Source organism: Arenimonas sp. (genome assembly GCF_035721105.1).
Classification (GTDB): domain Bacteria; phylum Pseudomonadota; class Gammaproteobacteria; order Xanthomonadales; family Xanthomonadaceae; genus Arenimonas.
On the sequence record NZ_DASTNG010000073.1, the window covers coordinates 1 to 81,212 of the forward strand.

The window sequence follows — 81,212 nt, forward strand, 5'->3', positions numbered from 1 at the left end:
TGGGCGCGCGCGGCGCATTGCTGGCGGCGATCATCGCGGCGCTGGCCGAACTGCATGCGGCGGCCGCCAGCATCGCCCAGCTCTACGACCACGCCGACCTCAGCCTCGCCCAGGCGCGCTGGGGCTTCGTCGGCCTGCTCGCGGCCAGCGTCGTCTCGCGCGGCTTGGTCGCCTTCGTCAGCGGCGGGCGCGCCTACGGCCTGCGCGTGAGCGCGGGCCTGGTGCTCATGCTGGCGGCCGCCGCGGGCGCGGTGGCACTGCAGACGTTCTGACGCTGAGGCTCAGATGATGCGCAGGGTGATCGCCTTGAGCACGGCGCGGGTGCGGTCGCGGGTACCGAGCTTGTCGAGGATGTCGGAGACGTAGTTCTTCACCGTGCCCTCGGACAGGAACACCGCGCGGGCGATCTCCTTGTTCGAATAACCGCCCGCCAGCAGCCGCAGGATCGCCACCTCGCGTTCGCTGAAGGTGTCGGTGGGCGCGGCCTGGTCGCGATAGGCGTAGCGCGCCCGCACCGGGTCGGTGGGTACCGGCGCCAGCAGGGTCTCGCCGGCGGCGACGCGGGTGATGGCCTCGAGCAGGTCCTCGGGCGAGGCATCCTTGAGCAGGAAGCCCTGCGCGCCGGCGGCGGCCGCGCGCAGCGGCAGGGCGTCGTCGTCGAAGGTGGTCAGCAGCACCACCGGCGTAGCGTCGCCCCGCCCGCGCAGCGCCTGCACCAGGCCGAAGCCGTCCAGTCCCGGCATGCGGATGTCGGACAGCACCACGTCCACCGGCGTCGTCGCCATCGCCGCCAGCAGCGCCTCGCCGTCGCCGGCCTCCAGCACCACCGCGACGCGGTCGAACCCGGCCAGCAGCGCCTTCAGGCCGCTGCGCACCAGGGCCTGGTCATCGGCCAGGCCGAGGCGGATCGGCGCGGTCATGCCGCCACCGGCAGCCAGGCCTGCAGGTGCACGCCGCCGGTGCCGGTGCGGCCGACGCCAAGCCCGCCGCCCAACGCCTCGAGGCGTTCGCGCATGCCGTTGAGGCCATTGCCGGCGCGCACCTCGCCGCTGCCGCGGCCGTCATCGCGGATGTCCAGGCGCAGCGCATCGTGCTCGCGCCGCAGCACCACCCACAGGTTCTGCGCCTGCGAGTGCCGCACGGCGTTGGTCAGCCCCTCCTGCACCGCCCGCAGCACCGCCTCGGCCTGGGCCACCGACGCCACGCGGGCATCGGCGCCGACCTCGAGCTGCAGGCGTGGCCGCGGGAACGGGCGGGCGAGCGCCTTCAGCGCGTCCTCCAGGTCCAGCCCGTCGCCCTGGCGCATCTGCTGCACGACGCCGCGGATGTCGGCCAGCAGCTCGTCGGCCAGGCGGGCGCACAGCTGCACCTGGCCGTCGGCGGCGAAGCGCGGATCGCGGGCCAGGGCGCCGAGGTTGAGCTTGAGCGCGGTGAGCTTGTGGCCGGCGACGTCGTGCAGCTCGCGCGACAGCCGCAGCCGCTCGGAGTCGCGCGCCGTCTCGGCCAGCAGCGAGCGCGTGGCCAGCAGGTCGGCATTGGCGGCCGCCAGCGCGTCGCGCGTCTTCTCGGCGCTGAAGGCGAACCAGGCCGTGAGCGCGGCGAAACCCTGGAAGCTGCCGTGCATGACGGTGGCGATCAGCGGCGACTGCAGCTGCCAGGCGTCGCGGTAAACGAGGTACATCGCGACGTTGATCGCCAGGATGATCGCCAGCGCGGGTCGCGGCGACCACAGGTGCACCACCTGGATCACGCACAGGATCAGCAGGATCGGCAGCGAGGAATTGCGCGCCACCAGCATCAGGCCGAAGGCCAGGGCCACCTGGCCCAGCAGCAGGAGCCGCGGCAGCGTCCGCACCTGCGGTTCGCGCGGGCCGCTGGTGACCACCAGGAACAGCGCCAGGAAGCCCAGGTGCATCACCGCCAGCAGCGGCGCCGACACCGGCCCGGACAGCCAGGCCGGCGGCGACCAGCGGGCGAACAGCAGCTCCCAGCCGATCGCCGCCCAGGCGAGGTAGGCGGCGAAGTTCAGCGGCGACAGCAGCACCTTCAGGCGTTCGTTCATGGCGCCAGCTTGGGCCGCGGGCGGGGCGCGCTCAAGGCCTGCGGGCCAGAAAGTGACTTCCGGCACCACGCGCCGGTGACCGGCGGCACCTGATCCGCCGTGCGCCGGCGCCGAGACTGGCGCCACTTCGGGAGGAACCGCCATGACCCTGCACACCCTCAGTTTCTACACCCACGCCGGCCTGGGCGTGCTTGCCCTGGCCACGTTCTGGATCGCCGGCCTGGCCCGCAAGGGCAGCCCGGTGCATCGTGCGGCCGGCAGGATCTACCTGCCGGCGATGGCCGGCCTGCTTCTGGCGGCGCTGCCGCTGGCGGGGTCGGTACTGGCGGTGCGACCGGTGGCAGGCAGTTTCCTGTCCTACCTGTTGGTGATCACCGCGACCTCGGTCTGGTGCAGCTGGCGTGCGGTGAAGGACAAGCGGGACTGGGCCCGCTACACCGGCTCGGTGTACCGGGGCCTGATGTGGGCGAACCTGGCCAGCGCGCTGGCGATCGCCGCCGTCGGCCTGTCCATGGCGAAGCAGATGCAGCTGATCATCGTCGCCTTCTCGGGCATCGGTCTGGTCGGCTTCGTGCAGATGTGGCGCTTCTCGCGCCGGCCGCCGGAAGATCCGCGCTGGTGGCTGCGCGAGCACCTGGCGGCGATGCTGGCCAACGGCGTGGCCACCCACATCGCATTCCTCGGCATCGGCCTGCCCAAGGTGCTGCCGATGCTGGCTGGCGCGACGCTGATGAACCTCGCGTGGCTGGGGCCCGTGGTCGTGGCGTTCGCGGCAGGCGTTACCCTGACGCGCAAGTACCTGCCCAAGCGCCCCGCGCCCGGGCACGGCGAATCGGTCGCCGGCTAACCCCCTGCAGCGCAAACGAGACCATGGAATGAACTGTCCGAAATGCCACGCCGCCAACCGCCCGACCGAAGCCATCTGCGAAGGCTGCGGCCTGGTCTTCGCCCGCTACGACGCCGGTGCGCAGGCCCGTGCCGATGCGGCACGGCGCGCCAGGGACCGGGCGGAGCGGCAGGACGCCAGCCGATTGCGCCGGTTCGCGCTTATGGCGGCCGGCACGGCCCTGGCGGCCATCCTGCTGGGCGTTTGGTGGAACGGGCGGCCCACGCCGCAGGACTTCGCCGCACCCCACGGCAACACGCATCGCGGCTTCGCCCACGAGTACGCCGGCGAGGGCGCCGACCTGGTGCTGGTGAACGCAGAGGGGCCGGTCCAGGTCATCGGCCGGATCCACCGCGGCGGCAGGTTCGAGTTCGCGCTGCCGGATGACTTGGCGCTGCCGCGCGTCCCGCGCGAGGCGACGCTGCCGCCGGACGCGAAGTTCCGCAACGAGCAAGAGCGCGCCGTCATCGAGCGAAGGATGGCGGCCCTGGCGGCATCCTACGAGGGCCCGGCCGCCGCCGTGCGCCGGCTCCATGCCGGCGACGGCTGGCAAACGCTGGAGGTCCAGCCCGCGGCGCTCAACGTCGGACGCTACGCGATCGCCTACGAGGGACCCGGGGGATCGGGCATGCTGGTGGCCAGCAACAGCGACCTGGCCGGCATCGCGCTGCCCGGCGACCACGTGCTGGCGTTCGTGTATGCCGATCGCGCCGGCACCGTCCGGGGCGCCGCCGTCGCCACCAATGCCCTGGGCATGACGGTTCCCAACGACTGGGACCTGAAACTGCAGCCGGGCTGGAACCTGGTGACCAGCGAGCAGACCGGCAACCTGGCCCGGATCGCCTATCGCTCCGGCGACGTGCCCGACGACCTGGCGTGGTATGCGATCGATCCGCGCACGAGGACCGTGTCGATCCCTCGCCTTGGCGGCTTACCCGCGCGCTGACCGGCCGGGAAGGCCTTGGGACCTAGACGTCGCCGTCGTTGAGCCAGCCTTCGCCGGTGCCGCGGTTGAAGACGTGGTCGGCGGGCTGCACCGCGCCGGCGGGGAAGCTGTCCTGCCGCGCCAGCTTCGCGTAGATCGGGGTGAAGTCCGGGCGCGTGGCTTCCATCAGCTGCTCGTAGCTGTCGATCACGAAGTAGGTCTTCTGGAAGGTGTCGATGCGGTAGCGCGTGCGCATGATCCGCTCGAGGTCGAAGCCGATGCGGTTGGGCGCGGTGCTGTCGAGGCAGTGGATCGACTCGCCCTTCGAGGACAGGATGCCGCTGCCGTAGATCCGCAGGCCGTCGTCCTGCCGGATCAGCCCGAACTCCACCGTGTACCAGTACAGCCGGGTCAGGTTCACCAGCGCGTCGGGGCCGATCGCGTGCGCCTTTACGCCGCCGCGGCCGTAGGCGGCCATGTAGTCGGCGAACACCGGGTTCATCAGCAGCGGCACGTGGCCGAACAGGTCGTGGAACAGGTCGGGCTCGCTCAGGTAGTCGAGCTGCTCGGGCTTGCGGATCCACCAGGTCACCGGGAAGCGGCGGTTGGCCAGGTGTTCGAAGAAGGTCAGCTCCGGCAGCAGCCCTTCCACGCCGACCAGCTCCCAGCCCGTGGCCTTGCGCAGCAGCGGGTTGAGGTCGTCGAACTTCGGGATCTGGTCGGGCGACATGCCCATCAGGCGCTGCTGGCGCAGGAACTCGTCGCTGGCGCGGCCCACCAGCAAGGCCTGCTGGCGCTCGAACAGCGTGGCCCAGACCTCGTGGTCGGTGGCGCTGTAGCTCGACCAGGGCTGATCGACCACGGCGGTCGTATAGACCGGCACGTAGCCCTTGTCGGTGAGCTGGTGTTCGACGCGGTTGGGCTGGGACATGGCGGGCTCCGGGGCAGGCCTCCAGTCTAGCGGCGTCGGGGCGCAAGAGGATTGCGTTGTTGCAGGCATCGGCCTGTTTGGCGCAACATAATTGCGTCAAATGACCACGGCGCGCCGCGAATGAATCCTCCCAGCCTCGACCGCACCGACCTGGCCCTGCTGGCCATCCTCCAGCGCGAAGGCCGCATCAGCAACGCCGAACTGGCCGACCGCGTCCGCCTGTCGGCCTCGGCCTGCCTGCGCCGGGTGCAGCGGCTCGAACAGGCCGGCGTGCTGGCCGGCTACGCCGCGGTGCTCGACCCGGAGCGCGTGGGCCTGGGCCTGCAGGCCTTCGTGCGCGTGCAGCTCGAGCGCCACGACGCCGCCGCCATCGATGCCTTCACCGCGAAGGTGGCCGCCTGGGACGAGGTGGTCGCCTGCCACGCACTCACCGGCGAAATGGACTACCTGCTGCAGGTGGTGGTGCAGGACCTGGACCACTTCTCCCGCTTCCTGCTCGACCACCTGCTCAACGCCAGCGGCGTCGCCGACGTGAACTCCAGCTTCGTGCTGCGCACCGTCAAGCAGGCCCGCGCCCTCCCCCTGGACCACCTGGCGACCTGAAAAAAGGGGTCAGCGTCATTTTCCGTTTCAAACGGAAAATGACGCTGACCCCTTTTTGGCTTAGGTCGTGAGGTGGGTGACGAGGGTGCGGACGCGGGGCGCCAGCACCAGCACCAGCGGGAAGGCGATCGGCCAGGCCACCGCGAAGCTGCGCGCCCAGGCCATCAGGTAGCCGGCATCCACGCCGCGGTTCACGGCGGTGATGATGCCGGACATGATCGCCGCCATCAGCAGCGACATCAGGAATGCGAACGCGAGGTTCGCGTACCGGGGCGGGATCCTCGGGCTCACGGTGCCGGCCGGCCTCCGAAGGTCTGGCCGAAGAAGTCGCCCTCGTTCCAGGTCGGGCGGGCGTCGGCGTTGCCGACGCGGCGGCCGATCTCGGCGTTGAGCCGCGCCAGCATCGCCGCGCTCGGGTAGTGGATCGGCAGGTTGGTGTCGTCGCTGGGCTGGTGGTAATGGCCGGTGAGGAAGTCCTCGTACAGCGCCAGTGCGTCGATGTCGGGATTGCGCGCCTTGATGCCGGCGTCCAGGTACACCGCCGGGATGCCCTGGCGCACGAAGGCGTACTGGTCCGAGCGCACGAACACCACTTCCTCCGGCTTCGGATCGGGCGTCAGGCCCACGCCCAGCTGCGCCGCCGCGGCTTCCACGTCGGCCGCCAGGCTCGAGTGCGCGACGCCGATCGGCACCACGTCGGTGACGTCGGTCAGGAACACCGGCATGTCCATGTTGATGTTCGCCACCAGCGACTCGCGCGGCACGGTCGGGAACTTGGCGAAGTAGTCGGCGCCGAGCAGGCCGCGCTCCTCCGCCGTCACCGCCACGAACAGCAGCGAGCGCCGCGGCTTGGCCGGGTCCGCCTGCAGCTCGGTCGCCGCCTGCAGCATCACCGCAATGCCCAGCGCGTTGTCGAAGGCGCCGTTGTAGATGCCGTCGCCGTCGACTTCGGCGCCGATGCCGATGTGGTCGAGATGGGCGCTGTAGGCGATGTGCTCGCCGGCCAGCGCGGGGTCGGACCCTTCGAGCTTGCCGACCACGTTGACGCTGTCCACGCGCGCCAGGGTGGTGGCGCCGGCCAGCGTCACCTGGCCCGGCAGGTCGAAGGATTCCAGCGTGCCCTTCTCGCGCCGCTCGAAGATCTCATCGGCCGACATCGGCGCGCCCTCCAGCAGCTTGCGCGCGCCCTCCACGCCCAGGCTGGCGGTGGCCTTGAGCTGCGGCCAGGCGTCGACCGGCAGGCCCTGCGCATCCACCAGGCGCATGCCCGGCATCTGCCAGTTGCGGGCGCCGCGCGCCCACGGGTACTTGGCCTCGTCCACCGGGTTGCCAAGGCCGATGGCGCCGACCGCGCCGCGCTCGGCCAGCTGGCTCATCTTGCGCAGGCCGGAGGAGTGGTAGGCGCGCTGGGTGTTCTCGAAGGTCGACGGGGCGCCGGAGAAATAGACCGCGACCTTGCCGGTCAGGTCCACGCCCTCGAAGTCATCGTGCCCCAGCTCCGGGGCATGCACCGCCTGGCCGACGAAGACCAGCGGCGCGGTGACCACGTGGCTGGTGGCGTTGAAGTTCATGCCGGGCAGGAAGTCGCGCTGGAACTCGAATGCCAGGTCGCCGCCCGGGCGCTGCACGGTGAAGCGGGCGCCCTCGCGCACGCGCCGCGCCTCGAGCAGCGGCACCTTCTGGAAGTAGCTGCCGTCGTCGCCGGCCGGGGCCAGTCCGATCGCCCGGTAGCGGTTGGCGACGTAAAGCGCCGCCAGGTCGAAGCCGCGGGTACCGGCGGCGCGGCCTTCGAGCAGGTCGTTGGCGAGGAAGGCGACGTCGGCCTCGATGTGGCGCGCGCCGGCCGCGGCGTCGATCGTGGCGGCGGGGGCTTCGGCGGCCGGCGGGGCATCGGGGGCGCCGCTGCAGGCAACCAGCAGGCAGAGGGCGAGCGGGGCAAGCTTGGAAGTCATCGGTCGGGCTCCTGGAACGAAGGCCGACGCTAACACCGGCGCCGCCATCGTGGAATGATGGCGGCGTCGACCAGGAGGACAGGCGCATGGCGGGAACCGGACAACCCACCTCCCCGGGCCGGGCCGAGGGCTGGCTCATCGTCGCCCTCGTGCTGGGCGCCCTGGCCTGGTCGGGCATCGCCCCGCACGACCGCCTGACCTGGGTGCTCGAAGTGGTCTGGGTGATCGTCGGCCTGCCGCTGGTGGCCTGGGCCTGGGGCCGTTTCCCGCTCACCCGGCTGCTGGCCTGGCTGCTGGCCGCGCACGCGCTGGTGCTCATCTACGGCGGCGCCTACACCTATGCGGAAACGCCGCTGGGCCTGTGGGCGAAGGACGCCTTCGACCTCTCGCGCAACCACTACGATCGCCTCGGCCATTTCGCCCAGGGCTTCGTCCCGGCGATCCTGGCGCGCGAACTGCTGCTGCGCCGCACGCCGCTGACGCGCGGCCCGTGGCTGAACTACCTGGTGGTCGCCGCGGCGCTGTCGTTCAGCGCCTTCTTCGAGCTGATCGAATGGTGGGCGGCGCTGGCCTGGGGCGGCGAGGCGGACGCCTTCCTCGCCACCCAGGGCGACGTCTGGGACACGCAGTGGGACATGTTCCTGGCCCTGTGCGGCGCGATCGTCGCGCTGCTGCTGCTCGGCCGCCGGCACGACCGCCAGCTGGGCCCGGGCTAGCGCGCGGGGCCGGGCTCCCAGCCGCTCATCGCGTCGGCCATCACCAGGTTGCGGCCGGCGTTCTTGGCCGCGTACATGGCCCGGTCGGCGCGCTGGAGCAGCTGCGAGAAACGCTGGTCCATCGGCGCCAGCATCGCCACGCCGATCGACAGCGTCACCGACCGCCGTCCCTCCGACAGCAGCAGCGGATGGGCCGAGAACCCCAGCCGGATCCGCTCCCCCGCGCTGACCGCGCTGGCGCTGTCGGTATTGGGCATCAGCACGATGAATTCCTCGCCGCCCAGCCGGCCCAGCACGTCCTCGGTGCGCATCTCGGCGCGGATGCGCGCCACCGACTGCACCAGGGCCTGGTCGCCGGCCGCGTGGCCCAGCGCGTCGTTGATGCGCTTGAAGTGGTCGATGTCGATCACCAGCACCGCCAGCGGCATCCCGTGCCGCCGCGCCGCGGCGATCGCGCGCGCGCCCTGTTCCTCGATCGCGCGCCGGTTGTAGCAGTCGGTGAGGTAGTCCACCCGCGCCGCCCGCTCCAGTTCGCGCTGGCTGCGTTCGTTGCACATCAGCAGGAAGCCGACGGTGGCGATCACCGGCAGCACGCTGCCCACCGCGTAGGTGAGCAGCTGCACGTGGGTGATCTGGAACACGGCGGTCACCAGCCCCGGGTCGACCACCAGCGCCAGCGCGCGGTAGGCCATGATGCCCGCCGCGAACGCAAACACGCCGCCCGTCACCAGCCGGATCGGCCCGCGCCGCTCGGCATGCCGGAACACGGTCCAGGCGCAGTGGCCCAGCAGCAGCGCCAGCGCCAGCGAGATGGCGATCAGCCGCAGCGTCAGGTCGGGCGCCACCACGCCCCAGGCGATCGAGATCAGCACCGACGCCAGCACCAGGCCCGACAGCAGCCACGGCTGCGACGGCACCCGGTAGAACAGGCGCAGCGACCGCGCGTAGGCGGCGAAGGCGAGCGCGATCAGGGCATTGGCCAGCACCGTGCTCAGCCACGGGCCCAGCGGGTCGCGCAGGCTCAGCAGCACGAAGCCCGCCGGCTGCAGCAGCGTCGCCGCCACCCAGTGGAACAGGCTGGGCCGGAACTCGGCGGCCAGCGAGCGCCCCACCAGCAGCAGCACCATGCCCACCAGCAGCGTCAGCAGGGCCCCGACCAGCAGCGCCGAACGGATGTCGAACAACCAGGAAGCTTCCATGCCCGGGGCTAACGCGACCGGGTTCGCGCCTCGGCCAACCACGGGCCAAGCGCCTGGAACGGCATGGGACGGGCCAACAGGTAGCCCTGGAACTGACGGCAGCCCAGCTGCCGCAGCTGCGCCAGCTGGGCCTCGGTCTCCACGCCTTCGGCCACGCATTCGAGCCCGAGCGACTCGGCCAGCGTCACCAGCGTGCGCACGAGCGCCTCGTGGCTGGCGTGTTCGCCCAGGCCGGCGACGAAGCTGCGGTCGATCTTGATCTTGTCCACCGCGAACCGCAGCAGGTAGGAAAGACTGGAGTACCCGGTGCCGAAGTCATCGACCGACAGCCGCACCCCCAGCGCCCGCAGCGCCTGCAGGTTGGCCTGGTGCACGGCGGTGTCGGCCATCAGGGTGCGCTCGGTGATCTCCAGCTCCAGGCGGTGCGGCGCGATCGCGTGCGCTTCCAGCAGCCGGGCGATGCGCGCGGTGAAGTCACCCCGGGCCAGCTGGGCTTCGGCCACGTTGACCGCGACGTACAGCCGGCCGGCGGGATCGATGGCGCGGAGCTCGCGGCAGGACTGTTCCAGCACCCAGTCGCCCAGCGCGACGATGGCGCTGGACTCTTCGGCCACGGGAATGAACTCGCCCGGCCCGACCGCGCCCAGCAGCGGACTGGTCCAGCGCACCAGCGCCTCGAGCCCGGCCACGCCGCCCGCCTCGCGGTCGGAGAACACCGGCTGCAGCACCAGCGACAGCTCGTCGCCCAGCACCGCGTTGCCCAGTTCGCGCTGGATCGCGACCCGGCGCTCCAGCCGGGCCGCCATGTCCGGCGCGAACGCGATGGCGGCGGTGGTGCCGCGGGCCACCGCATTGCCATGGGCCAGGTCGCTGGCGCGCAGCAGGGTGTCGGCGCCGTCGCCGGCGTCGCCGCTGGCGACGACGTAGCCCAGCCGCGGATTGAGGCTGTAGCGCTGGCCGTCGAGTCCGATCTCGCGGGAAAGCTCGGGCCAGGCCGCCAGCAGCGAGGCTTCGGCCGCGCTGCCGCCCGCCAGCACCAGCAGCATCTGGTCCGGGCCGTCGCGGGCGATCTCCGCCGCGTGTCCGGCCAGCGCGTCCACCATGCGGGCGGCGTAGGCCTGCACCAGCCGGTCGACGATCGGGGATCCCAACAGTTCGCGCAGGGTCTCGGCCTCGCGCAGCGAAATCCGCGCCACCAGCGGCCGGCTGCCGCGCTCGGCCAGGCGGTCCGCCACGCGCTGCACGAAGCCCTCGCGGTTGAGCAGGCCGGTGGCGTCGTCGTGGCGGCTGAGATAGTCGGCGCGCGCCTCGGCCAGCCGGCGCTCGGTCACGTCCAGGGCGAAGCCGCCGGCGAGTCGCTCACCCTCGGCATCGATCGGGAAACGGAACACGTCGTAGTCGCCCTGGCTGCCGTCCGGGCGCGGTCCCGGCTCGATCCGCCGGCTGGATCGTCCGTGGGCGATCAGGTCGGCGTTGTGCATCCGGTACAGCGCGCCTTGTACCGGCCCGAACAGCGCATCGAGCGGGATCGGCGCACCGTCGGCGGCCGCCCGGCCTTCGCCCAGCCGAGCGTAATGCTGGTTGTAGAGGCGGGCGTTGCCCCGGTCGTCGGCGATCCAGGCCGGCCCGGGGATCTGCTCCAGGAAGGCATTGAGCATGCGCTGCCTGGCCTCCAGCTCCTGCTTGCGCTGCACTTCCTCGGTGATGTCCTCGGCGCTCAGCGCCACGCCGCCGGACCAGGGCACCGCCAGCTGCCGCAGCCACTTGGCCTTGAGCGTCGGCGAGTTGATGGCGAACTCATCGACCACCGCACGCTGGCTCAGGAACACGTCCCGATAGTGCTCGAAGTAACCGTGGGTGCGGTTGACCGGGAACAGGTCGCAGATGCTCTGGCCGATCATCGCGGCCGGGTCCATGCCGACCAGGCGCCCGCCCTGTTCGTTGACGTGGGCGAACACGAAATCCACCACGTCGCCCGCGGCGTCGTACACGGCCTGGTTGATGAAGAGCGCATTGAGGTTGCCCTCCGCGGCGGCGCGGAACCACTCGCTGCGCCGCGCCAGGTCGCGTTCGGCCTGCTTGCGCGAGGAGATGTTCTCGCTGGTGATCACCACGCCGTCGCGGATCGGCACCACCTGGTGCCGCAGCCAGCGCATCTCGGGCGGGTACTCGGGGACCTCGAACTCCTCCACGATCGGCTCGCCGCTGGCCAGCACGTCCCGGCACTGCTGCAGCACGATGTCGATGCGGCTGGCCGGCAGCACCTGGCGCAGGGTCAGGCCGGCGAGGCCATGGCCGCCGCGGCGCAGCAGCGCCTCGCCGAGCGGGTTGGCGAAGACGAACCGGAAGTCCGCGATCCCGTGGTCGGACGGGGTGCGCAGGGGCTCGAAGATGTAGATCGCGTTGAGCGCACTGCAGGTGGCGCCGCGGAACCACTCGGCCAGCCGGGACGGCCCTGCGCCCGCGGCGTCCGGGACGCCCGCGAAACCCTCCACACCCGGCAGCATCGGACCAGACATCGGCGTTTCCTCGATGGGCCCCGAGTGTGCGCTTGCAGCGCCGCGCCGCGCTAGGGGCCGCGGAAGGGACCGTCTAGCCCGTCACCTTTCCTCGCCGCCTTCCCGGCCGTCGCGTGAAGGACGCGGGCGGAACGGGATGACCACCCCGGTCCCTGGTTCGGGCCGATGCCAAAGGACCGGCACGTCCCCGGGCGAGGGCAGCTCCAGCTCGGGGTCGGGCTCGGGTTCGTCCGGCTCGTCCTCCCAGCTGTAGCGCGGCCGCGGCGGCAGCGGGTCGGCATGGCGCCACAGCACGGCCGCCAGCACGCCGGCCAGCGCGCCGCACAGGTGGTACTCCCAGGACACGCCGGCTTCGCGCGGCAGCACGGTCAGCAGCATGCCGCCGAAGAAGAAGAACGCGATGAAGCCCGCCGCGATCGCCGCCTTGTCCCGCCGCAGCACGCCCAGCGTGAACAGCAGGAAGCCCAGCCCGTGGGTCAGGCCGCTGGCGCCCAGGTGGTAGGACGGCGCCTGGCCGATGACCCACGTGCCCAGGCCCGACAGCAGCCAGATCAGGGGCAGCGCCCGCAGGCCGGCGCGCGGATAAACCGTGCCGACCAGGGTGCCCAGGATCAGCAGGCCCGAACTGTTGGCCAGCCAGTGGCCGGCGGAGCCGTGCAGCAGCGGCGCGGTCAGCACGCCCACCAGGCCGGCCGGCGACTGCGGCGACAGCATGAACGACCGCAGGTCGCCCAGCAGCGGCCCGGCGAAGAACAGCGCGCCCAGCCCCGCCACGAAGGCCATGCTGGCCAGCAGCGCGCGGCGGAACCGGTCTCGGACCGCGGCGGCGTGTTCCCGGGCTTGTTCGTCCATCGAAGCTAGGTGGGGGTCGGCGCCGCCGGGGGCAAGGCCGCGCTCAGGCCGCGCCCGCCGGCGCCTTGGGCTTGATCAGCAGGCTGAGCACCATCGACGCCACCAGGGTGGCGCCGACCACGCCCAGCGACACCGCCACCGGGATCTTGAAGACATCGATGATCAGCATCTTGGTGCCGATGAACACCAGCACCAGGGCGAGGCCATAGGCCAGCAGGTGGAAGCGGTCGGCCATGTCGGCCAGCAGGAAGTACAGCGCGCGCAGGCCCAGCACCGCGAACACGTTCGAGGTCAGCACGATGAACGGGTCGAGCGTGATGGCGAAGATGGCCGGGATCGAATCCACCGCGAAGATCACGTCGGTGATCGCGATCATCACCAGCACCACGAACAGCGGCGTGTACTTGCGGCGCCTGCCCTCGCCGATCCACAGCGCCTCGCCGTGGTAGCGGCGGATCAGCGGCAGGTGGCCGGTGATCCAGCGCAGGATCGGGTTCTTGTCCATGTCGGGCTCCTGCCCGACCGCCCAGAACATCTTGACGCCGGTGAACAGCAGGAAGGCGCCGAACAGATAGAGCACCCAGTGGAACTTGGCGATCAGCGCCGCGCCCACGAAGATCAGGATGCCGCGCAGCACGATCGCGCCCAGCACGCCCAGGATCAGCACCCGCTGCTGCGACTGCGCCGGCACGCCGAAGTAGGTGAACAGCATCAGGAACACGAAGATGTTGTCGACCGCCAGCGCTTTCTCGACCAGGTAGCCGGTCAGGAACTCCAGCGCGATCCGGTCCGCCTCGGGTCCCGGCAGCCGGCCCTGCAGGTACCACCACAGGCCGGCGTTGAAGACGAGCGCCAGCGCGATCCAGGCCGCCGACCACAGCAGGGCCTCGCGGGTGGATACCTTGTGGGGTCCGTTCTGGCGCAGCACCAGCAGGTCGACCGCCAGCGCGGCGAGCACGAAGGCGGTGAAGACGACCCACATCAGGGGGGTGGCGATGGTTTCCAAGGCGCTCTCCGGTGTCGCGTGGCTTCGACCGCCGGCGGACGCCGTGTCCCGGGACGGGACGACCTTCGCCGCTGGCGGGCGAAGGTCTCGCTCGCAGGCCCGTCGGGCCTGCCTGCCGTACCGGGGCTTTGGACGAGGGTCCGGGCCCGTGATGACGATATCGGCAGCGGGAGCTACTCCCCTTCTACGGGCGACAGTCTGGCACGAAGGGTGAACTTGATGTCAATCACAAACGGCCCGGGCCGGGAGGCGGTAGGTTAAGGTGGCGCGCAGAGGCGTCGGGGAGCGTGGATGGAGCTGGATGTTCGCTCGGTGATGTTGGTCGGGGTGCTGCTGAGCGCCCTCACCGTGGTCCTGCTGACGCAGGCCGGGCGCTCGTTCCCGATCGAACGCCGCCGCCACCTGCGCATCTGGACCGTGGCCCTGGTGATGCAGCCGCTGGCCTGGCTGCTGCTGGCCGCCCGCGGCAGCGTGCCCGACCTGGTGTCGATCGCCCTGGGCAATGGCCTGCTGCTGTTCGGCTTCGCCGAGATGTGCCGGGCGGTCCGTGGCTTCCGCGGCCTGCCCGAGCAGCCCTGGCGGTGGTGGGGCACGGTGCTGGCGGCAACGGTCCTGCTGGTGCTGTTCGCCGAGGTCTGGCCGCACTACAGCGCGCGGGTGCTGGTCAATTCCAGCACCGCCATGGTGCTGTTCTCGGGCATGGCGCTGGCGCTGGCGCCGGCCTTCCGTTTCGGCGGGTTCTCCGCCGCCCGCTTCACCGGGGCCTTCGCCGCCTTCGGGGTGCTGGTGGCGGCCTGGCGCTTCGTCGAGCACCTGCTGGCGATGCGCCCCGACGGCAGCCTGCTCGAGGCCGGCCCCAGCGACATGATGGTCTTCGTCTACGCCTGCGTCGGCGTCACCTTCCTGAGCCTGGGCTTCATCCTGATGCACACCGAGCGCGCCTACGACGACCTGCGCAAGCTGGCCTCGGTGGACGCTCTCACCGGCGTGCTGGCCCGCAACGGCCTGGTGGAACAGGGCGAGCGGCTGCTGTCGGAGGCGCGCCGCTACCAGCGGCCGATGTCGGCCCTGCTGATCGACCTGGACCACTTCAAGGGCGTCAACGACAGCCTGGGCCACGAGGCCGGCGACCGCCTGCTGCAGCACCTGGCCGAGCGGGCCCGCCTGGTCCTGCGCGGCGAGGACCTGCTGGGCCGGCTGGGCGGCGACGAGTTCGTGGCCCTGCTGCCCAGCACCGACGCCACCGGGGCCCGGGTGGTGGCCGAACGGCTGCGCGACGCCCTGGCCCACGAGCACCTGCGGGTGCACGGGATGGAGGTGCCGATGCCGCTGTCGATCGGCGCGGCCCAGGCGCGGCTGGGGGATGACGACCTGGGCGACCTGCTCAAGCGCGCCGACCAGGCCATGTACCGGGCCAAGCGGGCCGGCGGCGACCGGGTGGAAACGGCCCCGGCGAGCTGAGGACCAGCGGCGCCGGGCCGGCCCCGGTATCATTCGCGGATGAATAACGCCGCCCTGCCCGTCATCCAGCTCAAGATCGAGCGCCGTTCCAACCACCCCTGGATCTTCCAGAAGATGGTGGAAAAGCCCGTGGCCAAGCCCAAGCCGGGCAGCCTGGTGGACATCGTCGACAACAGCGGCAAGTGGGTGGGGCGCGGCTTCTACAACGGCCATTCGCGCATCGCCCTGCGGGTGCTGACCGAGGATCGCAACGAGGCCATCGACGAGGCCTGGTTCGCCGCGAAGATCCGCGCGGCCGTGGCGCTGCGCCGCGACCTGCTGCGGCTCGACGAGACCACCGACGCCTGGCGCGTGGTGCACTCCGAGGGCGACGGCATCTCCGGCCTGGTCATCGACCGCTACGGCGACCTGCTGGTGGTCGAGTTCTTCTCGGCCGGCCCGTTCCGCTACCGCGAGTGGATCTACAGCGCGCTGCGCACCGAGTTCCCCGGCTGCCGCTTCTACAGCTTCTCGGAAGAGCACGTGCAGAAGCAGGAAAGCTTCGACTTCCGCTCGCCGCCGGCGCCCGAGCCCAGCGTCATCACCGAGCACGGCCTGAAGTTCCGCGCCAGCCCGGGCAGCGGCCACAAGACCGGCTTCTTCGCCGACCAGCGCGACAACCGCGAGTTCCTCACCCGCTTCACCGCCGGCAAGCGCGTGCTCGACATCTGCTGCAATTCCGGCGGCTTCGCGATCTACGCCAAGGCCCGCGGCGGCGCCGACGAGGTGATCGGCATCGACCTGGACGAGGAGATCCTGGAGGTCGCCGAGAAGAACGCGCGCCTGAACGACGCCAAGGTGAAGTTCGTGCAGGCCGACCTGTTCCACTACCTGCGGGATGCGCACCAGCGCGGCGAGCTGTTCGACGTGGTCATCCTCGACCCGGCCAAGCTCACCCGCGACCGCGACCAGGTGATCGCGGCGCTGAAGAAGTACAACGACATGAACAAGCTCGCCATGCAGGTGATCAAGCCCGGCGGCGTGCTGCTCACCTGTTCCTGCACCGGCCTGGTCAGCGAAGAGGAATTCCTGGACATGATCCGCCGCGCCGCGTTCTACGCCGGCCGCACCGTGCAGGTGCTGAAGGTGGCCGGCGCCGGCGCCGACCATCCGTTCATGGCGCACGTCAAGGAAAGCCGCTACCTCAAGGCCGTGTTCTGCCGGGTCGAATGACCGCCGTTCGCGCCCCCGACACGGCGGCGCAGGCTTAATCGCGCCATGTTCGATTCCCTCGACGCGGTCTGGACCCACGCCTGGGCGCGCCTGCTGGCCGGCGCCCGCAGCGGCGCCGACCCGTTCCACCAGGGCGTGCTGGCCACCGTCTCGGCCGAGGGGCCGCAGGCGCGCTACGCGGTGCTGCGCGCGGTGGATCCGACCGGCGGCACCGTGGCCTTCCACACCGACCGGCGCAGCCCCAAGCGGGCGCAGCTCGAGGCCGATCCGCGCGTGGCCTGGTGCTTCTTCGGCCACGGCGAGCAGGTGCGGCTGTCGGGCACCGTCCACCTGCACCTGGACGATGCCGAGGCCGAGGCGGCCTGGGCCGCGAGCCGCCGGGCCTCGCGCCAGAACTACGCCGGCGCGGGCGCCCCCGGGTCCCGGGTCCACCTGCCGGGCGATGGCGGTCCGCCGGGCCTGGGCGCGCCGCCGCTGGATGCCGAGGCGATGGCCTTCGCGCGCGGCAACTTCGCCCTGGCGCGCCTGCGGGTCCAGGCGCTGGACTGGCTGTCGCTGTCGGCGCAGGGCCACGTCCGCGCCCGCTTCGCGCGCGAGGGCGACGGCTGGCAGGCGGACTGGACCACGCCGTAGCGGCGGCGGTGTTCGGCTAGACTGCGCGCCTCCCACCCGGATCCCGCCGCTTGGACGCCTCCGCCCCCGCGCCGGCCGCACGCCGCGCCGCGCTCGCCTTCATCTTCATCACCGTGCTGGTCGACGTGCTGGCCTTCGGTGTGGTCATCCCGGTGCTGCCGCCGCTGCTAAAGAAAGTCACCGGCGGCGAGATCGCCAGCGGCACCCTGTGGCACGGGCTGTTCGCGACCGGCTTCATGCTGATGCAGTTCTTCGCCTCGCCGGTGCAGGGCGCGCTGTCGGACCGCTTCGGGCGGCGGCCGGTGATCCTGATCTCGAACGCCGGCCTGGCCATCGACTTCCTGATCATGGCCCTGGCCGACACGCTGCCGATCCTGTTCATCGCGCGCCTGCTCGGCGGCGTCACGTCGGCCAGCTTCAGCACCGCCAACGCCTATATCGCCGACGTCACCGCGCCGGCGGACCGGGCCGCGGCCTTCGGTCGCCTGGGCATGGCCTTCGGCCTCGGCTTCACCCTGGCGCCGGTGGTCGGGGCCTGGCTGGGCGCGATCAACCTGCACCTGCCGTTCTTCGTGGCGGCGGCGCTGTGCGGCGCCAACTTCTGCTACGGCTACTTCGTGCTGCCCGAGTCGCTGGCGCCGGAACGCCGCTCGGCCTTCGACTGGCGCCGCGCCAATCCGCTGGGCGCGATCAAGCTGCTGCGCGCGCATCCCGAGCTGTTCGGGCTGGCGGGCGTGAGCTTCCTGATGGCGCTCGCGCACCTGGTCTACCCGATGACCTTCGTGCTGTACGCCGACTACCGCTTCGGCTGGAACGGCCCCGAAGGCCTGCGCATGATCGGCTGGACCCTGCTGCTGGTCGGCGTGCTGAGCGTGATCGTGCAGGGCGTCCTGATCGGCCCGATCACGCGCCGCCTAGGCGATCGCCGCACGGTGCTGCTGGGCGCGGCGATGGGCGGCCTGGGCTTCGTGCTGTACGCGCTGGCGCCCAACGGCTACTGGTTCTGGGCGGCGATGCCGGTGGCGGCGCTGTGGGCGATCGCCGGGCCGGCCGCGCAGTCGCTGATGACGGCGCGCGTGGGGCCGGCCGAGCAGGGCCGGCTGCAGGGCGCCATCGGCAGCCTCAATTCGATCGCCGGCATCCTGGGACCGACGCTGTTCACCCAGACCCTGGCCTTCGTCGCGATCCGCGGGCTGCAGGGGCCACTGGCCGGCGCGACCTTCCTGCTGGCCGCCGCGATGGTGTCGGCCGCCGGGCTGCTGGCCTGGCGCGTCACCCGCGCGACGCACACGGATTCATGACCCGGCCCGGCGTAGCATCCGGGGATCAACCAAGGATCGCCATGAGCAAGCCCAGCCAGGAAGAAGCCCAGGAGGCCGTGCGCACGCTGTTGCGCTGGGCCGGTGAAGACCCGTCGCGCGAAGGCCTGCTCGATACCCCGCGGCGGGTGGTCGATGCCTACGGCGACTGGTTCAGCGGCTACCGCGAGGATCCGCGCGAGTACCTGGCGCGCACCTTCGAGGAAGTGGCCGGCTACGACGAGATGATCGTGCTGCGCGACATCGAGTTCGAATCGCACTGCGAACACCACATGGCGCCGATCATCGGCAAGGCCCACATCGGCTACCTGCCCAGCGGCAAGGTGGTGGGCATCAGCAAGCTGGCGCGCGTGGTCGAGGCCTATGCCCGGCGCTTCCAGGTGCAGGAGAAGATGACCGCCCAGATCGCCCGCTGCATCCAGGAAGTGCTGCAGCCGCGCGGCGTCGGCGTGGTGGTGGTCGGCGCGCACGAATGCATGACCACCCGCGGCATCCACAAGCGCGGCGTCAGCATGGTGACCTCGAAGATGCTGGGCGATTTCCGCGACGATGCCCGCACCCGGGCGGAATTCCTGCGCTTCATCGAGGTCGGGCCCGGCCGCTGAGCCCGAGGTGGCGGGCGTCCGCGCGCCGCCTATAATCGTGCCCATGAGCGACCCCCGCGCCCAGCTGCAAGACCTCCGCGCCCGCATCGAAGCGGCCCCGGCCCTGCCCGAGCGCGCCGACTGGCTCGCGCGCCTCGACGCCGCCCTGCAGGCGCTTGGCACCGCGGCACCGCCGGCGGCCCAGCTCGAGCGCCTGCGCCAGGACGTCGAGGACGCCGAACACGCCCGTGACGCCGCCAACCTGCAGCGCATGAAGGTCGCCGGCCAGCTCAATACGCTGCACAAGTCGCTGGCCGCCGCCGCGCCGCAGGTCGACGCCACCAAGGACGCCCAGAGCGACGCCCTGCGTCGCATCGAGTGGCTGGCCAGCCACGGCGGCGCCGATCCCGGGGCCGCGGTCGCCGCCAAGGCCGCCGAGATGGAGGCGCCGATGCCCGGCCGCGCCGTGCTCGAGGCCGTCATCGCCGGCGAGCGCAAGTTCACCAAGCAGCAGCTCGAATTCGCCATCGCCGAAGCGATGGTGCTCACCGGCTGGCAGCAGACGCCGCTGGAACTGACGGCCCAGGGCGAAGCCTGGCTGGCCGAACTCATCCTCAAGAACCAGTCCGCCTCGGCCTGACGGCCGGGTCCGGCGGTCGCCGGGTCAGCAGGGGTTGGGGTAGCTGAACCGCAGCGGCGCGCGGACTGGCCATCGGCGTCCCTTAGGAGTATCCCTGTCGGGCCATCAGGCCATCCCCCCGAGAGGTTCGCCATGAAGACCCCGATCAAATCCGTGCTGTCCGCCACCCTGTTCACCGTGCTGATCGCCGGCTGCCAGAGCACCGGCGGCTATTCGTCCGCGCCGCGGCCCGCTGGCGAGGAGGAGGGCATGAACCGCACCCAGAAGGGCGCGATCATCGGCGCCGTGGCCGGTGCCGTGGCCGGCCTGCTCAGCGGCGACGACGCCACCGAGCGGCGCCAGCGCGCCCTGGTCGGCGCCGGTGTCGGCGGCCTGGCCGGCGGCGCCATCGGCCGCTACCAGGACAACCAGGAGCGCGCCCTGCGCGAGCGCATGGCCGGTACCGGCGTCGACGTCGTCCGCAACGGCGACAACATCACGCTGGACATGCCCGAGGCGATCACCTTCGGCTTCGACAGCTATTCGCTGCGTCCGGGCTCGTACGCAGTGCTCGACCGCGTCGCCGACACCCTGGCCGAGTTCGACCAGACCATCGTCGAGGTCGCGGGCCACACCGACAGCATCGGTTCGGCGGCCTACAACCAGAAGCTGTCCGAGCAGCGCGCCCAGGCCGTCGGCAATTACCTGGCCAGCCGCGGCGTCAACAACCAGCGCCTGATCATCACCGGCGCCGGCGCCAACCACCCGGTGGCCAGCAACAGCACCGAAGCCGGCCGCGCCGAGAACCGCCGCGTCGAGATCACCCTGGTCCCCCTCCGCTCCTGAGCAAACAGCGGTACCGGGTTCATTTTCTTTCTCGATGAGACAGGGTCTCCGCGAGCAAGCGGGTGGACCGGGTATCGCTTTGGCAACCGGATTCGCGGAACGAATGCGCGGCCTGGTCTAGAATTCCCACGGTGCGCGGCCTGGTGGAGGCCGCGCCCCGGGGAGCCAGGCATGTACCTCAAGCAATTCTTCGGCGACGTCCAGAGCCCGCATCCCTGCGTGCAGTGCCGGGGCGACGAGACGCTCGATTTCCGCGTCCGCATGGCGTTCCAGCCGATCGTCGACGTGGTGGCGCGCGAGATCTACGCCTACGAGGCCCTGGTGCGCGGCGAGAACGGCGAGGGCGCCGGTGAAGTGATCGCGCGGGTGCCCGCCGACAAGCTCTACCGCTTCGACCAGACCTGCCGCGTGCTGGCGATCGACACCGCGGCGCGCCTTGGCATGACCACGCGCCTGTCGATCAACTTCGCGCCCAACGCGGTGTACGAGCCCGCCACCTGCATCCGCCTGACGCTGGCGGCGGCCGAGCGCTGCGGCTTCGATCCGCGCCAGCTGATCTTCGAGGTCACCGAGTCGGAGAAGATCCGCGACGTGCCGCACGTGGTGCGCATCATCAAGGACTACCAGGGCCGCGGTTTCCTCACCGCCATCGACGACTTCGGCGCCGGGTATGCCGGCCTGAACCTGTTGGCCGAATTCCAGCCCGACGTGGTGAAGCTCGACATGGCCCTGATCCGCGGCCTGGACCAGGACCGCGTGCGCCGTTCCATCACCAGCGGCATCGTCGCCACGTGCCGCTCGCTCGGCTGTGACGTGCTGGCCGAGGGCGTGGAAACCCGGGCCGAATTCGCGGCCCTGCGCGACATGGGCATCACCCGGTTCCAGGGCTACCTGTTCGCCCGCCCGGCCCTGGAAGCCCTGCCGGTGATCCCGCCGGCGCTCTGGGACCAGCTCGACGCCAGCTGAGCGCGGCCTGGCCCCGTCCGTGACTTCCGGCCCCTTGCCAGGGCCGCGGCAATCTTCTACAACTGTAGTACGACACCTGTAGAAGCAACCCGGATGACCGACCAGACCCCCGAGGGCGACGACATCGCCCTGAGCGACCTGCAGCTGGACGTGATGCGCGTGCTCTGGCGCGGCGAGGCCAGCGTGGCCGACGTGGCCGCCGCCCTGGCCGCCGAGCGCGGGCTGGCCCACACCACGGTCGCCACCGTGCTGACCCGCCTGGGGAAGCGCGGTGCCGTGGCCCACCGCCGGGAGGGCCGCCAGCTGCTTTACCGCGCGCTGGTCAGTGAGCCCCAGGTGCGCCGAACGATGGTCGGCGACCTGATCCAGAGCCTGTTCCAGGGCGATCCCAGGGCCCTGTTGGCGCATCTGGTGAGCGAGCGCGAAGTGGCGCCGGGCGACCTGGCCAAGGTCGAGGCGCTGCTGGCCCGCGACAGCGACAAGAAGGGGCCCCGCCGATGAGCGTGATCGATGCCCTGGTGTCCTTCCAGCTGACCCTGCTCCTGCATGCGACGGTGCTGCTGTCGCTGGTGTGGGGGCTCGAGCGCAGCGGTGCGCTGCGGCATCCCGGCTGGGCCGAGCTGGCCTGGCGTGCGGCGCTGTTCGGCGCGCTGCTGTCCGCGACCTTGTCGGTGCTGGGGCCGGCGCTCGATCGCGCCGCCGGGACGACGGGGCCGCGCGCAGCCACGGCCGCGCCGCCACCGGCCGAAGACGCCGGGCGCGGCGCGCCCTCGACGGCCGCCGTCGTCCAGGCGCCGGTGCCTGGCGAGGCGGGCCTGCCGCGGGCCACGCGACGCGCTGCCGCCGCAAGACCGGACGCTCCCGCGACCACCGCGTCCACGACCCATTCGACCACGGTCAGTTCAAGCACGACCTTCGCCGCCGAGGCGCCGGACGGACTGGCGCTGCCGCTGGCGGCGGTGCTGGTCCTGCTGCTGCCCTGGGCGCTGGGCCTGGCCGTGGCCGGCGTTCGCCTCGGCGCCCAGTGGCGCCACCTGCGCCGCTGGTCGCGGGCCCTCGCGGCCACGCCGACCCAGCCCGCCGCGCCGGTGCTCGAACAGGCCGCCAGCGTCGCCCGTGAACTCGCGCTGCCGCGCCCGCCGACCCTGCACGCGCTGGCCGGCCTGGGCAGCCCGATGCTGCTCCCGGGGGGCCGGCTGCTGCTGCCCGACTGGGTCGAGGGCCTGGGCCGTCCGCAGCAGCGCGCGCTGCTGGCCCACGAATTCACCCACCTCCAGCGCCACGATCCGGCCTGGCGGCTGGCGCAACGACTCGCGCTGGTCCCCCTGTTCGTCCACCCCTTGGCCTGGCTGGCGCTGCGCCGGCTGGAAGCCCTGGCCGAAGACGCCTGCGACGCCCGCGCCGCCGAGCTCTGCGGCAGCGGCCGGCCGCTCGCCGAATGCCTGGCCACCTGCCTGACCCACGCCGGCCGCCGCGCCGGCCATTCCCCGCTCGCGGTAGCCATGGCCGACGACAGTGGCCAGGTGGTGCGCCGTGTCCAGAACCTGCTCGAGGAAGCCCCCATGACCCGCCCCATCCCCACCGCCCTGCGTCGCACCGTCCTGGTCGCCGCCCTCGCCGCCGCCGTCGCCCTGCCGGGACTGGCGGTCACCAGCATCGGCAACGACGCCTTCGCCGGCAGCCTGTTCAGCTGGGGCGAAGGCACCGCCCATACCCAGTCCAACAACCGCGACACCTACCAGTACCGCAACTCCGCCACCGGCGAGCGCATCAAGCTGACGATCAAGGGGGGTGTGACGTTCAACGCCGGCGAAAGCGACATCCTCGCCATGGACCCGGACGCCGAGTTCAAGCTCGACGACACGCGCAGCGGCACGCAGCGGAAGCTCGAAGTCAGCCTGGTCGACGGCCAGCTGGTGCGCGACTACCGCGTCGACGGCGACACCCAGCCCTTCGATGCCGTCGCCCGTGCCTGGCTGGCCGAGCGCCTGCCCTACCTGATGCGCGAGACCGGCATGCAGGCCGAGGCCCGCGGCAAGCGGATCCTGGCTGCGGGCGGCCCGACGGCGCTGCTGGCCGAGATCGACCTGATCCGCGGCGACTACGCGCGCCGACGCTACCTGGAGGTGCTGTTCGGCAACGCAACGCTGGACGACACGCAGATGGGCCGCGCGCTCGACCTCGCCCGCGGCCTCGACTCCGACTACGAGCTGCGCCAGGCCCTCTCGGCCGGCCTGGCCAGCCAGGCCCTGTCGCCGGCGCGCCAGGTCCAGCTGCTGGCGCTGGCGGGCGACATCGGCTCCGACTACGAGCAGGCGCAGCTGTTGGCCGAACTCGCCGAGCGCCAGGCGATCACGGGTCCGGTGCTGCCGGCCTGGCGCCAGGTGCTGGACGACATCGGCAGTGACTACGAACAGCGACGCGTCCTGGAGGCCTTGCTCGCCACGGGCGAGCCCGACGCCGCGCGCCTGGCGCTGGACGGTGCCCGCACCATCAGCAGCGACTACGAGGCGCGCCAGGTGCTGTTGGGCGCCGTGGCGCAGGCGCGGAAGGATGCCGGGATCCGCGCGGCCTGGTTCGACGTGCTGGCGGGCATCGGCTCGGACTACGAGCAGCGCCAGGCCCTGGAGGCGCTGGTGACCGCCGGCCCGGTGGACGCGCCCCTGGCCGAGGCCGTGCTGGCTTCGCTCGACCACGTCGGCTCGGGCTACGAAACCTCGGTCGCCCTGCGCCTGCTGGCGGCGCACATGCCCAACGACCCGGCCCTGATCGAGCGCTATCGCACCGTGGCGCGCGGCCTTGCCGACCACGAGCGCGGCCAGGCCGAAAAAGCCCTCGACCGCTTCGCCAGCCGCTAAAGAAAAACGGTACCGAGAAAAACGGTACCGGGTTCATTTTCATTCCCGCTGAGACACTGTCTCAACGGAAATGAAAATGAACCCGGTACCGCTTGTTGCGGTACCGCTTCTTGCCGTGTCGCCGGGCGCCGCTTACGCGGCGCGCCAGCTCGCGAGCAGCTCGGCCTCGCGGGCCTTGGCCTTGGCGAAGTGCGCTTCCTTGACGTGGCCGAAGCCGCGGATGTGCTCGGGCACCGAGGCGATCTGGGTGGCCAGGTCGACGTTGCCGGCCTCGAGCTTGCCCAGCAGCTCCTCCACCGTCTTCGCATAGTCGGTGATCAGCTGGCGCTCCATGCGGCGCTCCTCGGTCTTGCCGAACAGGTCGAAGGCACCGCCGCGCAGGAACTTCAGCTTCCTGATCAGTTTGAACGCCGTGAAAATCCACGGCCCGAACTCCTGCTTCACCAGGTGGCCGTCGGCATCGCGCTTGGAGAACATCGGCGGCGCCAGGTTGAAGTGCAGCTTGTAGTCGCCGTCGAACTGCGCGGCGATGCGCTTCTGGAAATCACCGGTGGTGTACAGGCGCGCCACCTCGTACTCGTCCTTGTAGGCCATGAGCTTGAAGTAGTAGCGGGCCACCGCCGCGGTCAGCGCGGTCGAGCCGTCGGCCTTGCGGGCCTCGGCCTGGCGGACCTTGTCGACCAGGGCGACGTAGCGGCCGGCGTAGGCCTTGTCCTGGTAGTCGGTGAGGAACTTCACGCGGCGCTCGATCAGCTCGTCCAGCGACTGGCTGATGGCCTCGTCGTCCAGCGAGTCCGCCATCGCGCTGGCCTCGGCCGGCGCTTCCACCAGGCCCGCGGCTTCCAGCACCGCCTGCGGATCCACCGCCGACAGGCGGCCCCAGGCGAAGGCCGTCTTGTTCATCTCGACCGCCGCGCCGTTGAGCTCGACCGCGCGCTCGATGGCCTCGAGGCTGATCGGCACCAGGCCGCGCTGCCAGGCCACGCCCAGCATGAACAGGTTGGTGGCGATGGCGTCGCCCATCAGCGCCGTGGCGATCTCGGTGGCGGCGACCTGCAGCGGCTCGCGGCCGCCCAGCGCGGTGCGGATGGCGTCGACGATGCCGGCGGCCGGGAACTGCATGTCCGGCTGGCGGGTGAACGGGCCCGGCATCGCCTGGTAGTCGTTGATCACGACTTCGGTGCGGTCGGCGCGGATCTTCGACAGCGCCCAGTAGTCGTTGACGACGACCATGTCGCAGCCCAGCACCAGGTCGGCTTCGCCGGCGGCGATGCGCACGGCGTGGATGTCGGCCGGGGTGCGCGCAATGCGCACGTGGGTGGTCACGGCGCCGCCCTTCTGGGCCAGGCCGGTCTGGTCGAGCACCGAGGCGCCCTTGTTCTCCAGGTGCGCGGCCATGCCCAGCAGCGCGCCGATGGTCACTACGCCGGTGCCGCCGACGCCGGTGATCAGGATGTTCCAGGGCTGTTCCAGGTCGCCGCGGACCACGGGCGCCGGCAGGTTCGCCAGCAGTTCCTTGTTGCCGCTGCCCTTGCGCTTGCGCAGCCCGCCGCCCTTGACGGTGACGAAGCTCGGGCAGAAGCCCTTCACGCAGCTGAAGTCCTTGTTGCAGTTGCTCTGGTCGATCTCGCGCTTGCGGCCGTACTCGGTTTCCTTGGGCAGCACCGACACGCAGTTCGACTTCACGCCGCAGTCGCCGCAGCCTTCGCAGACCAGCGAGTTGATGGCGATGCGCTTGGCCGGGTCGACCATCTTGCCGCGCTTGCGGCGACGGCGCTTCTCGGCCGCGCAGGTCTGGTCGAAGATCAGCACGGTGGTGCCGGGCACCTCGCGCAGGCGCTTCTGCTGGGCGTCGAGCTCGGCGCGGTCGTAGAACTCCACGCCCGACGGGAACAGCGAACGGTCCGACCACTTCTCGATGTCGTCGCTCAGCACGACGATGGTCTTGACGCCCTCGCTGCGCACCTGGTGCGCGATGTCGGGCACGGTCAGCGTGCCGTCCACCGGCTGGCCGCCGGTCATCGCCACCGCGTCGTTGTAGAGGATCTTGTAGGTGATGTTCACCTTGGCCGCGATCGACTGGCGGATCGCCAGCGAGCCGGAGTGGAAGTAGGTGCCGTCGCCGAGGTTCTGGAAGACGTGCTTTTCATCGGTGAACGGCGCCTGGCCGGACCAGGTGACGCCTTCGCCACCCATGTGGGTGAAGGTGTCGGTCTTCCGGTCCATCCACGTGACCATGTAGTGGCAGCCGATGCCGCCGAGCGCGCGCGATCCTTCCGGCACCACGGTGGACGAGTTGTGCGGGCAGCCCGAGCAGTAGTGCGGCACGCGCGGGAAGTTGGCGCGCGGCGCGGCCAGCTCCTTCTCCTTGGCGCTGATCCACTGCAGGCGGCTGTCCATCTGCTCGCTGCGGAAGAAGCGCTGCACGCGGCCGGCGATCACGCGGGCGATGCGCGCCGGGGTCAGCTCGTTGGTGCTGGGCAGCACCCAGTTCTCGAGCTCGTCGTACTTGCCGACGATCGAAGGACGGTGCTCCCAGTTGTACATGTACTCCTTCATCTGCCGCTCGACGAAGCTGCGCTTCTCCTCGACGACGATGATGTCCTCCAGCCCGCGCGCGAACTCGCGGATGCCCAGCGGCTCCAGCGGCCAGGTCATGCCGACCTTGTAGACGCGGATGCCGATGTCCTCGGCCACCTTGCGGTCGATGCCCAGGTATTCCAGCGCCTGCAGTACGTCCAGGTAGCTCTTGCCGGTGGTGACGATGCCCAGGCGCGCCTTGGGCGAATCCACCACGACCTTGTCGATGTGGTTGGCGCGCGCGAAGGCTTGCGCGGCCTTCACCGCGTACTGGTGCAGGCGCATTTCCTGGTCCAGCGGCGGGTCCGGCCAGCGGATGTTGAGGCCGCCCGGCGGCAGTTCGAAGTCGCCCGGCAGGATGATGTCGAGCTGGTGCGGGTTCACGTTCACCGAGGCCGACGACTCCACCGTCTCGGCGATCGTCTTGAAGCCGATCCAGCGGCCCGTGTAGCGGCTCATGGCCCAGCCCAGCAGGCCCATGTCCAGGATGTCCTGCACGCCGGCCGGGTTGAGCACCGGCATCATCGCGCTCTCGAACTCGCCCTCGGAGCCGTGCGGCAGCGTCGACGAGCGGCAGGCATGGTCGTCGGCGGCCAGCGCCAGCACGCCGCCCAGCTTCGAGGTGCCGGCGGCGTTGCCGTGCTTGAACACGTCGCCGCAGCGGTCCACGCCCGGGCCCTTGCCGTACCACATCGAGAACACGCCGTCGTACTTCGCGCCCTGGAACAGGTTGGTCTGCTGCGAGCCCCAGACCATGGTCGCGCCCAGGTCCTCGTTCAGGCCCGGGGTGAACTCGATGCCCGACGACTTCAGGTGCTTGCGCGCCTTCCACAGCTCCAGGTCGAAGCCACCCAGCGGCGAGCCGCGGTAGCCCGAGATGAAGCCGGCGGTGTTGATGCCGGCGGCGCGGTCGCGCATCTGCTGCATCAGCGGCAGGCGCACCAGCGCCTGCACGCCGGAGAGGTAGATCCGGCCCTCTTCACGCGTGTATTTGTGCTCGAGCGTGTACTCGCGGTCGAGCGGACGTTCGGTCGGAAGGGTGGGGACGGACATGGGCGGTTTCCGGGGCTGGAGCAAAGACTCGGAATTATAGCAGCGGGGCGTCTTTGCGCCGTGTAGCGATGGATCCTGCCCCCGGTACTCCGGGGTCCGGCGATCCGGATGGGGCCAAGGGCGCCCGCGCCAGTCGCGGTGCGTGAAGGCCTTCCGGCGGGCGGGGCGTGGCGGGGCCTGGGTGACAGGTGGGGCCCCAAAGCCCGCCGGGACGCCGATTGCCGCAACGGCCGCGGGATCCGGACCGCCGCCCGCGCGTCACCGGGCACGACGAGGTGCGGGCGCCATCGCAGCAATGCCAGTGACTTTGTCGAGGCAAGTACGGCCTGGCGACAACTCGTAGCCCTTGGCTTACGCCCCGCCGGGTGTCCTGATGATGCTGCCCTGTCGGTTAGTCGGCGTGAGCAATCCGCGCGCACGAATCCATCCGGTCACCGGCTTCTCGCCCGGTTCGTGCGACATGACCGGCTACGATGTCGATTGCGGTAGTAAAGACGGGCGGTGGAATTTCGACGACCACGACAACCCGTCCAGCTACCTTCCCCGTCGCGTCGTCGGCCAGGCCTTTCGGGTCACCCCCCGGCGCCCGGGTACCCACCGATCTCGTCGCCGAACCCTGCCCATGAAGGAGTCCACGATGTCCATCTTCCGCAACTCTCCCGTCCTGCTTGGGTTGATGGCGTTGCTGGCCATCGCACCGGCCACGGCCGGGGAGCTCGGCGCCATCACGCTGGCCAACTTCCTGCCGGCCAGCGCGCAGACCCAGTCGCAGTTCAGCTGCGTGGGCTCGACCGCCAGTGAACCCGATGTCAGCATCGCCTTCGAGACGATTTCGTCCGGGCCCGGCAAGCGTTCGTCGCGGGTGAAGTCCCTGACCGTGCGTGGCCAGGCGCTGGGGACCGGGCTGCTCGACGAGCTCAACGGCATCGTCGGCAAGGACTCGGTGACGATGGCCACCGCCGGCTGTGCCGACAAGGACGTCCGGGTCGTGGTCGGCGTGTACCGGCCGGGCAACGTGGCGGAGGGCGAGAGCTTCGACGCCGGCAACGACTACATCTACATCTATCTGGACGGCGCGACCGGCAAGCTCCGGGTCGAATAAGCTCAGGCCAACCCCAGGTCGGCGAGGATGCGGGGAATCTGCTGCCTGACCTTGAAGAACCCGGCCGTGGCCAGGGGCCAGACTTCGGCATCCCAGTCGCGCCGCCACTCGGCCAGCGTGATGCCGTGTTCGGCCAGGGAAGGCGCCGCCTCGCGAAGCCAGTCGTAAACCGGCCCGCGGGTGATGTAAGGCGTGACGATCTGGACGGCGCCCGCTGCCGCGGCCCAGCGCGCCAGCGCGCCGGGAGGGCCGGCCCGCAGGGCAGTGGCGGTCGCGCCGGCCCGCGCCGCGGCATCGACCAGTGCGCCGGCTTCGAAGCGGACCACGGCCTCCGCCACCGGCAGCGGCGAACGCAGATGGCTCGTGGCGAGCGTGGCCACGGCGCGGATATCGAGACCCGACCACGGGAAGTCCTCCAGCCGGCAGTCCTCATCGGTGATGAGCAGCACGGTGGGGACGCCGGGCTTCGGGGCGACGATGTCACGCAGCGCCAGGACGGGCGGCAGCCCCTCGGGCTCGGTCGCCTCCAGGCCCTGGGTGACCTCCGCCAGCTCGCCGGCCCGCGGCGCGAAACGGCCGAGCGTGCAGGTCTTGATGTTGTCGGCGCGCGCCGGATACGGCTTGCCGCGGGTATGGAGCCCGGCCACCCAGCGCCAGCCCAGCGTGTTCGATGCGGCGTCGCCATCGAGCAGGTGCCGATGGAAGAAGTCGGCCCCCAGGCGCCAGGGCAGGCCAAGCGTGAAAATCCAGATCGAGGCGAACCACATCCGCGCATGGTTGTGCAGATACCCGGTCTCGACCAGTTCGCTGGCCCAGGCGTCGAAATACGCCAGTCCGGTCTGCCCGGCCATCGCCTGCTCCACGCGACGGCGCAGCCTGCGGTCGCCCTCCATCGCGGAAAGATCCTCCGCGAGGCCCCGGGTGTAGCTCGCCCAAACCTGCGGACGCCGCTCCAGCCAGCCCTTGAAGTAGCTGCGCCAGAACACCTCCTCGACGAACTTCTCCGCCATCTCCAGGCCATGCGCCGAAAGGGCGGCCGCCACCACCTCCTGCTCGGTCACCAGGCGGCGACGGAGGTAGGGCGAGAGCCGCGACACCGCCTTGTGGGCACCGGGGCCATGGTCGATGTTGCGGCCATTGGCGTAACGCCTGCCCATGGCGGGCACGAAGCCAGCCATCGCTTCGAGGCCGGCGGCGCGGCTGGCGGGAAAGTCGGTCATGGGTCCGGGGCCTGGGGTCGAGCCAAAAGTATGGCGAGTGGCTCGCATGGCGCCGTGAATCCCAGGGACCCGCCTGCACCGGCGCGTGCCGGGCTACCATCCCCGCCCATGACCGACCTGGCCACCCTGCTGCGCGCCCGCCTCGGCCTGGCCGAGCCCGTCCCGATGCCCTTCGAGCGTGGCGAGGTGGTGGCGGAAGACGGCTACACCCGCGAGCGCATTGCTTACCGCGGCCTGGAGGGCGACGTGATCCCGGCCTTCCTGTTCACGCCTGCGGATCGCCAACCGGCGGGAGGCGTCGCGGTCTTCCACCAGCACAACGGCGAGTTCCACTTCGGCAAAAGCGAAGTCGCCGGCCTGGTCGGCAGCCCCTTCCAGGCCTTCGGCCCGGCGCTGGCCCGCAAGGGCCTGGTGGTGCTGGCCCCGGATGCCGTCTCCTTCGAAGACCGCCGCGCCGGCGTGACCGGCGTCGAGCCCGACACCTACGACTGGCTGCAGCACTACAACGCCCTGAACTACCGCCTGATCGACGGCGACACCCTGATGCGCAAGACCCTGGACGACGCGCAGCGCGCGGTAAGCGTGCTGCGCCAGCTGCCCGGCATGGACCCGCGGCGCGTGGGCGTGGCGGGGCATTCGTATGGCGGCTACACGGTGCTCTACCACGCGGCGCTGGACCAACGCTGCCGGTTTGCCTGCATCAGCGGCGCGGTCTGCAGCATCGGGACGCGCCGACGCGCAGGCACCGGGTTCACGCTGTTCGAGGCGGTGCCGGGGCTGGCGAAGATCCTCGACACCCACGACGTCCTCGCCGCCATCGGGCCGCGGCCGACGATGGTCGTGTCCGGCACCGAGGACAAGTACTCGCGGGACGCCGACCAGGTCGTGGCGAAGGTGGCGGGCGACTTCATCACCGCGCTGCGGCTGGACCGAGGGCATGCGCTGGAGCAGGAAAGATTCGACGCGATGGTCGACTGGATCGCCGGTCGCGCGTTCGAACCGCCGCCGCGTTGAGACTGCGTTCGGCCAGAAGCGGACATTCGTGTCAGGCAGAAACGCCTTGAGTTAAGCCGCGTCGAAGGCGTCGGCTTGAATGATTAGTCAGGCCCCGACCGGCGCCCTTGGCCGAGAATATACCGCGCTCCCATCGCGACTGCCGCGAGGGCCGAAGCATAGAAGTGAGGCGCGCGGGCGCCTGGAACAAGAGCTGATACCAAGCCAGAGGTCCCCACAACCGTCATTGTGTATGCGGCAACAATGAGAGTTTTGCGACTCGGCCTGATGACCGGTGCCTTCAAGGTCATATAAAGGCTTCGAAAGAGCAAGCAGCAGGCAACGGCCGAAAGAGCAGATAGCGATAGAAGAATCGGGTCTGCCGGCACGGACCTAAGCGCGGCGATCCAAATGTAGTAGGACGCGACTCCGAGGGAGAGCGCGAAGGCGGAAACCAGCACCGCACCCAGAGCTCGCTCCCCGAGCGTTGCGTCTCTATCAAGCTGGTATCGATCCATGTGGCCTAACACCCGAGTTAAGCCGCGTCGCGGAGCGGCGTCGACTTGAATTAATGGTTAGGGCTCAGCGCGGCGCGCCTTGCGCCACTTTAGGACCGCCAAGCGAACATCCTCGCGCAATGAAAAGTCCGAGATATGTCTCTCCCGGTAAACAGACTCACTGTGCCGAGCCTTGTCTGCCAGTCCATCAGCAGCGCGTGGCATGCCTGCGGCCAATGTCGCGGCCTCTTCGGACGTCAGCTCAAAATCCATGCCGTACATCGCCACTCCACCGCAAAGAACGCTGAAGTACTTCCTGCCGTCAGCTGCGAGGAGCGTCCAGTTGTGATCGGCTTGCGCGACGATTTCCATCTGAGGCCGAACACCTGGGTTAAGCCGCGCCGAAGGCGTCGGCTTGAATGATTGCCTGGGCCTACGGTATCAGACCGAAAGTGCGGTTGCGAAGAACCCGATGCCCAGCCAAACGACCAGTCCGAAGAACCCAGCAACTACTTTCGCCTCAGGCGCTCGGCTGAGCAGTACAGCGCCAGCAAGTGCCGATACAACAAGAGTAGCGACTGAGTAGACAACCCAGGTGGATGTTCCCCAGACCAGCAGCAGCGGGGGACCGACAAGCGCAGACGCCACGATGGAATCGCCGGGGAGCAGCGATGGCTCGAGCGCACACACGAGAGAGAGAGCCGCATAGATTGCTGTGAGGAGCAGGGCTAATGACGCGCGTGCTTTCATGCGGGCCTAACTACCGTATATGCGGACGCCAGGGTCCGGTTATACATCCGATCGGGCTGTCGGGAGGCAACCCGCAACGCGATGACTATTGAGAATTTTAGGCTGCCCTTGTCTGGTGAACAATGCGACGAGAACCCGACCACCAGCCTTCTCGCCCATGCGCCCTTGGATCTCTCCCTCTGGAGTCGAGACAAGTGTTCCTGGAAAATTCCGATGTCCGCTTCGGGTCGAAGGCAGACATCACTCCCACGGTTACCCGATGGCTAACCGCTATGCCGCCAACAACCGAACCGCCAACCAGGCCGGTACGCCGATGAAATAGATCGCGCGCGCCAGCCACGCCAGCAGCAGGCGCACCGCCTGCGCACGGGCCGGCACCATCAGCAGCGACGGCAGCGAGGCCAGTTCGACCAGGATCCGGAGCGCCGCCGCCAACAGCATCAGCCCCAGCGCCCACGACGCCCACCACGCCGCCAGGCCGGCGAGCCAGGCGCCCCAGCCGTAGGTGTAGGCCTCGCCGAAGGGGCCGCCGAAGGCGATGACCTGGTGCAGGCGGAACGCCACCGCGGCCGGCAGCAGCGGGAACAACCCGAACTTGACCCAGGCCTGTTCGAGCGCGGGGCGGCCATCGACCGCGCGCAGGCTGGCCAGCCGCGCCGCGAAGCCCGGCGGGGGCGACACCGCGGCACCGGCCGTCGCCAGCGCCCGCGCCAGTGCCGAGGGATCGGCGATGGCCAGGCCGCGATCCCAGCGTCGCCCCGAGGCCAGCACCAGGTCGGTGCCGCTGCCGGGCCAGGGCAGGCGCCAGGGCGCCAGCGAGGTGATCGATGCCAGCGGTACTTCGATCCGCTGGCGGTGCTGGTCGATCACCAGCATCGCGCCCTCGATGCGGAGCCTGGCCGAGAACATCCGCAGGATCGCCAGCGACGCGACCAGCGGCAGCACCACGACGGCGCCGAACAGCCCGAGCTGCTTGAGCGACTGCACCTGCAGCCCGGTACGCAGCACCATGTCCGCCGCCAGCCAGGCCAGGCCCAGGGCGGCGATCAGCCGCAGCGCCGCGACCAGCGCACGCCAGCGCGACGAAAGCAGCACCGCGTCCGCGGCCAACGGGCCTAGGTCGGCGGCCGCGCGCCGCGCCGTCAGCGCCGACATCGCGGCCTGGAAGGCCAGCACGCCCAGGAAGACGAGCGCGGCGCGGCCCACCCAATCGCCCCAGCGGACCATCAGCGTCGGCGCCGGATCCTGCGCGGCCAGCTCGGCCGTCAGCACCGCCTGGTCGCCCATCGCGGTGTTCACCAGCACCTGGCCGGTGTCGTCGATGACGGCGCTCAGGCCGTTGGTGGTCACGCGCACCTGCGGCAGCCGGGTCTCGATGCTGCGGAACGCGGCCACCGACAGATGCAGGCGCGCGCCGGCCGGATAGTCGGTGAACCACGCGTCGTTCGACATCCCCACGATCGCCTGCGCGCCCAGGCGCGCGCCGTCCAGCGACAGCTGGCTGCGCACGTCGTCCAGGCAGATCAGCGGCAGCACGTTCACTTCGCGGCCGTCGGCGGTGCGCAGGGGCAGCACGCGGGCGCCGTCGCCGGGTTGCCAGCTGCCGGTCCACGGCAGCGCGCGCCGCAGCCAGGCGTGGTCGAGCCAGCCCGGCACGTGTTCGGTCAGCGGGAACGGATGGGTCTTGCGATAGAAGCCCAGCAAGCCGCGGCCCGGCTCGAGGAAGGCGGCGGCGTTGTACTCGCCGGCGGCGTCGAGGTCGTAGGTGCCGAACACCAGCGGCACGCCGGCGGCGTCCACGAAGCCCTGGATCTCGCGGTCGAGCGCCGCGCCGTCCTCGCTGCGCGGACTGGCGAAGGTGGTCGGGTACACCGTCTCCGACCACAGCAGCACGTCGGCACCGTGGTCGCGCAGGGCCGACCACGACAGTTCGTAGTGGGTGTCGAGCACCTTTCGGACCACGCCGTAGGCGCCGATCTCCTGGCGCAGCTGTTCGTAGTTGGTGATGCTGGCCTGGACCATCGCCACCTTGATCCGCGGCACATCGGCCGGCGCCGGCGCCAGCGTGGCCAGGCGCAGCTGGCCGTAGGCCATCATCGCGACCAGCACCGCGGCCGCGGCGGCAAGCGGCGCGCCGCGCGCGCGCCAGGCCTCGCGGCGGCGATGGATCGCCAGCGCCACCGCCTCGTTCACGAGTACCAGCAGCACGGTCAACAGCGCCGCGCCGCCCAGGTCCGCGGCCTGGCGCAGCGTGGCCGAGGGGAACAGGCCATGGCCCAGCGTGTCGCCCAGCAGCTTGGGCAGCGCCCATTCCACGCCGACCCAGGCGGCGGCGCCGGCGAGGGCGCGCAGCACCGGGCCGTGGTGCGTTCCGACCCAATGCCGCACCAGCGCGAAGGCCAGCAGCTGCGGCTGCATCAGCGGCGCCAGCACCAGCAGCACCGCCATGCCGGTGCCGGCGCCCGCGCCGGTGTAGCTGCCGATGGCGGCGCCGAACCACAGGAACACCGCGGCCACGAACGCCACCGACATCAGCCAGCCGCTGGCCAGCGCGCCACGCAGGCGGCCCACGCCGTCGAGTACCCGCAGCCACGGCACCAGCGCCACGAAGCCCAGGCCCCAGAACAGGCCGCCGCGGGCGTACAGCCCCAACAGCAGCGCACTGGCGAGGAGGCCGGCGACGGCGCGCCAGCGTGGGGACGACAACACATCCAGCTTCAAATCAGGGCACTCCCACGTCGGTCTCAGCCGGCCGGCGGAATGCGGACCCGCCGCACGGGCAGGTCGGGCGGCGCCAGCTCCGGCGGCACCACCCGGTTCTCGGGCAGGGGGATCGGCCGGCCTTCGGCGTCATGAAGCACGAAGTCGGGCGCGAACATCAGGATCGGTTCGATCGCAACGCCTTCGTCGGTGTACTGGTGGTGCCGCACGTAGCCTTCCGGCAGCGGGTAGTCCTCGGGCACGGCCAGGCCTTCCAGCGGCGGGCTGGTGCCCGGCGGATTGAAGGCGCCGAGGCCGGTGCGGATACCGACGTCATGCAGGGCGCCGATCACTTCGGCGCCGGTGGGTTCGGGGTCGCCGGGGCGGAAGTAGCTGGCGAGGTCATTCGGGTCCTGGCTCGGCAGTTCGTCGACCCCGGGCTCGGCGATCGGTGCCGCCGCGGGCGGACCGCCCGCGGGGGCGGACGCTTCGGCGGGTTCGGCGACCGTTACCGTCCGGAGCGATGCCGCCGGCCCCGGGGCCGGCGTCAGCCACAGCCGCCAGCCCATGAAGCCCGCGAACGCCAGCACCGCCACGGCGGCCGCGGGCAGCGCCCAGCGACGCGCGGCGCGCGGCTTCCGGACCACGCGCACCCCGTCGCCGTCCGGATCGGACGGCGGGAGGCCCGGGCGGTCGGAAGGACCCATCGCGACGCGCGCCGGCCGGCGCCCTTAAGGCGACGCCGGGTTGTAGACCGAGATGGCCCAGCCCATGCGCTCGTGGCCGAGCTGGTTCCAGATCGGGCTGCGGCCGTTGGTGAAGCTGGTGTAGCGCGCCGACCCGGTGCCGGTGGTGCCGCCCCAGAGGCCGGCGCGGACGGTGCCGCCGGTGTAGGTCGGGTGGGTGTCGTCGGACTGGATGTAGTCAAAGCTGCTCGAGGACGACACGAAGTGCGTGTTGGCGTCGCGCAGGGTCGAGCGCAGCGTCACCGTGATGCGGTTGACGTAGCTGGCCTCGGACTCGCCGGCCACGTAGCGCAGCGCGTCGGAGTCGATCTGGCCGTCGCCATTGCTGTCGTAGTCCGCGCCCATGTACTGGGCGAAGCTGTCGGCGCACTGGAAGCCCTTCTGGCGGGCCGAGTCGCACATCGACCAGTTCATCCGGGCGATCGCCGGCAGGAACCGGTCGCGCAGGTTCACGGTCTGGCCGGTGCTGGCGTCGCGGCAGCTGCTCTGCACGTTGTCGGCGTTGTAGCCGGGGTAGTACAGGTTGGCGATCACCTTGAGCCGGGTGTTGGGATGCGCGTTGGCGTTGATGAAGTCCATGCCGCGCGCCACGTAGGTGCGGCAGTTGGCCACCGCGGTGTCGAGCACGGCGAAGTTGCAGGTGCCGGACTGGCCCTTGAAGCTGGTGCGCGCCTGCAGGCCGTCGTTGCCGCACATCTCGAAGGTCACCACGCGGGTATTGGACGCCTGCATGTAGGAGCGCTCGGCGACGATCTTGTTGTTGTAGACGTCGCTGGCGACGGCGCCGGACTTGGTGCGGCGCACGCTTTCGATGTCGGCGTTCCAGCGGGCGGCCAGGTACTCGGCGTCGACGGTCGGCGCCGCGTACTTGGCGGCATTGCTGATCGAGCCGTTGTAGCCGGCGTAGATCGAGTCGCCGTAGGCGACGATGCGGTACTTGGCGGTGGTGCCGGCGCGGTCGATGGTCCAGGACACGTTCTGGTTGAGCGTGTTGGCCAGTGCCGGTGCGCCGAGCGCGAGCAGGAGTGCGGCCGACAGGCCGCGCACCGCGGTGGCGCGGGTGTTGATGTTCATGGATGTCTCCCCTACGAGTGGTGTACGCCACGGCCGCCGGACGGCGACCGACCTGGAGCTGACGAAACCTTCCGCGATGGGGACAGCCACTGGACACGGGCCCGTCCTTCCCCTTTCCACCGCCCGCCGGACGCTAGCGTACGGTTCCGGGGGGCGCAATGTGCGCTGCAGCACGTTTTCACACCCCCCGGGGGGGGGCGGCCGGGGCCGGTGCGCTCCGAAATCCTCGTACTACCCGGTGGCGATGCCGACAGGTACAGTCAGGCCATCGCGCGTCGTGCCAAGGGTTCAGGGGAAGGACATGGGTTTGGCGGGTTTGACGATCCTGCTGGTCGAGGACCACGGCTTCCAGCGCCGGCTGGGCCTGCGCCTGCTGGCCGACCTGGGCCTGACCCGCCTGCATGAAGCCGCCGACGGCTTCCAGGCCCTGGACCTGCTGCGCGCCCTGCCCGATCCGCCCGACGTCGTGCTGGTCGACCTGGACATGCCGGGCATGGACGGCGTCGAGTTCATCGGCATCGTCGCCCAGGAGCGCCTGGCCCATTCCATCGCGGTGGTCAGCGCCATGGAGCCGGCCCTGCTGCACACCGTGCAGGTGATGGCCAAGGCCTCGGGACTGCGCGTGCTGGGCTGCATCGAGAAGCCGCTGACGCCGGGCAAGCTCACCACCGTGCTGTCGATGTACGAATCGGAAGTGGTCGGCGGCCAGGTCGCGCTGGACATCGAGATCAGCCTCGACCAGGCCCGCGACGCGCTCTCGCGCGGCGAGATCGTGCCCTGGTTCCAGCCCCAGGCCGAGTTCGGCAACGGCAAGATCGTCGGCGTCGAGGCGCTGGCGCGCTGGCGCCTGGCCGACGGCCGGATGGTGCCGCCCACGGTGTTCGTGCCGGTGATGGAGGCCGGCGGCCTGATCGACGAACTCACCAGCCTGATGCTGGTGCAGTCCTGCGCCTGGTGGAAGCGCTGGCAGGCGCGCGGACTGGACCTGAAGATCTCGGTGAACGTCTCGGCCCAGAACCTGACCGGTCCGGAAGTGGCCGACCGCTACGAGGCCGTGCTGCGCGAACACGGCCTGAGCCCCGAGCACGTCATCCTCGAGATCACCGAAAGCTCGGTGATGAGCGACACCGCCCGCGGCCTGGGCATGCTGGCGCGGCTGCGGCTCAAGGGCTTCGGCCTGAGCGTGGACGACTTCGGCACCGGCTATTCGTCGCTGTCGCAGCTATCGCAGATCCCCTTCACCGAGCTCAAGATCGACCGCGGCTTCGTCAGCGGCGCGCCGACCCAGCCGCGCAAGCGCGCCATGATCGAAACCAGCCTCGACCTGGCCCGCAAGCTCGACCTCAAGGTGGTGGCCGAGGGCGTCGAGACCATCGAGGAATGGCAGCTGCTGGCGCAGCTGGGCTGCGACTTCGCCCAGGGCTACCTGATCTCGGCGCCGGTCCCGGGCGAACAGCTGCCCGACGCCATCCAGCGCTGGCGCCAGACCCATCACTGACCCGGCGATGCCGCGCCCGGGCCAAAAGTTCGGCATCCGCCTCCAGCTGCTGGGACTGTTCGGCCTGCTCCTGGTCACCGGCGCCGGCGTGCTGGCCCTGGACGAGTACGAGCGCCAGCAAAGCCAGCGCGCGCTGGTGGAAATCAAGGACGAATCCCTGGCCGGCCTGCGCCGGATCAAGGCGGTGTCGGACGCCTACGGCCTGGACGTGGTGGACACCACGTTCCGGGTGCGCAACGCGCTGATCACCTGGGAGGAGGGCGAGCGCATCATCGACCACGCCCGCCTGCGCATCCGCGAACACTGGATCGCGCTCGAACAGATGCCGCTGACGCCGGACCAGAAGGCGCTGTACCAGCAGATCACCCGCGCCCGGATCCGCGCCGACACCGCCGCGCAGACGCTGCGCGGCATCCTGGCGCAGAAGGACATCGTCGCCCTGGCCCGGTTCGCCGACACCGAGCTGTACCCGGCCATCGATCCGGTGACCACGCGGATGAAGCACCTGGGCGACCTGGAGATGATCGAGGCCGAGCAGAAGGTGCGCGCGCAGGAGGCGCGGGCCGTGCGCGCGGCCTGGATCCGCACCCTGATGAGCCTGTTCACCCTGGCGGTGGTGGCGGTGGTGGGCAGCAAGCTGGTGCGCAACGTCTACAAGGGCGTGGAAAGCCTGACCGCGCTGGCCCAGCAGATGCGCCGGCACGACTACCTGGCCATGCCGCGGTTCCAGCCCGAGGGCGAGCTGGGCGAGGTGATGGACGTCTTCCTGGTGATGCGCGACGACGTGCGCAAGTTCGAGAACGAGCTCAACCAGCAGCTGCTGCGCAACGAACAGGTCCGCGAGGCGCTGCAGGAGCGCGAGGTGTTCCAGCGCTCGCTGTTCGCGGCGGCGCGGGTGGCGATCATCTCGCTCGACCTCGAGACCCGTTTCACCACCTTCAATCCCTATGCCGAACGCCTCACCGGCTATCGCGCCGAGGAGCTGATCGGCCAGCCCAGCACCAACCGCCTGCTGCTGCCCGAGGAAGTGCGGACCGTCGCCGCCGAGCTGACCCAGGCCCTCGACCGCCCGGTGCCGCCCACCGCCAGCCTGATTCCACTGCTGATCGAGCAGGGTTCGCCACCGCGCGAGTGGACCTTCGTGCGCAAGGACGGCAGCCGCGTGCCGGTGCTGCTGGCGACCTCGGCCATGCGCGACGGCAGCGGCAAGACCGTCGGCTACATCGCGGTCGGCACCGACCTCACCCAGATCAAGCAGCTCGAGCAGCGGCTGCGCGCCAGCGAAGTGCGCGCCCGCGAGGCCAGCGAGGCCAAGTCCAGCTTCGTCGCCGCGATGAGCCACGAGATCCGCACGCCCATGATCGGCGTCACCGGCATGCTGGAGGTGCTCTCGCACAGCCGGCTCGACGACGACCAGCGCCGCACCATCCAGGTCATCCAGCAGTCGGCGCGCTCGCTGCTGCAGATCATCGGCGACATCCTGGACTTCTCGAAGGTCGAGGCCGGGCGCCTGGAGCTGTCGCCGACCACGGTGTCGCTGCCGGCGCTGCTGCAGTCCACGGTGGCCAACTACAGCGGCTCGGCCTCCAGCAAGGGCCTGGTGCTGAACTGTGCCGTGGACGACCGCATCGGCCCGGCGCACGTCGCCGACGGCCTGCGCCTGCGGCAGGTGCTGGGCAACTTCCTGTCGAACGCGATCAAGTTCACCGAGTCGGGCATGGTCGAGGCCGCGCTGGAATGGCAGGGCCGCGACGGCGACGGCGACCGGGTCTGCTTCCGCATCACCGACACCGGCATCGGCGTCACGCCGGAGCAACAGGCGCGGCTGTTCCAGCCGTTCTCGCAGGCCGAGGGCAGCACCACCCGCCGCTTCGGCGGCACCGGCCTGGGGCTGGTGATCTCGCGCCGCCTGGCCGAGCTGATGCACGGCGAAGTCAGCATGGACAGCACGCCCGGCGCCGGCACCACGCTGCGGCTGGCGATCACGCTGCCGCGCGGGCGGGTCGAGGACCTCGAGCCCGAGCCTACGCCCGATGCCGGCAAGGGCTTCCTGGCGCGGCCGCTGCCGTCGGTGGCGCAGGCGCTGGCCGAGCGCAGCCTGGTCCTGATCGTGGACGACCATCCCACCAACCGCCTGGTCGTGGCGCGGCAGCTGGCGCTGGCCGGCTACGCCAGCGAATCGGCCGAGGACGGCGTGAAGGGGCTCGCCGCCTGGCGCACGGGCCGCTACGCGCTGGTGCTCTCGGACGTGCACATGCCCGAGATGGACGGCTACGAAATGGCGCGCGCGCTGCGCGAGGAAGAGGCGCGCGACGGCAAGGCGCGCACGCCGGTGATCGCGCTCACCGCCGCCGCGCTCAAGGGCGAGGCCGAGCGCTGCCTGGCCGCCGGCATGGACGAATTCCTGGCCAAGCCGGTCAGCATCCCCGAGCTGGTGGCCTGCCTGCGCCGCTGGCTGCCGCACACCGTGCCGCTGGCCGGCGAGGTGATGCCCACGACCCTGCCGCAGGCGCACGACGATCCGACGCCGCTGGATGGCTCGGTGCTGGACCTGATCACCGGCGGCAATCCCAATGAGGCCCGCGCGGTGATGGAGGACTTCCTCGAGGCCACGGCCTCCGACCTGCAGGGCCTGTCGGGCGCGCGTTCGTCCGGCGACCTCGAGCGGTTGGCGCGCCAGGCCCACAAGATCAAGGGCGCCGCGCGCCTGGTCGGCGCCAATCCGCTGGCCGAGGCCGCCGGCGCCGCCGAAGCGGCGGCCAAGTCCGCCGACTGGTCCCAGGTGCTGCCGCTGTGCGCGGACGTCGAGACCGCGGTGGCGCGGCTCAAGCGCCATGTGCAGGAGCGCTGGGGCTGAACGGGCCAGGCAGCCCCGCGGGGCCGGCCGGCGTCAAGCAGTACTTTCCACATTAGGCGCGGGGCGACGACTGGAGGAAGATAGCCCGTCTCCCATCCGTGACAGCGAAGGATTCCCGATGCGCGCCCTGGCCCTCCTCTTTACCTGCGTGCTGGCCGTGGCCGGCTGCAGCCGCGATGCCGCGGAACCGGCGACCCCCGTCGCCACCCAGCCTGATCCCGCCGCCGTCGCGGCCGTCGCGGCCGAACTCGACGCCCTGCTGGCCGAATGGCACGAGGCCGAGCTCAAGGCCAATCCCATCTTCGCCACCGCGCTGGGCGACCTGCGCTACAACGACCAGCTGCCCGACTTCTTCTCGGCCGCGTTCCGCGCCGAGCAGGAGGCCCGCGAGCGTGACTTCCTGGCGCGGGTGCAGGCGCTCGACCGCAATGTGCTCACCGGCCAGCATCGCCTGAGCTACGACATCTTCGTGTCCGACCGCGAGACCTCGCTGGCCGGCAACCGCTTCCCGGAGTGGATGCTGCCGGTGAACCAGTTCGGCAACTTCGGCAGCTTCCTGGCCCAGCTCGGCTCCGGCCAGGGGCTGCAGCCGTTCAAGGAGGTCAAGCACTACGACGACTTCCTCGCCCGCATCGCCCGCTACCCCGTGCTCAACGACAGCGCCATCGCCAACATGCGCGAAGGCATCGCCGCCGGCGTGGTGCAGCCGGTGCCGGTGGTCGAGAAGTCGATCCCGCAGTTCGCCGCGCACGTGGTCGAGGACGTCGAGGACAGCGTGTTCTGGGGCCCGATCAAGGACATGCCGGCCGACTTCCCCGAGGCCGAGCGCGAGCGGCTGACCGCCGCCTACCGCGAGGCCATCGCCAACACCCTGGTGCCGGCCTACGCGAAGATGCGCGACTTCCTGCGCGACGAGTACCTGCCCAAGGCCCGCGAGGGCGTGGGCCAGCTGCACCTGCCCGACGGCAAGGCCTGGTACGCGCACAACGTCAAGGTCAACACCACCACCGACCTCACTCCCGAGGAAATCCACCAGTTCGGCCTGGAGGAAGTGGCGCGGATCCTGGCCGAGATGAACGCGGTGCGCGAACAGGTCGGCTTCCAGGGCGACCTGCCGGCCTTCTTCGAGCACCTGGGCAGCAGCGACCAGTTCTACTTCAAGACCGAGGACGAGGCGCTGCAGGCCTATCGCGACGTGCAGCAGAAGATCAACCCGCTGCTGCCCAAGCTGTTCGACATCTTCCCCAAGGCCGACTACGAAGTGCGTCCGGTCGAGGCCTTCCGCGCCGCGTCCGAGGCCGGTGCGTCCTACCAGTCGCCGTCGCCGGACGGTTCGCGGCCGGGCGTGTTCTACCTCAACACCTTCAACCTGCGCGCGCAGCCCAACTTCCTGGTCGAGACGCTGTCGATCCACGAGGCCTCGCCGGGCCACCACTTCCAGATCTCGATCCAGCAGGAAGTGGAATCGCTGCCGGCGTTCCGGCGATTTGGTGGCTACACCGCGTACTCCGAAGGCTGGGCGCTTTACGCCGAGTCGCTGGGCAAGGAGCTGGGCCTGTTCACCGATCCGTACCAGTGGTACGGCCGCCTGAGCGACGAGCAGCTGCGCGCGATGCGCCTGGTCGTCGACACCGGCCTGCACTACTACGGCTGGGACCGGCAGCAGGCGATCGACTACATGATGGCCAACTCGTCGATGGCCGAGTCCGACGTGGTCGCCGAGGTCGAGCGCTACATCGTCATCCCGGGCCAGGCCCTGGCCTACAAGGTCGGCCAGCGCGTGATCCGCGAGCTGCGCGAAGAGGCCGAGGCCGAGCTGGGCGACCGGTTCGACGTGCGCGCCTTCCATCGCCAGGTGCTGGTGGACGGCGCGCTGCCGATGGGCGTGCTGCAGACCAAGATCCGCGAGTGGATCGCGGCCGAGAAGGCGAAGCAGGGCGCATGATCCGGCGTGTGTCCCGGGTGCGCGCCGGCGCCGTCCGCGGCCCCGGCGCGCCTGGTGGCCTGCAGGTGGCCTGAGTCGTGGCTTTCGACGCCTTCGCGCTGATCCTGTCCATGCTGGCGCTGGGACTGCTGTTCCAGCGCCTGCGGCTGTTCCCCGACAGCGCCGCGGAAGTGCTCAACAAGGTCGTGCTGTATGTCTGCCTGCCGGCCTCGGTGCTGATCTATGCGCCGAGGCTCGAGCTGGGCCCCCAGGTGCTGGCGGTGGCGGCGGTGCCCTGGCTGCTGCTGGTGGCCACCGTCGTGCTGGTCACCGGCGTGACGCGTGCGCTGAAGCTGCGCCCCGATGAGCACGCCGTGCTGCTGCTCTGCGTCGCGCTGGGCAACACCAGCTTCCTGGGCTACCCGCTGGTGCGCGCGCTGCTGGGCGAGGACGCGCTGCCCTACGCGGTGATCTACGACCAGTTCGGCGCCTTCCTGATCCTTTCCACCTTCGGGCTGTACGTCCTGGCGCGCTACGGCGGCGACGCCAGGCCCACGGCCGCGATGATCGGCCGCCGCATCGCCACCTTCCCGCCGTTCCTGGCGCTGGTGGTCGGCCTGACCGTGATGCCCGAGGCGCCGCCCGCGTGGATCGCCGGCGGCCTGCAGCGCCTGGCCGACGCCCTGCTGCCGCTGGTGGTGCTGGCCATCGGCCTGAGCCTGAAGCTGGCGCTGCCGCGCGACGAACTCAAGCCGCTGGCCGCGGGCCTGGCGCTGAAGCTGGCGGTGATGCCGCTGCTGGCCCTGGGCATTGCCTGGGCCTTCGGCATGACCGGCGTGAGGCACGATGCGGTGGTGCTGGAGTCGGCGATGCCGCCGATGATCACGGCGGCGGCGTTAGCGATATCGCACAGACTCGCCCCTGGCCTGGCCGCCGCCATGGTCGGCTATGGCATCCTGCTTTCACTGGCCACCTTGCCCGCCTGGTCCTGGGTCCTGGCCCACCTCCTGTAGGAGGGCCCTCAGGCCCGAACCGCCTGGCCCCACGACCTTCGGTAGGCGGGCCTTCAGGCCCGAACGCCCCGGCCGCAAGACCTGCTGGAATGACCGGGTCTCACCAAGGAGTACTTCGATGATGCGCTGGATCGCCACCCTGCTCCTCGCCGCCGCGCTGCCCACCCAGGCCGACGTGTCCGCACCGGCCGAGCGCGAAGCCTATCTCGCCTACGTCGTGGCCGCCGCGCGCGTCGAAGGCAATCTCACTTCGGACGCGGCCTTGCTGCGCCTGCTGGAGCTCCAGGCGGATATCTATGAACACGTCCCGCCGGAGCAGCGGTCGCCCGGCGAGGTCAGCCTGCGCGCCGAAGCCGACGTCCTTCATGCCCGGCTGTCGGAAAAGCTGCGCGCCGTCGAGGCCGACCATCCCGAACTGCTGGCGCGCGGCCTGGGCTGCAAGGACCAGGCCGCCACCGACCTCGAGTGCGACCAGCGCAAGCAGCGCCTGGCCGAAGTGGCTGGCGACAACGCTTACTACCACCTCGCGCTCATGGCCTACGCCTGGTCGGGCGGCGATGCCGCGGCCTACCTGGCCCACGCCAGGGCCGCCGCCGCCGCCGGGTCCTACGCCAGCCCCTACACCGATTACTACCGCGGCCTGCTTGAACGCTTTCGGCAGGTTCCTGCCAACGTGGCGCCCGGTTTCGGAGAAGACACGGGACTGCCCCGTGGGGCGGTGATGGCGATGGCGCTCTCGACCGCGTATGCGATGCCGCCGTTCCAGGGCTTCATTGGCCCCTGTCGTGAGGCCGAGGGCGAACTGCGCGAGCATTGCCTGGCCATCGCGCGACTGCAGTTGGCCTCGTCGCAGACGCCGATCGAGACCAGTCTCGCCGCCTCCGTGATCGAAGCGCTTGGCAGCGAGCAGGAAGCCTCGGCAGCGCGTGAAAAACGCCGCATCGCTTTCTGGCGGATCGAGCAGGCGGCCCAGCTTTTCCAGCAGGCCGGGGACGCCGCCCCGCCCGTGGGCGTTGCCGACTATTTCGAGGATTACGGCACCTTGGGCGAGCTCGAAGCCACCCGGCGACTGCTGCTGGCCAATGGGCGGTCCGCATCGCCGCCGCAGGCATGGTCTTCCTCGCTGTCGGGGCCGCCCGCAGGCCCATGAGTTCCCCGGCGCCCGCCACGCCCGGCGTCCGTGTCCCGCCGCCGCTGATCTTCCTGGCCGGCCTGTCCGCGGGCCTGGCGCTGGAGTACTTCCACGCGTCGCTGCCGCTGCTCGATCCGGCGCGCGCGTGGTGGCTGGACCTGCATGCGTTCGGACTGGGCGTGGTCGCGATCTGGCTGCTCGGCAGCGCCCTCGGCGGCTTCCGCCGCAATGGCACCGACCCGCGTCCCTGGCGCGAGGATTCGGCGCTAGTGGTGGAAGGCATCTACCGCCACACCCGCAACCCGATGTACCTGGGCATGGCCCTGGCCTACGCCGCCGTCGCGCTGGCCTTCAACACGCTGTGGCCGGTGCTTACGCTGGTGCCGGTGCTGCTGCTGGTCCGCTACTACGTCATCGGCCGCGAAGAGCGCTATCTCACGGCGCTGTTCGGCGACGCCTACCGCGACTACTGCCGCCAGGTCCGCCGCTGGTTCTGACCCGCCTGCTGCGAAACCCCTCGCTCCGATCCCACTTGCTCCGAACCTTCTCGCTCCGAACCCTCTCGCTCCGAACCTTCCTGCACCGAACCTTCCTGCACCGAACCCTCCTGCACCGAACCCTCCTGCGCCGAACCTTCCTGCGCCGAACCTTCCTGTAGGAGCGCCTTCAGGCGCGAATCTTTTCGCGAAGAGATTCGCGCCTGAAGGCGCTCCTACAGGGGAAGAAACGTCGAGCGTGCAGGAACGGTCGGGCCTGTAAGGATCAGTCGGCCGGCACGGTACGGCTGCGGGCCCATTCGCGCAGGGCGTTGACCTGTTCGGCCATCAGGACGCTCAGCGGGCGGGTGTTGCGCACCTCGGTCAGCACGCGCGCCTCGTCCACCGGGCCCTGGGCGGCGTGGGCGGCGTAGAGGGCGCTGACCACGGCCTGTTCGATCTCGGCGCCGGAAAATCCGTTCGCGGCCTCGGCCAGCGTGTCCAGCGAGAAACCCTCCCAATCCACTTCGCGTCGCTCCAGGTGGATGCGGAAGATCTCGGCGCGGGCACCGTGGTCGGGCAGGTCGACGAAGAAGATCTCGTCGAAGCGGCCCTTGCGCAGCAGCTCCGGCGGCAGGTCGTTGACGGCGTTGGCCGTGGCGACCAGGAACACCTTCGACTTGCGCTCGGCCATCCAGGTCAGGAAGTAACCCAGCACGCGCCGCGACACGCCACCGTCGTCGCTGCCGCCGGCGCTGGCCAGGCCTTTCTCCAGCTCGTCGATCCACAGCACGCAGGGCGCGATCTGCTCGGCCGAGGCCAGGGCTTCGCGCAGGTTCTTCTCGGTTTCGCCGTGGTACTTGTTGTACAGCGTGCCGAAATCCAGGCGCACCAGCGGCACGTTGAAGCCGCCCGCCACCGCCTTGGCCGCCAGCGACTTGCCGCAGCCCTGCACGCCCAGCAGCAGGATGCCCTTGGGCGGGTCCAGGCCCACCGGCAGCGCGACGTCGCCGGTGAAGGCCGAACGGCGCTGGCCAACCCAGGTCTTGAGGCGCGACAGCCCGGCCACGTCGCTGAAGCGGGCGGTGTCGTATTCGAAGTGCAGGTTGCCCGAGCGGTTGAGCAGCTCGAACTTGAGCTTGGCCAGCTCGGGCAGGTCGTTGGCGCCGATCACGCCGTCGCGGAAGATCAGGTGCCGGGCCAGCCGGCGCGCGTCGGTCAGCGACAGGCCGCGCAGGTTGCGCACGATCGCCGCCAGCGCGTCCTTGTCCACTTCGACGCGCTTGCCGCCGTGCTCGCGCATGTACAGCGCGGCCTCGTCCTGCACCAGCTTGAGCAGCGCGGCCTCGTTCGGCAGCCGCAGCGAGAAGCGCACGGCCGCGTGCTCCAGGTCCGGCGGCAGTTCGATCTTCGCGCCCACCAGCACGATGCTGTGGTCCTTGCAGTCGCGCCGGTCGATCATCTCGCGCAGCATGCGCTGCGTGGTGGCGTAGCCCAGGTAGGGATGGAAGTCGAGCAGCAGGTGGATGCCGCGCTGGTCCATCTCGCGGATGGTGCGCAGGGTGGTGGTGGCGTCGGGCGGCGCCAGCGGTGCGTCCTCGCCGTCGAGGTCGATGCGGCGCAGGCCCTCGGTGATCGACCAGCGGAACAGCGGCCGCCACACGCTCATCAGCAGGTGCCGGAACAGGTCCACCACGCGGCCCTCGTCGGGCGTCTCGATCACGATCAGCGCGGTGTTGGCGCGGATCAGGGAAGTGAGGTCCTGCAGCTCGCTCATCGGGGGTCCTTCGTTCGAAGGCCGTGATGATACCGGCTGCGGCGCGCTCAGCCCACGCGCGTGGCGCCCGCCACCGGAGCGGCCCGGGCCAGCAGCTGCCGCGCGATCGCCACGCCGGCCTCGCGGCCGTCGTGGACCGCGGTCACCACCAGGTCGGCGCCGCGCACGTTGTCGCCGCCGGCGAAGAGCTTCGGATGCGAGGTCGCGCCGCAGGCGTCGGTGCGCACGCGGCCCTCGGGCGTGAGTGCGAGGCCGAAGTCCTGCCACCACGGCGCCGGGCTGGCGCGGAAGCCGAAGGCCAGGATCACCACGTCGGCCGGCAGCACCGCCTCGGTGCCGGGCACGGCTTCGGCCGGACTGCCGCGGCCGCCGCGGGGGCGGGTCCCGACCACGCGCACGCCGGTCACCTGCTGGCCGCCGTCGATCCGCAGGCCGGCTTCGATCGCCAGCGGCTGGCGCTGGAACAGGAAGCGCACGCCTTCGTCGCGGGCGTTGTTCACCTCGCGGCGCGAGCCGGGCATGTCCTCTTCGCCGCGCCGGTAAGCACAGCTGACTTCGGCCGCGCCCAGCCGGATCGCCGAGCGCACGCAGTCCATCGCGGTGTCGCCGCCGCCGAGCACCAGCACGCGCTTGCCGCCCAGCTCGAGCGTCGGTTCTTCCGGCGCCGCCACGCCCAGCTGTCGCCGCGCGTTGCCGACCAGGAAGGGCAGCGCCGCCAGCACGCCCGGCAGGTCCTGCCCCGGCAGTCGCCCGTCCACCGCCGTGTAGGCGCCGGTACCGAGGAACACCGCATCGAAGTCGCGCACCAGCGCGGCGCCCTTCGCGGCGTCCACGTCCACGCCCAGGTGGAAGCGCACGCCCATCGCCTCGAGCACGCCGCGCCGCGTCGCGATCACCTGCTTCTCCAACTTGAAGGCCGGGATGCCGAAGCTGAGCAGTCCGCCGATTTCCGGATAGCGGTCGAACACGTGCGCCTCGATGCCGGCGCGCGCGAGCCGGTCGGCGCAGGCCAGGCCGGCGGGCCCGGCGCCGATGATGGCGACGCGCCGCCCGGTGGGCTTCACCGCCGACAGGTCGGGCCGCCAGCCGAGCCGGAAAGCTTCGTCGACGATGTACTTCTCGATCGAGCCGATCGTGACCGCCTCGAAGCCGGTGTTGAGCGTGCAGTCCCCCTCGCACAGCCGGTCCTGCGGGCAGACGCGGCCGCAGATCTCGGGCAGCGGGTTGGTGGAATGCGCCAGCTCGGCGGCCTCGAACAGCCGGCCTTCGCGCACCAGCGCCAGCCAGTCCGGGATCGGGTTGTGCACCGGGCACTTCCACTCGCAGTAGGGATTGCCGCAGTCCAGGCAGCGGGCCGACTGGTCGGCCGCCTCGGTCGCGGCGAACTGGCCGTAGATCTCCCGCCAGCCCAGTACCCGGGTGGTGGCCGGCACTTCGCGCGGCATCCGACGCGGCAGCTCGAGGAACTGGAACGGGCGCGCCTTCATGCGGCGTTCCTCAGCGCGTCCGCCAGCTGCTCCAGCGTGGCGGCCTTGGGCTTGACCAGCCAGAAGCGGCCGGCGACGTCGCGGAAGTCCTCCAGCAGCCGCTCGCCCGCGGCGCTGCCCGTGTGTTCGACGTGCGTGCGCAGCAGGCCGCGCAGGTGGTGGCGATGGTGCTCCATGCCCTCGGGCGTGATCCGCAGCACGTCGATCAGCTCATGGTTGTAGCGGTCGACGAAGTCGCGCTCGATGTCGAGCACGTAGGCCAGCCCGCCGGTAAGGCCAGCGCCGAAGTTCAGGCCGGTCCGGCCCAGCACCACCACCACGCCGCCGGTCATGTACTCGCAGCCGTGGTCGCCGACGCCCTCCACCACCGCCACCGCGCCGGAGTTGCGCACCGCGAAGCGCTCGCCGGCGATGCCGGCCGCGTACAGCTCGCCGCCGGTGGCGCCGTACAGGCAGGTGTTGCCCATGATCGGCGTCTGCTCGGCGACGAAGCGCGCCTGTGCCGGCGGGCGCAGCACGATGCGGCCGCCGGCCATGCCCTTGCCGACGTAGTCGTTGGCGTCGCCGGCGAGATGCAGGTGCAGCCCGCCCGCATTCCAGGCGCCGAAGCTCTGGCCGGCGTGGCCGCGCAGGTGCACCGCGATCGGCGCGTCGGCCATGCCGGCGTCGCCGTGCACGCGCGCGATCTCGCCCGACACCCGCGCACCGACGCTGCGGTCGGCATTGCCGATGGCGAAATGGAATTCGCCGCCGGCGCCGGCGTGGATCGCGGCACGCATCTCGTCCAGCATCCGGGTCGCCAGCCGGCCGTGGTCGCGCGGCGGGTTGCGGGCCTCGGTGCAGTGCCGCGCCGCCGGCCCTTGGCCGGCCGCGGCCGCCAGGATCGGCGACAGGTCGAGCCGGCGCTGGCGGTCGGTGACGCCTTCGGCCTGCACCAGCAGGTCGGTGCGGCCGATCAGGTCCTCCAGCCGCGCCACGCCCAGCGCCGCCAGCCAGCGGCGCACGTCCTCGGCGACGAAGCGGAAGAAGTTCATCGCCATCTCGGGCAAGCCGGTGAAGTGGTTCGCGCGCAGCCGGGGGTCCTGGGTGGCGACGCCGGTGGCGCAGTTGTTGAGGTGGCAGATGCGCAGGTACCGGCAACCCAGCGCCACCATCGGCGCCGTGCCGAAGCCGAAGCTCTCGGCGCCCAGGATCGCCGCCTTCACCACGTCCAGCCCGGTCTTGAGGCCGCCGTCGGCCTGCAGCCGCACGCGGTGGCGCAGGTCGTTCAGGCGCAGCGTCTGCTGCACTTCGGCCAGGCCCAGCTCCCAGGGCGTGCCGGCGTGGTGGATCGACGAGATCGGCGAGGCGCCGGTGCCGCCGTCGTGGCCCGAGATCGTCACCAGATCGGCGTAGGCCTTCACCACGCCGGCCGCGATGGTGCCGACGCCGGCGTGCGAGACCAGCTTCACCGACACCAGCGCGTCAGGGTTGACCTCCTTGAGGTCGAAGATGAGCTGGGCCAGGTCTTCGATCGAATAGATATCGTGGTGCGGCGGCGGCGAGATCAGGCCGATGCCGGGCCGCGCGTGGCGCAGGCGCGCGATCATCGCGTTGACCTTGTGGCCGGGCAGCTGGCCGCCCTCGCCGGGCTTGGCGCCCTGGGCGATCTTGATCTGCAGCACCTCGGCATTGACCAGGTATTCCGGCGTCACGCCGAAGCGGCCGGAGGCGACCTGCTTGATCTTGCTGCGCTTCTCGGTGCCGTGGCGGGCCGGGTCTTCGCCGCCTTCGCCGGAGTTGCTGCGGCCGCCGAGCCGGTTCATCGCGATCGCCAGCGCCTCGTGCGCCTCCGGCGACAGGGCGCCCAGCGACATGCCGGCCGAGTCGAACCGGGCCAGGATGGCCTCGGCCGGCTCCACCTCCGCCAGCGGGATCGGCGCGAGGCCGGCGCGCGGCACCAGCAGGTCGCGCAGCGCCGAGGGCGGCCGGCCGTCGACGTGCGCGGCATAGGCGAAGTAGTCGGCGGGATCGCCGCTGCGCACCGCGCGCTGCAGGCCGGCGATCACGTCCGGGTTGTACATGTGGTACTCGCCGCCGACCACCAGCTTGTGGCGGCCGCCGGGCGAAATGTCGGTGGTGTCGGTCCAGGCCTCGGCGGCCAGCGCCCGCGCCTCCGCTTCGAGCTCGGCGAAGCCCGCGCCCTGCAGCCGGCTCACCATGCCCGGGAAGCAGCGCGCCACGACCTCGTCGGCCAGCCCGACGATCTCGAACAGCTGCGCGCCGCGGTAGCTGGCGATGGTGCTGATGCCCATCTTCGACAGGATCTTCAGCAGGCCCTTCTTGATGCCGCGCCGGTAGCTGCGGCCCAGCTCGGCCGGGGCGTTGCCCAGCTTGCCGTCCACCACGCCGGCGCGGCCCAGCGCCGACAGCGTCTGGTAGGCGAGGTAGGGATAGACCGCGGTGGCGCCGACGCCGATCAGGCAGGCCATGTGGTGCGCGTCGCGGGCACTGCCGGTTTCCACCACCAGGTTGGCGCGGCAGCGCAGGCCGGCGGCGGAAAGATGGTGGTGCACCGCGCCGGTGGCCAGCAGCGCCGGCACCGCCGCCAGGCCTTCGCCCGGGTAGCGGTCGCTGAGCAGCAGCAGCACCGCGCCGCCGCGCACCGCGGCCTCGGCCTCGGCGCACAGGCGGTCCAGCGCCGCGGCCAGGGTGTCGTCGGCGCCGAAATAGAGCGGCAGCAGCGCGTGCGCGCCGGCGAACTGTTCCAGCGCCAGCAGCTGCCGCAGCTTGCGCTGCGAGAGGATCGGCGAGTTCAGCATCACCTGCACGGCGTTCGCCGGGCTGTCCTCGAACACGTTCCCTTCGGGCCCGAGCTGGGTGGCCAGCGACATCACCAGCTGCTCGCGCAGCGGGTCGATCGGCGGGTTGGTCACCTGCGCGAAGGCCTGGCGGAAGGTGTCGTACACCGGCCGGATTTGCCGCGACAGCGCCGCCACCGGCGTGTCGTCACCCATCGAGCCCGTGGCTTCCTGTTCGGTCTCGGCCAGCACGCGCAGCTCGGCCTCGCGCTCTTCGCGGCTCAGCTGGAACAGCTTCTGGAAGCGCCGCAGCGTGGCGGCATCGAAGGGCTCGGCGGCCAGCGACGGGTCCACCAGGCTGGTGCTGAGGTAGGTCACGCCCTGCTTGAGCCAGGCCTTGTAGGGCGCGCGCCGCTTGTTGATGTCGTCGATGGCGTGGGTGTCGAGCAGTTTGCCGCGCTGCAGGTCCACCGCCAGCATCTCGCCGGGGCCGAGCTTGCCCTTGGCCACCACGTCTTCGTCGGCTACGTCATAGACGCCGGTTTCCGACGCCACCACCAGGGTGCGGTCGGCGGTGAGCAGCCAGCGCGCCGGGCGCAGGCCGTTGCGGTCGAGCGTGCAGGCGGCGTGGCGCGCGTCGCACATCACGATGCCGGCCGGGCCGTCCCAAGGATCGAGCGAGAGGCCGTAGTACTCGTAGAACGCGGCCAGGTCCGGGTCCTTGTATTCCAGCGACGCGGTCGCCGGCGGCACCAGGATGCGGATGGCCTGCAGCAGGTCCATGCCGCCGGCCAGCAGCAGCTCCAGCAGGTTGTCCAGGCTCTGCGAGTCCGAGCCGTGCTCGCTGACCAGCGGCTGCAGCGCGGCCAGGTCCAGGTGCGGCGTCGACCAGTGCGCGGCGCGCGCGCGGGCCCAGGCGCGGTTGCCCTCGATGGTGTTGATCTCGCCGTTGTGCGCCAGCAGCCGGAACGGCTGGGCCAGCTTCCAGGCGGGCGCGGTGTTGGTGGAGAAGCGCTGGTGGAACACCACCACCGACGACGCCAGCTCCGGGCGCGCCAGGTCCGGGTACAGCGCCGCCAGCCGGTCCGGCAGCACCATGGCCTTGTAGCCCAGGGTCACCGCCGACAGCGTGGCCACGTAGAAGTCGTCCTGCGCCGCCAGCGCCTGTTCGGCCGCCCGTCGCGCCAGGAACAGCAGGCGCTCGAAACCCGCGGCCTCGGCGCGCTCGGGCGTGCGCACGAACACCTGCTCGATCCGCGGCAGCCCGCGCAGCGCGATCTCGCCGCAGCCCGCGCGCGACACCGGCACCACGCGCCAGCCGGCCACGGCCAGGCCGCGGGCACGCAGCGCGTCTTCCAGTCCGGTGCGGCAGGCCCGGGCCGCGGCCTCGTCATGCGGCAGGAACACCATGCCGCAGGCGTCGCCGTCGGCGTAGGGAATGCCCGCCTCGTGCGCGATCGCCGCCAGGAACACCCGCGGCCGCCGCAGCAGCAGCCCGCAGCCGTCCCCGCTGAGGCCGTCGGCGCCGACCGCGCCGCGGTGCACCAGCCGCGCCAGCGCCTGCAGCCCGGCGTCGACCAGGGCCCGCGACGGCCGGTCGTCCAGCTGGGCGATCAGCCCGAATCCGCAGCTGTCGCGCTCGAATGCCGGGGAATGCAGGCCCGGGACCGGGGGTGCTGGCATGCGCCCTCCGTGCTCAGTGGGAATCGAAGCCCGCTCCGCGCCGTGGAAACAGGCGCTTCCGGGTGGCTCACCCCACGGTCACACAGGCCAATAGAGTTTCTGCTCGGTTGCCTTCCCAAGCCCGCGCAAGGCGGGCTAGAGTGAGGCCTCTTCCCACCGTGGAGGTCCGGCATGCGCACGATCCTGGTCGCCAGCTCGAAGGGAGGCGCCGGCAAGACGACGGTGTCGACCAACCTCGCCGCCCATTTCGCCGTCGACGGCAAGGCCACCGCCATCCTCGACGCCGACCGGCAGAAGTCCTCCACCCACTGGTGCGAGAAGCGCGCCGCGCTCGACACCGCCGTGCTGCCCCTCGACGGCAGCAAGCGCGGCTGGGACAAGCACCTGCCCGAAGGCATCCAGCGCCTGGTGGTCGACGCCCCGGCCGGCGCGATGGGCGACGACCTCACCGCCTTCCTCGACATCGCCGACGCCGTGATCGTGCCGGTGCTGCCCTCGATCATCGACCTCGAGGCCACCGTGCCTTTCCTGAACACGCTGGTGCAGCACCCGCGCGTGAAGAAGGGCAAGCTGCCGGTCGGCATCGTCGGCAACCGCCTCAAGCCCTGGACCAGCAACTCCCAGCAGGCCCTCGACCAGCTCAAGGCCTGGCCCTATCCGCTGGTGGCCGAGCTGCGCGACACCCAGGCCTACGTGCTGATGGCGGCGCTGGGCAAGTCGGTGTTCGACTACCACTCCGAACAGATCCGCAGCCACCAGGACGACTGGGCGCCGCTGCTCAAATGGCTCAAGAAATCGCTCTGACCCCGTTGCTCCCCTGCGTTACCGCCGCTGACTAAGGAAAGCCATGCGCGAACTGATCCTGCTCCGCCACGCCCACGCCGAACCCGCCGCGCCCGGCCAGGACGACTTCGACCGGCCGCTGTCCCTGCAGGGCCAGGCCGAGGCCGAAGCCGCCGGGCGCTGGCTGCGCGACCACGGCTACCTGCCCGACCGCATCGTCACCTCGCCGGCGCGCCGCGCCCGCGAGACCACCGAGCAGGCACTGGCGGCGCTGGGCCACGTCGAGATGCGGCAGGAGCCGCGCATCTACGACGCCACCCCCGGCATGCTGATGCAGGTCGCCGACGAGCACCGCGAGCTGTCGCGGGTGCTGCTGGTCGGCCACAACCCCGGCTTCGAACAGCTGGCGGCCCTGCTCAGCTCGGGCCAGTCCGGCGACTTCCGCGGCATGCCCGCGGGCGGCGTTGCGGTGCTGTCGATGCCGGCCGACGCCGACCTCGAGCCCGGCATCGCCCGCCTCGCCGCCTTCTGGTGGCCCTGAGCGGATGAAGCTGGCGTGGCTGGGCGGACTCTGCCTCGCCGCCGCCATGGGTAATGCCGCCGCCACCGGCACCGCCCGCGAGGCGGTGGACCCGGCCAGCTCACGGGCCAGCTTCGAAGTGTCCCTGCGGGTGACCGGCCCGGTGCCGGGCCGTTTCCGCCACATCGAGGGCGAGCTGCTGGAGGACGCCCGCGGGCGCTGGCGGGTGCAGGTGCGGGTCGACGCCCGCGGCCTGGAGCTCGATGGTCCGGGCTGGATGCTGCGCAGCACCCGCTCGGCCAAGTTCCTGGACGTGGAGGCGCATCCCGAGATCCGCTTCGGTTCGGTACCGTTCCCGCGCGCGCTGCTGGCCTCGGGCGGGGTGCTCAAGGGCCGGCTGGAGCTGCGCGGCCAGGCCCGCCAGGTCGCCTTTACGCTCTTGCCGGCCACCTGCGACCGGCCCGGCCGGGACTGCGACATCGTCGTCCGGGGCGAGGTCAGCCGCCGGGCTTTCGGCATGACCAGCCAGCGGGTCTGGGTCCGCGACGAAGTAGGCTTCGACTTCCGGGTGAGATTGCGCGACCCTGTCGCCCCATGAGCCCCGCCCCCCGCCTTCTTTCCGGCCTGCTGCTCCTGCTGCTGGCAGGCTGCTCGACCCTATCCGTGCAGGAGCGCCAGGCCGCCACCGACCTGGCCCTGGACGCCCGCAGCACCGAGATCGGCTGCCAGGAAGGCGTCGACTGCGCGGTCGACTCGCCCCTGCTCGACCTGGGCCATGCCGCCGTCGCGGCGTCCACCCCCGACGCGCCCCGGCACGAGGTGGTGCTGCTCGATCGTGGCCAGGACTCGCTGCTGGCGCGCCTGCACCTGATCCGCGCCGCGCGCGAGAGCATCGAGCTGCAGATGTTCATCTTCGACAAGGACGACAGCGGCCTGCTCGTGCTCGAAGAGCTGCTGGCCGCCGCCCGCCGCGGGGTGAAGGTGCGGGTGCTGCTGGACCAGCTCTACGGCCTGCCCGACCCGAACCTGCAGGCGACCCTGGCCGGCCAGCACGTCAACTTCGAGCTGCGCCTGTACAACCCGACCTTCGACGAAGCCAAGACCCAGAGCCTGCAGTACGCCGCCGGCATCCTGTGCTGCTTCACCAAGTTCAACCAGCGCATGCACACCAAGCTGGTGCGGGTGGACGGCGTGGCCGGCATCACCGGTGGCCGCAACATCCAGGACCGCTATTTCGACTGGGCCGAGGGCTACAACTACCGCGACCGCGACCTCCTGGTGCTGGGCCCGGTGGTGGCGGCGATGGGCGAGAACTTCGACGCCTTCTGGAGCTTCGGGCGCTCGCGCCCGGCCGAGGAGCTGCGCGACGTGGCCGAACGCCTGCACCGCCAGGGCGGGGTGCCGCCGAACGCGCTGCTGGACCCGGCGGCGGTGCGGCCGCCGCGGGTGGTGGCCATGCGTGCCGCCGCCGGCGACGGCGATGCCGTGATGGCGCGGTTGCAGCCGCTGCGGCTCACCGTGGGCCGGGTCGATTTCTACGCCGACCTGCCGGAAAAGCATGAGGGCGAACTGCGCGCGGCCGACGACGCGTCCATCGCCATGCGCGACCTGGTCGAGGGCACCCGCGACGAGCTGGTGATCCAGACGCCTTACCTGGTCCTGTCGCGGCCGGCCCGCAAGCTGTTCCGCGCGCTGCAAAAGCGCGAGGACAAGCCCAAGGTGTGGGTGTCGACCAATTCGCTGGCGGCCACCGACGCCTTCCCCGTCTACGCGATGAGCCACAAGTACAAGCGCCTGTACCTGCGCGAGCTGGGCTTCCGCATCTTCGAGTACAAGCCCTATCCCGACGACGCCCCGATCAATGTCGCGGCCACCGGTGCACTGGGGCAGGAGCGGGCCGCGCACCTGCCGATGTTCGGCTCGGGCTCCTCGGGCTCGTCCAGCGGACCGGTGCCGCTCAAGCGCGCCGGCGTGCGGGTCGGCCTGCACGCCAAGTCGCTGGTCGTGGACGGCCGGATCGGCGTGGTCGGCAGCCACAACTTCGATCCGCGCTCGGACAACTACAACACCGAGTCGATGGTGGTGGTGCATGACGTCGAGTTCGCCGGCGCCCTGCTGGCCAGCATCCGGCGCGACATGACGCCCGAGAACGCCTGGCTGATCGCCGCCCAGGAGAAGCCGCCGGTGCTGTCGGGCCTGAACTACAGCCTGGGCAAGCTGTCCGAGAAGCTGCCGATCTTCGACATCTGGCCCTTCCCCTACGCCACCAGCTACGCGCTGCGGCCCGGCTGCAACCCGATCCCGCCCGGCGCGCCCGGCTTCCACGACTGCTACGAGGACGTCGGTGCCTTCCCCGAGGTCGACCTGCCGCTGAAGTCCGTCTACACCCGCATCCTGACCGCGTTCGGCGCCGGCCTGGTGCCCATCCTCTGAGCCGCGTGGCCGGTGTCGGGCCGGCCTGCGTTCGATTGACGCCGCCCGCGCCCGGGCCTAGGCTGCTCGTTCTCGCAAACCCCGCCGGACCTGCCCGCATGCCCCTCGCCATCAGCTTCGAACTCTCCGACCGCGACCTCGAGCACTTCACCCAGGCCCTGGCCAAGGCCCGCGCCGCCGCCGGCAGCAAGACCGCCGATGAAATCATCGCCGCCGCGTCCAAGCTGCTGGTCGAAGCCAACAAGGTCGAGGTCCCGGACTTCATCGCCGAGCGCCTGGACCGGCTGGACGCGCTGATCGCGATGTCGCGCGACGAGGGCTGGCACCTGCCCGAGGAAGACCGCCAGCGCGTGCTGTCGGCCCTGGTCTACTTCGCCGACCCGTCCGACGTCATCCCGGACAACGTGCCGGTGCTGGGCTACTTCGACGACGCCATCGCCATCGAGATGTGCGTGAAGGAACTCAAGCACGAGATCGAGGCCTACGACGAGTTCTGCGAATACCGCCAGGGCGAGGCCGAGCGCCGCGGCCTGGACCCGGCCACCGTCGGCCGCGCCGACTGGCTCGAGGCCCGTCGCGACGAGCTGGTCGACCGCATGCATCGTCGCCGCAACCGCCAGGCCGGCGGCAGCGGCTACGGCGACAGCTCCGGCTACGCGCGCAAGGGCTATACCAGCGCCTTCCGCCCGGGCCTGATGCGCGTCCGCTGAGCCCTGCCGTGGCCGGTCCGTTCCGCCACCGGCCCGAACTCGCCGACCTGAACCGGATGCTCGTGGGCACCGCCCCCGGGCACCTGGGCATCGTGCTTACCGAGCTGGGCGAGGATTTCCTCCGCGCCACCCTGCCGGTCGACGAACGCACGAAGCAGCCCTTCGGGCTGCTGCACGGCGGCTCGTCGGTGCTGCTGGCCGAGACCCTGGCCAGCCTGGCCGGCTACCTGTGCCTGGACCCGGCGCTGAAGCAGCAGGCCGCCGGCATCGAAATCAACGCCAACCACCTGCGCGCCGTCACCGAGGGCGTGGTGACCGGCACCGCGCGGCCGATCCATCTCGGTCGCGCCACCCAGGTCTGGGAAGTCCGCATCGAGGACGCCCAGGGTCGCCTGACCTGCATTTCGCGCATGACCGCGGCGGTGATCGGCGCCTGAGCGCCCCGCGGCGGTCGCCGTCCGCGACGTACCGCGGCGTCGGGTGTTTACTCGGCCCGCCTGCGGCACAATGCCGCCAATGTCCGCACACACCGAAACGGCCCGTTCGTCCCAGGACTGGCGTCGCCCGCTGCGCTACCTCTGGCGCCTGCCGCTGCTGGCCCTGCACCTGGGGCTGGGGCTGCCGCTGACCCTGCTGATGATCAATCCGATCTCGGCGCGGATCGAGCTGCGCGGCGAACGCCTGGACCACCGCATCATCCGCTGGTGGTCGGGCACCCTGATGCGCATCTTCGGCTTCCGGCTGCGCCGCTACGGCACGCCGCTGCCGGGCGCGGCGCTGTTCGTCGCCAACCACGTCAGCTGGATCGACATCGAGCTGATGCACAGCCAGCGCATGATGGGCTTCGTGGCCAAGGCCGAGATCGCGCGCTGGCCGCTGGTGGGCTGGGTGGCCAGCCGCGGCGGCACCATCTACCACCATCGCGGCAGCAACGACTCGCTGCACGGCGTGATGCACCAGATGGTGCAGCGGCTGGAGCAGGGCCAGGCGGTGGGCGTGTTCCCGGAGGGCCGGACCACGGGGGGTGACGCCATCGGCACCTTCCATGCGCGCATCTTCCAGCCGGCGGTGCTGGCGAAGGTGCCGGCGCAGCCGGTGGCGCTCAAGTACGGCAGCCGGGGCGACGCCCAGACCGTGGTCGCGTTCGGGCCGCGCGAGAATTTCATGCAGAACTTCGTGCGCCTGCTGGGCGAACCCGGGCGCGTGGCCGAGGTGCATTTCCTCGAGCCCGTCGCGGCCAGCGAGGACGGCCGCCGGCGCATGGCCGAGACCTGCCGCGAACGCATCATCGCGGCGATGGCGGGCTGAGATGGGCAGCGCCTACCGCCCGCCGCGCTGGCTGCGCAATGCGCACGTGCAGTCGGTGCTCAGCTCGACCCCGCTGCGCCGCGCCGCCGGCCTGCGCCAGCTGCAGCGGCTGGGCGCGGAAACCACCGAACACATCATCACCGTCGAGGACGGCGTGCGGCTGCAGGGCTTCCACACCCGGCTGCCGCGGGCCGAGGCGCCGGCGCGCGGGCTGGTGCTGCTGCTGCACGGCTGGGAAGGCAGCAGCGAATCGAGCTACATGCGCCACACGGCGGCGCAGCTGCTGGCGCGCGGCTTCGAGGTGTTCCGGCTCAACTTCCGCGACCACGGCGACACCCACCACCTCAACGAGGGCCTGTTCCATTCCTGCCGGTTGGGCGAAGTGGTGCAGGCCGCGCTCGAAGTGTCGCGGCGCTTCCCGGCGCGGCCGATGCTGGCGGCCGGCTATTCGCTGGGCGGCAACTTCGCGCTGCGGCTGGCGCTGGCGGCGCCGGCGGCCGGCATCCCGCTGGTGCACGCGGCGGCGGTATGCCCGGCGATCGATCCGTCGGCGGTGATGCGCACGCTCGAGAGCGGCCAGCCGTTCTACCACTGGTACTTCATGAAGAAGTGGCGGCGCTCGCTCACCATCAAGCGCGCGCTGTTCCCGCAGCACCACGATTTCGACGACAGCGTGCTGGCCAAGGACATGCGCAGCCTGACCCGCTGGCTGGTGGAGCGGCACACGACCCTGGCCGGGGTCGAGGAATACTTCGATGGTTACGCGGTGGCCGGCGATCGCCTGGCCGCGCTGCAGGTGCCGGTGAGCGTGCTGGCCGCGGCCGATGATCCGGTGATTCCGGTCGAGGGCTTCCCCCGGCTGGTGCTGCCGGCGCATTCGACCCTGGAGATCGCCGATTTCGGCGGCCACTGCGGCTTCCTCGAGGGCGTGGACCTGCGCGGCTACGCCGAGCGCTGGGTCGCCGACCGCCTGGCGGCGGCCGCGGCGCCGGCCCGCGATACAATCGCCGTTTCCGCCTAAGAACGACCCCGCCCATGCTTGCCCGCATCCACGACGCCCTGCGCCAGGGCGATTTCGCCTCGGCCCTCGCTCTCTCCCGCCAGCTGGTCGCGGCCGAACCGGCCAATGCCGAGGCCTGGCACCTGCTGGGCATCGCCCTGAAGGCCACCGGCGACGGCACCGCCGCCCGCGAGGCGCTGGACAAGGCGATCGCGCTCGACCCCGAGCGCGGCCACTTCCACGCCACCCGCGCCGCGCTGGACCTGTCCGAGGGCAAGCCCACCGACGGCCTGCAGCAGGCCGTGGCGCTGGATCCGAACACCCTGGTCGCCTACCTGATGCAGGTGCACGCCGCCCTGGCCCGCGACGACCGCCCCGAGGCCGAGCGCAACCTGCGCCTGGCCCAGCGCGTCGACCCCGGCCACCCGCTGGTGGTGCTGGCCGAAGGCCACGTGGCCCAGGCCAAGGGCGACCCGGACCACGCGCTGCGCTGCTTCACCGCGGCCGCCAACGCCCAGCCCGACCTGGCCTCGGCCCAGCTGGCGCTGGGCATCGCCTACCTGCAGCGGCAGATGTGGGTGTTCGCCGAACAGGCGCTGGCGAATGCGCTGCGGCTGGACCCGGCGCGTCCGCGCATCGCCCTGCGCGGCCTGGTCGAGGCCCAGCGCCGCCAGGAGAAGCGGACCGAGGCGCTGGCGACCCTGGATGAACTGATCGAACGCTTCCCCGCCGAGCACGACGCCGTCGGCCTGCGCGCCGAGCTGCGCCTGCAGCAGGGCCAGGGCGCGGCCGCCGTCGAGGACATGGGTCGCGTGCTGGACCACCAGCCGCTGCACCTGCCCAGCCTGCGCCGCCTGGTCCAGCTGCTGGGCAACACCCCGCGCGCGCCCGAAGCCATTGCCCGGGTCGAGGCCGCGCTGGCCAAGGCGCCGGCCGAGATCGACCTGTGGCTGCTGCGCCTGCAGCTGGCCTCGGCCACCGGCGAGTCGCCGCTGGCGGTGCTGGAGCGCTGGCTGGCCAGCCAGCCCGAGCATCCGGCCTGCCTGGACCTGTTCGCGGACTACCACTTCAGCCGTGGCGACCTGGCCCAGGCCTCGGCCTGGGCCGACCGCGCCCTGGCCAAGGCCCCGCGCCTGTTCCGCAGCGGCATGGTGAAGCTCGAGGCCGAGCGCGCCGAAGACCTGGACCAGGCCCTGGCCCGCGCCGCCCGCATGCTGTCCGAAGCCAGCGACATCGAGCAGCAGCGCAGCCTGCTGGCCTGGACCGGCATGGCGCTGGACGCCGCCGGCCGCCACGCCGAAGCCGCCGCGCGCTGGAAGGACATGCTGCGCCGCATCCCGCGCCAGCCGCGCATGGTGCCGCCGCCGTCGGTGGCCGCCGCCGAGCAGGTGCCCGAGGGCGAAATCAGCGCCACCCTGGTGTGGGCGCCGGTGGGCGTGCGCGCCGAGCACGTGCTGATTTCCGCCAAGCAGGTGCTGGGCGCGCGCCTGGGCCTGGAGCGCGCCAGCGTGGCCTCGGCCGGCGATGGCTTCGGCCTGATGCGCTTCCCGCCGGGCCATCCGCGCGCCGGCAGCGCCGAGCGCTGGACCGCCGCCTGGGCCTCGGCCAAGCTCGACCCGGCGACCGTGATCGACTGGCTGCCGCACCTGGATCCCTACACCCTGGCCGCGCTGCGCGGCGCCCGCGTGCTGGCGCTGGTCACCGACCCGCGGCAGGCGCTGATGAACTGGTTCGTGCACGGCAGCCTGCAGAACTACCTGCCGGCCCCGGATCCGGTGGCCTCGGCCGACTGGCTGGCGCGCGGCCTGGAAGCCCTGGCCGACCACCGCGACGCGCACCCCGACCGCGTGGTCGTCGCGGCGCTGGACGGGGACGCTGGCGAAGTGGGCGCGCTGATCGAGCAGGCCCTGGGCCTGGAACAGCCCCTGCCCGGCCTGCGCGGCCCCGGCCTGCAGCTGCCCGACGGGCACTGGCGCCATTACCGCGATGACTTCGCCGAGGCCTTCGCCCGGCTGGCGCCGGTCGCGGTGCGGCTGGGCTACCCGGCGGACTAACTGCCTGCCGGCAGGCCCAGCAGCAGCGCCACGCCCAGGCCGATGCGGTACCAGGCGAACGGCGTGAAGCGATGGGTGGCGATGTAGCCCAGCAGCCAGCGCACGGCCGCGAACCCGGTGAGGGTCGCGGCCGCGAAGGCGACGCCCAGGCTGGCCCAGTCCTCGTCGCCGATGCCGCCGTCGAGCGCGGTTTCCAGCAGCGCATAGCCGCTGGCCGCGAACATGGTCGGGATGCCGACCAGGAACACGAACTCGGCCGCGGCCGGCTTGCGGTTCATGCCCAGCAGCAGGGCCATGAAGATGGCCGCCGCCGAGCGCGAGGTGCCGGGGAAGACGCCGGCCAGCACCTGGGCCAGGCCCACCGCGACCACCACTTTCCAGGTCAGCGCGTCCGAAGGCGGCTTGCCCTCGGCGATGCGCTCGGCCACCAGCATCCACGCGCCGCCGATCACCAGCGCCCAGGCCACCGGCGTCACCGTTTCCGGCAGCTCCCAGCCCAGCAGCCGAACCGGCAGCCCGACCACGGCGGTGACGCCGAAGGCCACGGCGATCTTCAGCGCGTAATCGCGATGGGCGGCGTCGCCCAGGCCGGTGGCCAACTGCCAGAGCCGCTGCCGGTACACCAGGGTGATCGCCAGGATCGCGCCGGCCTGGATCGAGATGTTGAACAGGTCCGAGCGGGCCCCGAGCCAGTGCTGGGCGATCAGCAGGTGGCCGGTGCTGGAGATCGGCAGGAACTCGGTCAGGCCCTCGATGATGCCCAGCAGGAGGGCGGACAGCAGGTCGTTCACGGGCGGCGCGCTTTGGTGGGCAAAGGCGGCAGCATACGCGAGGCGGGGCAGGGGCTGGCTGCACGGTTTTGGTGCGACATGACTTAGAAGCCGCACCAATCAAGGGATTGTTGTCGCGCAAGCTCGGCTAACGGCCATGTAAATCAGTAGCTTGGGTGATGCCTGGCCTTGGCACGCCGCTTGCAACCACTAGGCGACCCCCTTACCACCGGAGCCGCCCGCATGTCGCTTGCCCATATCGAAAAGCTGATCAAGGACCACGAGGTCGAGTTCATCGACCTGCGCTTCGCCGACGTGCGTGGCGTGCACCACCACGTCACCTTCCCGGTCTCGATCATCGAGCCGTCCCTGTTCGAGGACGGCAAGATGTTCGACGGCTCCTCGATCTCGGGCTGGCGCGGCATCAACGAGTCCGACATGGTGCTGCTGCCGGACCCGGATACCGCGGTGCTGGATCCGTTCACCGCCGACCCGACCCTGATCCTGGTCTGCGACGTGCTCGACCCGGCCACCATGCAGGGCTATTCGCGCTGCCCGCGCGGCGTCGCCAAGCGCGCCGAGGCCTACCTCAAGGCGTCGGGCATCGCCGACCAGGCCTTCTTCGGCCCGGAGCCCGAGTTCTTCATCTTCGACTCGGTGCGCTTCGGCAACGACATGGGCCACACCTTCTTCGAGATCGACTCCGAGGAAGCGGCCTGGAACAGCAAGAAGAAGTACGAGGGCGGCAACAGCGGCTACCGTCCGGGCATCAAGGGCGGCTACTTCCCGGTCGCCCCGACCGACCAGCTGCACGACATCCGCGCCGAGATGTGCAAGCTGCTGATGGCCGCCGGCCAGGAAGTCGAAGTGCACCACCACGAAGTCGCGAACGCGGGCCAGTGCGAGATCGGCACCAAGTTCAACTCGCTGGTGAAGAAGGCCGACGAGCTGCAGATGCTCAAGTACATCGTCAAGAACGTCGCCCACCGCAACGGCAAGACCGCCACCTTCATGCCCAAGCCGCTGGTCGGCGACAACGGCAGCGGCATGCACGTGCACCAGTCGCTCGCCAAGGGCGGCGTGAACCTGTTCACCGGCGACGGCTACGGCGGCCTGAGCCAGCTGGCGCTGTGGTACATCGGCGGCATCTTCAAGCACGCGCGCGCCATCAACGCGTTCTCGAACTCGACCACCAACAGCTACAAGCGCCTGGTGCCGGGCTTCGAGGCGCCGGTGATGCTGGCGTACTCCGCGTCCAACCGTTCGGCCAGCTGCCGCATCCCGTACGTGGCCAACCCGAAGGCGCGCCGCATCGAGATGCGCTTCCCGGACCCGATGAACTCGGGCTACCTGATCTTCACCGCGCTGATGATGGCCGGCCTGGACGGCATCAAGAACAAGATCGACCCGGGTGCGCCGAGCAACAAGGACCTCTACGACCTGCCGCCGGAAGAAGAGAAGAACATCCCGACCGTCTGCCACTCCCTGGACCAGGCGCTGGATGCGCTGGACAAGGACCGCGAGTTCCTCAAGGCCGGCGGCGTGATGAGCGACGACTTCATCGACGGCTACATCGCGCTGAAGATGCAGGAAGTGACCAAGTTCCGTGCGGCTACGCATCCGCTGGAGTACCAGATGTATTACGGCATCTGATTCTTGGGTGTTGGCGTAAGCGAGGCGGCCCGGTGAAAACCGGGTCGCTTTTTTTTAACACGGATAAGAGCGGATCAAAGCCGATAAAAGCGGATAAAGCGAATTGATCAAAAAGAAGAAGCCCACGGTTTTCGCGACCCTTCCTCGGCGAGCCAGATCCCATCCAAATGCTTTATCCGCTCTTATCGGCTTTGATCCGCTCTGATCCGTGTTCAAATTTTAAATGCCTTGCCCCCGCCACAGCCCCACGGCTAGCATCGAGCCGTCAAAGGGGAAGCGTGGAATGAAGTGGATCCGCCACATGTTCTGGGCGTCGCTGCTGTTCCTGGCGGTGGCGGTGGTGCTGACGGCGACGCTGCGGTGGTTCGCGGTGAGCCGCGAGGCGGAGGCGGACGTGGCGATGATGATGGCGCCGCCGCCGGCGCCCACGGGGGACAACGGGTTCGCCGCGCTCGCGTTGATCAACCACGAGGTGCCGGCGGACCAGCTGGCGCAGGCGCTGGCGGAGGAAGTCGCGCGCTTCGCGTCCTTCGAGCGGATCAACCGCGAGGCCATGGTGGCCATGGCCCGCAAGTCGCCGCAGTCCGCGACCGACGGTGGCCTGGCCTACACCCTGCTCGAGGATAGCGGCTACCCGCTGCGCGAGCCGATCGAACTGGGCGATACCGCCTGCCGCTGGCGGCCCGAGGGCTGCCTGGCCCAGGTCCGGGACAACGCCGACGCCGTCCGCGATTTGCTCGCGCAAGCGGGAGAGCGCACCGCGCTGGCCGAACGCGCCCTGGCCAGCGGCCATATCCACAGCCCCTTCCCGCCGGCCTTCGCGGCACCCCTGCCGGCCTACCAGATGCTGCGCCTGCCCCTGACCGCTGCGGCGCTGGACGCCGTCGAGGGCCGCCTGCCCGACGCCATGGCGCGCACCTGCGGCGTGTTGGCCAACGCGCGCCGCCACGGTCGCAACAGCCCCGACCTGATCCACGCCGCCGTCATGAGCAGCCTGGCCAACGGCGCCGCGGGCCTGCTCCTGGACCTGCGCCGCGCGGCGCCGGAGACACCGCTACCATCGGCGTGTCGTGCCGCGCTCGAGCCGGTGCGCGGCGAGGACTACCTGATCTGCAGCGCCATGCGCGGCGAGTTCCGGATGGTGTCGCGCGTGGGCCATGAGCTCGACGCGTCGCTGGCGGAGCGCTGGAACCCGCGCGACGTGTTCCTGAGGCTCACCGCCTTCGATGCCGGCACCCAGGACGCCTGGATGGCGCCGCGTTTCGCCGATACCTGCCGGGACAACTACCGCGACCAGGTGTTGGCCGGGCAGGTGCCCCCGTCGACGCATCGGGTGAAGGGTCTATCCAGCCCGACCTGCTGGGGCGCCGTGATCAGCTGCATCCTCAGTGACATCAGCATGCCAAGCGCCGACAAGTACCAGCAACGCCAGCTCGACAATGCCGCCAGGCTGCGCCTGCAGCTGGCCGCACTCGCGGTCCTGGACGGCCGCATCACCCGCGACCAGACCACGACCGCCGGCGCGTCGCCCGGCTATCCGGTCGAGGTCGAGGGCGACCGCCTGGTCATCCCGCTGCAGTACACGGGCCAGGACCCGGAACCGCGCTTCAGCGTCGCCCTTTGAGGTGGTGCGCCTTGACGCGGCGGCTCGGGGAGTGCCGGGCTGTTTTCTTTTGACGCGGATAAAATCTGATGAACACGGATCAAAGCGGATAAATCAAAAATAAAAAATAGAAAATCTTCAGGCCGTGGCCCTCCGCTCATCGCCGCCAGGCCCAGGCCAGCCACGCCCCACTCAAGCTTTATCCGCTGTTATCCGTGTTCATCAGATTTTATCCGCGTTAAAAACCTGCACCCCATCGAAGCCAAGGCCCACGACCACGCCCACCCCCAGGCAGGGAAATCTGTAATATCCGGGTAGGAAACTTCGTACCGACTTCTGGGGAGAAAGCGTACGTGACTATCCGGACCCTGCGGCTGGTGCCGCTGCTTCTGCTGTGCCCGTCTCTCGCCCAGGCCGATGCCTGGATCAACGAGATCCACTACGACAACGCCGGCACCGACGTCGGTGAGCGCATCGAGATCGCCGGCGACGCCGGCACCTCGCTCACCGGCTGGACCCTGCACTTCTACAACGGCGCCGATCGCAAGGTGTACGCCACGCGCAGCCTGTCGGGCACGCTGGGGTCGACCTGCGGAGGCTTCGGCTTCATCACGGTGTCCGCGGCGGGCCTGCAGAACGGGGCGCCGGACGGCATCGCGCTCACCAACGCCTCCGGCCAGCTGGTGCAGTTCCTGAGCTACGAAGGCAGCTTCAAGGGCGCGGCTGGCCCGGCCCGCAACAAGACCTCGGTGAACATCGTCGTGTCCGAAACCGAGTCGACGCCGGCGGGCTTCTCGCTGCAGCTCGGCGGCAGCGGCACCCAGTACGCGAACTTCACCTGGCGCGCCGCGGCCGACGACAGCTTCGGCACCTGCAACGTCGCGCAGACTTTCCCGGTGCCGGACCAGGCGCCGACCGTCACCGGCACCTCGCCGGTCGACGGCAGCGGCTCGGTGCCGCTCGACAGCAACCTGTCGATCGTCTTCTCCGAGCCGGTGAGCCTGGCCTCGGGCGCGGTCACGCTGGCCTGCGACAGCGGCGGCAGCGTGGCGGTGGCCACCAGCGGCGGCCCGAGCCAGTTCACCGTCGACCCGCAGGCCTCGCTGCCGGCGCTGTCGGACTGCCTGGTGGACGTGCTGGCCACCCGCGTCACCGACCTCGACGGTACGCCCACGCCGATGGCCGCCGACTACAGCTTCGTCTTCACCACCGCCGCGGCGCCGGGCCTGGACTACTACGGCGGCGTCGACACCTCGAGCCCGGCGGCCCTGCGCAGCAGCCTGCACGCGCTGATCGACGACCACCAGCGCTTCCCGTACTCCGCCACGACCACCGATACCTGGGACATCCTCGAGTACGCCGACGAAGACCCGACCAACCCGGGCCGCATCCTCGACGTCTACCGCAACGCCAGCTTCCAGAAGTACGGCGCCGGCAACACCGAGTACAACCGCGAGCACACCTGGCCCAAGAGCTACGGCTTCACCAACGACGCCAGCGGCAACTACCCGTACACCGACACCCACATGCTGTTCCTGTCGGATTCGGGCTACAACAGCTCGCGCGGCAACAAGCCTTATGCCGACTGCCTGGCCAACTGCGTCGAGAAGGCGACCGTGGCCAATGCCGGCGCGGGCGGCGGCACCGGCGTGTTCCCGGGCAATTCGAACTGGTACGACACGACCTACTGGCAGACCTGGGGCGACCGCAAGGGCGACGTGGCGCGCGCGCTGATGTACATGGACGTGCGCTACGCCGGCGGGACCCACGGCGTGACCGGCGCGGCCGAGCCGGACCTGATCCTCACCGATGACCCGGGCCTGATCCAGGCGTCGAGCAGCAACCTCAACGTGGCCTACATGGGTCGCCTGGCCGACCTGCTGCGCTGGCACGCCGAGGATCCGGTGGACGAAAAGGAAATCCTGCGCAACGAGGCGGTCTACACCTACCAGGGCAACCGCAACCCCTTCATCGACCACCCCGAGTGGGCGGCCTGCGTGTTCCAGGGCGTCTGCCCCTGAGTTCCGCCGGCGCGGGCGGCCTTGCGCCGCCCGCGCCTGCCTTCGGCGCCCGGTCGCCCTATGATGGCGCGGTGTCCACGCCCGAACCGCCCCTGACCGACAGCCTCGCGACGCCCCTGGCCTGGGCCACGGCCGAGGGTCGCCTGCTCGCCTGCAATCCCGCGTTCGCCAGCTGGCTGGGCGTCAGCGCCCGGCGCCTGGTGGGCATGGGCCTGCACGAACTGGACGCCGAGCAGGACCGCGTGGCCGGCCTGGTGCCGCGGCTGTTGCCCACCGGCGAGCCGCTGCGGGTGCGTCGCGCGCGCCTGCGCTTTCCCGGCAACGCCGATCGCTTCGCCGACGTCTGGCTGGCCCGCACCGAGGACGGCGGCCTGCGGCTCGAGGCGCATCCGGCCGATGAATTCCCCGGCGAAGATCCCGCCACCGCGCTGCCTGCGGCGCTCTCGGCCGCGCTCAAAGGCCTGGCGCACGAGATCCGCAATCCGCTCGCCGGCATGAAGGGCGCGGCGCAGCTGCTCGGCCGCCGCGTCGAAAGCGACGATGCCCGCGAGCTGGTGGAGCTGATCGGCAGCGAGGTCGACCGCCTCGCGGCCCTGGTCGACCGGCTGCTGAACCCGGCGCCGCCGCGCGACTTCGAGCCCACCAACATCCACGCCGTGCTCGAACGCGTGCGGTCCCTGGCGGAAACCGAGGCCGGCTGGTCGGTCAAGCTGGTGCGAGACTTCGATCCTTCGCTGCCCGAATTCCCCGGCGACGCCGACCGCCTGTCGCAGGCGCTGTGGAACCTGGTGCGCAACGCGCTCGAATCCGGCGCCTCGCAGGTGTGGCTGCGCACCCGCGCCGAACACCACGTGCTGATCGGCGACACCGCGCACCGGCTCGCCGTGCGCGTCGAGATCGCCGACGACGGCCGCGGCGTCCCCGACGACCTGGCCGAACGCATCTTCCTGCCGCTGGTCTCGGGCCGCGCGGAAGGCAGCGGCCTCGGCCTGCCGCTGGCCCAGCAGGTCGCGCGCGAACACCGCGGCTCGCTCGGCTATCGCTCGCGGCCGGGGCATACCGTGTTCACCCTGTTGATCCCGGTGCCCGACGAGCCGGCCGGCGCGCTGCCCGGCTGAGCCGACAGGCGCTGACGCGCGGGCGCGGGCCGGTCGGCGGCGCCCTCGTAAGATGCACCTTGTTGGTGCAAACTGCGGACCATGCCCACCCCTGCCTCCCGCCTCTGGGTCGTCGATGACGACCGTACGGTCCGCTTCGTGCTGGCCGAGGCGCTGCGCGATGCCGGGCACACCGTCAGCGCCTTCGAGGACCCGCGCCAGGCGCTGGACGCGCTGGCCGGCGGCGAGCTGCCCGACCTGGTGTTCACCGACGTGCGCATGCCGGGCATGGACGGCCTGGCCTTCCTCGACGCGCTGAAGGCGAAGCGGCCCGACCTGCCGGTGGTGGTGATGTCGGCCTACACCGATATCGCGAGCACGGCCGGCGCCTTCCGCGGTGGCGCGCACGAGTTCCTGTCCAAGCCCTTCGACCTGGATGATGCGGTGGCGCTGGCCGCCCGCGTGCTGCCGGCCCAGGACGCCGTGGAGGCGCTGCCGGCGCCCGAGATGGGCGAGGCCCTGGTCGGCGATACGCCGGCCATGCGCGAGCTGTTCCGCGCCATCGGCCGGCTGGCGCAGGCGCCGCTGTCGGTGCTCATCACCGGCGAAACCGGCACCGGCAAGGAGCTGGTGGCGCGCGCCCTGCACCGCGAGTCGCCGCGGGCGCGCAAGCCCTTCGTCGCGCTCAACACCGCCGCGATTCCCGCCGAGCTGCTCGAGAGCGAGCTGTTCGGGCACGAGGCCGGCGCCTTCACCGGCGCGCAGAAGCGCCACGTCGGCCGCTTCGAGCAGGCCGATGGCGGCACCCTGTTCCTCGACGAGATCGGCGACATGCCGGCCTCGCTGCAGACCCGGCTGCTGCGCGTGCTGGCCGAGGGCGAGTTCTTCCGCGTCGGCGGCCGCGAGCTGATCAAGGTGGACGTGCGCGTGATCGCCGCCACCCACCAGGACCTCGAGGCCAAGGTCCGCGAAGGCAGCTTCCGCGCCGACCTGCTGCATCGCCTCGACGTCGTGCGGCTGCGGCTGCCGCCGCTGCGCGAGCGCAAGGGCGACCTGCCGGCGCTGGCCGCGCGCTTCCTGGCCCAGGCCGCGAAGAAGTTCGGCGCGCCCGCCAAGCGCTTCCACCCGGAAGCCCTGAAGCGCCTGGAGCGCCACGACTGGCCTGGCAACGTGCGCGAACTCGAGAACCTGTGCTGGCGCCTGGTGGCCCTGGCCCCGGGCGAAACCATCACCCCGCGCGAGCTGGGCGCCGCGCTGCGCAGCGACGTCGGTGCCGCCGGGGCCGAGGACTGGACCCAGTCGCTGGCCAAGGTCGCCCGCGAGGCCCTGGCCCGCGGCGACACCGGCCTGCACGCCACCCTGCGCGAACGCTTCGACCAGGTGCTGCTGGAAACCGCGCTGGAACACACCGACGGGCACCGCCAGCAGGCCGCCGAGAAGCTGGGCCTGGGACGCAACACGGTGACCCGCAAGCTGGGCGCCACACGGCGGCGAAAATCACCCTAGCGTCTTCGCCCGCCGGTTTGAGACGATCATCCGAACCATTCCCCAAGGAGATTCCGCGTGTTCAGCCATGTAATGGTGGGTAGCAACGACATCGACCGCGCCAAGGTCTTCTACGACGCGGTGCTGGGCTTCCTCGGCGCCGGCGCGCCCTTCGAGAACACGGCGGGCACCGGCCACAAGCGCCTGTTCTACCGCCACGAGGGCAGCACCTTCTGCGTCACCGAGCCGATCAACGGCGAGCCGGCCACCGTCGCCAACGGCGCCACCCTCGGCTTCAAGTGCAGCTCGCCCGAACAGGTGCAGCAGTTCCACGACGTGGCCGTCGCCCACGGCGGCAGCTCCTGCGAAGGCCCGCCGGGGCTGCGCCAGAACGCCATCGGCTCGCTGTACCTGGCCTACGTCCGCGATCCGGACGGCAACAAGCTTTGCGCGCTGTATCGCCCGGCCTGAGCCGGCGGTCTTGACCCGGGGTTAATGCCCGGGTCGCCAAGCTGCCCGTTCTTCCCGTCTCCAAAGGATCCGCCATGACTCCGTTCCGCTCCGTCCTGCTGTTGGGCTCCGTCGTCGCCCTGGCCGCCTGCCAGCCTGCCGCCAGCCCGGAGGCCGAGGCGCCCGCGGCCGCGGGCCCGGAAGCCCCGGCCGCCGCGCCGGCGCCCGAGCCCGTCCAGGCCCAGCTCGCCGCTTCGGCGCGCGCCACCCTGTCCCCGCTTGGCGACAGCGGCGTCGGCGGCGAGCTGGTGTTCGACGTCGCCGACGGCGGCGTGCGCGTCACCGGCACGCTGACCGGGCTGCAGCCCGGCGCCACGCATGCGCTGCACGTGCACGAGTTCGGCGACTGCAGCGCGCCCGACGGCACCAGCGCCGGCGGCCACTTCAACCCCGACATGCAGCCGCACGGTGACCGTGCCGCCGGCGGCGCGCACCACGCCGGCGACATCCCGAACCAGACCGCCGGTGACAACGGCGAAGCCGTCGTGGACCAGTCCCTGTCCGGGCTGGAGATCGCCAGCGGCGGCGCCAACGACATCGTCGGCAAAGGCGTGATCGTGCACGCGCAGGCCGACGACTACGCCACCCAGCCCACGGGCAACGCCGGCGGCCGCATCGCCTGCGGCGTGATCGAGCTCGCCAACCCGGCGCCGGCCGACGCCGGCCCCGCGGAGTAAACAGGCCGGGGGCGCGCCCGCTACACTGGGCGCGTCCTCTCCTGCCGGTGGAACCATGTCGCACATCGTCATTCGCAGCGCCACGGTGGACGACATCGAACGCATGGCCGACTGGGCCGTCGCGATGGCCTGGGAAACCGAACACAAGCCGCTCGACCCGGACACCGTGCGCCGCGGCATCCGCGGCGTGTTCGACCAGCCCGGCCGCGGCCGCTACTTCATCGCCGAGCGCGACGGGGAAGCTGCCGGCACCCTGATGCTCACCTACGAGTGGAGCGACTGGCGCAACGGCGACTGGTGGTGGATCCAGAGCGTCTATGTCTCCCCGCAGCACCGCCGCCAGGGCGTCTACGCCGCTCTCTACGCCCACGTGAAGCAGGCCGCCGAGGCCCAGTCCGACGTCCGCGGCCTCCGCCTCTACGTCGAGCACGAAAACAAGACCGCCCAGCGCACCTACGAATCCCTCGGCATGGCCGACGCCGGCTACAAGATGTACGAAGCCGCCCTGCCCAAGCGCCCCGCGGCCGAGTAAGAACGGAGCTTCAATCCGCTCTTATCCGCGCCCATCCGCCCTGATCCGCGTTAGATAACGAGCGCGACACCCCCGCGCCAGGCCACGAGCACCCCGCGACTCAGGACAAGCCTTCGCGCCAGGCCTGGAACATCAGCACGCCCCAGAGATGCGTGTGCCACTTGCGTTCGCCCGCCTGGAACTCGCGCCACAGCGCGCGGATCGGCGCCGGATCGAAGTGGCCTTCATCACGCAAGCGCTTTTCCGAAAGCTGGGCCTCGGCCCAGTCGCGCAGTGGGCCGCGCAGCCAGTCGCCGACCGGTGCACCGAAGCCGGCTTTGCTGCGATAGACCAGATCGCGCGGCAGGTAGCGCTCGAGCAGACGCTTGGGCAGGACCTTGAGCTCGCCGTTGCGGTACTTCATCGCCATCGGCAGCGCCCAGGCGAAGTCGGCGACGCGGTAATCGAGCAGCGGCGCGCGTGCCTCCAGCGCCACCGACATGCTGGCGCGGTCGACCTTGGTCAGGATGTCCTCGGGCAGGTAGCAGGCGGTGTCGAGCGCCATCAGCGCATCGCCGGGCGTGCCGGTGCCGGGCATCGCGCCAGGGTCGTCGTAGGCGGTGGCCAGGCGCCGCGCGCCGATCACCACCGCTTCCGGGTCTTTCCAATGGCTCACGCGGTGTCGCGCCAGCCCCTGCAGGTCGCCGGTGGCGAGCTCGGCGCGTAGCGCGGCCAGGCCGCCGAGCCGTGCGCGTTCGCCGGGGTGGCCGGCCAGCTTCGCCAGCGCTGCACGCGGCAGGCGGCGCAGCAGGGAGTCGTTCTTGAGCGTGCGCGCGTAGCGGCGGTAGCCGAAGAACAGCTCGTCGCCGCCGTCGCCCGACAGCGCCACGGTGACGTGCCGGCGCGTGAGGCGGCAAAGCAGCGTGGTGGGAATCTGCGAGGAATCAGCGAACGGTTCGTCGAACAGCCGCGGCAGCTCGGGCACCAGGTCCAGCGCGGCGCGGCCGTCCACGTGCAGCGGGGTGTGCGCGGTGCCCAGGTGGGCGGCGACGGCGGCCGCCTGCTCGCTCTCGTCATGCACGGCGTTGTCGAAGCCGATCGAGAAGGTGCGCACCGGCCGGGCCGACTGCGCCTGCATCAGGGCGGTGACCAGCGAGGAGTCAGTGCCGCCGGACAGGAAACTTCCCAGCGGGACGTCGGCCTCCATGCGCAGCGCCGTGGCGTCGCGAAGCAGGACGTCGAGCTGGTCGAGCGCCGCCGTCTCGTCGCCGGCGAAGCCGCGCCCGATCGCCGCACGCTGTGCCTCCAGTGCGCTCCACCACGCGCGCGGCGCCGGCAGTTCGGGCGCCGCGAGTGCGGCCGCGTCGAGCCGCAGCAGATGCCCCGCCGGCAGCTTGCGCACGCCGCGCAGGATCGAATGCGGTGCTGGGATGTAGTCGAAGCGAAGCAGCAGCGCCAGCGCATCCGGATCGACCTCGGCGCGGAAGCCGGGCAGCGCGCGCAGCGCCGCGAACTCGCTGCCGAACACGAGCCGGCCGTTGCTGAGGCCGTAGTACAGCGGCTTCTTGCCGAGCCGGTCGCGCGCCAGCCACAGCACGCGCTCGCGCCGGTCCCAGGCGGCGAACGCCAGCATGCCGTTGCCGCGCGCCAGCGCGCCCTCGACGCCCCACTGCGAAATCGCCGCCAGCAGCACCTCGGTGTCGGAGCGGCCGCGGAAGCCGTGGCCCAGCGCGACCAGCTCGGCGCGGATCGCCGCGTGGTCGTAGATCTCGCCGTTGAAGGCGATCACCCAGCGGCCGTCGGCCGAGGCCATGGGCTGGTGGCCTTCGGGACTCAGGTCGACGATGGCCAGGCGCTGGTGCGCCAGCACCAGGCCGGCGGCGGGTTCGGCCCAGGCGCCGGCGTCATCGGGGCCGCGGTGGGCGATGGCGGCGCCGAGGCGGCGGCCGAGGGCGAGCAGGGCGTCCTCGGGGTCGTGTGCGTCGGGGAGCCAGGCGCCGGCGAGGCCGCACATCAGGCGTCGGGACCGGAGGGGCCTGGCCGTTGGCCAGGGTTCGCGGCTGAAGCCGCTCCTACAGGGGGAGGGGCGTCGGTGACGGGCTGGTGGTTTTGCAGGAGCCAGAGCATCACGGTTTTCTGGCGGACGTAGTTGGCGCGGACGTAGGCGTAGACCAGGCCGTGCCAGCCGTCGAGGAAGCCGCCGCGGAAGAGATAGCCGCGCCAGAACCGCCAGGCCGGCGACAGCACCAGCTTGGCCAGCGAGGCGCGCTTGCCACGCGCGAACTCGTGTTCGGCCATCATCCGGGCGTATTTCTGGGTCTTGGCGAGCTGCTGTTCCAGCGAGCGGTACGGGTAGTGGACCAGGTCGCCCGCGAGGGTCTGCACCGGGCCGTCGACGCTGGCGGCCTCGTGGATCTCGCGGGTGCCGCGCCAGCCGCCGCGGCGGCGGTCGAACAGGCGCAGCACGCGGTCGGGATAGGCGTTGCCGTGGCGCAGGAAGCGCCCGAAATAGTCCGAAAGCCGGGCGAAGCGATAGCCGGCGGCACCGTTGAAGCCGGTGTCGCGCGCGGCCAGGATGGCGTCGCGCAGCGCCGGGCTGACGCGCTCGTCGGCGTCCAGGCACAGCACCCAGTCGTGCGCGGCCTGTTCGACCGCGAACTGCTTCTGGCTGCGAAAGCCTTTGAACGGGCGCAGGAACACCTTCGCGCCCTGCGCCTCGGCGATCGCGACCGTGGCGTCGGTCGAATGCGAGTCCACCACAATGATCTCGTCGCAGAACGCCAGCGACGCCAGGCAGTCGGCTAGGCGGCCGGCCTCGTTGAACGTGATAATGCAGGCCGAGAGGCGCGGCGACGTGGCCTGGGGGACGTTGATGGCGGAGTACCTGCTGTTCGCGACGGAGCGCTATGCGTTGCCCATTCTGGGGCCGCTGGCGAGCGCGCTGCAAGCCGCCGGGCACGGCGTGTCCAGCCTGTTCGTGGCCGGTGCCGCGGGGGCCGCGCTGCCGGCGCCGGTGCGTCCGGTGGACGTGCGCGGCGCGGTGGCGCTGCGCCCGCGGGCGGTGTTCAGCGCGGCCAACACCGTGCCCACCTTCGTCAGCGGGGCCAAGGTGCAGCTCTTCCACGGCTTCAACGTCGAGAAACGCTCGGACCAGCGCGGTCATTTCCGCGTGCGCGGGCTGTTCGACCTCTACTGCACCCAGGGCCCGCTGACCACGGCGCCGTTCGCGGCGATGGCGCGCGCGCAGGGCCACTTCGCGGTGGTGGAAACCGGCTGGCCCAAGCTCGATCCGCTGTTCCGCGGCGACGACGCCCTGGCCGATGCGCTTCGCGCCCGCGCCGGCGGTCGCCCGGTGGTGCTGTTCGCGTCCACCTTCACCGAACGCCTCAGCGCCGCGCCGCGGCTGTTCGACGCCATCGCGGCCGAGATCGCGCGCGGCGAGCGATTCTGGATCCTGACCCTGCATCCCAAGTGCGCGCCCGAACTGTTCGCGCGCTACCGGGCCCTGGCGGGCGACCACGCGGTCTTCGTCGAGACCGAACAGCTGGTGTCGGCGCAGCGCGCCGCCGACGTGCTGGTGGCCGACACCACCTCGGTGGTCTCGGAGTTCGCGGTGCAGCGCAAGCCGGTGGTCACCTTCCGCAACCGCGCGCCGAAGCCGCACATGCTCGACTTCGACCAGGCCGCCGACCTGCGCAGGCAGCTCGAACGCGCCTTCGCGCCGACGCCGGAACGGGTGCAGGCCATCGCCGACTACGCCGACGCCATCCACCCGGCCCGCGACGGCCGCGCCAGCGAGCGCGTGCTCGCCGCCACCGAAGCGCTGCTCGCCGGCGAGCTCGGCGCGCTGCGGCGCAAGCCGCTGTCGGCGATCTACCGCGGCCTGCAGATCCGGCGCGAGCTCGGGTACTGGGGTCCCGGCGCGCGTTGAGGCCCGCGCGCCGGCCGACGCGTCAGCGCGGGCGGCCCAGTTCGAGCAGGAAGATGCCGTCGCCGCCCTGGCGCAGGCCATAGCCCAGCTGCAGCGGGCCCAGCCAGGAATCGAAGCCGAAGTAGATGCTGCCGTGCAGTTCGCCCTCGGCGCCGTCGAGGTCGCCGCCGGTGGCCCAGCTGCGTCCGTACTCGAGCGTGCCGCCCAGCACCGCCGGCCGGCTCAGCACGCGGCCCAGCTCGTAGGTGTAGCCGCCGTAGACCAGCGCGTAGTTGTCGGCCAGGCGCTCGTTCGGGCGGTAGCCCGCGAAGCGCGTCAGGCCGCCGAGCCGGAACTGGCTCTGGATCGGGATCAGGTCGCTGCTCGAGACGTGGTAGCGCAGGCCGGCGAAGCCCGAGTGCTTGCCGATCGCGCGGGCGTGGATGACGTCGAAGTTGGACTGGTCGAAATCGCCGTCCGCGCCCAGTGCCTCGCGCGACGCCACCTGGCTGAACACCGCGTAGGTGCCCGAGCGCGGCAGGTAGGTGCTGTCGATGCGGTCGTAGGTAAGCGTGAACTCGGCCTCGCCCAGGTCGTAGTCGAGCGGCTCGAACAGCGGATCGAACAGCTCCGGCTTGGCGCTGCCCAGGCGCCGCCGCAGCGACAGCGTGGCCGCGCCGAAGTTGCCGAATTCGCGGCCCAGGCCCAGTTCGCCGCCCCAGTTGGGCGCACGGAAGTTGGCCAGGCGCTCGCCGTCCTCGTTGAACAGGGTGAACTTCGGGCTCTCGGCGCTGAGCTGCAGCAGCGTGAAGTAGTCGCTTTCGGCGCCCAGCGGCTGGTACCAGTCCATCAGCAGGCCGGGCTCGTCGCCGAGCTGCAGCAGGCCGCGCACTTCGCCGCCGGTGTCGTTCACCGGTGCGCGCAGCACGCCGGCGCGCAGGTTCACGAAGAAGTCGCCGCTGAAGTCGGAGTACAGGCTCAGGCCGGTCTCGAGGTAATTCGGTCCGTAGCTGTGCGGCACCACGCGCACCACCACGCCGGTGCGGTCGTCTTCCTCGATCACGTCGTAGGTGACCAGGTCCATGGTGTCCAGGCCGTAGATGCGCTGCAGGTTGCGCTGCAGGCGCTCGCTGTCGAGCGGCTGGCCGGGGGCGATGTCCAGCCGCGCCAGCAGGAAGGCGTCGGCGTAGCGGCTGCGGTTGTCAAGCCGCACGAAGTCGACCACCGGGGCGTCGCGCGAGGGCTTGTCGCGGGCGGCCAGCGCGGCGGCATAGGCCTCGGGCGCCAGCGACAGCGCGGCCAGGCGCGGCCGCACGTCCTCGATGCCGCGCTCGCCCAGCGACATCGCCAGCTCGATCTTCTCGAAATCCGAGGTCGACACCTCGGCGCCCAGCGGCGGCCGCACCAGCACGTCGTCCGGGCCCAGCGTGGCGGTCTGCGCGCGGGCGCTGCCGACGGTCATGAAGCCGCTGATCTGGTCGACGATGGCGAACAGGCTGGCGCCCTCGTCGAGCTTGTACAGCGGCGTGCTGACGTCCACCGCGATCACGATGTCGGCGCCCATCGCCCGCACCACGTCCACCGGCACCTGGTTGGCCAGGCCACCGTCGACCAGCACGCGGCCGTCGATCGGCACCGGCTTGAAGATGCCCGGGATGGACATGCTGGCGCGCATCGCCAGCGCCAGGTTGCCCGAGCCCAGCACCACCGGCTGGCCGCTGTTGAGGTCGGTGGCGACGGCGCGGAAGGGGATCGGCAGCCGGTCGAAGTCCTCGCGCGTGGCCACCGGCTCGGTCAGCTCCTCGAGCAGCAGCAGGGCGCGTTCGCCCGACAGCACGCCGGGGGCGATTTTCAGGCCTTCGTTGCCGATGCCGGGCTTGCCGGCCACCAGCGCCAGGTCATCGTCGCGCTTGCGGCGGAAGGAGCGCTGCGGACGGTCGAGGCGGTCGACGAACATCCGGCCCCAGTCCATCGCCCGCATCTGCGCTTCCAGCTCCACCGCGTCCATGCCCGAGGCGTACAGGCCGCCGACGATCGCGCCCATGCTGGTGCCGGCGATGCAGTCGATCGGGATGCGCTGGCGCTCGAGCTCCTTGAGCACGCTCACGTGGGCGAAACCGCGGGCGCCGCCGCCGCCCAGCACCAGGCCGATGCGCGGGCGGGTGTCGCCTTCGGCGCGCACGCCGCAGGCGGCGGCCGGCGTGGCCGCCGTGGTCGCGGCGGGCGGCACGGCCTCCGGGCCGGACGCCGGGGTCGGCAGGTCCTGCGCCCGCGCGAGCGGGGCGGCGGCGATCAGGCAGGACAGGGCGAGGATTCTGGACACGGGCATCGGCGGCACTCCGGGTGACCGGGCATTGTTCCGCATCGTCCCGCCGGCAACCACCGCGGCGGCGTGAAGCCTCAGGTGCGCTTCAGGCCGACAGCACCGCGCGCGGGTCCTGGCCGGCCGGACAGTGGTCGAAGGTGACCGGGATGCCGTGGGCCTCGAGCACGGCCGCGAACTGGCGCTGGCGCATCTGGAAGCGCTCGAAGGCGCGGCCCAGCTGCGCCGCGTCGGCGCCGGCCGGGGCGAAGCCGCCCTCGGCCCAGGCCTCGGCGTCGAGCATGGCGATGCGCACTTCGCCGGCGGCGTAGCGGGCCAGCGGCTCGGGCGGGGCGTCCAGCCACTGCTCGCTGCCGGGCGCCAGCAGCGCGGCCTCCACCAGCGGCCACAGCGGGCCGAGGCCGGCGTGGTCGTACTGCATGGCCATCATCGCGGCCAGGTCGTTGAGGGTGAGCAGGCGCGCGTGCTCGACCGCGGCGCCGAAGCCGTCCTGGGCCAGCAGCGCGGTATCGGCACCGGCCATGCCGGTGTCCAGCAGCACTTGCTCCATGCGGTCGCCGACCTCGGCCACGGCCGACGGCTCGCCGCGCACCAGCAGCGGCAGCAGGCGCAGCGGCCCCTGGGTGTGCTCGGGCGCGGGCCGCAGCGGGGGCGGCAGGCCCTCGGCCCCGGCGCCGAAGCCGATCACGCGGCCGCCGGCGGCGCCGGGGGCGCGGGCCACCAGGCGTTCCAGCTCGGCGTGCAGCGGATAGCCCGGGCGCAGCAGCTCCACCGGGTCGAACAGGGCCGCCACCAGGCCCAGGTCCAGCGCCGCGGCGCCCGGCACCAGCTTGTCCAGGTCGCGGGCCACGAGCGCCGCCAGGGCCCCGGCCTCGTCCGGCGACAGCGCCGTGCGGCCCGCCGTGGCGCCGGGCGAGAGTTCGACGGCGAGGGCGGCGAGGCAGCTGAGGTCGGGATTCGGCATGGGCATACGGTGGCGTCGGGTTATGATCGTGATCATACCGCTGCACCGTTATCGCAAGGAGTGAATCCGATGTCGCCCATCCGTCGTGTCGCCATCCTCGGCGGCGTCCGCATCCCCTTCGTCCGCAACAACACGGCCTACCACGACGTCGGCAACCTCGGCATGTCGATCAAGGCGCTGGGCGCGGTGGTCGAGAAGTTCAAGCTGCACGGCGAGGTGCTGGGCGAAGTGGCGATGGGCGCGGTGCTCAAGCACAGCGGCGACTGGAACATCGGCCGCGAGGCGACGCTCAGCTCGGGCCTGTCGCCGGCGACCCCGGGCATCACGATGCAGCGCGCCTGCGGCACCTCGCTCGATACCGTCATCCACATCGCCAACAAGATCGCCGTCGGCCAGATCGAGGCCGGCATCGGCGGCGGCTCCGACACCACCTCCGACGTGCCCATCGCGGTGAACAAGCGCCTGCGCCGCCGCCTGCTCGACGCCAACATGGCGCGCAGCTTCGGCGCGCGGCTCAAGGCCTTCAAGGGCTTCCGGTTCAAGGAGCTCAAGCCCGAGTTCCCGGGCGTCGGCGAGCCGCGCACCGGCAAGTCGATGGGCGAGCACTGCGAGATGATGGCCAAGGAGTGGAAGATCACCCGCGAGGCGCAGGACCAGCTGGCCTTCGAGTCGCACACCAAGGCGGCGATGGCCTACGACCGCGGCTTCTACGCCGACCTGGTCACGCCTTTCCGCGGCGTCGAGCGCGACAACATCCTGCGCCCCGATACCACGATCGAGAAGCTGGCGACGCTCAAGCCCGCCTTCGACCGCACGTCCGGCCAGGGCACGCTGACCGCCGGCAACTCCACGCCGCTCACCGACGGCGCCTCGGCGGCGCTGCTGGCGACCGAGGAATGGGCGAACGCGCATGGCCTCGAAGTGCAGGCCTACCTGCGCGATGCCCAGGTCGCCGCGGTCGACTTCGTGCACGGCGAAGGCCTGCTGATGGCGCCGTGCTGGGCCGTCGCGCAGCTGCTCAAGCGCAACGGCCTGGCCCTGCAGGACTTCGACTTCTACGAGATCCACGAGGCCTTCGCGGCCCAGGTGCTGTGCACGCTCAAGGCCTGGGAGGATGAAACCTTCTGCCGCGAGAAGCTCGGCTGGGACGGCGCGCTGGGCAGCATCGACCGCGCCAAGCTCAACGTCGTCGGCAGCTCGCTGGCCGTCGGCCATCCCTTCGCCGCCACCGGCGCCCGCCTGGTCGCCACCGCCGCCAAGCTGCTCAAGGAAAAGGGCCAGGGCCGCGTCCTGCTCTCCGTCTGCACCGCCGGCGGCATGGGCGTCGCCGCCATCATCGAACGCTGAAATCGAACCAGGTTCATTTAAAAAATCGAACCAGGTTCATTT

65 protein-coding genes are annotated in these 81,212 nt (G+C 71.1%); 42 read left to right on the forward strand and 23 right to left on the reverse strand.

The genetic code is table 11. The features are described 5' to 3' along the window. Positions 1 to 272: hypothetical protein (locus VFQ84_RS11605; protein WP_325131794.1), on the forward strand; the 272-nt coding region annotated here is incomplete at its 5' end. A 9-nt stretch (positions 273 to 281) separates the two neighbouring features. On the opposite strand, the gene VFQ84_RS11610 is transcribed toward VFQ84_RS11605, so the two are convergent. Together VFQ84_RS11610 and VFQ84_RS11615 are read right to left on the reverse strand one after the other, a co-directional pair. After that, the gene (locus VFQ84_RS11610; protein WP_325131795.1) at positions 282 to 920 is read right to left on the reverse strand and encodes a response regulator transcription factor; all 639 of its coding nucleotides are present in this window, start codon (positions 918 to 920) and stop codon (positions 282 to 284) included. Continuing rightward, on the reverse strand, positions 917 to 2,062 hold the full coding sequence (locus VFQ84_RS11615) for a sensor histidine kinase (RefSeq protein WP_325131796.1): 1,146 nt from the start codon (positions 2,060 to 2,062) through the stop codon (positions 917 to 919). The genes VFQ84_RS11610 and VFQ84_RS11615 overlap by 4 nt, the downstream gene beginning before the upstream one ends. Positions 2,063 to 2,204: 142 nt before the next feature. Between VFQ84_RS11615 and VFQ84_RS11620 the strand changes: the two genes are divergently transcribed. Beyond that, the gene (locus tag VFQ84_RS11620; protein WP_325131797.1) at positions 2,205 to 2,909 is read left to right on the forward strand and encodes a hypothetical protein; all 705 of its coding nucleotides are present in this window, start codon (positions 2,205 to 2,207) and stop codon (positions 2,907 to 2,909) included. Positions 2,910 to 2,937: 28 nt separating this feature from the next. Further along, the gene (locus VFQ84_RS11625) at positions 2,938 to 3,894 is read left to right on the forward strand and encodes a hypothetical protein (protein ID WP_325131798.1); all 957 of its coding nucleotides are present in this window, start codon (positions 2,938 to 2,940) and stop codon (positions 3,892 to 3,894) included. Between the two features lie 22 nt (positions 3,895 to 3,916). Here VFQ84_RS11625 and phhA read toward each other — a convergent pair whose 3' ends face one another. Further along, positions 3,917 to 4,804, reverse strand: a complete 888-nt coding sequence (gene phhA / locus VFQ84_RS11630; protein WP_325131799.1) for a phenylalanine 4-monooxygenase — start codon at positions 4,802 to 4,804, stop codon at positions 3,917 to 3,919. Between the two features lie 120 nt (positions 4,805 to 4,924). Between phhA and VFQ84_RS11635 the strand changes: the two genes are divergently transcribed. Then, entirely contained in the window at positions 4,925 to 5,407 is a 483-nt protein-coding gene (locus tag VFQ84_RS11635; RefSeq protein ID WP_325131800.1) for an Lrp/AsnC family transcriptional regulator, read from the forward strand. A gap of 60 nt (positions 5,408 to 5,467) precedes the next feature. On the opposite strand, the gene VFQ84_RS11640 is transcribed toward VFQ84_RS11635, so the two are convergent. Together VFQ84_RS11640 and VFQ84_RS11645 are read right to left on the reverse strand one after the other, a co-directional pair. Next, complete coding sequence (locus VFQ84_RS11640; RefSeq protein ID WP_325131801.1) at positions 5,468 to 5,698, reverse strand: DUF2798 domain-containing protein; 231 nt, start codon at positions 5,696 to 5,698, stop codon at positions 5,468 to 5,470. Beyond that, positions 5,695 to 7,359 carry a M28 family metallopeptidase gene (locus VFQ84_RS11645; protein WP_325131802.1) on the reverse strand — a complete coding sequence of 555 codons (1,665 nt, stop codon included), beginning with the start codon at positions 7,357 to 7,359 and terminating at the stop codon, positions 5,695 to 5,697. The genes VFQ84_RS11640 and VFQ84_RS11645 overlap by 4 nt, the downstream gene beginning before the upstream one ends. 86 nt (positions 7,360 to 7,445) lie before the next feature. On the opposite strand from VFQ84_RS11645, the gene VFQ84_RS11650 reads away from it, so the two are divergent. Next, the gene (locus VFQ84_RS11650) at positions 7,446 to 8,075 is read left to right on the forward strand and encodes a DUF2238 domain-containing protein (RefSeq protein WP_325131803.1); all 630 of its coding nucleotides are present in this window, start codon (positions 7,446 to 7,448) and stop codon (positions 8,073 to 8,075) included. Here the strand turns inward: VFQ84_RS11650 and VFQ84_RS11655 are convergent. The 4 genes from VFQ84_RS11655 to VFQ84_RS11670 form a co-directional block, all read right to left on the reverse strand. After that, a complete protein-coding gene (locus VFQ84_RS11655) occupies positions 8,072 to 9,259 on the reverse strand; it encodes a GGDEF domain-containing protein (RefSeq protein ID WP_325131804.1) in 1,188 nt (395 codons plus the stop codon). The genes VFQ84_RS11650 and VFQ84_RS11655 overlap by 4 nt on opposite strands. Before the next feature lie 23 nt (positions 9,260 to 9,282). Further along, entirely contained in the window at positions 9,283 to 11,793 is a 2,511-nt protein-coding gene (locus VFQ84_RS11660) for a sensor domain-containing protein (RefSeq protein WP_325131805.1), read from the reverse strand. An 81-nt stretch (positions 11,794 to 11,874) separates the two neighbouring features. Further along, positions 11,875 to 12,645 (reverse strand): rhomboid family intramembrane serine protease, encoded by a 771-nt coding sequence (locus VFQ84_RS11665; RefSeq protein ID WP_325131806.1) that lies wholly within the window; start codon positions 12,643 to 12,645, stop codon positions 11,875 to 11,877. 43 nt (positions 12,646 to 12,688) lie between these two features. Continuing rightward, positions 12,689 to 13,651, reverse strand: coding sequence for a TerC family protein (locus VFQ84_RS11670; protein ID WP_414637042.1), 963 nt, complete (start codon positions 13,649 to 13,651; stop codon positions 12,689 to 12,691). A gap of 291 nt (positions 13,652 to 13,942) precedes the next feature. Between VFQ84_RS11670 and VFQ84_RS11675 the strand changes: the two genes are divergently transcribed. The 10 genes from VFQ84_RS11675 to VFQ84_RS11720 all read left to right on the forward strand — a co-directional run bounded on the left by VFQ84_RS11675 (position 13,943) and on the right by VFQ84_RS11720 (position 24,149). Beyond that, a complete protein-coding gene (locus tag VFQ84_RS11675; protein ID WP_325131807.1) occupies positions 13,943 to 15,112 on the forward strand; it encodes a GGDEF domain-containing protein in 1,170 nt (389 codons plus the stop codon). Positions 15,113 to 15,151: 39 nt separating this feature from the next. After that, a complete protein-coding gene (locus VFQ84_RS11680; RefSeq protein ID WP_325131808.1) occupies positions 15,152 to 16,324 on the forward strand; it encodes a class I SAM-dependent rRNA methyltransferase in 1,173 nt (390 codons plus the stop codon). Positions 16,325 to 16,369: 45 nt separating this feature from the next. Then, on the forward strand, positions 16,370 to 16,957 hold the full coding sequence (locus VFQ84_RS11685) for a pyridoxamine 5'-phosphate oxidase family protein (protein WP_325131809.1): 588 nt from the start codon (positions 16,370 to 16,372) through the stop codon (positions 16,955 to 16,957). 50 nt (positions 16,958 to 17,007) lie between these two features. Then, positions 17,008 to 18,258 (forward strand): TCR/Tet family MFS transporter, encoded by a 1,251-nt coding sequence (locus VFQ84_RS11690; protein ID WP_325131810.1) that lies wholly within the window; start codon positions 17,008 to 17,010, stop codon positions 18,256 to 18,258. Positions 18,259 to 18,299: 41 nt separating this feature from the next. Continuing rightward, entirely contained in the window at positions 18,300 to 18,881 is a 582-nt protein-coding gene (folE, locus tag VFQ84_RS11695; protein ID WP_325131811.1) for a GTP cyclohydrolase I FolE, read from the forward strand. A 43-nt stretch (positions 18,882 to 18,924) separates the two neighbouring features. Then, on the forward strand, positions 18,925 to 19,500 hold the full coding sequence (locus tag VFQ84_RS11700) for a hypothetical protein (protein ID WP_325131812.1): 576 nt from the start codon (positions 18,925 to 18,927) through the stop codon (positions 19,498 to 19,500). 132 nt (positions 19,501 to 19,632) lie between these two features. Beyond that, complete coding sequence (locus tag VFQ84_RS11705) at positions 19,633 to 20,325, forward strand: OmpA family protein (protein ID WP_325131813.1); 693 nt, start codon at positions 19,633 to 19,635, stop codon at positions 20,323 to 20,325. Positions 20,326 to 20,496: 171 nt separating this feature from the next. After that, positions 20,497 to 21,291 (forward strand): EAL domain-containing protein, encoded by a 795-nt coding sequence (locus VFQ84_RS11710; RefSeq protein WP_414637043.1) that lies wholly within the window; start codon positions 20,497 to 20,499, stop codon positions 21,289 to 21,291. Between the two features lie 93 nt (positions 21,292 to 21,384). Beyond that, on the forward strand, positions 21,385 to 21,792 hold the full coding sequence (locus VFQ84_RS11715) for a BlaI/MecI/CopY family transcriptional regulator (RefSeq protein WP_325131814.1): 408 nt from the start codon (positions 21,385 to 21,387) through the stop codon (positions 21,790 to 21,792). Next, positions 21,789 to 24,149, forward strand: coding sequence for a M56 family metallopeptidase (locus tag VFQ84_RS11720; protein WP_325131815.1), 2,361 nt, complete (start codon positions 21,789 to 21,791; stop codon positions 24,147 to 24,149). Before VFQ84_RS11715 ends, VFQ84_RS11720 begins: the two co-directional genes overlap by 4 nt. 132 nt (positions 24,150 to 24,281) lie before the next feature. Here VFQ84_RS11720 and VFQ84_RS11725 read toward each other — a convergent pair whose 3' ends face one another. Further along, positions 24,282 to 27,782, reverse strand: a complete 3,501-nt coding sequence (locus VFQ84_RS11725) for an indolepyruvate ferredoxin oxidoreductase family protein (protein WP_325131816.1) — start codon at positions 27,780 to 27,782, stop codon at positions 24,282 to 24,284. A 637-nt stretch (positions 27,783 to 28,419) separates the two neighbouring features. Between VFQ84_RS11725 and VFQ84_RS11730 the strand changes: the two genes are divergently transcribed. Continuing rightward, positions 28,420 to 28,884, forward strand: a complete 465-nt coding sequence (locus tag VFQ84_RS11730; protein WP_325131817.1) for a hypothetical protein — start codon at positions 28,420 to 28,422, stop codon at positions 28,882 to 28,884. 2 nt (positions 28,885 to 28,886) lie between these two features. Here VFQ84_RS11730 and VFQ84_RS11735 read toward each other — a convergent pair whose 3' ends face one another. After that, positions 28,887 to 30,104: an FAD-binding domain-containing protein gene (locus VFQ84_RS11735; RefSeq protein ID WP_325131818.1), complete on the reverse strand. Its 1,218-nt coding sequence runs from the start codon at positions 30,102 to 30,104 to the stop codon at positions 28,887 to 28,889. A 108-nt stretch (positions 30,105 to 30,212) separates the two neighbouring features. Here VFQ84_RS11735 and VFQ84_RS11740 point away from each other — a divergent pair, with 108 nt between their 5' ends. Further along, the gene (locus VFQ84_RS11740) at positions 30,213 to 31,118 is read left to right on the forward strand and encodes an alpha/beta hydrolase family protein (protein WP_325131819.1); all 906 of its coding nucleotides are present in this window, start codon (positions 30,213 to 30,215) and stop codon (positions 31,116 to 31,118) included. 554 nt (positions 31,119 to 31,672) lie between these two features. Here the strand turns inward: VFQ84_RS11740 and VFQ84_RS11745 are convergent. The 4 genes from VFQ84_RS11745 to VFQ84_RS11760 form a co-directional block, all read right to left on the reverse strand. Further along, the gene (locus VFQ84_RS11745; RefSeq protein ID WP_325131820.1) at positions 31,673 to 31,966 is read right to left on the reverse strand and encodes a hypothetical protein; all 294 of its coding nucleotides are present in this window, start codon (positions 31,964 to 31,966) and stop codon (positions 31,673 to 31,675) included. A gap of 648 nt (positions 31,967 to 32,614) precedes the next feature. Further along, on the reverse strand, positions 32,615 to 35,053 hold the full coding sequence (gene lnt / locus VFQ84_RS11750) for an apolipoprotein N-acyltransferase (protein ID WP_325131821.1): 2,439 nt from the start codon (positions 35,051 to 35,053) through the stop codon (positions 32,615 to 32,617). A gap of 35 nt (positions 35,054 to 35,088) precedes the next feature. Further along, positions 35,089 to 35,751, reverse strand: coding sequence for a hypothetical protein (locus VFQ84_RS11755; protein WP_325131822.1), 663 nt, complete (start codon positions 35,749 to 35,751; stop codon positions 35,089 to 35,091). 24 nt (positions 35,752 to 35,775) lie between these two features. Beyond that, positions 35,776 to 36,864: a hypothetical protein gene (locus VFQ84_RS11760; RefSeq protein ID WP_325131823.1), complete on the reverse strand. Its 1,089-nt coding sequence runs from the start codon at positions 36,862 to 36,864 to the stop codon at positions 35,776 to 35,778. 301 nt (positions 36,865 to 37,165) lie between these two features. Here VFQ84_RS11760 and VFQ84_RS11765 point away from each other — a divergent pair, with 301 nt between their 5' ends. The 6 genes from VFQ84_RS11765 to VFQ84_RS11790 all read left to right on the forward strand — a co-directional run bounded on the left by VFQ84_RS11765 (position 37,166) and on the right by VFQ84_RS11790 (position 45,785). Beyond that, positions 37,166 to 38,362 (forward strand): EAL domain-containing response regulator, encoded by a 1,197-nt coding sequence (locus VFQ84_RS11765; protein WP_325131824.1) that lies wholly within the window; start codon positions 37,166 to 37,168, stop codon positions 38,360 to 38,362. Between the two features lie 7 nt (positions 38,363 to 38,369). Further along, positions 38,370 to 41,219 (forward strand): ATP-binding protein, encoded by a 2,850-nt coding sequence (locus tag VFQ84_RS11770; protein ID WP_325131825.1) that lies wholly within the window; start codon positions 38,370 to 38,372, stop codon positions 41,217 to 41,219. A 118-nt stretch (positions 41,220 to 41,337) separates the two neighbouring features. Next, on the forward strand, positions 41,338 to 43,164 hold the full coding sequence (locus VFQ84_RS11775; RefSeq protein WP_325131826.1) for a DUF885 domain-containing protein: 1,827 nt from the start codon (positions 41,338 to 41,340) through the stop codon (positions 43,162 to 43,164). A gap of 77 nt (positions 43,165 to 43,241) precedes the next feature. Next, positions 43,242 to 44,156 (forward strand): AEC family transporter, encoded by a 915-nt coding sequence (locus VFQ84_RS11780; RefSeq protein WP_325131827.1) that lies wholly within the window; start codon positions 43,242 to 43,244, stop codon positions 44,154 to 44,156. 118 nt (positions 44,157 to 44,274) lie between these two features. Next, a complete protein-coding gene (locus VFQ84_RS11785; protein WP_325131828.1) occupies positions 44,275 to 45,306 on the forward strand; it encodes a hypothetical protein in 1,032 nt (343 codons plus the stop codon). Then, complete coding sequence (locus tag VFQ84_RS11790; RefSeq protein ID WP_325131829.1) at positions 45,303 to 45,785, forward strand: isoprenylcysteine carboxylmethyltransferase family protein; 483 nt, start codon at positions 45,303 to 45,305, stop codon at positions 45,783 to 45,785. Before VFQ84_RS11785 ends, VFQ84_RS11790 begins: the two co-directional genes overlap by 4 nt. Before the next feature lie 265 nt (positions 45,786 to 46,050). Here VFQ84_RS11790 and VFQ84_RS11795 read toward each other — a convergent pair whose 3' ends face one another. The 3 genes from VFQ84_RS11795 to gltB are packed head-to-tail and all read right to left on the reverse strand — an operon-like array spanning position 46,051 to position 53,491. Then, complete coding sequence (locus tag VFQ84_RS11795) at positions 46,051 to 47,541, reverse strand: AAA family ATPase (protein ID WP_325131830.1); 1,491 nt, start codon at positions 47,539 to 47,541, stop codon at positions 46,051 to 46,053. A 47-nt stretch (positions 47,542 to 47,588) separates the two neighbouring features. Beyond that, positions 47,589 to 49,028, reverse strand: a complete 1,440-nt coding sequence (locus VFQ84_RS11800) for an FAD-dependent oxidoreductase (RefSeq protein WP_325131831.1) — start codon at positions 49,026 to 49,028, stop codon at positions 47,589 to 47,591. Beyond that, positions 49,025 to 53,491: a glutamate synthase large subunit gene (gene gltB, locus VFQ84_RS11805; RefSeq protein ID WP_325131832.1), complete on the reverse strand. Its 4,467-nt coding sequence runs from the start codon at positions 53,489 to 53,491 to the stop codon at positions 49,025 to 49,027. The genes VFQ84_RS11800 and gltB overlap by 4 nt, the downstream gene beginning before the upstream one ends. A 171-nt stretch (positions 53,492 to 53,662) precedes the next feature. Between gltB and VFQ84_RS11810 the strand changes: the two genes are divergently transcribed. The 9 genes from VFQ84_RS11810 to VFQ84_RS11850 all read left to right on the forward strand — a co-directional run bounded on the left by VFQ84_RS11810 (position 53,663) and on the right by VFQ84_RS11850 (position 62,299). After that, positions 53,663 to 54,295: a ParA family protein gene (locus tag VFQ84_RS11810; RefSeq protein WP_325131833.1), complete on the forward strand. Its 633-nt coding sequence runs from the start codon at positions 53,663 to 53,665 to the stop codon at positions 54,293 to 54,295. Positions 54,296 to 54,338: 43 nt separating this feature from the next. Further along, positions 54,339 to 54,815 (forward strand): histidine phosphatase family protein, encoded by a 477-nt coding sequence (locus VFQ84_RS11815; protein WP_325131834.1) that lies wholly within the window; start codon positions 54,339 to 54,341, stop codon positions 54,813 to 54,815. 4 nt (positions 54,816 to 54,819) lie between these two features. Further along, positions 54,820 to 55,392, forward strand: coding sequence for a YceI family protein (locus tag VFQ84_RS11820; RefSeq protein ID WP_325131835.1), 573 nt, complete (start codon positions 54,820 to 54,822; stop codon positions 55,390 to 55,392). After that, positions 55,389 to 57,227, forward strand: a complete 1,839-nt coding sequence (locus VFQ84_RS11825; protein ID WP_325131836.1) for a phospholipase D family protein — start codon at positions 55,389 to 55,391, stop codon at positions 57,225 to 57,227. Before VFQ84_RS11820 ends, VFQ84_RS11825 begins: the two co-directional genes overlap by 4 nt. 98 nt (positions 57,228 to 57,325) lie before the next feature. Further along, on the forward strand, positions 57,326 to 57,937 hold the full coding sequence (locus VFQ84_RS11830; RefSeq protein ID WP_325131837.1) for a YkvA family protein: 612 nt from the start codon (positions 57,326 to 57,328) through the stop codon (positions 57,935 to 57,937). Positions 57,938 to 57,993: 56 nt separating this feature from the next. Further along, on the forward strand, positions 57,994 to 58,374 hold the full coding sequence (locus VFQ84_RS11835) for a hotdog fold thioesterase (protein WP_325131856.1): 381 nt from the start codon (positions 57,994 to 57,996) through the stop codon (positions 58,372 to 58,374). Positions 58,375 to 58,453: 79 nt separating this feature from the next. Next, complete coding sequence (locus VFQ84_RS11840) at positions 58,454 to 59,245, forward strand: lysophospholipid acyltransferase family protein (protein ID WP_325131838.1); 792 nt, start codon at positions 58,454 to 58,456, stop codon at positions 59,243 to 59,245. 1 nt (position 59,246) lies between these two features. After that, a complete protein-coding gene (locus VFQ84_RS11845; RefSeq protein WP_325131839.1) occupies positions 59,247 to 60,266 on the forward strand; it encodes a YheT family hydrolase in 1,020 nt (339 codons plus the stop codon). 14 nt (positions 60,267 to 60,280) lie between these two features. Next, complete coding sequence (locus tag VFQ84_RS11850; protein WP_325131840.1) at positions 60,281 to 62,299, forward strand: tetratricopeptide repeat protein; 2,019 nt, start codon at positions 60,281 to 60,283, stop codon at positions 62,297 to 62,299. Here VFQ84_RS11850 and VFQ84_RS11855 read toward each other — a convergent pair. Further along, positions 62,296 to 63,090: an undecaprenyl-diphosphate phosphatase gene (locus tag VFQ84_RS11855; protein ID WP_325131841.1), complete on the reverse strand. Its 795-nt coding sequence runs from the start codon at positions 63,088 to 63,090 to the stop codon at positions 62,296 to 62,298. The two genes, VFQ84_RS11850 and VFQ84_RS11855, sit on opposite strands and share 4 nt — an antisense overlap. 222 nt (positions 63,091 to 63,312) lie before the next feature. Here VFQ84_RS11855 and glnA point away from each other — a divergent pair, with 222 nt between their 5' ends. The 8 genes from glnA (at position 63,313) to VFQ84_RS11895 (ending at position 72,647) form a co-directional block, all read left to right on the forward strand. Further along, positions 63,313 to 64,722, forward strand: coding sequence for a type I glutamate--ammonia ligase (gene glnA, locus VFQ84_RS11860; protein ID WP_325131842.1), 1,410 nt, complete (start codon positions 63,313 to 63,315; stop codon positions 64,720 to 64,722). A gap of 283 nt (positions 64,723 to 65,005) precedes the next feature. Further along, the gene (locus VFQ84_RS11865) at positions 65,006 to 66,346 is read left to right on the forward strand and encodes a hypothetical protein (RefSeq protein WP_325131843.1); all 1,341 of its coding nucleotides are present in this window, start codon (positions 65,006 to 65,008) and stop codon (positions 66,344 to 66,346) included. Positions 66,347 to 66,678: 332 nt separating this feature from the next. Beyond that, on the forward strand, positions 66,679 to 68,346 hold the full coding sequence (locus tag VFQ84_RS11870) for an endonuclease (RefSeq protein WP_325131844.1): 1,668 nt from the start codon (positions 66,679 to 66,681) through the stop codon (positions 68,344 to 68,346). 71 nt (positions 68,347 to 68,417) lie between these two features. Continuing rightward, on the forward strand, positions 68,418 to 69,464 hold the full coding sequence (locus VFQ84_RS11875) for a two-component system sensor histidine kinase NtrB (protein WP_325131845.1): 1,047 nt from the start codon (positions 68,418 to 68,420) through the stop codon (positions 69,462 to 69,464). An 81-nt stretch (positions 69,465 to 69,545) separates the two neighbouring features. Next, positions 69,546 to 70,949 carry a nitrogen regulation protein NR(I) gene (gene ntrC / locus VFQ84_RS11880; RefSeq protein ID WP_325131846.1) on the forward strand — a complete coding sequence of 468 codons (1,404 nt, stop codon included), beginning with the start codon at positions 69,546 to 69,548 and terminating at the stop codon, positions 70,947 to 70,949. Positions 70,950 to 71,006: 57 nt separating this feature from the next. Continuing rightward, positions 71,007 to 71,399: a VOC family protein gene (locus VFQ84_RS11885; protein WP_325131847.1), complete on the forward strand. Its 393-nt coding sequence runs from the start codon at positions 71,007 to 71,009 to the stop codon at positions 71,397 to 71,399. 74 nt (positions 71,400 to 71,473) lie between these two features. Continuing rightward, on the forward strand, positions 71,474 to 72,115 hold the full coding sequence (locus tag VFQ84_RS11890; RefSeq protein ID WP_325131848.1) for a superoxide dismutase family protein: 642 nt from the start codon (positions 71,474 to 71,476) through the stop codon (positions 72,113 to 72,115). A 55-nt stretch (positions 72,116 to 72,170) separates the two neighbouring features. Further along, a complete protein-coding gene (locus VFQ84_RS11895) occupies positions 72,171 to 72,647 on the forward strand; it encodes a GNAT family N-acetyltransferase (protein ID WP_325131849.1) in 477 nt (158 codons plus the stop codon). Positions 72,648 to 72,747: 100 nt separating this feature from the next. On the opposite strand, the gene asnB is transcribed toward VFQ84_RS11895, so the two are convergent. After that, a complete protein-coding gene (gene asnB, locus VFQ84_RS11900) occupies positions 72,748 to 74,640 on the reverse strand; it encodes an asparagine synthase (glutamine-hydrolyzing) (RefSeq protein WP_325131850.1) in 1,893 nt (630 codons plus the stop codon). Then, on the reverse strand, positions 74,640 to 75,500 hold the full coding sequence (locus tag VFQ84_RS11905) for a glycosyltransferase family 2 protein (RefSeq protein WP_325131857.1): 861 nt from the start codon (positions 75,498 to 75,500) through the stop codon (positions 74,640 to 74,642). The genes asnB and VFQ84_RS11905 overlap by 1 nt, the downstream gene beginning before the upstream one ends. Between VFQ84_RS11905 and VFQ84_RS11910 the strand changes: the two genes are divergently transcribed. After that, a complete protein-coding gene (locus VFQ84_RS11910; protein WP_325131858.1) occupies positions 75,496 to 76,557 on the forward strand; it encodes a CDP-glycerol glycerophosphotransferase family protein in 1,062 nt (353 codons plus the stop codon). The genes VFQ84_RS11905 and VFQ84_RS11910 overlap by 5 nt on opposite strands. 22 nt (positions 76,558 to 76,579) lie before the next feature. On the opposite strand, the gene VFQ84_RS11915 is transcribed toward VFQ84_RS11910, so the two are convergent. Together VFQ84_RS11915 and VFQ84_RS11920 are read right to left on the reverse strand one after the other, a co-directional pair. Then, positions 76,580 to 78,865 carry a patatin-like phospholipase family protein gene (locus tag VFQ84_RS11915; protein WP_325131851.1) on the reverse strand — a complete coding sequence of 762 codons (2,286 nt, stop codon included), beginning with the start codon at positions 78,863 to 78,865 and terminating at the stop codon, positions 76,580 to 76,582. A gap of 82 nt (positions 78,866 to 78,947) precedes the next feature. After that, positions 78,948 to 79,829, reverse strand: coding sequence for a hypothetical protein (locus VFQ84_RS11920; protein ID WP_325131852.1), 882 nt, complete (start codon positions 79,827 to 79,829; stop codon positions 78,948 to 78,950). Positions 79,830 to 79,892: 63 nt separating this feature from the next. Between VFQ84_RS11920 and VFQ84_RS11925 the strand changes: the two genes are divergently transcribed. Further along, the gene (locus VFQ84_RS11925; protein ID WP_325131853.1) at positions 79,893 to 81,170 is read left to right on the forward strand and encodes an acetyl-CoA C-acetyltransferase; all 1,278 of its coding nucleotides are present in this window, start codon (positions 79,893 to 79,895) and stop codon (positions 81,168 to 81,170) included. The last annotated feature ends 42 nt before the right edge of the window (positions 81,171 to 81,212 follow it).

Excerpts from the sequence above, each read along its gene's own strand:
- VFQ84_RS11610 (WP_325131795.1), bottom strand. The coding sequence starts at position 920 with ATGACCGCGCCGATCCGCCTCGGCCTGGCCGATGACCAGGCCCTGGTG.
- VFQ84_RS11615 (WP_325131796.1), bottom strand. The coding sequence starts at position 2,062 with ATGAACGAACGCCTGAAGGTGCTGCTGTCGCCGCTGAACTTCGCCGCC.
- VFQ84_RS11620 (WP_325131797.1), top strand. The coding sequence starts at position 2,205 with ATGACCCTGCACACCCTCAGTTTCTACACCCACGCCGGCCTGGGCGTG.
- VFQ84_RS11625 (WP_325131798.1), top strand. The coding sequence starts at position 2,938 with ATGAACTGTCCGAAATGCCACGCCGCCAACCGCCCGACCGAAGCCATC.
- phhA (WP_325131799.1), bottom strand. The coding sequence starts at position 4,804 with ATGTCCCAGCCCAACCGCGTCGAACACCAGCTCACCGACAAGGGCTAC.
- VFQ84_RS11635 (WP_325131800.1), top strand. The coding sequence starts at position 4,925 with ATGAATCCTCCCAGCCTCGACCGCACCGACCTGGCCCTGCTGGCCATC.
- VFQ84_RS11645 (WP_325131802.1), bottom strand. The coding sequence starts at position 7,359 with ATGACTTCCAAGCTTGCCCCGCTCGCCCTCTGCCTGCTGGTTGCCTGC.
- VFQ84_RS11650 (WP_325131803.1), top strand. The coding sequence starts at position 7,446 with ATGGCGGGAACCGGACAACCCACCTCCCCGGGCCGGGCCGAGGGCTGG.
- VFQ84_RS11660 (WP_325131805.1), bottom strand. The coding sequence starts at position 11,793 with ATGTCTGGTCCGATGCTGCCGGGTGTGGAGGGTTTCGCGGGCGTCCCG.
- VFQ84_RS11665 (WP_325131806.1), bottom strand. The coding sequence starts at position 12,645 with ATGGACGAACAAGCCCGGGAACACGCCGCCGCGGTCCGAGACCGGTTC.
- VFQ84_RS11675 (WP_325131807.1), top strand. The coding sequence starts at position 13,943 with ATGGAGCTGGATGTTCGCTCGGTGATGTTGGTCGGGGTGCTGCTGAGC.
- VFQ84_RS11680 (WP_325131808.1), top strand. The coding sequence starts at position 15,152 with ATGAATAACGCCGCCCTGCCCGTCATCCAGCTCAAGATCGAGCGCCGT.
- VFQ84_RS11685 (WP_325131809.1), top strand. The coding sequence starts at position 16,370 with ATGTTCGATTCCCTCGACGCGGTCTGGACCCACGCCTGGGCGCGCCTG.
- folE (WP_325131811.1), top strand. The coding sequence starts at position 18,300 with ATGAGCAAGCCCAGCCAGGAAGAAGCCCAGGAGGCCGTGCGCACGCTG.
- VFQ84_RS11700 (WP_325131812.1), top strand. The coding sequence starts at position 18,925 with ATGAGCGACCCCCGCGCCCAGCTGCAAGACCTCCGCGCCCGCATCGAA.
- VFQ84_RS11705 (WP_325131813.1), top strand. The coding sequence starts at position 19,633 with ATGAAGACCCCGATCAAATCCGTGCTGTCCGCCACCCTGTTCACCGTG.
- VFQ84_RS11710 (WP_414637043.1), top strand. The coding sequence starts at position 20,497 with ATGTACCTCAAGCAATTCTTCGGCGACGTCCAGAGCCCGCATCCCTGC.
- VFQ84_RS11715 (WP_325131814.1), top strand. The coding sequence starts at position 21,385 with ATGACCGACCAGACCCCCGAGGGCGACGACATCGCCCTGAGCGACCTG.
- VFQ84_RS11720 (WP_325131815.1), top strand. The coding sequence starts at position 21,789 with ATGAGCGTGATCGATGCCCTGGTGTCCTTCCAGCTGACCCTGCTCCTG.
- VFQ84_RS11725 (WP_325131816.1), bottom strand. The coding sequence starts at position 27,782 with ATGTCCGTCCCCACCCTTCCGACCGAACGTCCGCTCGACCGCGAGTAC.
- VFQ84_RS11730 (WP_325131817.1), top strand. The coding sequence starts at position 28,420 with ATGTCCATCTTCCGCAACTCTCCCGTCCTGCTTGGGTTGATGGCGTTG.
- VFQ84_RS11735 (WP_325131818.1), bottom strand. The coding sequence starts at position 30,104 with ATGACCGACTTTCCCGCCAGCCGCGCCGCCGGCCTCGAAGCGATGGCT.
- VFQ84_RS11740 (WP_325131819.1), top strand. The coding sequence starts at position 30,213 with ATGACCGACCTGGCCACCCTGCTGCGCGCCCGCCTCGGCCTGGCCGAG.
- VFQ84_RS11745 (WP_325131820.1), bottom strand. The coding sequence starts at position 31,966 with ATGGAAATCGTCGCGCAAGCCGATCACAACTGGACGCTCCTCGCAGCT.
- VFQ84_RS11755 (WP_325131822.1), bottom strand. The coding sequence starts at position 35,751 with ATGGGTCCTTCCGACCGCCCGGGCCTCCCGCCGTCCGATCCGGACGGC.
- VFQ84_RS11760 (WP_325131823.1), bottom strand. The coding sequence starts at position 36,864 with ATGAACATCAACACCCGCGCCACCGCGGTGCGCGGCCTGTCGGCCGCA.
- VFQ84_RS11765 (WP_325131824.1), top strand. The coding sequence starts at position 37,166 with ATGGGTTTGGCGGGTTTGACGATCCTGCTGGTCGAGGACCACGGCTTC.
- VFQ84_RS11770 (WP_325131825.1), top strand. The coding sequence starts at position 38,370 with ATGCCGCGCCCGGGCCAAAAGTTCGGCATCCGCCTCCAGCTGCTGGGA.
- VFQ84_RS11775 (WP_325131826.1), top strand. The coding sequence starts at position 41,338 with ATGCGCGCCCTGGCCCTCCTCTTTACCTGCGTGCTGGCCGTGGCCGGC.
- VFQ84_RS11785 (WP_325131828.1), top strand. The coding sequence starts at position 44,275 with ATGATGCGCTGGATCGCCACCCTGCTCCTCGCCGCCGCGCTGCCCACC.
- VFQ84_RS11790 (WP_325131829.1), top strand. The coding sequence starts at position 45,303 with ATGAGTTCCCCGGCGCCCGCCACGCCCGGCGTCCGTGTCCCGCCGCCG.
- VFQ84_RS11795 (WP_325131830.1), bottom strand. The coding sequence starts at position 47,541 with ATGAGCGAGCTGCAGGACCTCACTTCCCTGATCCGCGCCAACACCGCG.
- VFQ84_RS11800 (WP_325131831.1), bottom strand. The coding sequence starts at position 49,028 with ATGAAGGCGCGCCCGTTCCAGTTCCTCGAGCTGCCGCGTCGGATGCCG.
- gltB (WP_325131832.1), bottom strand. The coding sequence starts at position 53,491 with ATGCCAGCACCCCCGGTCCCGGGCCTGCATTCCCCGGCATTCGAGCGC.
- VFQ84_RS11810 (WP_325131833.1), top strand. The coding sequence starts at position 53,663 with ATGCGCACGATCCTGGTCGCCAGCTCGAAGGGAGGCGCCGGCAAGACG.
- VFQ84_RS11815 (WP_325131834.1), top strand. The coding sequence starts at position 54,339 with ATGCGCGAACTGATCCTGCTCCGCCACGCCCACGCCGAACCCGCCGCG.
- VFQ84_RS11820 (WP_325131835.1), top strand. The coding sequence starts at position 54,820 with ATGAAGCTGGCGTGGCTGGGCGGACTCTGCCTCGCCGCCGCCATGGGT.
- VFQ84_RS11825 (WP_325131836.1), top strand. The coding sequence starts at position 55,389 with ATGAGCCCCGCCCCCCGCCTTCTTTCCGGCCTGCTGCTCCTGCTGCTG.
- VFQ84_RS11830 (WP_325131837.1), top strand. The coding sequence starts at position 57,326 with ATGCCCCTCGCCATCAGCTTCGAACTCTCCGACCGCGACCTCGAGCAC.
- VFQ84_RS11835 (WP_325131856.1), top strand. The coding sequence starts at position 57,994 with ATGCTCGTGGGCACCGCCCCCGGGCACCTGGGCATCGTGCTTACCGAG.
- VFQ84_RS11840 (WP_325131838.1), top strand. The coding sequence starts at position 58,454 with ATGTCCGCACACACCGAAACGGCCCGTTCGTCCCAGGACTGGCGTCGC.
- VFQ84_RS11845 (WP_325131839.1), top strand. The coding sequence starts at position 59,247 with ATGGGCAGCGCCTACCGCCCGCCGCGCTGGCTGCGCAATGCGCACGTG.
- VFQ84_RS11850 (WP_325131840.1), top strand. The coding sequence starts at position 60,281 with ATGCTTGCCCGCATCCACGACGCCCTGCGCCAGGGCGATTTCGCCTCG.
- glnA (WP_325131842.1), top strand. The coding sequence starts at position 63,313 with ATGTCGCTTGCCCATATCGAAAAGCTGATCAAGGACCACGAGGTCGAG.
- VFQ84_RS11865 (WP_325131843.1), top strand. The coding sequence starts at position 65,006 with ATGAAGTGGATCCGCCACATGTTCTGGGCGTCGCTGCTGTTCCTGGCG.
- ntrC (WP_325131846.1), top strand. The coding sequence starts at position 69,546 with ATGCCCACCCCTGCCTCCCGCCTCTGGGTCGTCGATGACGACCGTACG.
- VFQ84_RS11890 (WP_325131848.1), top strand. The coding sequence starts at position 71,474 with ATGACTCCGTTCCGCTCCGTCCTGCTGTTGGGCTCCGTCGTCGCCCTG.
- VFQ84_RS11895 (WP_325131849.1), top strand. The coding sequence starts at position 72,171 with ATGTCGCACATCGTCATTCGCAGCGCCACGGTGGACGACATCGAACGC.
- asnB (WP_325131850.1), bottom strand. The coding sequence starts at position 74,640 with ATGTGCGGCCTCGCCGGCGCCTGGCTCCCCGACGCACACGACCCCGAG.
- VFQ84_RS11915 (WP_325131851.1), bottom strand. The coding sequence starts at position 78,865 with ATGCCCGTGTCCAGAATCCTCGCCCTGTCCTGCCTGATCGCCGCCGCC.
- VFQ84_RS11920 (WP_325131852.1), bottom strand. The coding sequence starts at position 79,829 with ATGCCCATGCCGAATCCCGACCTCAGCTGCCTCGCCGCCCTCGCCGTC.
- VFQ84_RS11925 (WP_325131853.1), top strand. The coding sequence starts at position 79,893 with ATGTCGCCCATCCGTCGTGTCGCCATCCTCGGCGGCGTCCGCATCCCC.